General features: G+C 64.3%; 99 protein-coding genes, 1 tRNA gene, 2 pseudogenes and 1 riboswitch (1 of these 103 running past the window's edge). Of the genes and pseudogenes, 53 read left to right on the top strand and 49 right to left on the bottom strand.

What is annotated here, in order from left to right; all coding sequences use genetic code 11:
- Positions 1-522 carry the end of an acyl-CoA dehydrogenase gene (locus tag J7024_RS09335; RefSeq protein WP_124830257.1) on the top strand. 666 nt of this gene lie to the left of the window's left edge, so the window shows 522 of its 1188 coding nt (coding positions 667-1188); its start codon lies off the left edge, out of view; the stop codon is at positions 520-522.
- Positions 523-665: 143 nt separating this feature from the next.
- Here the strand turns inward: J7024_RS09335 and J7024_RS09330 are convergent, their stop codons facing one another.
- Complete coding sequence (locus tag J7024_RS09330) at positions 666-1304, bottom strand: peroxiredoxin (RefSeq protein WP_096504941.1); 639 nt, start codon at positions 1302-1304, stop codon at positions 666-668.
- Positions 1305-1621: 317 nt separating this feature from the next.
- Here J7024_RS09330 and J7024_RS09325 point away from each other — a divergent pair, with 317 nt between their 5' ends.
- The 3 genes from J7024_RS09325 to J7024_RS09315 all read left to right on the top strand — a co-directional run bounded on the left by J7024_RS09325 (position 1622) and on the right by J7024_RS09315 (position 2927).
- Positions 1622-1924: a DUF883 family protein gene (locus J7024_RS09325; RefSeq protein WP_098552685.1), complete on the top strand. Its 303-nt coding sequence runs from the start codon at positions 1622-1624 to the stop codon at positions 1922-1924.
- Between the two features lie 126 nt (positions 1925-2050).
- Positions 2051-2440 carry a phage holin family protein gene (locus J7024_RS09320; protein ID WP_124830258.1) on the top strand — a complete coding sequence of 130 codons (390 nt, stop codon included), beginning with the start codon at positions 2051-2053 and terminating at the stop codon, positions 2438-2440.
- Positions 2441-2483: 43 nt separating this feature from the next.
- Positions 2484-2927, top strand: coding sequence for a DUF3318 domain-containing protein (locus J7024_RS09315; protein WP_124830259.1), 444 nt, complete (start codon positions 2484-2486; stop codon positions 2925-2927).
- Between the two features lie 54 nt (positions 2928-2981).
- Here J7024_RS09315 and J7024_RS09310 read toward each other — a convergent pair whose 3' ends face one another.
- From J7024_RS09310 to glyA, 7 genes are all read right to left on the bottom strand, one after another.
- Positions 2982-3434 carry a type IV pilin protein gene (locus J7024_RS09310; RefSeq protein WP_124830260.1) on the bottom strand — a complete coding sequence of 151 codons (453 nt, stop codon included), beginning with the start codon at positions 3432-3434 and terminating at the stop codon, positions 2982-2984.
- Entirely contained in the window at positions 3431-3892 is a 462-nt protein-coding gene (locus tag J7024_RS09305; RefSeq protein WP_124830264.1) for a pilus assembly PilX family protein, read from the bottom strand. The genes J7024_RS09310 and J7024_RS09305 overlap by 4 nt, the downstream gene beginning before the upstream one ends.
- A gap of 194 nt (positions 3893-4086) precedes the next feature.
- Entirely contained in the window at positions 4087-4920 is an 834-nt protein-coding gene (locus tag J7024_RS09300; RefSeq protein WP_234744997.1) for a PilW family protein, read from the bottom strand.
- A complete protein-coding gene (locus J7024_RS09295; RefSeq protein WP_124830262.1) occupies positions 4910-5320 on the bottom strand; it encodes a hypothetical protein in 411 nt (136 codons plus the stop codon). The genes J7024_RS09300 and J7024_RS09295 overlap by 11 nt, the downstream gene beginning before the upstream one ends.
- Positions 5321-5328: 8 nt before the next feature.
- Positions 5329-5895, bottom strand: coding sequence for a GspH/FimT family pseudopilin (locus J7024_RS09290; RefSeq protein ID WP_124830265.1), 567 nt, complete (start codon positions 5893-5895; stop codon positions 5329-5331).
- A 153-nt stretch (positions 5896-6048) separates the two neighbouring features.
- Positions 6049-6528: a transcriptional regulator NrdR gene (gene nrdR / locus J7024_RS09285; RefSeq protein WP_006760615.1), complete on the bottom strand. Its 480-nt coding sequence runs from the start codon at positions 6526-6528 to the stop codon at positions 6049-6051.
- A gap of 6 nt (positions 6529-6534) precedes the next feature.
- Positions 6535-7782, bottom strand: a complete 1248-nt coding sequence (gene glyA / locus J7024_RS09280) for a serine hydroxymethyltransferase (protein ID WP_199568622.1) — start codon at positions 7780-7782, stop codon at positions 6535-6537.
- Between the two features lie 137 nt (positions 7783-7919).
- Positions 7920-8020: riboswitch (ZMP/ZTP riboswitch) on the bottom strand.
- 180 nt (positions 8021-8200) lie between these two features.
- Between glyA and J7024_RS09275 the strand changes: the two genes are divergently transcribed.
- From J7024_RS09275 to J7024_RS09235, 9 genes are all read left to right on the top strand, one after another.
- Positions 8201-8947: an SDR family oxidoreductase gene (locus J7024_RS09275; protein ID WP_124830856.1), complete on the top strand. Its 747-nt coding sequence runs from the start codon at positions 8201-8203 to the stop codon at positions 8945-8947.
- A gap of 108 nt (positions 8948-9055) precedes the next feature.
- The gene (gene ybgC, locus J7024_RS09270; protein WP_124830855.1) at positions 9056-9541 is read left to right on the top strand and encodes a tol-pal system-associated acyl-CoA thioesterase; all 486 of its coding nucleotides are present in this window, start codon (positions 9056-9058) and stop codon (positions 9539-9541) included.
- Between the two features lie 130 nt (positions 9542-9671).
- Complete coding sequence (gene tolQ, locus J7024_RS09265) at positions 9672-10349, top strand: protein TolQ (protein WP_021157170.1); 678 nt, start codon at positions 9672-9674, stop codon at positions 10347-10349.
- Positions 10350-10359: 10 nt separating this feature from the next.
- Positions 10360-10809: a protein TolR gene (gene tolR, locus J7024_RS09260; protein ID WP_124830854.1), complete on the top strand. Its 450-nt coding sequence runs from the start codon at positions 10360-10362 to the stop codon at positions 10807-10809.
- The gene (tolA, locus tag J7024_RS09255; protein WP_124830853.1) at positions 10806-11885 is read left to right on the top strand and encodes a cell envelope integrity protein TolA; all 1080 of its coding nucleotides are present in this window, start codon (positions 10806-10808) and stop codon (positions 11883-11885) included. Before tolR ends, tolA begins: the two co-directional genes overlap by 4 nt.
- Positions 11886-11994: 109 nt before the next feature.
- Complete coding sequence (tolB, locus tag J7024_RS09250; protein WP_124830852.1) at positions 11995-13290, top strand: Tol-Pal system beta propeller repeat protein TolB; 1296 nt, start codon at positions 11995-11997, stop codon at positions 13288-13290.
- Positions 13291-13307: 17 nt separating this feature from the next.
- Positions 13308-13820 carry a peptidoglycan-associated lipoprotein Pal gene (gene pal, locus J7024_RS09245; protein WP_096504964.1) on the top strand — a complete coding sequence of 171 codons (513 nt, stop codon included), beginning with the start codon at positions 13308-13310 and terminating at the stop codon, positions 13818-13820.
- A 19-nt stretch (positions 13821-13839) separates the two neighbouring features.
- Positions 13840-14589 carry a tol-pal system protein YbgF gene (ybgF, locus tag J7024_RS09240; RefSeq protein ID WP_098549643.1) on the top strand — a complete coding sequence of 250 codons (750 nt, stop codon included), beginning with the start codon at positions 13840-13842 and terminating at the stop codon, positions 14587-14589.
- 113 nt (positions 14590-14702) lie between these two features.
- Positions 14703-14779, top strand: a tRNA-Lys gene (locus J7024_RS09235).
- A 204-nt stretch (positions 14780-14983) separates the two neighbouring features.
- Here the strand turns inward: J7024_RS09235 and J7024_RS09230 are convergent.
- The 10 genes from J7024_RS09230 to J7024_RS09185 form a co-directional block, all read right to left on the bottom strand.
- Positions 14984-17365, bottom strand: coding sequence for a hypothetical protein (locus tag J7024_RS09230; protein WP_175787808.1), 2382 nt, complete (start codon positions 17363-17365; stop codon positions 14984-14986).
- 35 nt (positions 17366-17400) lie between these two features.
- On the bottom strand, positions 17401-18540 hold the full coding sequence (locus J7024_RS09225; protein ID WP_175750712.1) for a YncE family protein: 1140 nt from the start codon (positions 18538-18540) through the stop codon (positions 17401-17403).
- Positions 18537-19511, bottom strand: coding sequence for a fatty acid desaturase family protein (locus J7024_RS09220; protein WP_124830849.1), 975 nt, complete (start codon positions 19509-19511; stop codon positions 18537-18539). The genes J7024_RS09225 and J7024_RS09220 overlap by 4 nt, the downstream gene beginning before the upstream one ends.
- Entirely contained in the window at positions 19499-20122 is a 624-nt protein-coding gene (locus J7024_RS09215) for a phosphatase PAP2 family protein (protein ID WP_124830848.1), read from the bottom strand. The genes J7024_RS09220 and J7024_RS09215 overlap by 13 nt, the downstream gene beginning before the upstream one ends.
- Positions 20119-21282: a hypothetical protein gene (locus tag J7024_RS09210; RefSeq protein WP_124830859.1), complete on the bottom strand. Its 1164-nt coding sequence runs from the start codon at positions 21280-21282 to the stop codon at positions 20119-20121. Before J7024_RS09210 ends, J7024_RS09215 begins: the two co-directional genes overlap by 4 nt.
- Positions 21279-22034: a hypothetical protein gene (locus J7024_RS09205; RefSeq protein WP_175750713.1), complete on the bottom strand. Its 756-nt coding sequence runs from the start codon at positions 22032-22034 to the stop codon at positions 21279-21281. The genes J7024_RS09210 and J7024_RS09205 overlap by 4 nt, the downstream gene beginning before the upstream one ends.
- Positions 22031-23062 carry a hypothetical protein gene (locus J7024_RS09200; protein WP_175762512.1) on the bottom strand — a complete coding sequence of 344 codons (1032 nt, stop codon included), beginning with the start codon at positions 23060-23062 and terminating at the stop codon, positions 22031-22033. The genes J7024_RS09205 and J7024_RS09200 overlap by 4 nt, the downstream gene beginning before the upstream one ends.
- Before the next feature lie 59 nt (positions 23063-23121).
- The gene (locus J7024_RS09195) at positions 23122-24186 is read right to left on the bottom strand and encodes a glycosyltransferase (RefSeq protein ID WP_233409945.1); all 1065 of its coding nucleotides are present in this window, start codon (positions 24184-24186) and stop codon (positions 23122-23124) included.
- Positions 24187-24325: 139 nt separating this feature from the next.
- On the bottom strand, positions 24326-24769 hold the full coding sequence (yiaA, locus tag J7024_RS09190) for an inner membrane protein YiaA (RefSeq protein ID WP_124830845.1): 444 nt from the start codon (positions 24767-24769) through the stop codon (positions 24326-24328).
- 110 nt (positions 24770-24879) lie between these two features.
- Positions 24880-25827, bottom strand: coding sequence for a cupin domain-containing protein (locus J7024_RS09185; RefSeq protein WP_175762514.1), 948 nt, complete (start codon positions 25825-25827; stop codon positions 24880-24882).
- 127 nt (positions 25828-25954) lie between these two features.
- On the opposite strand from J7024_RS09185, the gene J7024_RS09180 reads away from it, so the two are divergent.
- From J7024_RS09180 to J7024_RS09130, 11 genes are all read left to right on the top strand, one after another.
- Positions 25955-26284, top strand: a complete 330-nt coding sequence (locus J7024_RS09180) for a carboxymuconolactone decarboxylase family protein (RefSeq protein ID WP_124830843.1) — start codon at positions 25955-25957, stop codon at positions 26282-26284.
- Between the two features lie 147 nt (positions 26285-26431).
- On the top strand, positions 26432-27265 hold the full coding sequence (locus J7024_RS09175) for a class II glutamine amidotransferase (protein ID WP_124830857.1): 834 nt from the start codon (positions 26432-26434) through the stop codon (positions 27263-27265).
- A gap of 587 nt (positions 27266-27852) precedes the next feature.
- Entirely contained in the window at positions 27853-28914 is a 1062-nt protein-coding gene (rfbB, locus tag J7024_RS09170; RefSeq protein WP_175750716.1) for a dTDP-glucose 4,6-dehydratase, read from the top strand.
- Positions 28915-28925: 11 nt separating this feature from the next.
- Entirely contained in the window at positions 28926-29819 is an 894-nt protein-coding gene (gene rfbA / locus J7024_RS09165; RefSeq protein ID WP_175750717.1) for a glucose-1-phosphate thymidylyltransferase RfbA, read from the top strand.
- The gene (gene rfbC, locus J7024_RS09160) at positions 29804-30355 is read left to right on the top strand and encodes a dTDP-4-dehydrorhamnose 3,5-epimerase (RefSeq protein WP_175750718.1); all 552 of its coding nucleotides are present in this window, start codon (positions 29804-29806) and stop codon (positions 30353-30355) included. The genes rfbA and rfbC overlap by 16 nt, the downstream gene beginning before the upstream one ends.
- 8 nt (positions 30356-30363) lie before the next feature.
- On the top strand, positions 30364-31266 hold the full coding sequence (gene rfbD, locus J7024_RS09155) for a dTDP-4-dehydrorhamnose reductase (RefSeq protein WP_124830906.1): 903 nt from the start codon (positions 30364-30366) through the stop codon (positions 31264-31266).
- 521 nt (positions 31267-31787) lie between these two features.
- Entirely contained in the window at positions 31788-32780 is a 993-nt protein-coding gene (locus J7024_RS09150) for an IS5-like element ISBmu23 family transposase (protein ID WP_007182917.1), read from the top strand.
- Positions 32781-33081: 301 nt separating this feature from the next.
- Entirely contained in the window at positions 33082-40719 is a 7638-nt protein-coding gene (locus J7024_RS09145; RefSeq protein WP_234744996.1) for a type I polyketide synthase, read from the top strand.
- Positions 40720-40726: 7 nt separating this feature from the next.
- The gene (locus tag J7024_RS09140; RefSeq protein WP_124830904.1) at positions 40727-42085 is read left to right on the top strand and encodes an aminotransferase class I/II-fold pyridoxal phosphate-dependent enzyme; all 1359 of its coding nucleotides are present in this window, start codon (positions 40727-40729) and stop codon (positions 42083-42085) included.
- A gap of 53 nt (positions 42086-42138) precedes the next feature.
- The gene (locus J7024_RS09135) at positions 42139-43305 is read left to right on the top strand and encodes a nucleotide sugar dehydrogenase (RefSeq protein ID WP_234744995.1); all 1167 of its coding nucleotides are present in this window, start codon (positions 42139-42141) and stop codon (positions 43303-43305) included.
- 6 nt (positions 43306-43311) lie between these two features.
- Positions 43312-44226 carry a glycosyltransferase family 2 protein gene (locus J7024_RS09130; RefSeq protein ID WP_234744994.1) on the top strand — a complete coding sequence of 305 codons (915 nt, stop codon included), beginning with the start codon at positions 43312-43314 and terminating at the stop codon, positions 44224-44226.
- 405 nt (positions 44227-44631) lie between these two features.
- Here the strand turns inward: J7024_RS09130 and J7024_RS09125 are convergent, their stop codons facing one another.
- The 9 genes from J7024_RS09125 to J7024_RS09085 all read right to left on the bottom strand — a co-directional run bounded on the left by J7024_RS09125 (position 44632) and on the right by J7024_RS09085 (position 56325).
- Positions 44632-45519 carry a hypothetical protein gene (locus tag J7024_RS09125; RefSeq protein WP_234744993.1) on the bottom strand — a complete coding sequence of 296 codons (888 nt, stop codon included), beginning with the start codon at positions 45517-45519 and terminating at the stop codon, positions 44632-44634.
- A 216-nt stretch (positions 45520-45735) separates the two neighbouring features.
- Entirely contained in the window at positions 45736-46860 is a 1125-nt protein-coding gene (locus tag J7024_RS09120) for a hypothetical protein (RefSeq protein ID WP_234744992.1), read from the bottom strand.
- Between the two features lie 399 nt (positions 46861-47259).
- Positions 47260-49704, bottom strand: a complete 2445-nt coding sequence (locus J7024_RS09115) for a glycosyltransferase family 2 protein (RefSeq protein ID WP_234744991.1) — start codon at positions 49702-49704, stop codon at positions 47260-47262.
- A 17-nt stretch (positions 49705-49721) separates the two neighbouring features.
- Positions 49722-50306 carry a hypothetical protein gene (locus tag J7024_RS09110; RefSeq protein WP_234744990.1) on the bottom strand — a complete coding sequence of 195 codons (585 nt, stop codon included), beginning with the start codon at positions 50304-50306 and terminating at the stop codon, positions 49722-49724.
- A gap of 113 nt (positions 50307-50419) precedes the next feature.
- Entirely contained in the window at positions 50420-51076 is a 657-nt protein-coding gene (locus tag J7024_RS09105; protein WP_207997389.1) for an ABC transporter ATP-binding protein, read from the bottom strand.
- A gap of 1 nt (position 51077) precedes the next feature.
- A complete protein-coding gene (locus J7024_RS09100) occupies positions 51078-51830 on the bottom strand; it encodes an ABC transporter permease (protein WP_234744989.1) in 753 nt (250 codons plus the stop codon).
- Positions 51831-51904: 74 nt separating this feature from the next.
- Entirely contained in the window at positions 51905-53035 is a 1131-nt protein-coding gene (locus tag J7024_RS09095; RefSeq protein ID WP_234744988.1) for a polysaccharide biosynthesis/export family protein, read from the bottom strand.
- Between the two features lie 20 nt (positions 53036-53055).
- Positions 53056-54168: an ABC transporter permease gene (locus J7024_RS09090; protein ID WP_207997391.1), complete on the bottom strand. Its 1113-nt coding sequence runs from the start codon at positions 54166-54168 to the stop codon at positions 53056-53058.
- 66 nt (positions 54169-54234) lie between these two features.
- Entirely contained in the window at positions 54235-56325 is a 2091-nt protein-coding gene (locus J7024_RS09085; protein WP_234744987.1) for a glycosyltransferase family 2 protein, read from the bottom strand.
- Between the two features lie 70 nt (positions 56326-56395).
- Here J7024_RS09085 and J7024_RS09080 point away from each other — a divergent pair, with 70 nt between their 5' ends.
- Positions 56396-57781: a capsule biosynthesis protein gene (locus J7024_RS09080; protein WP_175750728.1), complete on the top strand. Its 1386-nt coding sequence runs from the start codon at positions 56396-56398 to the stop codon at positions 57779-57781.
- On the opposite strand, the gene J7024_RS09075 is transcribed toward J7024_RS09080, so the two are convergent.
- Positions 57723-59783, bottom strand: a complete 2061-nt coding sequence (locus J7024_RS09075; RefSeq protein ID WP_425117642.1) for a capsular polysaccharide biosynthesis protein — start codon at positions 59781-59783, stop codon at positions 57723-57725. The genes J7024_RS09080 and J7024_RS09075 overlap by 59 nt on opposite strands.
- Between J7024_RS09075 and J7024_RS09070 the strand changes: the two genes are divergently transcribed.
- The gene (locus J7024_RS09070; protein WP_175786830.1) at positions 59743-60231 is read left to right on the top strand and encodes a hypothetical protein; all 489 of its coding nucleotides are present in this window, start codon (positions 59743-59745) and stop codon (positions 60229-60231) included. The two genes, J7024_RS09075 and J7024_RS09070, sit on opposite strands and share 41 nt — an antisense overlap.
- A gap of 213 nt (positions 60232-60444) precedes the next feature.
- Complete coding sequence (locus J7024_RS09065) at positions 60445-61545, top strand: hypothetical protein (RefSeq protein ID WP_234744986.1); 1101 nt, start codon at positions 60445-60447, stop codon at positions 61543-61545.
- Here J7024_RS09065 and J7024_RS09060 read toward each other — a convergent pair.
- The gene (locus J7024_RS09060) at positions 61448-62230 is read right to left on the bottom strand and encodes an SDR family NAD(P)-dependent oxidoreductase (RefSeq protein ID WP_124827057.1); all 783 of its coding nucleotides are present in this window, start codon (positions 62228-62230) and stop codon (positions 61448-61450) included. The genes J7024_RS09065 and J7024_RS09060 overlap by 98 nt on opposite strands.
- A 234-nt stretch (positions 62231-62464) precedes the next feature.
- Between J7024_RS09060 and J7024_RS09055 the strand changes: the two genes are divergently transcribed.
- Positions 62465-63277: a mechanosensitive ion channel family protein gene (locus J7024_RS09055; protein ID WP_124827058.1), complete on the top strand. Its 813-nt coding sequence runs from the start codon at positions 62465-62467 to the stop codon at positions 63275-63277.
- A gap of 104 nt (positions 63278-63381) precedes the next feature.
- Here the strand turns inward: J7024_RS09055 and J7024_RS09050 are convergent, their stop codons facing one another.
- The gene (locus tag J7024_RS09050; RefSeq protein WP_124827059.1) at positions 63382-64065 is read right to left on the bottom strand and encodes a DedA family protein; all 684 of its coding nucleotides are present in this window, start codon (positions 64063-64065) and stop codon (positions 63382-63384) included.
- 174 nt (positions 64066-64239) lie between these two features.
- Here J7024_RS09050 and mutL point away from each other — a divergent pair.
- Together mutL and miaA are read left to right on the top strand one after the other, a co-directional pair.
- Positions 64240-66221: pseudogene (gene mutL / locus J7024_RS09045) on the top strand (DNA mismatch repair endonuclease MutL).
- A complete protein-coding gene (gene miaA, locus J7024_RS09040; protein ID WP_124827061.1) occupies positions 66218-67192 on the top strand; it encodes a tRNA (adenosine(37)-N6)-dimethylallyltransferase MiaA in 975 nt (324 codons plus the stop codon). Before mutL ends, miaA begins: the two are co-directional and overlap by 4 nt.
- Positions 67193-67293: 101 nt before the next feature.
- On the opposite strand, the gene purM is transcribed toward miaA, so the two are convergent.
- Positions 67294-68349, bottom strand: coding sequence for a phosphoribosylformylglycinamidine cyclo-ligase (gene purM, locus J7024_RS09035; protein ID WP_124827062.1), 1056 nt, complete (start codon positions 68347-68349; stop codon positions 67294-67296).
- A gap of 250 nt (positions 68350-68599) precedes the next feature.
- Here purM and hda point away from each other — a divergent pair, with 250 nt between their 5' ends.
- From hda to J7024_RS08995, 8 genes are all read left to right on the top strand, one after another.
- Positions 68600-69334: a DnaA regulatory inactivator Hda gene (gene hda / locus J7024_RS09030; protein ID WP_216360933.1), complete on the top strand. Its 735-nt coding sequence runs from the start codon at positions 68600-68602 to the stop codon at positions 69332-69334.
- Positions 69335-69345: 11 nt separating this feature from the next.
- On the top strand, positions 69346-70023 hold the full coding sequence (locus J7024_RS09025; RefSeq protein ID WP_124827063.1) for an HAD family hydrolase: 678 nt from the start codon (positions 69346-69348) through the stop codon (positions 70021-70023).
- 5 nt (positions 70024-70028) lie between these two features.
- Positions 70029-71564: a polynucleotide adenylyltransferase PcnB gene (gene pcnB, locus J7024_RS09020; RefSeq protein WP_124827064.1), complete on the top strand. Its 1536-nt coding sequence runs from the start codon at positions 70029-70031 to the stop codon at positions 71562-71564.
- A gap of 35 nt (positions 71565-71599) precedes the next feature.
- On the top strand, positions 71600-72142 hold the full coding sequence (gene folK, locus J7024_RS09015) for a 2-amino-4-hydroxy-6-hydroxymethyldihydropteridine diphosphokinase (protein WP_098549683.1): 543 nt from the start codon (positions 71600-71602) through the stop codon (positions 72140-72142).
- Positions 72139-72825 carry a deoxynucleoside kinase gene (locus tag J7024_RS09010; RefSeq protein ID WP_175786834.1) on the top strand — a complete coding sequence of 229 codons (687 nt, stop codon included), beginning with the start codon at positions 72139-72141 and terminating at the stop codon, positions 72823-72825. The genes folK and J7024_RS09010 overlap by 4 nt, the downstream gene beginning before the upstream one ends.
- Positions 72826-72869: 44 nt before the next feature.
- A complete protein-coding gene (panB, locus tag J7024_RS09005) occupies positions 72870-73685 on the top strand; it encodes a 3-methyl-2-oxobutanoate hydroxymethyltransferase (protein ID WP_175750733.1) in 816 nt (271 codons plus the stop codon).
- Positions 73686-73873: 188 nt separating this feature from the next.
- Complete coding sequence (locus J7024_RS09000) at positions 73874-74254, top strand: BPSL0067 family protein (RefSeq protein ID WP_124827067.1); 381 nt, start codon at positions 73874-73876, stop codon at positions 74252-74254.
- Positions 74251-74700, top strand: a complete 450-nt coding sequence (locus J7024_RS08995) for an STY0301 family protein (RefSeq protein WP_124827068.1) — start codon at positions 74251-74253, stop codon at positions 74698-74700. The genes J7024_RS09000 and J7024_RS08995 overlap by 4 nt, the downstream gene beginning before the upstream one ends.
- A 7-nt stretch (positions 74701-74707) precedes the next feature.
- Here the strand turns inward: J7024_RS08995 and J7024_RS08990 are convergent, their stop codons facing one another.
- The 5 genes and pseudogenes from J7024_RS08990 to grpE all read right to left on the bottom strand — a co-directional run bounded on the left by J7024_RS08990 (position 74708) and on the right by grpE (position 81066).
- Positions 74708-76597 (bottom strand): chorismate-binding protein, encoded by a 1890-nt coding sequence (locus tag J7024_RS08990; protein WP_234744985.1) that lies wholly within the window; start codon positions 76595-76597, stop codon positions 74708-74710.
- A 4-nt stretch (positions 76598-76601) separates the two neighbouring features.
- Positions 76602-77738 carry a molecular chaperone DnaJ gene (gene dnaJ / locus J7024_RS08985; RefSeq protein WP_124827070.1) on the bottom strand — a complete coding sequence of 379 codons (1137 nt, stop codon included), beginning with the start codon at positions 77736-77738 and terminating at the stop codon, positions 76602-76604.
- A gap of 253 nt (positions 77739-77991) precedes the next feature.
- Positions 77992-79944, bottom strand: coding sequence for a molecular chaperone DnaK (dnaK, locus tag J7024_RS08980; protein WP_124827071.1), 1953 nt, complete (start codon positions 79942-79944; stop codon positions 77992-77994).
- A gap of 149 nt (positions 79945-80093) precedes the next feature.
- Positions 80094-80510: pseudogene (locus J7024_RS08975) on the bottom strand (thioredoxin family protein); the annotation flags it as partial.
- Positions 80511-80520: 10 nt separating this feature from the next.
- Complete coding sequence (grpE, locus tag J7024_RS08970) at positions 80521-81066, bottom strand: nucleotide exchange factor GrpE (RefSeq protein ID WP_124827072.1); 546 nt, start codon at positions 81064-81066, stop codon at positions 80521-80523.
- Between the two features lie 352 nt (positions 81067-81418).
- Here grpE and J7024_RS08965 point away from each other — a divergent pair, with 352 nt between their 5' ends.
- Complete coding sequence (locus J7024_RS08965) at positions 81419-81580, top strand: hypothetical protein (protein WP_172441904.1); 162 nt, start codon at positions 81419-81421, stop codon at positions 81578-81580.
- Here J7024_RS08965 and J7024_RS08960 read toward each other — a convergent pair.
- From J7024_RS08960 to hrcA, 3 genes are all read right to left on the bottom strand, one after another.
- On the bottom strand, positions 81552-81959 hold the full coding sequence (locus tag J7024_RS08960) for an RNA-binding S4 domain-containing protein (protein WP_124827073.1): 408 nt from the start codon (positions 81957-81959) through the stop codon (positions 81552-81554). The two genes, J7024_RS08965 and J7024_RS08960, sit on opposite strands and share 29 nt — an antisense overlap.
- Before the next feature lie 69 nt (positions 81960-82028).
- Positions 82029-83093 carry a ferrochelatase gene (gene hemH, locus J7024_RS08955; RefSeq protein ID WP_124827074.1) on the bottom strand — a complete coding sequence of 355 codons (1065 nt, stop codon included), beginning with the start codon at positions 83091-83093 and terminating at the stop codon, positions 82029-82031.
- A gap of 138 nt (positions 83094-83231) precedes the next feature.
- On the bottom strand, positions 83232-84254 hold the full coding sequence (hrcA, locus tag J7024_RS08950) for a heat-inducible transcriptional repressor HrcA (protein ID WP_124827075.1): 1023 nt from the start codon (positions 84252-84254) through the stop codon (positions 83232-83234).
- 131 nt (positions 84255-84385) lie between these two features.
- On the opposite strand from hrcA, the gene J7024_RS08945 reads away from it, so the two are divergent.
- The gene (locus J7024_RS08945; protein ID WP_124827076.1) at positions 84386-85288 is read left to right on the top strand and encodes an NAD kinase; all 903 of its coding nucleotides are present in this window, start codon (positions 84386-84388) and stop codon (positions 85286-85288) included.
- Positions 85289-85307: 19 nt separating this feature from the next.
- Positions 85308-86957, top strand: a complete 1650-nt coding sequence (gene recN / locus J7024_RS08940; protein WP_124827077.1) for a DNA repair protein RecN — start codon at positions 85308-85310, stop codon at positions 86955-86957.
- A gap of 124 nt (positions 86958-87081) precedes the next feature.
- On the opposite strand, the gene glnE is transcribed toward recN, so the two are convergent.
- The gene (gene glnE / locus J7024_RS08935; RefSeq protein ID WP_442861900.1) at positions 87082-89667 is read right to left on the bottom strand and encodes a bifunctional [glutamate--ammonia ligase]-adenylyl-L-tyrosine phosphorylase/[glutamate--ammonia-ligase] adenylyltransferase; all 2586 of its coding nucleotides are present in this window, start codon (positions 89665-89667) and stop codon (positions 87082-87084) included.
- Positions 89668-90112: 445 nt separating this feature from the next.
- On the opposite strand from glnE, the gene J7024_RS08930 reads away from it, so the two are divergent.
- The 3 genes from J7024_RS08930 (at position 90113) to tldD (ending at position 96752) form a co-directional block, all read left to right on the top strand.
- Complete coding sequence (locus J7024_RS08930; RefSeq protein ID WP_234744984.1) at positions 90113-94312, top strand: YhdP family phospholipid transporter; 4200 nt, start codon at positions 90113-90115, stop codon at positions 94310-94312.
- A 51-nt stretch (positions 94313-94363) separates the two neighbouring features.
- The gene (locus J7024_RS08925; protein ID WP_124827080.1) at positions 94364-95191 is read left to right on the top strand and encodes a carbon-nitrogen hydrolase family protein; all 828 of its coding nucleotides are present in this window, start codon (positions 94364-94366) and stop codon (positions 95189-95191) included.
- A gap of 94 nt (positions 95192-95285) precedes the next feature.
- On the top strand, positions 95286-96752 hold the full coding sequence (gene tldD / locus J7024_RS08920) for a metalloprotease TldD (RefSeq protein WP_124827081.1): 1467 nt from the start codon (positions 95286-95288) through the stop codon (positions 96750-96752).
- A gap of 110 nt (positions 96753-96862) precedes the next feature.
- Here tldD and J7024_RS08915 read toward each other — a convergent pair whose 3' ends face one another.
- On the bottom strand, positions 96863-97108 hold the full coding sequence (locus J7024_RS08915; RefSeq protein ID WP_175750738.1) for a hypothetical protein: 246 nt from the start codon (positions 97106-97108) through the stop codon (positions 96863-96865).
- Positions 97109-97151: 43 nt separating this feature from the next.
- On the opposite strand from J7024_RS08915, the gene aroG reads away from it, so the two are divergent.
- The 3 genes from aroG (at position 97152) to J7024_RS08900 (ending at position 98993) form a co-directional block, all read left to right on the top strand.
- Positions 97152-98225 carry a 3-deoxy-7-phosphoheptulonate synthase AroG gene (gene aroG, locus J7024_RS08910; protein ID WP_124827082.1) on the top strand — a complete coding sequence of 358 codons (1074 nt, stop codon included), beginning with the start codon at positions 97152-97154 and terminating at the stop codon, positions 98223-98225.
- Between the two features lie 112 nt (positions 98226-98337).
- A complete protein-coding gene (locus tag J7024_RS08905; protein ID WP_124827083.1) occupies positions 98338-98607 on the top strand; it encodes a type II toxin-antitoxin system Phd/YefM family antitoxin in 270 nt (89 codons plus the stop codon).
- On the top strand, positions 98604-98993 hold the full coding sequence (locus tag J7024_RS08900) for a type II toxin-antitoxin system VapC family toxin (protein WP_175750739.1): 390 nt from the start codon (positions 98604-98606) through the stop codon (positions 98991-98993). The genes J7024_RS08905 and J7024_RS08900 overlap by 4 nt, the downstream gene beginning before the upstream one ends.
- 77 nt (positions 98994-99070) lie before the next feature.
- On the opposite strand, the gene hmpA is transcribed toward J7024_RS08900, so the two are convergent.
- Both hmpA and J7024_RS08890 read right to left on the bottom strand, forming a co-directional pair.
- A complete protein-coding gene (gene hmpA, locus J7024_RS08895; protein WP_124827085.1) occupies positions 99071-100279 on the bottom strand; it encodes an NO-inducible flavohemoprotein in 1209 nt (402 codons plus the stop codon).
- 94 nt (positions 100280-100373) lie between these two features.
- A complete protein-coding gene (locus J7024_RS08890) occupies positions 100374-100925 on the bottom strand; it encodes a cob(I)yrinic acid a,c-diamide adenosyltransferase (RefSeq protein ID WP_124827086.1) in 552 nt (183 codons plus the stop codon).
- 304 nt (positions 100926-101229) lie between these two features.
- Here J7024_RS08890 and J7024_RS08885 point away from each other — a divergent pair, with 304 nt between their 5' ends.
- The 6 genes from J7024_RS08885 to proC all read left to right on the top strand — a co-directional run bounded on the left by J7024_RS08885 (position 101230) and on the right by proC (position 108352).
- Positions 101230-102576 (top strand): FAD-binding oxidoreductase, encoded by a 1347-nt coding sequence (locus tag J7024_RS08885; RefSeq protein WP_327796257.1) that lies wholly within the window; start codon positions 101230-101232, stop codon positions 102574-102576.
- A gap of 43 nt (positions 102577-102619) precedes the next feature.
- Positions 102620-104113, top strand: a complete 1494-nt coding sequence (locus tag J7024_RS08880; RefSeq protein ID WP_124827088.1) for an FAD-linked oxidase C-terminal domain-containing protein — start codon at positions 102620-102622, stop codon at positions 104111-104113.
- A 254-nt stretch (positions 104114-104367) separates the two neighbouring features.
- Complete coding sequence (gene glcE / locus J7024_RS08875) at positions 104368-105456, top strand: glycolate oxidase subunit GlcE (protein ID WP_124827089.1); 1089 nt, start codon at positions 104368-104370, stop codon at positions 105454-105456.
- A 10-nt stretch (positions 105457-105466) separates the two neighbouring features.
- The gene (glcF, locus tag J7024_RS08870; RefSeq protein ID WP_124827090.1) at positions 105467-106693 is read left to right on the top strand and encodes a glycolate oxidase subunit GlcF; all 1227 of its coding nucleotides are present in this window, start codon (positions 105467-105469) and stop codon (positions 106691-106693) included.
- A gap of 103 nt (positions 106694-106796) precedes the next feature.
- Positions 106797-107495, top strand: coding sequence for a YggS family pyridoxal phosphate-dependent enzyme (locus J7024_RS08865; protein ID WP_124827091.1), 699 nt, complete (start codon positions 106797-106799; stop codon positions 107493-107495).
- Between the two features lie 44 nt (positions 107496-107539).
- Positions 107540-108352, top strand: coding sequence for a pyrroline-5-carboxylate reductase (gene proC, locus J7024_RS08860; RefSeq protein ID WP_124827092.1), 813 nt, complete (start codon positions 107540-107542; stop codon positions 108350-108352).
- A gap of 93 nt (positions 108353-108445) precedes the next feature.
- Here the strand turns inward: proC and ubiA are convergent, their stop codons facing one another.
- The 6 genes from ubiA to J7024_RS08830 all read right to left on the bottom strand — a co-directional run.
- Positions 108446-109318 (bottom strand): 4-hydroxybenzoate octaprenyltransferase, encoded by an 873-nt coding sequence (gene ubiA, locus J7024_RS08855; RefSeq protein ID WP_124827093.1) that lies wholly within the window; start codon positions 109316-109318, stop codon positions 108446-108448.
- 308 nt (positions 109319-109626) lie between these two features.
- A complete protein-coding gene (dpsA, locus tag J7024_RS08850; protein WP_124827094.1) occupies positions 109627-110115 on the bottom strand; it encodes a non-specific DNA-binding protein DpsA in 489 nt (162 codons plus the stop codon).
- 128 nt (positions 110116-110243) lie between these two features.
- Positions 110244-110408, bottom strand: coding sequence for a hypothetical protein (locus tag J7024_RS08845; RefSeq protein WP_175760807.1), 165 nt, complete (start codon positions 110406-110408; stop codon positions 110244-110246).
- A gap of 98 nt (positions 110409-110506) precedes the next feature.
- Entirely contained in the window at positions 110507-112693 is a 2187-nt protein-coding gene (gene katG / locus J7024_RS08840) for a catalase/peroxidase HPI (RefSeq protein ID WP_175750743.1), read from the bottom strand.
- A gap of 539 nt (positions 112694-113232) precedes the next feature.
- Positions 113233-114192, bottom strand: coding sequence for a hydrogen peroxide-inducible genes activator (locus J7024_RS08835; RefSeq protein ID WP_096505078.1), 960 nt, complete (start codon positions 114190-114192; stop codon positions 113233-113235).
- 125 nt (positions 114193-114317) lie between these two features.
- Positions 114318-115343: ATP-dependent DNA helicase RecG (locus J7024_RS08830; protein ID WP_234744983.1), on the bottom strand; the 1026-nt coding region annotated here is incomplete at its 5' end.

The following is a 115343-nucleotide window of genomic DNA, read 5'->3' as shown; positions in this document are numbered from 1 at the left end:
GAAATCGTCCTCGACGAAGTGTTCGTGCCCGAAGAAAACCTGATGCCGAACGTGAGCGGCCTGCGCGGCCCGTTCACGTGCCTGAACTCGGCGCGCTACGGGATCGCGTGGGGCGCGCTCGGCGCGGCCGAGTCGTGCTGGCACACCGCGCGCCAGTACGTGCTCGATCGCAAACAGTTCGGCCGGCCGCTCGCCGCGAACCAGCTGATCCAGAAGAAGCTCGCCGACATGCAGACCGAAATCACACTTGGCCTGCAAGGCGTGCTGCGTCTCGGCCGGATGAAGGACGACGGCACCGCGGCCGTCGAGATTACGTCGATCATGAAGCGCAACTCGTGCGGCAAGGCGCTCGACATCGCGCGACTCGCACGCGACATGCTCGGCGGCAACGGCATCTCGGACGAGTTCGGGGTCGCACGTCACCTCGTGAACCTCGAAGTGGTCAACACGTACGAAGGCACGCACGACATCCACGCGCTGATCCTCGGCCGCGCACAGACCGGCATCCAGGCATTCTTCTGATCGATTGTGCGCGTCACGCCGGCACACCACCCCGCCGGCGCCGCCTATGCCGAAAAGACACGGCCCGCCCGGCTTCGCTGCCGGGCGGGCCGTTTTCATCGGCGCTCGCGCGTGTCACGCGCCGCCGATGCGGCGGCGAATGCTTACTTGTTCGGCTGCGGCGTGAGGCGCAGATACGGACGCACTGCGTTGAAGCCCTTCGGGAAACGCTTCTTCAGTTCCTCCGGATCCTGCAGCGACGGCACGATCACGACGTCGTCGCCGTCCTTCCAGTTGCCGGGCGTCGCGACCTTGTAATTGTCGGTCAGTTGCAGCGAATCGATCACGCGCAGCACTTCGTCGAAGTTGCGACCGGTGCTGGCCGGATACGTGATGATGAGCCGCACCTTCTTGTTCGGATCGATCACGAACAGCGAGCGCACCGTCAGCGTTTCGTTCGCGTTCGGGTGGATCATGTCGTACAGTTGCGAAACCTTGCGGTCCGCATCGGCAATGATCGGGAAGCCGACGACCGTCGACTGCGTTTCGTTGATGTCGTTGATCCAGCCCTTGTGCGACTCGACGCCGTCCACCGACAGCGCGATCACCTTCACGTTGCGTTTCTCGAATTCGCCCTTCAGCTTCGCCGTCAGCCCGAGCTCGGTCGTGCACACCGGCGTGTAATCGGCCGGGTGGGAGAACAGAACGCCCCAGCCGTCGCCCAGCCACTCGTGAAACTTGATCGGGCCCAGGCTCGATTCCTGCTCGAAATCCGGTGCGATGTCGCCAAGACGCAGACTCATGATGTTCCCTCCTCGAACGATGCTGGTTGAAACCGCGCGCTGTCGGCGCGGGACAGTCCATCAGCTTACGGGAAGCAATGGGACATGCGAACGATTATTCCGTTTGATATTCATACTTTTTTGTCATTTTTGACCGGTCGTGGAACGGGACGGACAGCGGCAAGGGAAACTTTTCACGTCGTTTGCGGCTCTGTTGATGATTACGAGTCGTTTACCATGTGGGCTGGCACTGCCGTCGTGCGTCTTCCCGGCTCGCCAGCAAGCAGGCGTTTCGCTACGATGTGAACCTGCAGCATGACAGCATGAAGGGAGTTGCAATGTCGGAAATCAACAAGGAGAAACTGATGTCGGATATCAAAACCGTTCTCGCGGACGCCGAAGACCTGCTCAAGCAAGCGGCGAGCAGCACGGGCGACCGTGCGGCCGAGCTGCGCGAGAAAGCCATGTCGCGCCTGAAGCAGGCCAAGGAAAAGGCAACCGACGTTCAGGTTGTGGTGGTCGAAAAAGGCAAGAAGGCCGCACGCGCGACCGACGATTACGTGCACGAGCATCCGTGGACGTCGATCAGCATCGCCGCTGGCGTCGGCGTGCTGGTCGGTCTGCTGATCAACCGCAAGTAACGCGCTCGATGCCGTTCCGCCCCATGCGCCGCCCCGCGGCGGCACATGGGTGCTGGAGCCAGGCCGGTGGTTCGTCACCGGCCGGCTTTGACTTAGCCGCTCACTGCGCGCGCAAGCGCCTCATCCATGACGACAGACACCAACCCGCAGCCGTCCGGCCAGGGGCCGCTGCGCCGCCTCGTCGGCTCCGCGATCGGCCTTCTGCAAACACGTCTCGAACTGGTGGGCATCGAGCTCGCCGAGGAAAAGGAGCGCCTGATGGGCGTACTGTTCCTCGGGCTGGCGGCCATGATGCTCGCAACGATGGCGCTCATCAGCCTCACGGTGCTCATCGCGATCGCGTTCTGGGACACCTATCGCTGGCAGTCGCTTGCCGCGATCACCGCGGTGTACGCCGTCGGCGGCATCGCCTGTGCGCTGAAGGCGCGCTCCGGCCTGCGCGATGCGCCGACCGTGTTCGAGGCGACGCTGCACGAACTCGAGAAAGACCGCGACATGTTCCGCGGCAAGCCGTGAACGCACCCGCGTTCGTCCCTCTCACCTACTTCGCCGACGCGCCATGAGCCAGAACGTTACGGGCAATTCACCCCGCTCCCATTCGTCGCGATCGAACTGGAGCGCATCGCAGCATCGCGCGCTGCGCAAGGAGTTGCTGATCCTGCGCTCCGAGGTCGAGCGGCTCGAGCTTGCCGAAGCCGCCGCCGAAATGCGCCACGCCGTCACGCGCTTCAGCTGGCTCAAGGTATTCGTGCCCGGCCTGTCGACCAACAAGTTCAGCCAGTCCGCCAAGAACCTGAACGCGAGCCTGGGCCAACTCGTCAACCAGTATCCGATGCTGAGTTCGCTCGCATCGCTCGTGCTCGCGAAACCCGTGCGCTCGCTGCTGCGCGCGAGCGCCGGCCCCGCGTTGAAGTGGGGTACCGTCGGCTTCGCCGCATGGGAGGTCTACCGGATCTGGAAGCAGTCGCGCGACGAGCGCGGAAGCGCCGTGAACGACGACTGACACGCGACGACAGGCGCACATGCGCATGTGCCGTCGCGCGTCTGCGGTGCGCGTTCAGCGTACGCCCCAGCATGCCCCATCCTGTCCGTCGGCACTGCCGTCATTCGATCCTGCATTCCCTTTCGCCCCGTCCGAGCGCAGCGTGAATGCGCCGCATCGGTCGTCGCGCATCGGGCCGGTGTCGAGCGGGCTCGCGACGAGTTCGTAGACCACCGAAGCATCGTCGTCGCCCGGACGGCGGAGTGTCACACGATAGACCGGATGCCCGTCCGGCGGCGCGTGTGCCAGTGCATCCGGCAACGCCTGCGGAGGCATGCCATCGAGCGTCTCGAGATATTGAGCCGCTCGATACAGCGCAGCAACCGCGGATGCGCGATGCACGCGCGCGACGTGCTCGCGATACGACGGGATACCCCATCCGGCCAGCACGGCGACGATCGCCAGCACGATCATCAGTTCGACCAGCGTGAATGCCGCCGGTGGCCGCATGAACGTGCACCCTTTCATTGATGCATCGCCGCGACGCGACGCCAGCGCGCGGCAACGATACGGCCGTCACGCAGCGCGACCTGGCTTTGCAGCCAGACCACGCTCCATGCATGGCCGCCGACGCCACGCGCGGTGACGAGGAATGCGCGACTCCCCGTCGGGCCTGCTCCACGCCATGCCTCGATCAGGCATCGTGGCGGCTGTGCGGCCATCGGCCACGAAGCGAACGGTGCGAACGCGTCGGCGACGCCGAGCGCTGGCGCGCGCCGCCACGCGTCCGGCTCGGTGTGCGATGCGGCTTCGTCGAGGTACGGCGCGGCACCGCGGAGCAATCGCGCGGTGCAGGCAGTCAACGCCGCATCGGCAGCGTGGAAGGCGATCAGCCGATCCGACAACGCACGCGCGCGGCGCGACTCCGTCAGCGCGGATTCGAACCAGGTACCGGTCAGCGCCGCGACCGCCGCACCGACCGCGATCACGGCGGGTAATGCGAGGCCGGCATCGCGGCGCCGGGCCCGGTTTGCCGATCGACAGCGTGTAAGCCATTCGCCTCGGCTCATGCAGGTGCCGTCCATCACGCATTGCGTGCCGCCAGCCGCCATTGTGCTTTCGCGGACATGCCCTGCCGTGCGTCGCATCGCCGGTTCGTTCACGTACTTGTTTGCACGGATCATCGGAACGTCTCGTAGGCTCGCGTTGCGTCACGGTCGCGCTCGGCCGTCGCGAACGCGGCATTTCGCAACGCGACGATCCGATGTAGCACGAGACGCGCGCGACCGTCCTGCGCAGCGACCGTGCGACCGTCGCAATCGACATGGCTCATCGATTCGCGCATCGGTTCGCCGCGTGCCCGCACGCACACATGCACGGCGACGACTTCGTGCCAGCCTCCGGCTGGCATCGTATCGGCGTTCACGAACTGCGCGTCTGCGTGACGCAGGTAGCGCAGGCGCAACTGATCGATCCCGGCCACGACGGGTTGCGGCGTGCCCGGGCGCCCGTTCCCTTCGCAGTACAGCTCCGGCTCGCCCGTCGACGCACTCACGTGCGCGTCGAAACGGTTTTCCACGAGCGGCCGCTCACCGGCCGTGCCGACACCCTGCCCGAGACAATCCGATACCTGGGCGCCGATCGTCGGCCACGTCGACACGGTGTCGCCGACATACCGGATCAGCATCGCGTCCGACGATGCACGCACGGCCTCGCACCGTACCTGCGCGCCATCGCCTCGCACACGCGCCGCCGAACAACCGAATACCGGCGGCAACGATGGCGCCGCTTCGACATCGAGCGGGCGAAAGCCGGCCATATGGAGCTGCTGGCCGATCAACGTCAGCGCGGTCGCCGCGGCATCGCGCATCCGGAAGCCGTCCTCGGCCCGCCGCTGTGCGACGCGCTGTGTGTGATACAACGCGCCGGCTGCGGCAAGCACGAGCAGACCGACGGTCATCGCGACCAGCACTTCGAGCAACGTATGCGCGCGGATGCGGCGATCAGCGTTCATCGGCGTCGCCCCCCCGAAACGGAATCCGCACGCACGACGGCGGCTTTGTCGCTACCCCCTCCGCTTCGCATCGCGTCGACGCCGCCGCGTCGGCGTCGCGCCAGCCGACGATCGCGTACCGTACGTCGCCCGTGCCGCGATCGAGCGTCATCGTGCCGCCCGGCAACGATGCGGCCACGAGCGCCCCGACACCATCGTCGGCCGTTGCTGCGACGTACAGGCGCTCGATCCGTGCATCGGCGAGCCACAGCGCGCGCTCACGCCAGATCGTCGCCCGCTGCGCACGCGCCATCGCGAGCTGGCTGCCGGCCACCGCCAGCATCACGACCGCGAGCAGCGCAACGGCCAGCACCGCTTCGAGCAGCGACGTGCCGCGCGCCGATTTGCGCACGCGCTTCATGCCACACCTCATGCCGCGCTGCACCGGCCGGCGACGACGCGCGCGCGACCGCCCGCCGCTATCCTGATACACCGCGACACGCGTGCCGCGTCGTCTCCCGGCGACTCACGCTGCGGACGCAATTCAAAACGACGAATTCCGCCGATCACCTGACCGGCAGGCGGTGCAAACGCGAGATCGTGTGCGGCGCCCGCGACGGCGATATCCGCATCATGCGGATATCGCCGCAGCACGCGCGACTGCCCGTCGAACTGCCCGCTGACGATCCACGCGCACGACCATTCCGCAGGGCCGCAACGCTCGCCCGAACGCATGCAGGCACCGTCGCGCCCGGCCCTGCACAGCGTGACGCGCACGCCGAGACGCGTCGCCTCGGTGCGCGCGAACGACAGCGCACCAAGCAGTGCGCGAGCACGCGCATCGACACGCTCACGCATGCGCCACTGATCGAAAGCAGGAGCCGCGTAGAGCCCCGTCCCGACCACGAGCGCGATCGAAACCATCAGCTCGACGAGCGTGAACCCGCCGCAGCGTCGCCTGCCTCTCCCAACAACTCCCTGCCGGTGCGGTCCCATCGCCATCGCCCTCCGCCAACGTGATGCGACGACTGTAGCGACGCGTGCGGACGCACGCCATTTGCCGAACGGCCGACTGGCGACATGCGATCGCGACCGACACAATCGGCGCGAATCGAACCCACGGAGAAGACGATGTACGAACGCAGCGCGTCAGCGCTTACGCGGAGGCTTGGAGGGAGACGCGCGACGGAACTCTTCGATCACGTCGGCAAATTCGGAGACGTCCTCGAACCGGCGATATACCGATGCGAAACGGACATAGGCGATCGTATCGAGGCCGCGCAGCTCGTTCATCACGAGTTCGCCGAGCTTCTCGCTACGCACTTCACGCTCGCCGGTCGCGAGCAGTTGATACTCGATGCGGGCGACCGCCGCGTCGATCGCGTCAGCCGCAACCGGCCGCTTGCGCAGCGCGAGTTGCATGCTGGCGACGATCTTGCGACGGTCGAATTCCGTGCGGCTGCCGTCCTTCTTCACGACGGCGGGCAGGTTCAGTTCGACCCGCTCGTACGTCGTGAAACGCTTGTCGCAAGCCGAGCAGCGACGGCGCCGACGAATCGCGGCGCCATCTTCGGACACGCGCGAGTCGACGACCTGCGTGTCTTCATGCCGGCAGAACGGGCAGCGCATCGTCGATCAGCGATAGACCGGGAAACGCTTGGTCAGCTCGGCCACTTGCGCGCGCACGCGCTCGATCGTCGCTGCATCTTCCGGATTCTCGAGCACGTCGGCGATCAGGTTGCCGACCGTCTCGGCTTCCGCCGGGCCGAAGCCGCGCGTCGTCATCGCCGGCGAGCCCAGACGGATGCCGCTGGTGACGAACGGCTTTTCCGGATCGTTCGGGATCGCGTTCTTGTTCACCGTGATGTGCGCTGCGCCGAGCGCCGCTTCCGCGGCCTTGCCCGTGATGTTCTTCGCGCGCAGGTCCACCAGCATCACGTGGCTTTCGGTGCGGCCCGACACGATCCGCAGGCCGCGCTTGACCAGCGTTTCCGCCAGCACGCGTGCGTTCTCGACCACCTTCTGCTGGTATTCCTTGAATTCCGGCGACAGCGCTTCCTTGAACGCCACGGCCTTCGCCGCGATCACGTGCATCAGCGGGCCGCCTTGAATGCCCGGGAAGATTGCCGAATTGATCTGCTTCTCGTATTCCGACTTCATCAGGATCACGCCGCCGCGCGGGCCGCGCAGGCTCTTGTGCGTGGTGGTCGTCACGAAGTCCGCGTGCGGCACCGGGTTCGGATACACGCCCGCTGCGATCAGACCGGCGTAGTGCGCCATGTCGACCATCAGGTAGGCCCCGACCGACTTCGCGATCTTCGCCAGACGCTCGAAGTCGATCTTCAGCGCGAACGCCGATGCGCCCGCGACGATCAGCTTCGGCTTGTGCTCCTGCGCGAGCTTTTCCGCGGCTTCGTAGTCGATGTCTTCGTTTTCGTTCAGGCCGTAGCTGACGACGTTGAACCACTTGCCCGACATGTTCACCGGCGAGCCGTGCGTCAGGTGACCGCCGTGCGCGAGGCTCATGCCCATGATCGTGTCGCCCGGCTTGAGCATCGCGAAAAACACGCCCTGGTTCGCCTGCGAACCCGAGTTCGGCTGCACGTTCGCGGCTTCCGCGCCGAACAGCTGCTTCACGCGATCGATCGCCAGTTGCTCGACGATGTCCACGTACTCGCAGCCGCCGTAGTAGCGCTTGCCCGGATAACCTTCCGCGTACTTGTTCGTGAGCTGCGAGCCCTGCGCGGCCATCACGGCCGGGCTCGTGTAGTTTTCCGACGCGATCAGCTCGATGTGATCTTCCTGCCGGCGGTTTTCCTGCTCGATCGCTGCAAAGAGTTCGGGATCGACGTTCGCAATGGTGCTTTGGGCTCTGTCAAACATACGGTTTCCGTTAAGTGTGTACAGGTTGACCGGGGCGGCCGAGTACATTGCGCTGCTGGCGGGACCAGCTCGACGTGGCGGAAGAATCCGTATGACGCGAGGCAAGACAGCCACCGGCGATGCACGCAACGGCGCACAACGGCTGCCCAGGCGAACGGCAAAAACGATGCCCCGCGCTTCACGGTGGGATGCTCCACCTTGAACCCGAAGGGTTCTATCGCCAGTCACGCAGGGATGATGAGCGCGTTAGTGTATTGGATGCGTCATGAATAGGCAACCGCGCGGCAGCCACCCCGAAATAATAAGGGCCAGACTCTACGCACCCGTGCGGGAGCGCTTCGCCGCCTTGCCGCGGTGCGGCAATCTCAGTAGGCTTGCGGGATACTATCCGCCACTTTGTTACCGACCAGGAGCAGCAATGATCGTGTTCGTCACAGGCGCGTCCGCCGGCTTCGGCGCCGCCATCGCCCGAGCTTTCGTCAAGGGCGGCCATCGCGTCGTCGCAACCGCGCGCCGCAAGGATCGTCTCGATGCACTCGCGGCAGAACTCGGCAACGCACTGCTGCCGATCGAGCTCGACGTGCGCGACCGCGCGGCCGTCGAAGCCGTGCTGGCAGCCCTTCCCGCCGAATTCGCGGCGCTCGACGTGCTGGTCAACAATGCCGGTCTCGCGCTCGGCGTCGAACCGGCCCAGAAGGCCAGCCTCGACGAGTGGCAGACCATGATCGACACGAACTGCTCGGGCCTCGTGACCGTCACGCACACGCTGCTGCCCGGCATGATCGCCCGCGGTCGCGGTCACATCTTCAATCTCGGCTCGGTTGCCGGCATGTATCCGTATCCGGGCGGGAACGTCTACGGCGCGACCAAGGCTTTCGTCAGACAATTCAGCCTGAACCTGCGCGCCGACCTGATCGGCACGCCGTTGCGCGTAACCGACATCGAGCCGGGCCTCTGTGGCGGCACGGAATTCTCGAACGTCCGCTTCCGCGGCGACGATACGAAAGCGGCAAACGTCTACCAGAACGTCCAGCCGCTCACGGCCGAGGACATCGCCGACACGATCTACTGGATCGCGACGCGCCCCGCGCACGTCAACATCAACACGATCGAGATGATGCCGGTCGCGCAGGCGCCGGCGGGTCTCACGATCCATCGCGGCTGACGCGCCGGATGCGCCGCGGGCCCTGCCAGAGGCGGGCCCGCGGTGTGATACGGCGTACTACATTCCGTTACGAATCGGTTACGAATCCGGTCCCGCCCTTCCGGTAGAATGCGCGCCATGACTCAGCCTACCCGCTCCCCGGATGCGCCCCCCGGCTTTACCTGGCGGGTGCGCGTGTACTACGAGGATACCGATGCAGGCGGCATCGTTTTCTATGCCAACTACCTGAAATTCTTCGAGCGCGCCCGCACCGAATGGCTGCGTGCGTGCGGCATCGACCAGCGTCGGCTCGCCGACGACACCGGCGCGATCTTCATCGTCCGCAGCACGTCGCTCGACTACCGCGCACCGGCGCGACTCGATGACGCACTGGCGATCACGAGCCGGCCCGGACGCATCGGCCGCGCATCGGTGGAATTCACGCAGGAAGCGTGGCGTGGAGACACGCTGCTCGTCGCCGGGCATATCCGCCTCGGCTGCGTCGACCGTACCGGCATCCGGCCCGCGGCGATCCCGCCGGTCGTACTCGACGCGCTGCATCGCGGGCCCGTCATCGACACCGGGCAGACCGTATTGTCAACGAAGCTCGCATGAGCACCGTTTAGACAATGCCCATGAACTTGCCTTCCTGAATCGATACTAAGCAAGGTTCGGCGCCAGGCCTGGCCGGCGCGCCGCGCCGCACGCATACCCGGCGCCCCGAAGGGACGTTACTCAAACCTCTATGAACACTTCTCAAGACCTGTCGATCATTTCCCTCGTCCTCAACGCGAGCGTGCTGGCCCAGGCCGTGATGGGGCTGCTGCTGCTGCTGTCGCTGATGTCGTGGACCTTCATCTTCCGCAAGTGGTTCGCGATCCGCCGTGCACGCGCGCAGACCGAGCGCTTCGAAAAAGACTTCTGGTCGGGCGGCGACCTGCAGGCGCTGTATCAGAGCGCGGCCAACAACCGCCATACGATCGGCGCGCTCGAGCGGATCTTCGAATCGGGGATGCGAGAGTTCCTGAAGGCGAAGGAAAAACGAATCAGCGATCCGGGCCTCGTCCTCGACGGTGCGCGTCGCGCGATGCGCGCGTCGTTCCAGCGTGAAATGGATGTGCTCGAAGCGAACCTCGCGTTCCTCGCGTCGGTCGGCTCGGTCAGCCCGTACATCGGTCTGTTCGGCACGGTGTGGGGGATCATGAACTCGTTCCGCGGCCTCGCGAACGTGCAGCAGGCCACGCTCGCGAACGTCGCGCCGGGCATTGCGGAAGCGCTCGTCGCCACCGCGATCGGCCTGTTCGCCGCGATTCCGGCAGTCGTCGCGTACAACCGCTACGCGCACGACATCGACCGCCTCGCGATCCGCTTCGAGACCTTCATCGAAGAGTTCTCGAACATCCTGCAGCGTCAGGCCCAGTAAGGAGCACGCCATGGCAGGAAGTCCCATTCGATCCAGCATGCGCGGCGGCCGCGGGCGCCGTGCGATGGCCGACATCAACGTCGTGCCGTACATCGACGTGATGCTCGTGCTGCTCGTGATCTTCATGGTCACGGCACCGCTCGTCGCCCCGTCGATCATCAATCTGCCGACCGTCGGCAATGCCGCGCCGCAGGAGCAGACGCCGCCCGTCGTCGTCAACATCAAGGCCGACCGCACGATGAGCGTCAAGTACAAGGGCGACTCGGGCGCGACGCAGGAAGACACGATGACCAAAGACGAGTTCGACAGCTTCATCTCGTCCCGCCAGGCCGACCATCCCGACCAGCCGGTCGTGATCGCGGCCGACAAGACCGTGCAGTACGATGCAGTGATGACCGTGATGTCGGATCTGAAGGCGCGCGGCGTCAAGCGCGTCGGCCTCCTCGTCAAATCGCAATGAACCGGCAGCAATCCACGCGCAGCAACGCCTACCCGCCTCAGCCCCCTCGCGAGCGCGGAACCTGGCGTGCGTTCGCGCTCGCCGCGCTGATGCACGTGCTGCTCGCGCTGTTCCTCTATCACGGCGTGCAGTGGCAGAACAGCACGCCGGCCGGCGCCGAAGCCGAACTGTGGACCGCGGTACCCGACGTCCCCACGCCGCGCCCCGCCGTGCCGCCGCCGCCCGCGAAGTTGGCCCCGCCCGCTCCGCCCGTGCGCGACGAGCAGGCCGACATCGCACTGCAGCAGAAGAAGCGGCAGCAGGAAGCGGCCGCGCGTGAAGCGCTGCTCGAACAGCAGCAGCGCCGCGCGCAGCAACTGAAGCAGCAGGAAGACGAAGCCCGGCGCGCGCAGCTCGCCGCCCAGCAGGCCGCCGCGCTCGCCGCGCAAAAGGCCGCCGAGCGCGAAAAGCAGAAGCAGGCGGACAAGCTGAAGCAACAGCAGCTCGTCGAGCAGCAAAAACTCGAGCAGCAGAAGCTCGAGCAGCAGAAACTTCAACAGCAGAAGCAGGCGCAGCTCGAGGCCCAGCAGGCGGCAAAGGCCAAGGCCGATGCGGCCGCGAAGGCGAAGGCGGAAGCCCAGGCACAGGCCAAAGCCAAGGCGAAGGCCGAAGCAGCTGCCCGCGCGAAGGCCGATGCAGCATCGAAGGCGAAGCTCGACCAGGAACGGAATGCACGCCTTGCGCAGATGCAGGGCATGGCAGGCGCCGGCGAAGGCGGCGGCCAGGGCCTGGCGCACAGCGGCACCGGCACGGGTTCCGGTGGCAATGCCGCGTCGCCCGGCTATCCTGACAAGGTGCGTCGCCGCGTGAAACCGAACATCGTCTGGGGCGGCGAGCGCGCCGGCCTGACGACCGTCGTCGCGATCCGCTGCTCGCCATCGGGTGACGTGCTGAGCGTTTCGATCCGCCGTTCGAGCGGAAATTCGGGGTGGGATCAAGCCGTGGTCAATGCGATCCAGGCATCGGTCCCGTTGCCACCCGATTCTAACGGTCGTACCCCATCAGACATTACGATTACCTTCAAGGCGGCGGAGTGAACGGAAATGCGCTTACACTCCGGGCGTCGCTGTCGGACGGGAACGAATCGGGTATTTTTACTGTCTCTGCGGTTGCGCAGCGATTCAAGTCATACGGGAAGCAAGAAGCATGAGTTTGATGACGAAGCTAGGTTTCAGGGCACTCGTGGCCTCGTGTCTGATTGCCGCGGGCGGCACCGCTAATGCGCAGGTCAACGTGCTGATCACCGGCGTCGGTTCGACCCAGTTCCCCATAGCGACCGCGAACTTCGCGAACGAGGCGGGCCTGTCGCAGCAGGTCACGTCGATCGTCCGCGCCGACCTCGCCCGCAGCGGCAAATTCACCAATATCGACGCGGGCAGCACGCCCGTGCCCGAGACCGCATCGGTCGATCTCGGCGCATGGAAGGCCAAGGGCGCCAACGCGTTCGTTGCCGGCAGCGTGAACCGCGAAGCGAACGGCCAGTACAAGGTGAACTTCATCCTGTACGACACCGTGAAGCAGCAAAGCCTCGGCGGCCTGTCGCTGACGGCCAACGACAGCACGCTGCGCACGGCCGGCCACAAGATCGCCGACTACATCTACCAGAAGCTGCTCGGCGTGCGTGGCGTGTTCGCGACGCGCCTGTCGTACGTGATCAAGACGGGCAACCGCTACCAACTGCAGATCTCGGACTCCGACGGCCAGAACGCGCGCATCGCGCTGTCGAGCACGGAGCCGATCATCTCGCCGGCGTGGTCGCCCAGTGGCACGAAGGTCGCGTACGTTTCGTTCGAGCGCAAGAAGCCGATCGTCTACATCCACGACCTGCCGACCGGCCGCCGCTACATGGTCTCCGACCAGAAGGGCAACAACAGCGCGCCGGCCTGGTCGCCGGACGGCAACACGCTCGCGGTCGCGCTGTCGCTGACGGGCAATACGCAAATCTATACGGTCAACGCGAACGGCGGCGGGCTGCGTCGTCTCACGCAGAGCAGCTCGATCGACACCGAGCCGTTCTACTCGCCTGACGGCCACTGGATCTACTTCACGAGCGATCGCGGCGGTGCGCCGCAGATCTACCGGATGCCCGCGCAAGGCGAAAGCGCCGGCGCCGCGCAACGCGTGACTTTCACCGGCAGCTACAACACCAGCCCGCGCATCAGCCCGGACGGCAAGCTGCTCGCTTACATCTCCCGCACGGGCGGGGGCTTCAAGCTGTACGTTCAGGATCTGCAAACGGGCGCGGCGAACGCCATCACCAATACGAATCGCGACGAATCGCCAAGCTTCGCGGCAAACGGCCAGTACATCCTCTACGCCACCCAGTCGGGCGGGCGCAACGTACTGGCCGCCGTGCCTTCCGACGGCAGCGCGCCGCCGCAGATCCTGTCCGTCCAGGGCGGCTCCGTTCGTGAGCCGTCGTGGGGGCCCTTCATGCAATGACCACAAGGAGAGTAACCATGATGTCGAAAAAAGTTCGTCTGGCCCTGGCCGTGATGATGATCGGCACGCTCGCAGCGTGTAAGTCGGGCGTGAAGCTCGACGACAAGGCCAACAACGCGGGTGCGATGAGCACGCAGCCGAGCGCCGACAACGTCGCACAAGTGAACGTCGATCCGCTGAACGATCCGAACAGCCCGCTCGCGAAGCGCAGCATCTACTTCGACTTCGACAGCTATTCGGTGAAGGACGAGTACCAGCCGCTGCTGCAGCAACACGCTCAGTACCTGAAGAGCCACCCGCAGCGTCACGTGCTGATCCAGGGCAACACCGACGAACGCGGCACGAGCGAGTACAACCTCGCGCTGGGCCAGAAGCGTGCGGAAGCTGTTCGCCGCGCGATGGCACTGCTCGGCGTGAACGACTCGCAGATGGAAGCCGTGAGCCTCGGCAAGGAAAAGCCGCAAGCAACGGGTCACGACGAAGCATCGTGGGCGCAGAACCGTCGCGCCGACCTCGTCTACCAACAGTAAGTAACGGAAGAATCGCCGTATGACGCACCGTGTATCCTGGCTGCGCACTGCCGCAGCATTCTGCGTCGTTGGCGCGGCGTGGTCGGCCGCGCCCGCGCACGCCGGCATGTTCGACGACAACGAGGCGCGCCGCGCCGTGCTCGATCTGCGCACCAAGAGCGACAACCTGGCGAGCCAGTTGTCTGCAGCCCAGCGTACGATCCTCGATCAATCCGGCCGTCTCGACCAGCTGAACCAGCAGGTCGCGACGCTGCGCGGCGAGAACGAGGATCTGACGAACCGGCTGACGACGCTCGAACGGCAGCAGAAGGAGTACTACCAGGATCTCGACACGCGGCTCAAGAAGTTCGAGCCGCAACAGGCGACGATCGATGGCGTCGAGGGCACCGTGCAGCCGGGTGAAACGGATGCGCTCAGCGCGGCGCAACAGCAGTTCCGCAACGGTAACTTCAAGGCGGCGGCTGCGTCGTTCCGCAGCTTCATCGCGAAGTATCCGCAGAGCCCGTACCAGCCGACCGCGCAATACTGGCTCGGCAATGCGCAATACGCGCTGCGCGACTATCGCGGCTCCACGGCAACGTGGCAAGCGATCGTGAGCAAGTATCCGCAGCATCCGCGCGCGGCCGACGCCCTCGTCGCAATCGGCACGAACCAGCTCGAACAAGGCCAGAAGGCGGCCGCGAAGAAGACGTACGAGCAGGTCGTATCGCAGTACGCCGGGTCGAACGCTGCGCAGACGGCGCAGGGCAAGCTCGAAAGCATCAAATAATTATCGCGACGGGTTGTTGACAGCCCAATAACCCGTCGCTATAATCTTTTGCTCTTTGGGTCGCTTGCCCAGTTGCAGAAGCAACGAACCAACAGAACAAGTTTCAAGAACGTGGGGTGGTAACTCAGTTGGTTAGAGTATCTGACTTTTAATCAGAGAGTCGAGGGTTCGAGTCCCTCCCACCCTACCAACTATCTTCGATAGTGCAAAAAGCCTCCCTCGCGGAGGCTTTTTTGCGTCTGTTGCTTTTGAGTCAGGACATCCGTTCCGTGACCGCAATGGGCTCCCTGAAAGAAGCACACCGTACGCGAATCGACGCCACACGCAGGCTGTCAGGGCGACGCTGCTCGCCAGCGCGGCATCATGCGCCCGCAAGCGTCGATCGCCCTGTCCGTCACGGCTGTCGCACGTTGACCTCCTCTGCCTTCTCCGACGTCGCCGCCGCAACCGGCACCTGCCCCGCCGCCGCTGCCGGCGCGTGCAACCGCATGATCCCCTCGTCCCCGACTTCGACGTACAAATCGCCCCGCGGCGTGACGACCATCCCCGCCGGCCGGTTCAACGAACCCGGCAACGTACCGGCACGATTGCCGCGCGAGCCGAGTTGCCCCGCGATTACCGCCGCGTCGCCCGTCGGATCGATCCGCAGCACGGTATGGTTGCCGCTGTCGCTCACGTACACGTTGCCGCTCGCATCGGCCGCAATGCGATCCGGCATGCACCATGTCCAGTCGCAACTGATCAGGTTGTTCGTCAGCCGATCCTTTTCGTCGCGCGACTCCGCTTTCGCGAGCGCACCGTAGTACGCATGTTCCGCGGCCGGCCACGGCCCCGGCAGGAAGTGGATCCGGTGTTCGCCGGTCGCGGGATCGATCTGCCAGATCACATCGCGACTCAGCACGAAGAGCTGTCCTTGCGGGCCGATCGCAAGATCCTCGTAGCTGCCCGGCATCCGGCGGCTCGTGACGAAACGTTCGACCTCTTCACGCGGAATCTTGTACTGCTGTTCATCGCGCGCAACGGTCGTGACCGTTCCCGTCGAGAAATCGAGCCGTCGGATACGGGCGCCGCGCCTGCCGATGTACGGACTGTCGTCGAGCACGTACAACCGGCCGTCATGATCGAAGCGCAGATAGCGTGGCCGCCAGTACGTCGCTTGCGCGAACGGGCCGTCGATCCGCGTCTCGTCGCTGAGCTTGCCGCTCACCGTCTGCACGTTGCCCTGCGGATCGATGCGGCGGATCAGTGCATTGCCGCTGTCCGCCACGTAGAGATTGCCCAACGCATCCAGCGCAAGCCCAGACGGATAACGGAAGCGCGCGCTCGAACGCGGCCCGTCGGCACGCCCTTTCTCGTCCGGTGCGCCGGCCCACAGCTCGCCCTTGCCGTCCGGCGCAATCCGGTAGATCGCGTCGTCGAGCCGGTCGACGTAATAGATCGTGCCATCGGCGGCGACCGCGAAATCGTCATCGACCGATCCCGGCAACGGCACGAACTTCGAGTCGGCCACCAGCGACGCGTCGCTGCGGTTGCTCGTGCCCGCATAGGCGAGCAGCCGTCCGTCCGGCTCCGCCCGCAGCACGACCTCGCCGCTGCCCGTCGTCACCAGCCGACGCCCCGAGCCGTCGATCGCGAGCGACGTCAGATCGCGATCGTCCGAGCGTCCGCGGTGCAACGCCGGCGATGCGACACGCACCGTCGCGGTCGGCTTGCCGTCGGCGCCGAGGGTCACGATCGAACGTGCGCTTGCGGCAATCATCCGCCCGGCGCCGTCGAACGCGAGCGCGATGTAGCCAGGATCGTCCTGCGTATCGCTCGCGTCGGGTTGCTTGTCGGTCCCGGCGGCCGGAGCCGAGCCGATGAACGGCACGGCTCCGGCCAGTGCGGCCACCGGGCCGGGCTCGGGCGGCACGCGCGTCGCCGCCGCCGCTGCCTCGGCCACGGCAGCCGCCGCAGCCGCCGCCGCGCCGCTCGCCGTATCGATGCCGTCCGGTGCACCACCGGTCCTGCACGCGGGCAACGCCACATAGCCGGTCGGCGTCACGTGGCCGAACGTCTTGCCATCGGTCACCCAGATCTCGCCGGTCGGGCTCGCCGCGATCGCGCGAATCCCCGACAGCGCGCAATCGCCGTCGGACTGCGGCGTCCAGGTCACGACCGAACCGTCGGTGCCGACGATTCGCAGATGGTCGGAATACCGCGAGAGCGTCCACAATCGGCCCTGTCCGTCCAGCGCGATCATGTCCGGCTGGTTGAGCTGGCCGACCCCGCGCGGACCGTCGGCATCGCCCGATTTGCCCGGCACGCCGGCGACCGTCGCGACGGTACCGTCCGGCCGGATCGCACGCACCAGCGAATTGCCGGTATCGGCCACATAGACGGTGCCGTCCGGCGCGCGCACGGCATCGCCCGGCTGGTCGAAGCGCGCGGCGGACGACGCACCGTCCTGATACGCGCGCACGCCGCTCCTGCCGGCGAGCGTGGTCACATGGCCCTGCGCATCGATGTGTCGCACGGTCGACGCGTACGTGTCCACCACCAGCACGCCACCGTCGCGGTCCGCATGCAGTCTCAGGCTGCCGGCGAAGCGTGCCGCCGTACCGCTACCGTCGAGATTGCCTTCCGAGCCCGGCGTGCCGGCCACCCATTCGAGCGACGGCCCGCCCGCCGGCGGAAAACTGCCGCACGCACCGAGCAGCACGGTCGCGGCTGCGCACGTTGCGATGCGCATGCCGATACCGTTCGCGTTCCAGATCATCGTGTTCCCCTTCCCCATGCCGTTCCTGCCAGTTGCCGAACGATTTGCCTTCTTCACTGCGACGTCCCCTCCGCGGCCGGCCGGCAAAACAGCTCGCCGCTGGCGGCGACGTAGTCGCTCAGCGTGCCGGCCTCGTGCACGTCGAACAGCGACACGCTGCCGGACTGGCTTGCATTGAGCACTGCGAGCCGGTTGCCGTCCGGACTGAAGGCCAGCGCGAGCGGCCATTCGCCGCTGTGATACGCCGCGCGCAGCATGCCCGTCGCGCGGTCGGCGACCAGCACCGTGTTCTCCTGCGGCAGGCTGAACGCCACCGCGCGGCCGTCCGGGCTGAGCGCGAAGTTGTAGCTCGTCAGCCCGCGGCAATACTGCGCCGCCTGGCGCGGACGTAGCGTGTTCGCGTCGTAGGCCGCGATACCGTCGCGAAACAACGCGACCAGATCGCCGGAGCCGCGCTCGACGGCCAGGTCGTAGGCATCCGCATCGGGAATCGTGCCGACCTGTGCGCGCGTCTGCGTGTCGAATGCGTCGATGCTGCTTGCCACACCGTTCGTCACGAACAGGCGCTGCCCGTCGCGAGACAGGACCAGCGCCGCGGGCCGCCCGAACGGCTGGTTGCCGGCGTTCCCGCCGCCTAGCGCAATCGGCTTGCCGAGCGTGCGGAACGTGTCGAGATCGACAACCGAAACCGAATTGGCGACGACGTTCAGCACATACGCGCGCGTGCCGTCGGGCGACACGGCCACGGCCTGCGGAAAGCGTTGCACCTTCGCGACGCCATCCACGTGACCGCTGTCGAGATCGAGCCGCGCCAGCGAATCCGCGCGCATCGAACTGACGTATGCATGGCGCTCGTCGGCCGCGATCGCAATACCCGTTGCCCCCGTTCCGCGACAGAAGTTGTCCGGACAACCATCATTGGGCGCCTTCGCCGGCGGATCGCCGAAGTCGCGCACGCGCTGCCCCGCCGCGACGTCGATCACGGCGACGGTGTTGTCGCCGTTGCTGGTCACGTACAGATACTTGCCGCCCGGCCCGAACGCGATGCCGGCGGGACTCTTGCCGACCGCAACGGCAGCGGGCGCATCGGCCTTCGCCGGCTCCGTCTGCGCGACGACGTCCGCGGCCAGCATCGCCAGGGTCACGGCAATCACCGCGCGATGCAGGACACGCGACTTGAAATCGACTCTCACTCTCTTGATTCCTCGAAGGCAGGGACCGTGTGCACGCTCACGTCGCGCAGCACCGCCCCGTATCCTGCATACAGGTTGCCGCCGGGCAGCAACTGCCGCTGCACGAGTTGCCGATGCACGGCCGGCAGGTTATGGAACGGCATCCGCATGAACAGATGGTGTTCGATGTGGAAATGAATCGCGTGCGGGCCGAACAGGAACGTCTGCCACGAACGCCGGCCGATCGTGCGCGCGTTGCGGCTTTGATCCGCGCAAGCCGGCAATCCCGCATGTTCGAAGATCGCACGCACCTGCCCGGCGAGCGGCAGCAGCGTGACCGACGGCACGATCCACAAGCCGAGGTACAGCAACGGATGTCCGGCCGTCGCGAGCGCGGCGAACAGCACGCCGTTCGCGGCGAGCATCGACGCAAGCTCCCACGCCGCATACGCGCGCGACTTGCGGACCTTCGGCAACGCATGGGCAAACGCACCGCGCGCAAGCTTCACGACGCTCGTCACGTAGCCGATCCCGCACGCGTAAGCGAGCAGGCGGCCGGCCAGCCGCACACGCGACACCGGATAGTCGTGAACGCCGAACAGCAGCGCGACCGGATCGTCCGCCTGCATCGGCGCACGATGATGTTTCAGATGACCGGCGCGATACGTGCGCAACGACAGCCACAGCGGGCCGGCGGCGAACGACTGGCCCAGCATGTCGTTGACGCGCGGGTTTCGCGCGAGCAGCCCGTGCGCGCCTTCGTGCATCATCACCGCGAGCGCGAGCTGGCTGCGCGCGATCACGATCGCGGCGCACACGTACACGAGCGGGTGCGCAAACGCGATCGCCGCCGCGAACGCCGCGGCGATCAGCATCCAGTCGCCCGCGAGCGCCGCGCAGACGCGCGACGGCTTCACGCGGAACAACGCGGCGTCGGGCACGAAGCGCGAGAGCGCGGCGTTCGACCCGGCATGCGGATTCACTTGCGCCATGCGAGCCTCCCGCGCACCGAGCGCCGCTCGACCCACATCGCACTGCCCATCGCGAGCGCCACGCCGCCCAGCACGTCGGCGACCGTATGCTGCTTGAGCGTCAGTGTCGACGCGCAGATCAGCACGCCGATCGCGATCGGCATGCCGCGGCGGCGCTCCGTCAGCATGCGGCACGCAAGACACGTGACGGCGACATGCAGGCTCGGAAAGCCGTTGGCCGCGAGATCGAGCCGCCACATCCGTGCGAGTCGGTGGCGCACGAACGCATTGCCGATCTCCGCGACGTCGGGCCTCGGCACCGCTTCGGGAAACAGCAGGAAGCAGACGATCCCCGCGACGAAGGCGATCAGCACCGCGTCCCTGAACGCGACGAACGCCGGCGGCCGCGCATAGGCGGCAAGCGCAATCACGAACGGAAAGAAGCCGACGTAGACGAACCACGACCACGCGATGAACGGAATCCGCTCATCGAGCTCGGTGGCGAACACGTAGCGCGGCGTGACGCCACGCTCGAGCAGGATGAAGACGGCAAGCCCCGCGGCCATCCCGAATGCCGCGGCCAGCATCTGCCGCAGATCGGGCCGGCGATCGATGGACGACAGGCTGTTCATCGCGATGCCGGCGCCTCGCGTTGCGTGTCGACATCGGCGTCGGCGTGCCGTGCATTCGGCCGCAACGCGAGGATGCGCGACGTCCATCCGTCCACCCGCGAGCGCGCATGCTCGCGACCTTCGGCCGTTGCGGCACGCGTGCCGGCATCGCGCATCAGCGCGCTCGCCGCGTGCGCGATGTCCTGCCGGAACGCAGCGGCGTCGCCGCACCACGTGACGACGCGATGCACGAGCTGCAACCGGGCGGCCCGCGCGGCGTTGCTCGCCTGCTCGGGCTGATCGGTCAACACGAGCAGGATCGGCCTGCGATAGACGCGCGCGATCGACAGCGCCGCCATCCCCGGCGCCGAAACGATCAACGGCGCATGCGCGGCGCGCGTCGGCCAGTCCGCGTCGACGCCGGTCCAGCCGTCATGCGCGGCATAGCCTTCACCGACCCGGTGCGCGGCCAGCCCCGCGTCGTGCAGTCCCGCCGACAGCGCATCGGCCAGCGCGACGTCGCTGAAGTGCGGATTCAGGTACACGGCCGCGGCGGCCGGCTCCGATGCAGGCCATTCGCCGACGACCGGCACCGGTGTCGGCAACCGGTAGCGCGTGCGCGAACCCTGCACGTCATCGGTCGCGTCGCACGCGAAGTCGTGCTCGATGCAACACAGCGCCGAATCGATCTGCCAGTCGACGATCCGGGAGAATGCGCGCGCCAGCACGCGCGGCAGTCGTCCGTTGAAGTTCGCGGTCAGCGCGCCGCGCAGGCTGCCGCCATAGACGTGCACGATGCGGCCGCGCCAGCCGGGCACCGCGCCCATGAACAGCAGCGCCGGATGAAATGAATCGTTGATCACGAGATCGGCGTCGCGGACGATCGCGTGCAGCCGCGCGATGTCGCGCAGCATCCGCGTCGGCCTGAATACGTAGTGCGCGACGTTGCGATCCGTCGCATCGCGCAGCATGTTCTGCCGCGTGTCGAACTGCACCGCATAGTGACGCGACAGCACGGCGGCCTCGATGCCGAACGCGGACAGGAAGGCCTGCCCTGCGTCGGACGTCGTCAGCACGTCGACCTGTGCACCGGCCGCGCGCAACGCATGCACGAGCAGTTGCGCACGCATCAGATGACCGCGCGCATCGGCGGTCGCGAGATAGACGATGCGCAACATCATGCGCGTGCCCCCGGTCGCCATGACTGAATCCATCCGGCCGCGTACATCGCCAGCGCGCCCGTCACGCTGAATCCGGCCTCGATCGTGCGGATCTCGTCGAGCAGCGCCGCGAGATGCACGACCTCGGACGGCGCGACGAGGCGGCGCAGCGTATCCGCGCAGAGTCGCACATGCCGTGCCTCGTCGGCCAGCACCCGAGCGAAGAGCGGATGCAGCGCATGCGCTTCGCCGAGCGCCGCGCAGTGGCGCGCGAGCACCCGCATCGCCATCTGCTCGGCACACAGGCCCGTCGCGTAGGTCGGCACGAGCACGCCTTGCGCGAAGCGCGGCGCATAGCGCCGCCCGAGCCGGCGCCACCGGATGATCTTGCGCCGGGTCACCCAGTCCGGTTCGCGCGGGCCCGCCGCGGCCGTCACGCCACGCATGCGCAGTGCGTCGGCGAACGCGGCCGCGTGGCGGCGCTCGTCCGCGAGATGCTGCTCGAGCCGCAGCGCGAGCCAGTCCGGCGGCTGTCCGATCCGTTCGTCATGCAGCGCGCACTCGGTCGCCTCTTCGCCGATCAGGTACATGCGCAGGATCCAGCGCTCGCCGTGCACGCTGCGATGCAGCCGCCGGATCGCCGCACGCTTGATCCGGTCGACGAGATACGCGCGCATGCGCGCGGCGCCGCGCGGCACGCGCTGCTCGAGACACTCGAAGCCTTCGCCGGGCGCGGCGTGCGGCGACACCGGCAGTTCGCCTGCCCGCGTCATGCCGGCATGCCCGGCGCGGAACGCGCGACCTTCGGCGCGACGGCCGACGCCGCAGCGGACGCCGCGGCCGGATCGCGATGCCAGCCCAGAATCAGGCCGACGAAGCTTTCCTGCAGGAACACATGCGCGGATGCGGCGGCTCCGGCGAATGCCTCCTCGTGGCCGTTCACGCGCAGGTAGCCGTTGCCGTCGCGCGCGCCGAGTTCGATCCGGTCGTTCTTCGCGAAGCCGCGCTCGCGCAGCGTCTTCACGAGCGGGCTGCCGTCGAGGCCAAACAGGAACAGTTCGCGCTGCGCCACCCACACCGGGATGTGGTCGCTCAGGATATCGAAGCGGATCGCCCAGGTACCGGATGCGAGCGCGCCGGCGATGTCGCCGTCGCGTGGCCCGTTCGACGTGAAGCTCGCGCGCGCGACCGACTTGGTCAGCTTGCCGACGCCGAGCGCGATCGTGATGTCGTCGTCGGCCGGCTGCTTCGGATCGGTCGCGCGCACCTTCACGAGATGCTGCGCGAGCCGCGACGCGAACGACGGATGCGCGAACAGCGCGCTCGTCTCGTCCGGCGTGAGCACGTCGCGCTCGCCGCCGCCCTCCTTCACGCGTACGCGATATGGATCGATCCGGACGTCGGTGAACTTGCCGTGCACCGGCGCATGAACGTACACGTCGCGGTCCCATTTCGCGCCGACGCGACGCAACAGCACGTGCACGCTCAGCGGCACGCGCTGGCCGTCGCCGTCGACGCCCGTGCCCTGCAAAAGCACGTCGCCGAGCACGTCCTTCGTGCGGCGCGCCGCGTCGCTCGAAAAGACGATCGTATGCGTATCGGTATCGACGCTCGCATGAACGTCCGGCGCATCGAGCGCGACGCGATTGCAGTCCGTCGCCGCCGCACTCGCGAACGGGCAGCCGCTTTGCGACGCGAAGTGATAGATCCCGCGCCCCGCATGATCGACCGGCGCGGCATGAGCGGCGGCGCTGGCGGCAAACAGGGCGAGGCAGGCAACACGGGTAGCGAATGAGGACATGGTCGTCTGGGGGAAATCGGGGCGTGGTGGGTGTACCGCGAGGCGTGGCGCGGTGTCGCTCAATGACGGTGATACGACAGCGCTTCGAGCTCGCGCCGCGCCGACCCGCGCCCGGACAATCCGAAGCCGCGGGCGAGCGCACCGAGCGTATCGACCGCGGACGCGCCGATCGTCACGCCGATGGCCGCGACGTAACGGGCGAAGCCGAGCCGCGGCAATTGCTGGCGATCGAGCGCGCGCAGGCTGTAGCCGAGCCGCATCGCCATCACGCAGAACGGTCCGAGCGGGCCGCTGCGGCCAAGCCACTGCCACGCATGCGGCAGATACGCATTCACGAGATACGGCGTGAGCCCGACGCTGTCCTCGCCGCGCATCCAGCGCAGCTTCAGCGATTCGCGACGCGTGTCCGGCAGCCGGTGCTCGGTGTGCGCGCACGGCGCGAACTCGATCGCGATGCCGGCGGCCTGCATCCGCAGCCCCAGCACCTGACAATGTGCGCGATACACGCCGTCGAGCGGCTCGTAACGATATCGGGTGAACACGTCGTGCCGGAACGCGACGTTGTTCGCGTAGAAGTTGCGCGTCGCGCCGTCGCGCAGCGGGCTCGGAAAGTACATGAAGTCGATCGACGTCAGCGCGACGCCAAGCACGTTCGGCGCATAGCTGGTGCGCCCCGCCACCGCAACGGGCCGGTCGTCGCCGTGGCGCGCGAACGGCGCGAGCAGGTGCTCGAGCCAGTCGTCGGCCGGCCGACAATCGGCATCGCCGAACACGACGACGTCGCTGCGCGCCGCATCGACACGATCGAATCCTTCGTTCTTCGCTTCGTAATAGCCGGTGCTCGCGTCGATCTCGACGAAGTCGATCGGGCGGCCGGCGAGCGCGGCGATCTGCGCGCATGCGTCGCCAGGCAACCCGTCGTGCGTGATGATCCATTGCGCGAGCGAAGCCGGCGGCACCGTCTGGTTCGACAGCGCGGACACGAGGCGCTTCAGGCTCTCGACGGCCTGCGCGATGTCGGCACCGCCGCGCAGGTTGTTGGTCTCCAGCACGAGCGCGGTGCGGCTCGCCACGGAACGGGCGGCCGCGCACGTGTCGTGCATCGGTTGCATATCGTCTGGCATCCGGAGTGTCTCCATCGTCATGCGCGGCGGCACGGATGAATCGGGCGTACGGAAATCCGGCCGTGCGCCGGCGCCTGCTGCCCGCCGCGAGGTTCGTCGCGCGACGCGCGGCCGCAACGGCCGCCCGCCCCGCGTGCGCTCATTCCGTCACGGACGGCGTGGAATCTGCGTCGGTGAAACGCGGCTTCGCGCTCTGCATGTCGCGCGTATTCTTCTGCACGGTCACCGCGCCGAACAACGCGAGCACGAACGACATCGCGTAGAAGCCTTTCTCGCTCAGCTGCAGCGTCGCGTTGATGAGGCCGACGATCAGCAGCGCGATCGCGAGCAACAGGGCGACCCAGCTCAGCCCGTAATAGATGCCGGTGACGGGAATGCCTTCCGCACGATCGCGCACGCTCTTTTGCAGCGAAATCGCCGCATAGAGGCCGAACGCGAGCACGGTGAAGTAGTAGCCCTTCTCGTTGAGCTGCATGCCGGCGTTCCAGAGGCCGATCAGGAATGCGGCAAAACCGGCGATCAGCGCGGCCCACGACGCCGCGACGAATGCGAACGACGGCTGCTGGATGGTGGTCTGGTTCATTGCTGTTGCCCTCTCTCTTGTTGTTTCTTGTTCGGAAACGCGCTTCGCAGGAACGCGTTTCGCGCATGGTAGCAGCTTTGCCGCGTCGCACGGCGACCGCGCTTGCCGTCCTACACGCCGCGCTGCGCACGCCGCCAGCGCCCCGGCGTCGTGCCGAGCACCGCGCGAAACGCCTTGCCGAAAGCCGCCTCCGACTGATAGCCGACCGCCTGTCCGATCTCCGCCTGTCCACGCTGGGTATCCTGCAGCAGCGCGCACGCATGCATCATCCGGATCTGCGCGACGAACGCACCGACGCTCATCCCGGCCTTCTCGCGGAAATGCCGCGCATAGGTCGCCCGCGACATCGCGGATGCCGCGCCGAGCGATTCGACCGTCCACGGCTGCGCCGGCGCCTGCAGCACGGCCTGGACCGACGGGCCGAGCCGCGCATCGGCGGCGAGCGCGAGCCAGCCGGCCGGCACGCTTGCGTCGCGCCCGTATGCGCGCAACGCGTAGGCAAGCAGCGCCTGTCCAAGCGCATTCACGATCGCGCGCGCGCCGGGCTGCGCATTCGACGCCTCGGCACGCAGCACGCTCGTCAGCAGTTGCAGCGGTGCAAGCCCCGATGCTTCGCGCAGCCCGACGTGCAGCACGCGCGGCAGCGTGCGCATCAGCAATTCGCCGGCGCCGCGCGCATAGACGAAGCGTCCGCACAGCAGGTCCACGCTCGCGCCCCCCGGTTCGGCGGGATCGAGATTCGACTGGACCGGCAGCACCGCGCCGCCCGCTGCGACCGGCTCGCGCAGCGGCGCCACCGACTTCGCCCGACCGCCCCCGACATCGGTCAGATCGTGCGCGTCGCCCGCCGGCAGCAGCACGAAGTCGCCGTCGGCCAGTTGCAGCGTGCGTCCGTCGGCGGTACGCATCAGGCAGCTTCCCGCCAGCAACAGATGGAACGCCGCTTCACCCGGCGGCAACGGATCGTGCGGCATCGCGAAGGAGCCGTCGAGCAGGCAGCGCACGTCGAGTTCGACATGGCTACGGCCCAGCGACAACAGTTGGCTCAATGCATCCATGAGACGATTGCGCTAAAAATTGACACTCTAGCGTATCGAAACCCTCAGCGCGAGCGATCAGAATAGTCCTGCATCGCCCGAGATCGCGGCAACCCCGCCCCGCTCCATCACTTCGAAAGGACGCATCATGCTGAACTGGAACGAATACCGGAAGGAACTCTCGACGCGCGTCGGCGAAATCGCCAAGCTGTCGCCCGATACGCTGGCCGGCTACAAGGCGCTGTCCGGTGCCGGCGCCAAGACGGGCCATCTGGATGCGAAGACGCGCGAGCTGATCGCACTCGCGGTGGCCGTCACGACGCGCTGCGACGGCTGTATCGCGGTACACACGGCCGAAGCCGCGAAGCATGGCGCGACCAGGGAGGAAGTGGCGGAGGCGCTCGGCGTCGCTATCGCGCTGAATGCCGGCGCGGCGCTCGTGTACTCCGCGCGCGTGATGGACGCGCTCGGCGACTGACGATCGCAGCCGGGACGCAACCCGGCGCAATGCGCCGCATGACGATCGCGACGGACCCCGGCCGATCGGCCGGCCGCCGCGATCGCCTTCGACCGCGCCGCGAAGTCGGCTACCATGCGCGAACGATTCATCGCGAAGGAGCACGCCATGTGCCGCTGGCTCGCTTACACGGGTAATCCGATCCATCTCGAAACGGTGCTGTTTCGCGCGAAGCATTCGCTGATCGACCAGAGCCTGCATTCGGAGCTGGGCGCCACGACGACCAACGGCGACGGCTTCGGCATCGGCTGGTACGGCCATCCCGACGAGCTTCCGTTTCGCTACCGCTCGGTGCATCCCGCGTGGAACGACCGCAACCTGCGCGAGGCCGCCCGCGCGATCCGCTCGAGGATGTTCATTGCGCACATCCGCTCGGCGACCGACACGCCCGTGCAGGAAACCAACTGCCACCCGTTCCGCCACGGCCGCTGGCTGTTCGCGCACAACGGGCTGATCCGCGATTTCCACAAGCTGCGCCGCGACCTGACGATGAAGGTCGACCCCGCGCTGTTCCCGACGCTCGAAGGCTCGACCGACTCCGAGCTGATGTTCCGCCTCGCGTTGACGTACGGCCTCGAACAAATGCCGCTGCCGGCGCTCGAACGAATGGTCGGCGTGGTCGAGGAAACCGCCGCGCAGTATCACGTCGCCGAGCCGCTCAACATGACGATCTGCGCAACGGACGGCGACCGGATCATCGCCGTGCGCTATTCGAGCGAACGGCAATCGCGCTCGCTGTTCCACAGCACGTCGTTCAGGCATCTGCACGAACTCTATCCGCACAATCCGCGTATTGCCGAAGCCGGCGACGACGCGTTCATGGTCGTGTCGGAACCGCTCGTCGACCTGCGCGGCGCGTGGGAGGAAGTGCCGGAAAGCACGGCGATCGTCGCGCATGGCACCGACGTCCAGCAGCGGCCATTCAATCCGCGGCACAAATAGGCCGCGAGGCGCTCACGACGCCGACCTCATCGCGCCAAACGAGTCCGGAGCGAGCCGGATTCGGCGAACGATGCCACGGCGAGCGCATCGAGAAGACTCATATCGGTAAAAAAACACGGTCGTCTTAAATCGAGACATAAACCGGATGACGTTCGTTCCGCCCGAATCGAGCATGCTATAGTTATCGCCGTTTTTTTAGTATCGCAACCACTCCCACCACAATCGGCATCGAGTCCCGCCGCAGTTCCCGGCTGCAATCCACGCAAATGTTTGCGTGCGGTCGCTCGTCCGGCGAGCCTCGGGAGACTCAACGGAAAGTGGCGATACGCGCGGGCACGACGGCACGAGGCGGGCCGTCGCGGCATAGAAAATTAATAGTCTTGCAATGCGGATTGCGCCGACCGCGCAGTCGGCAAATGCGTCGCTATATGGGGGTGTCTCCCGAATATGCGGCGAGCAAGCTGGTCCATCCATGCCAGGCGGGACCGCGCAGTTTTTTGATATTCTTCGTCCCGCGTCAACCGAGGGCGATGTACACAACGAGAGCACGGCAGTATTGCCTGCCATTAACATAAAAAAGAGGCTACATGATATTGGTTACTGGTGGCGCCGGTTTTATCGGTGCCAACTTTGTGCTGGATTGGCTGCGTCAATCGGACGAATCGGTTCTTAACGTCGACAAACTGACCTATGCGGGCAATCTGGGAACGTTAAAATCGCTGCAGGGCAATCCGAAGCACGTGTTCGCGCAGGCGGATATTTGCGATCGCGCCGCACTTGACGCCCTGTTCGCCGAGCACAAGCCGCGCGCGGTTCTGCATTTCGCCGCAGAAAGCCACGTCGATCGCTCGATTCACGGCCCGGCCGATTTCGTTCAGACCAATGTCGTCGGCACCTTTACACTGCTCGAAGCCGCGCGTCAGTACTGGAATACGCTGCCTGAAGCGGAAAAGGCCGCATTCCGGTTCCTGCACGTGTCGACCGACGAAGTATTCGGCTCGCTGTCGCCCACCGACCCGCAATTCTCCGAAACGACGCCGTACGCGCCCAACAGCCCCTATTCGGCCACCAAGGCAGGTTCGGACCATCTCGTGCGCGCCTATCAGCATACTTACGGCATGCCGACGCTGACCACGAACTGCTCGAACAACTACGGCCCGTACCAGTTCCCCGAAAAGCTGATCCCGCTGATGATCGCGAACGCGCTCGCCGGCAAGTCGCTGCCCGTGTACGGCGACGGCCAGAACGTGCGCGACTGGCTGTACGTCGGCGACCATTGCTCGGCGATCCGCGAAGTCCTCGCCCGCGGCCGGACCGGCGAAACGTACAACGTCGGCGGCTGGAACGAGAAAACGAATCTGGAAGTCGTTCATACGCTGTGCGACCTGCTCGACCAGGCGCGTCCGAAGGCGGCCGGTTCGTATCGCGACCAGATCGCGTACGTCACCGACCGTCCCGGCCACGACCGCCGTTATGCGATCGATGCGCGCAAGCTCGAGCGCGAACTCGGCTGGAAGCCCGCCGAGACGTTCGAAACCGGCCTCGCGAAGACGGTGCGCTGGTACCTGGACAACCAGGAATGGGCCGACGAAGTCGCTTCGGGCGACTACCGGAAATGGGTCGCAACAAACTACGCGCATCGCGCGTAAGGGCAACGGACATGGCACGCAAGGGCATTATTCTGGCCGGCGGATCCGGCACCCGGCTGTATCCGATCACGCATGCAGTGTCGAAGCAGCTGCTGCCTGTGTACGACAAGCCGATGATTTATTACCCGCTGTCGACGCTGATGATCGCCGGCATTCGCGACGTCCTGATCATCTCGACGCCGCAGGACACGCCGCGCTTCGAATCGATGCTCGGCGACGGCAGCCAGTGGGGGATGAACATCCAGTACGCCGTGCAGCCATCGCCTGACGGCCTCGCGCAGGCGTTCGTGATCGGCCGCGATTTCGTCGGCAACGACCCGTCGGCGCTGATCCTCGGCGACAACATCTTCTACGGGCACGATCTCGCGAAGCAGCTCGAGCGCGCGGACGCACAGGACGCGGGCGCGACGGTGTTCGCGTATCACGTGCACGATCCGGAGCGTTACGGCGTCGTCGAATTCGACGAAGAATTCCGCGCGCTGTCGATCGAAGAGAAGCCGGCAAAACCGCGTTCGAACTACGCCGTCACCGGTCTCTACTTCTACGACAACCGCGTGTGCGACATCGCGGCCGACATCAAGCCGTCGCCGCGCGGCGAGTTCGAAATCACCGACGTCAATTCACGCTATCTCGCGGACGGCGCGCTGAACGTCGAGATCATGGGACGCGGCTATGCATGGCTCGACACGGGCACGCACGATTCGCTGATCGAGGCGGCAAGCTTCATCGCGACGCTGCAGAAGCGCCAAGGCCTGGTCGTCGCCTGCCCCGAGGAAATCGCGTACCGCAAGCACTGGATCGATGCCGAGCAAGTGCAGAAGCTCGCGCAACCGCTGTCGAAGAACGGCTACGGTAAATATCTGCTGAACATTCTTACGGATCAGGTCGCATGGCCATCACGGTAACTGCTACGGCACTCCCCGAAGTCAAGATCGTCGAGCCGAAGGTGTTCGGCGATGCGCGCGGCTATTTCTACGAGAGCTTCAACGGCCGCGAATTCGCGGAACTCGTCGAGACCGGCGTCGAATTCGTGCAGGACAACCATTCGCGTTCGGCGAAGGGCGTGCTGCGCGGGCTGCACTACCAGATCGAACACGCGCAGGGCAAGCTCGTGCGCGTGGTCGAAGGCGAAGTGTTCGACGTCGCGGTCGACATCCGGCGCAGTTCGCCGAATTTCGGCAAGTGGGTCGGCGTGACGCTGTCGGCCGACAACCACCGTCAGCTGTGGGTGCCGCCGGGCTTCGCGCACGGCTTCGTGGTGCTGTCCGAGTCCGCGCAATTCCTGTACAAGACGACCGACTACTGGTTCCCGGAACACGAGCGCAGCCTGCTGTGGAACGATCCGGAGATCGGCATTCAATGGCCGTTCGACGGCGAGCCGGTGCTGGCGGCGAAGGATGCGGCGGGCAAGCGACTCGTCGAAGCCGAGTGCTACGAATGAGCGGCGCCATGCAATCCCCTGAACAGCGGACCATCCTGCTCACCGGCATCAACGGCCAGGTCGGGTTCGAGCTCGCGCGCAGCCTGCAGGGTCTCGGCAAGGTCGTCGCACTGGATCGCAGCCGGCTCGACCTGTCGAATCTCGATCAGGTGCGCGATGTAGTGCGCGAGGTCAAGCCGGACCTGATCGTCAACCCGGCCGCCTATACGGCCGTGGACCAGGCGCAGACCGACGTCGCGCTGGCGACGCGCCTGAATGCGGAAGCGCCCGCGGTACTCGCCGAAGAAGCCGCGCGCATCGGCGCGGCGCTGATTCATTTCTCGACGGACTACGTGTTTGCGGGCACGAAGGATGGCGCGTATGTCGAGGACGATCCCGTCGATCCGCAAAACGTCTATGGCGAAACCAAGCTCGCCGGCGAACAGGCGATCGCGGCATCGGGATGCGCGCACCTGATCTTCCGCACGAGCTGGGTGTACGGCACGCGCGGCAAGAACTTCCTGCTGACCATGCTGCGCCTGGGCGCCGAGCGCGACGAGCTGAAGATCGTCGCCGACCAGATCGGCGCACCCACGTGGTCCAAGACGATCGCCGCGCTGAGCGCGAACGTCGCCGCGCAGGCCATCGGGGCAGGCACGGCCGGCCGGGACGAATGGTGGCGCACGCATTCCGGCGTCTATCACCTGTGCGCGGGCGGCTCGACGTCGTGGCACGGATTCGCGGAAGCGATCTTCCGCCTGTCGAATCTCCCGAAGAAGCCGTCGGTGACGCCAATTCCCGCCAGCGCTTATCCGACGCCCGCGGCGCGCCCGGCCAATTCCCGCATGTCGAATGCGAAACTGGCCGAGCACTTTGGCCTCGGCGCCCCGGATTGGGAAACCGCGCTCGAACTCTGCATGAAAGAGATTTAAAGCGTACCGCCAGCCGCTTCTCGCTGAATCACGGCTGGCGGATTATTTCGCATTATTACGGAACTCATATTCCGGACATTCCGGTTGCAGCGTTGCCCCCCCCCGGGAATATCCGCGCACAGCATTCCGATTCAAATGCGCGTTACGCCGCAAAATTCAGCGCCGGCGCACCATCCATCGGCTCCATCGCACCGCCAACCGGCAAAAAATACCCGCCCCGGCAACGCGACCATCTCTCTTGCTGCAAAATATTCCTCACTCCATGCGATCACGTATCAAACGCGCGTTCGACGAGCCCCGTTTTCGCAACTGGCTGGAAGCAATAACGAGATATTGATTAGGACTGTTTACATCCCCGCCGCGATCCGCCCCCTCAACCGAAGCTGCGCCGCCGTACCGCGTTCGACCGGTCCGCAAATTTCGAGACGTTCTAGGGAAACACTGATCAATTCGGCTTGGCGGTCATCGCTGACGAGGCCAAGGGCGTTGTAGAAAGAAGCTCACGGAACGGACCCACGACGATGCAGCGGCAGATCGGTTTTGCGGAAGCGGAAAGTGCGGGCAAGAAGCGGGTGACCAAGCGTCAACGCTTTCTGGCCGAGATGGAGAAGGTCGTCCCTTGGTCGCGGCTGCTGTCGGTGATCGGGCCGTATTACCCGAAGGGCGAGCGTGGCCGGCCGCCGATTGGCCTGGAACGGATGCTGCGGATCTACTTGCTGCAGCAGTGGTACGGGTTGTCGGACGAAGGGCTTGAAGATGCGCTCTACGACAGCATCGCGATGCGCGCCTTCGCGGGCATCGACCTGGCGCGCGAGAACGTGCCGGACGCCACCACGCTGTTGAAATTCCGGCGCCTGCTGGTCGAGCACGCACTGACGCGAAAGCTGTTCGACGAGATCGGCATCGAGTTGTGCGAGCGCGGGCTGATGATGAAGGAAGGCACGCTGGTGGATGCGACGATCTTCGAGGCTGCGCCGTCCACGAAGAACGCCGGGAAGAGCCGTGACCCGGAGATGCATCAGACGAAGAAGGGCAACGACTGGTATTTCGGCATGAAGGCCCATGTCGGCGTCGACGCCGACTCGGGTCTGGTGCATAGCGTGGTCACCACGGCGGCCAACGAGCCGGACGTATCGCAGGCCCACGCCCTGCTGCACGGTCATGAGCAGGAAGCGTTTGGCGATGCGGGCTACACCGGCGTGGACAAGCGCGAGGAGATGAAGGGCAAGACGGTGAAGTGGCACGTGGCGCTCAAGCGCGGAAAGATCAGGGCGATGCAGGAAGGTCCGCTGAAGGACCTCGTGATCGCGGTCGAGCGAACCAAGGCGCAGATCCGCGCCCGGGTCGAGCATCCGTTTCATGTCGTGAAGAACCTGTTTCGTCATCGCAAGGTGCGCTACAAGGGTCTAGCCAGGAACACGGCACAGCTGTTCAGTCTGTTCGCGCTGGCGAACCTGGTGATCGCGAAAAATCAGCTGTTGTCGACTCATGGGAGCAATCCGTCATGTGTGTGAAAAACGCGGGAAGTGAGGCCCGAATACGAGCGAAACTCACCTCGCATGTCGTCAAATTCCTACGTCAATCTGAAAATTGCAACCTGCCTCGTCCGTTATGCGGACGACAGGCTCATTGATCAGCGTTTCCCTAGGGTGAAACATAATTTTCGAGATAAAATCGCGGGTCGCGTCCATGTCCAAAGCTGGCGGGCATGGTCAATCTCCTCTCCCATCTGCCGTACACCCCCCGGGCCGCTTTGCTTTTCGCATGCAATAACAGGGAAATCACGCAGTCAGCCAGTAAGAAAGATACAAGCACATGAGCAAATGCGTCGCTTTAGTCGGATTGGCGTTTCGATTTCCTGGAACAGATAGTCGTCACTACTGGAACGACCTGCTCAACGGCAAGGACTGCGTCACCGAAGTCGAAGCCGGCAGATGGTCGAAAGACGCATATCTGCATCCAGCCAAGGACCATCCGGGTACCGCCTACACGTTCGCTGCGGGTTCGATCGGCGACGTCTCTGGTTTCGATGCGGATTTCTTCGGCATTTCGCCACGCGAAGCCGCACTGATGGACCCGCAGCAACGACTGTTGCTGGAACTGGGCTGGGAAAGCATCGAAAGCGCCGGCATCAAGCCTTCGTCGCTGCGCGGCAGCGACTGCGGCGTGTTCGTCGGCATCGCCAGCGCCGACTATTCGTACCGGATGGCAGACGACCTCGCGACGGTCGATGCGTCCATGGCGACCGGCAATACGGCCAGCATCGCGGCCAACCGCCTGTCCTACGTCTTCGACCTGCGCGGCCCGAGCCTGGCCGTCGATACCGCGTGCTCGTCGGCGATGGTGGCCTTCCACCTCGCCTGCCGCGCGATCGCCAACGGCGAAATCAGCCACGCAATCGCGGGCGGCGTCAGCCTGCACCTGCATCCGTACGGCTTCATCACGTTCTCGAAGGCGTCGATGCTGTCGCCCAACGGGCGCTGCAAGGCCTTCGACGCGTCCGGCGACGGCTACGTGCGCTCGGAAGGCGGCGGCCTGTTCCTGCTGAAGGACTACGACCAGGCCGTGGCCGATGGCGACCGCATCCTCGCCGTCGTGGCCGGCACCGCGGTGAACACCGACGGCCGCAAGTCCGGCCTGACCGTGCCGAGCGTGGACGCCCAGACCGCGCTGATGCGCCAGGTCTACGAGCAGGCCGGCATTCCGCCGAGCGCGATCGACTACCTGGAAGCCCACGGCACCGGCACGCCGGTCGGCGATCCGATCGAAACCCGCGCGATCGGGCAGGCGCTCGGCCAGCACCGCGCCGCCGATGCGCCGCTGCCGATCGGGTCGGTCAAGAGCAACCTCGGCCACCTCGAAGCGGCATCCGGCGTCGCCGGGCTCGTCAAGGCGATCTACAGCCTCCAGCATCGCGTGGTGCCGGGCACGATCGGCATCAAGGAATTCAATCCGAATATCCGCTTCGACGACTGGAACATCGAAGTCCTGACCAAACCGTATCCGCTGCGCGAAACGGGCACGCTGACCATCGGCGTCAATTCGTTCGGTTTCGGCGGCGCCAACGCGCACGTGATCCTGCAAACGCCCGCCGAAGCGGCCGGCACGCCGGATACGCGCGCGGCAGCGGCAACGACGGCCGCCGTGCCGATGATCGTCACCGGCCGCAGCAGCGCGGCACTGCAGGCCAACGCCCGCAAGCTCGCCGATACGCTGCGCGGCCCGGACGCGCCGGCGCTGTACGACGTCGCGCATGAAGCCGCGCTGCGTCGCGACTGGCACGAAAAGCGCGCGGTCGTGTTCGGCACCGACAGCGAACATGTCGCGCAGTTGCTCGAGCAGCTTGGCGCCGACGATGCGGCGAACCCGTCGATCCACGAAGGCGTCGGCGTGCGCGACGCGCAAGGCCCGGTCTTCGTGTATTCCGGCAACGGCTCGCAATGGGCGGGGATGGGCTGCAAGCTGCTCGCGCATCCGGTCTTCAAGCAGACGATCGTCGAAATCGATCGCCTGTTCGCCGAGCTCGCCGACTGGTCGCTCAACGCGCTGTTCGAACGCGACGCGCAGGACGGCATCTACGAGCGCACAGAAATCGCGCAGCCAGCACTGTTCGCGCTGCAGGTCGGCGTGACGCGCATGCTCGCCGAGCAAGGCGTGCGGCCCACCGCCGTCGTCGGACACAGCGTCGGCGAAGTCGCCGCCGCGTGGGCGTGCGGCGCGCTCTCGCTCGCCGATGCCGTCGCGGTCATCTATCACCGCAGCCAGCAGCAAGGGCTCACGAAGGGCAAGGGACGCATGGCGGCCGTCGGCATCGACGGCGTCGCCACCGCCGCGCTGCTCGACGAACTCGGCCTGCAGAACGTGCTGTGTGTCGCCGGCTACAACAGCGCCAAGGGCGCCACGCTGGCCGGCGCACCGCACGCGCTGGAGCAGGTCGGCCAGGTGCTCGCCGAGCGCCGCGTGTTCTACAAGCAGCTCGACCTCGATTACGCGTTCCACAGCAGCGCGATGGATTCGATCGAAGCCCCGCTCAAGCAGGCGCTGGCCCATATCCGGCCGCAGCGCGCGAGCGTGCCGTTCTTCTCGACCGTGGCCGGCGCCGAGCTCGACGGCACCGCGCTCGATGCCGACTACTGGTGGCGCAACATTCGCGTGCCGGTGCGCTTCGAGCAGGCGCTCGACAGTCTCGTCACGCAAGGCAGCAACGTGCTGATCGAAGTCGGCCCGGCGCCCGTGCTGCGCAACTACGTCAACGAAACGCTCAAGCAGCACGGCAAGACCGGCCACTGCATCCCGACCGGCCGCCGCACCGACGACGCGCCCGAGCGCGTGGAGGCAGCCGTCGCGCAAACGCTGATCAGCGGTGCGCCGATCGACTGGACGCGGTTCTTCCCGAGCGACGCGGCCCGCGCCAAACTGCCCTCGTACGCGTGGCAACGCGAGCGTTACTGGCACCCGGTCACCACCGAGTCGCTGAACCAGCTCGGCCGCCGTCGCGTTCACCCGCTGCTCGGCTACAAGATGACCCAGCAGACCCAGCCTGCATGGGAAAACCAGCTCGATACGCTGCTCCAGCCGTGGCTCGCCGACCACGTCGTCGGTCACGCGACCGTCTTCCCGGGCTCCGGCTTCGCGGAAATCGCGCTCGCCGCCGCGCTTCAATGGCACCCCGGCGACCACGCGGACATCGAGGAACTGGAGATTTATGCGCCGCTGCTGCTGTCCGCCGCGCCGAGCAAGATCACCCGCCTGTCGCTCGACGAAGGCGATAGCCGCTTCAGGCTGCGCAGCAAGCAGGTCGGCAGCACCGATCCGTGGACCGAGCACGCCAGCGGCCGCCTGCTGGCGGGCGCGAACGCACAGCAACTGGCCGAAACCGCGCCCGCACTGCCCGAGCGCGAGCCCGACTTCACCGGCGCTACGCACCTCGCGCTGACACGCGCGGCCGAACTCGACTACGGTCCGGCCTTCCAGGCCGTGTCGCACGGCTGGATCGAGTCGCCGCAAAGCGTGGTGGCCGTGCTGCACGCGCCGCAAGCGCTGGCCGACAGCCTGCCCCACAGCCTGCTGCACCCCGCCCTGCTCGACTGCACGTTCCAGCTCATCATCCAGATGCTGAAGGATGATCCCTCGCTGGGACAAGGCATCGCGTTCGTGCCGACCCGTATCGGCCGGCTGCGCTGGCGCGCCGGGCAAGGCACGCCGCACCGTGTGCGTGCGCGCCTGCTGAAGCGGGCGCCGCATTCGCTCACCGCCGAATTCGCGATCTTCGACGAACATGGGCAGCAGATCGCAGCCGTCAGCGAAGCACGCTTTCGCAGCGTGCGCCTGGCGAAGGCGCACAGCGAGCCGCTCTCGTTCCTCGATTACGCCGCCACGCCGAGCCCGCATCCGCAGAGCCAGCAGCCCGCGAACACCGCGCTGCGACGCAACTCGCTGCAGCCCGCGCTGCGCGCTGCGGTCCGCTCCATCGCGACCGACGGTCTGCTCGAACGCTATGCGCAGGAAGTCGATCCGCTGCTGGAAACGCTGTGCGACCGCTATGCCGCCGAAGCGCTGTTGACGCTGTCGACCGACGGCCGGCTGGACGCCGCCGCGCTCGCCGCCTGTCGCGATGCCGCACCGCATGCCGCCCCGCTGCTCGACTGGGCACTCGGCCGTAGCGCGCACCGGCTGCCGGATTCGCAGGACTGGCAGATCGATGTGCCGCAAGACGACGGCGCCAGCACCAGCGACATCTGGAACAGCCTGCTGCGCGAATACCCCGACTACTTCACGCTGGTTCACGCAACCGGCCGCGTTGGCCTGCACCTGCCGGCCCTGCTCAGCGGTGAAACCGCGTGGGCCAACGTCTGCCCGCGCGACGTCACACCCGTGGAGCTCGCGCACTACGTGCTGGGCGACGAAGCGAACCAGCGGCTCTCCGACACGCTCAGCGCGCACCTCGAGAAGGCACTCGTTGCCCGCGCGCCCGACCAGCGCCTCGGCATTCTGGAAATCGGCGCCGGTGCATCACGCGTGGCTGCCGACCTGTGCCGCCATCTCGATTTCGCGGTTGCCGACTTCAGCTACGCCAGCTCCGAAGACGCGGCGCTCGAACACGCGGAACGCCTGCGCGAGCATTGCCCGGAGCTGTCGATCCAGCGGATCGACCCAAGCGCGACAAGCCCGAGCCGCGACGCCGACCTGATCGTCTTCCATTGCGACTTCGGCAACCTGGATGCGGCCCGGCTGGCGCTGCAATACGGCGCGAACCGCCTCAAGCCCGGCGGCACGCTGCTGCTGTGGGGCACGCAGCCGGCCGCATGGATGGACTTCATCTTCGGCGGCAATGCCGCGTGGTGGGCCAAGCGCGCCGACGGCACGCCGGTCTCGCCGCAACGCACGGCCGCCTACTGGCAAACCGAACTGGCGCAACTCGGCCTGGAATGTGACGAGCCGCTGGAACTCGCGCCGGAAAGCGCGTGCGGCCCCTATCTGCTCGCGGCCGGCCTGCCCGTGGAAGCAGCCGCCGTCGCGCAGCCGCAACCCCCTCAAGGCGGCTGGCTGATTCTCTCGGATGCGCACACGGCCGGCGAATCCGGCCCCGCGCGCAAGCTCGCCGCCCATCTATCGAGCCGTCGCCGCCTGCCGGTGCGCGTCGAGACCGACGTCACACCCGAGCAGCTGGATGCGGTAATCCAGCGCGCGCAAGCCGAGCTCGGCGAAATTCGCGGCATCGTGCATCTCGCCGGTCTCGCATACGGCGCGAACCTCGCCGACGGCGACGATCCGCAACGCCTGCTGCAGGCCCAGGTGCAGCGCTGCGCGCTGGCCGCCGGGCTCGCATCGGCGTGCGAACGCGCGGGCCTGAAGACCACGATGTGGCTGCTGACGGCCGGCGCCGCGCCGTTCCTGCCGAGCGCACCGACCAGCCGCTACGCGACGCTGAACGACGCTTCGCTGTGGCTGTACGGCCGCACGATGATCAACGAGGCCGCCGGATTCGACGTTCGCCTCGTCGACCTGCCGCAGACCGAACCGGTGCCGCTCGACGCGCTCGCGCGCGAACTGTTGTGGCCGGACGGTGAACAGGAAATCGCGCTCGGCGCAGCGGGCGAGCGCTATGCGCCGCGCCTGCGCAAGAATCCGCGCCCGCATTCCACAGCGCCGGCGACGCCCGCTTCCGCGACCGATACCGCGATGCGTCTCGGCTTCGAAGTGCCCGGCCAGTTGCGCAACCTGCGCTGGGAAGCCCATACGCTGCCCGACGTGCGCGAGGACGAGCTGCAGATCCGCGTCGAAGCCACCGGCCTGAATTTCCGTGACGTGATGTACACGCTGGGCCTGCTGTCCGACGAAGCGATCGAAAACGGCTTTGCCGGACCGACGCTCGGGCTCGAATTCTCGGGCGTCGTCGAGCGCGTCGGCCGCAAGGTCACCGGATACAAACCGGGCGACGCCGTCGTCGGCTTCGGGCCGGCCAGCTTCGGCAACCGCGTCGTCACGCAGTCGAGCGCGCTGTCGCACATTCCGCGCAGCCTGTCGTTCGAAGCCGCGGCCACCATTCCGAGCACGTTCTTCACCGTCTACTACGCGTTCCATCACCTCGCCCGGCTCGAACCCGGCGAGCGCGTGCTGATCCACGGCGCGGCCGGCGGCGTCGGCATCGCCGCGATCCAGTTCGCACAATGGATCGGCGCGGAGATTCACGCGAGCGCGGGCTCGGACGAGAAACGCGACTTCCTGCGCCTGATGGGCGTGAAGCACATCTACGATTCGCGCTCGCTCGAGTTCGCCGACGAGATCCTCGCCGCGACCGATGGCGAAGGCGTCGACGTCGTGCTCAACTCGCTCGCGGGCGAAGCCATCAACCGCAACCTGCGCGCGCTCAAGCCGTTCGGCCGCTTCCTGGAACTCGGCAAACGCGACTTCTACGAAAACACGCGCATCGGCCTGCGTCCGTTCCGCAACAACATCAGCTACTTCGGCATCGACGCCGACCAGCTGATGTCGAAGCGCCCGGATCTGACGCGACGCCTGTACGGCGAGATGATGGCGCTGTTCGAGGAGGGCGTGCTCCGTCCGCTCCCTTATCACGCCTTCGACGCAAACGATATCGTCGACGCGTTCCGCCATATGCAACAGGCACGCCAGATCGGCAAGATCGTCGTGACCTATCGTCGCGGCCTGCAGGCAAGCGCGGCGGCACAAACCGCCGCCCCCGCGGACGAACTGCGTTTGCGCGACGAGGCGAGCTATCTCGTCACCGGCGGCCTGTCCGGCTTCGGCCTGCGCACCGCGCAATGGCTGGCCGACAAGGGCGCGCGCCACCTCGTGCTCGCGAGCCGAAGCGGCCCCGCGTCGGACGAGGCAAAGGAAGCGATCGCCGCGCTGCGAGAACGCGGCGTGGACGTGCATGCCGCCGCGTGCGACGTCACCGATCGCGCGGCGCTCGCCGCGCTGCTCGCGCACGTCGACGCGCACATGCCGCCGCTGCGCGGCATCGTGCACGCCGCGATGGTCATCGACGACGGGCTCGTGCGTGGTGCAACCGCCGCGCAAATCGAACGCGTGATGGCGCCCAAGATCATCGGCGCACTGCATCTCGACGAACTCACGTGCGCGCGGCCGCTCGACTTCTTCGTGTTCCACTCGTCGGGCACGACGCTGTTCGGCAACCCGGGGCAATCGAACTACGTGGCCGCCAACGGCTGGCTCGAAGCACTGGCCCGCCTGCGGCGCGCACGCGGGCTTCCCGCGACCAGCCCGCGCTGGGGCGCGATTGCCGATGCCGGCTTCCTCGCGCGCAACCAGAAGGTCAAGGACGCGCTGCAAAACCGCATGGGCGGCAGCGCCCTGCCCGCCGCGACGGCGCTCGATGCGCTGGAAGACATGCTGCTGGGCGGCGTCGGCGACCTCGGCGTGCTGGAACTGGACTGGCGTGCGCTGTCGCGCTTCCTGCCGAGCGCGCAGACGCCCATGTTCGCCTGGGTCGCGCGCGACGCGGCAACGTCGCATCAGGACGAGGACGGCAGCGACGACGTCGCCGAGTTGCTGGCCACGCTAAACGACGAGGAACTGCACCCGGCCGTGGTCGACATGATCAAGCACGAAGTCAGCGAGATCCTGCGCGTGCCCGCGGACAAGATCGACCCCGATCGTTCGGTTTACGATATGGGCCTCGATTCGCTGATGGGTGTGGAGCTCGTGGTGGCGCTTGAAAGCCGCTTCGGCGTCCGGCTGCCCGTGATGGCGCTCTCCGAGAGCCCCACCATGACCAAGCTGGCCACGCGGTTGATCGAGGTGCTGCGCGGCGAAGAGCCGGCCGAGCCCGACACCGTTGCCCAGCAGGTGGCACATGTCGTGGCCCAGCATACCCAGGATGTTTCCAGCGAAGCGATCGCCGAGTTCACCGACGAAATCAAGGCTGCACAAGAAGCCGGCCACAAGCCGGAACGCATGATCCGATAAGCGCGACATGAGCAAGACCAAAACCACCGGACTGCCGGGCCTCACCTCGGCCCTGAAGAACAAGCTCATCCAGCAGGCGCTCGAGCGCAAGCTGCGTGAAGCCGGGCGCGAGCAGCCCGCCGCCGCGCCGGCGGCGGGCCGCAGAACGGCAGCTTCCGTGCCGGAAGCCTACACGCGCTTCGACCAGTATCCGGGCTATCGGCAGTTGCGCATCATGAGCGACGGCGCGGCGCGCCTTGGCTTGCGCAGCCCGTTCTTCAAGCTGCATGAAGGGACGGCCGGTGCGCAAACCTGCATCGGCGGTCATACATACGTCAACTACGCCAGTTACAACTACCTCGACATGTCGGGCGACCCCGTCGTCTCGCAAGCCGCGAAGGATGCGATCGACCGCTACGGCACGTCGGTTTCCGCGAGCCGCCTGGTGTCCGGCGAACGGCCGATCCACCGCGAGCTCGAACGAGCGCTCGCCGAGTTGTACGGAGTGGACGACGCCATCACGTTCGTGAGCGGCCATGCGGCCAACGTGACGACGATCGGCTACCTGTTCGGCCCGCGCGATCTCGTCATTCATGACGAACTGATCCACAACAGCGTGCTGCAGGGGATCCAGTTGTCGGGGGCGAAGCGCTTTTCGTTCGCGCACAACGACGCCGATGCGCTCGAGCGGCTGCTGACGGAACAGCGGCATCAGTTCGAGCGCGTGCTGATCGTGCTGGAAGGCATCTACAGCATGGACGGCGACTACCCCGACCTGCCGCGCTTCGTCGACATCAAGCGCCGTCACCGGGCGTTCCTGATGGTGGACGAGGCCCATTCGCTGGGCGTGATGGGCAAGACCGGGCGCGGGATTCGCGAGCACTTCGGCCTTGCCGGCGATGCCGTCGACATCTGGATGGGCACGCTGAGCAAATCGCTGGCCGGCTGTGGTGGCTATATCGCCGGCGAGACGGCGCTCATCGAACATTTGAAATTTCTGGCGCCCGGGTTCCTGTATAGCGTGGGGATGCCGCCGCCGGTCGCGGCCGCTTCTCTCGCAGCGCTGCGGCGCATGCTGGAATTGCCTGAGCGCGTGGCCACGCTTCAGGCGCGCGGACAGTACTTTCTTGCGCAGGCCAAGGCAGCGGGAATCGATACGGGCAGCAGCGCGGGGATTGCTGTCGTTCCGGCGATTCTCGGCAGCTCGCTACGGGCGACCAAGTGGTCGGACGCCCTGTTCGAACAAGGAATCAATGTGCAGCCCATTCTTTATCCGGCGGTGCCGGAGCAGTCGGCGCGGTTGAGGTTTTTCATCGCTTGCACGCATAGTGAAGCGCAGATCGACCAGACCGTGCAGGCAATGAAGGGTTTGCTCGAGAAACGATAGTCCCGGTACGTTGAGTACGCGGTCCATTCCAATTCCAAATCAATCAACGACTCATGAAAATCGCTATCGCCGGCACCGGCTATGTCGGGCTTTCCAACGGTATCCTGCTTGCTCAGCACCACGAAGTCGTCGCGCTGGACATCGTTCCCGAGAAGGTGGAGATGCTCAATCGCAAGCAGTCTCCGATCATCGATACCGAGATCGAGGACTATCTCGCGAACAAGCGCCTGAACTTCCGTGCGACGCTGGACAAGCACGAGGCCTATGAAGGGGCGGACTACGTCATTATCGCCACGCCAACCGATTACGATCCGGAGACCAACTACTTCAATACACGCTCGATCGAAGCCGTGATCAAGGACGTGAAGGCGATCAATCCGCGCGCGGTGATGGTGATCAAGTCGACCGTGCCGGTCGGATACACGGCGAAGGTTCGACAGGAGCTGGATTGCGATCACGTGATCTTCTCGCCTGAATTCCTGCGCGAAGGTCGCGCGCTGCACGATAACCTGCATCCGTCGCGTATCATCGTCGGCGAGCAATCGGAACGGGCCAAGGTGTTCGCCGAACTGCTCCAGGAAGGCGCGATCAAGAAGGACATCTCGGTGCTTTTTACCGACTCGACGGAAGCGGAAGCCATCAAGCTCTTCGCGAATACCTACCTCGCGATGCGTGTGTCGTACTTCAACGAGCTCGACACTTATGCGGCAACGCACGGGCTGGATACGCGGCAGATCATCGACGGGGTTTGTCTTGATCCGCGGATTGGCGGTCATTACAACAATCCGTCGTTCGGCTACGGCGGCTACTGTCTGCCCAAGGACACCAAGCAGCTCCTCGCCAACTACAAGGCCGTGCCGCAGAACCTGATTCAGGCTATCGTGGCGTCCAATACGACGCGCAAGGATTTCATCGCTGAAGACGTGCTGCGCCGCAAGCCGAAGGTGGTCGGGATCTATCGCCTCATCATGAAGAGCGGATCCGACAACTTCCGTGCGTCAAGCATTCAGGGCGTGATGAAACGGATCAAGGCGAAGGGTGTGGAGGTCATCGTGTACGAGCCCGCGCTGAAGGAGGAGTTGTTCTTTAGATCGCGTGTAGTAAACGATCTAGATCTATTTAAGCGCGAATCCGATGTAATCATCAGCAATCGGATGATTTCGTCTTTGCTGGATGTATCCGAAAAAGTATATACGAGAGATATCTTCGGAAGCGACTGAATTATTATGTTGAAATTAGGAATTGCTGGAATTGTGAAAAATGAGGCCGATGCTCTCATAGAGTGGATCGCCTATCACAAAGCGTTAGGTATAGACAAATTTTTCATCGCGGATAACGAAAGCACCGATGGGACGAAAGAGTTATTGACCGCCTTAAGTTCGAACGACTTCTTAGAGACCATTGACGCGAAAACGTTGCCTGACCTAAAACCTCAGCTACCCACTTACAAAAACTTGCTTGCGATTGCTTCAGGAAAAGTGGATGTGCTGGCATTTATCGATGCAGATGAATTTATAGCTCCATCCGACGGTGCTACAAGCATTAGATCATTTGTCGAAAAAATATTTATCAACCAAGACATTTCCGCCCTAGCGCTGAATTGGTCGACATTTGGATCATCCGGGGCAAAATTCCATGAAAATGGCTTGGTTATCGACAGATTTACGAAACGCGCCAAAATTGATCTCGGCATAAATCAACACTACAAAACATTCGTTCGCCCAGAACGCGCCACAGGATTTACCAATCCTCACCACGTCAATTTAACGAGTGGCCGCTATATCACATCGGATGAAAAAGATTTAACCCTACATCCGACGCATGGAAAAGGACTAAGCGCCAGCACCTGTTGGGAAGGAGCAAGAATAAATCACTACGCGACAAAATCGTTAGAAGAATTTTTGGTCGGAAAAAGCAAACGAGGAAGCGCATCTAAAATAGGTCGAATAAAGCATAAGGCCTATTTTATTGCACACGATAGGAATGACGAGGAGTGTCTCATAGCAAAAAACTTCTCATCACGAACGCAAGATGAGATGAGAAATCTAGACGAGATGATTCGAAATTTCGATGAAATCCAAAAAAACAAGCACGCAAGCACTCCAATCAATTGGATATCTAAAATAATCTCGAAAATCTGACATGAGACACATCAAACCTACTCGGATAACCCCTTACTCCTTTTGAGTCGAAATTCGACAACACCCAAAATCTGCATCGAGTCTAAAGACGACACACCGGGCTGTTACGACTCAGCCCGGAATTGCTTCACCAGCGATTGACTTACTGCAAACCACGCAGATGAGCTGTGCCGCCAAAATGATTGACCAATGTTCGCGAGCTACACATCAAGCCGAATCAATGGCAGCACAGGCACCAAACCGCTCATCCAAAAAAATCGAACACACAAATCGAGAGACACAGCCAACTATCTCAGCCACGAAAAGATACTTCATCAACTGAGCCGAATTCAGCCAAGTTACCTTCTTCGACGTTTTTACCGAACGATTAGACCCATGCGCTACCAATCTGACCAATCCTTAAATTCAGCCTCCCTTTACGTTACGAGCCAACCACATAGCAACCCCAAGCACTGTCATTGGATCACGCTCCGAACCAATCACATTCTTAAACCCCACCGGCGGCTTTGATCTATAGTTTTCAACGACATAGTTAGTTGGCAACGCCCCGTCTTTTCTCAACAATGCGATCATCTGCTCAGTGGGCTTTAAGAAATCTCCCCCATTATATGGAGGTGATATGATCAATATCGCCTGAATTCCTTGCTCTTTAGCCCAAATTATCTCATCTTCAACGAATTTTCTGTATCCCTCTGGGCGAGCCAAAAAATAATATGGTGGGCTATCAACCACCAACCCTCCACCATACTTCGCCATCTCGCGAACTGAATCCCATTTTCCATCACTAAAATTTGATGTCTCCCATTCATTCATATTTGGAGTTCTAACCGGCGCGACAATCTTAACGCCGTAACTCCGAGCGACATCAACGTACGATTTCCATTTAGGCAATGTTAAGCTACTTTGCATCACCTTAGGGGCATTAACATATGCCGCGCCCGGAAATATCCCCGCACTCTTGAATTGCTCATTCAGTTTCGACCAATAAACCTGCGGAAGAGAGGTTTCCCCAACCTCAATTACCGCTGGCCCGGTACCATCAAAAACTGATCCGACGGTCTTATGTAGATCAGGATTTGTGTTATCCCATATATATTTATGAATGTACAAGCTGACGCGCCCCGTCGAGCGGAGTGCCGCGCTATTGCTTGGGTCCGCCAACGCTTCAAAGCCATCAACACCACCGACAGCAATATTTCTCTTCATACTTTGCGAGAGTGCCTCAATCGGACAAAATACACCACTCGTCATGCCTAGAATCGCGACTCCAACCACGACACGTAAAACCTTCATATCACCTCCAACATGCATATAAAAATACGCACACAACGGTGCAGCGCCTATTCAGAGCAGTTACTCCGAAGCTCAGCCAACGTATCGTGCGAGGTGCGTCGGCATTAAAGCCGACACATCTCAATATAATCAAGGAGCAGCCCACCACATCGCTCACCCGATCATTTCTTTTCTCGCAATCATCCTCTCAGTCAGAAAGCGAATTTTTTCAAACTGTCACTCGAACTTAGACATCGAGACCCCATCCCAATAGAATTTCGAAATGATATTTCCATCATGCTTCAAGCCAACTCTGCAGCCAAGATGATCGACAATTTCTACAGTCGAGTTGCTAGGCAGCTTTTTCAGATCAAAATTAAATCCACCCCGTATCGCCTTGAACACCTTTTCCAGATCACCTCGACGCCCGGAGGTATCCACCGGAAAAATATCTCCCCCATCTACTTTTAGTCCGATTTGAAGTGGATAGTTTGAATCTGGTCCATACAACGCCCAACCACCGACGCTTGAACCGGAAACAACATCTATGTGACCACGTACATAATCGGGGAGATAGTCTTCCTTATACGAAGACCATTCATCAACATACTTTTTATAGGCAACCTTATTCCAATTATAGAGCTTATCCCAAGCCTCGTATAAGTTGAAACTTTCATCATCAACTTTACGCTGGATGGCTTCCGGCTTCGGGCCGTGCCAATGCACAATTGTCGCATCGTCACCTACACCCCAATACGGCTTCCAATTCATCCCCAGCGGCAATCTGTCCCATTTGCCATGATAAAATCTACGATAATTTTCCTGATCACATCCAGGCCATCCGGCGTTTAGATTGCGCACAATAAAATCCGAAAACTCTTTATATGACTCTCGCATTTTAGGAACATTTATAACAAGAACCCCAGAGTTGGCGTCATTATCATAATCGGCCATAGCCGCCTGCGGAGCACATGCAAATAGTTCCGGCCGAATTCCGGAAAAATTCGGTTGACCACGGAATATCACGTCGCAGTCGGTATAAAGGACAAACTCGTCCTCTTTTTCAATGAGAGGGATTTCCGTCCGAAGAAAGGCCCCCGATGCAATCGCCAAATACCCAGGCTCTGACTCGTCTCGCTTGGCGAGCGCATCGTAAAAACCAACCCGGTGAAATATGATATTGACGCCCTTCGCCCTCAGGAAATCGAGAAAATGGCTATCCACACCATCGTAGATGAGATATGGCTCAAAATTGGTATTAGCCAACGCCGAATTAACTGCGACTGCGATCAAATCACGCCAGCCGTGATTAGCCCTATCAATGGAGCTCTCGCTCAAGCAAAAATACCATTTTTTGATCATCTTATATCCAAACAATTCAAAATTAAAAATTAAAAATTAAAAATTCCAGCAAAGGCCTTCTTGCCGCCAGCCCCAACGATAGAGTTGAATTTTTATTATAAAACTGCTACATCCATAGTCAAGTGCTGCCTCGTATCGGCCTCGCCACATCCTCGATTCGTCACTATCGACATCAGACCTGGCCAAGGCCGAATCAGGTCCATGTATCTTCATATTTCCGGTCAAACCTAGAAATTCATATTTTCGGGCACCTAGTTCCGAGCACAAATATGGACTGCTCGGTGGATGCGGGGCTTTTATTAAATGAGCCGCTCAGCTTCCCTAGAGTCAATCGCGGGGCCTCGTCAGCCACGCGATCAAATTCACCACTCATTTTCCGCAATCAGGGAAAATTATGAATCATAATCCAATGGAAAAATTCTCATGATCTCGAGACAGATGCCGACTGTAATACGGATCCAGATTCAATGCATCGCCCCATCTCTCTTTCATATATTGAACTTCATCATTAAATCTTCTCACCTTTTCCGGACGGTCTTCCTTCCCTCTGCTTATAGACTCATGGTGAAATAGGGTCGCATAGGGTGTCCAGATATTTCTGTATCCGCTCTCTCTAACTCGAAGACAAAAATCGACGTCATTGAAGGCAACAGTCAAGTCGATTTCGTTCAACCCTTCAACCTCGTCATACACGTCTCGACGAACAAGTAAGCAGGCCGCAGTTACTGCGGATAGATTCTGAGCAAGCGTTAGCCTACCAAAATAGCCAGCATGATCTCCTGGAAAATATTTGTGAGAATGTCCGGCTACCCCGCCGATGCCTAAAATCACTCCTGCGTGTTGAATTGTCCCATTACTGTAGAGCAATTTTGCGCCTACGCAGCCAATTTCCTTTCGCATCACGTGCCTAACCATCTCCGTCAACCAATCCGGAGAAATCACTTCTACGTCGTTATTGACCAAACCCACTATCTGACCCGCTGCATGCTTTACTCCAAAATTATTGATCGCAGAATAATTAAATGGATGAGCGTATCGAACAACCCGGACCTTTTCACTACTTCTCTGAATATCATGGAAGAAACGGAGAGTTTCGGGTTCAACACTATCATTGTCGATAATGATAATTTCGAAATTCCTATACGTCGTCTTATCCAAAATGCTTCGTACCGCAACCTCAGTTACGTCGCGGTAATCTCTCGTTGGAATGATGAGACTGACAAGAGGCTGCAGCTCCTCAATAGGCCATTTGACATGATAAGAGTTGGGGATAACCCCGCGCTCTACCTCGATCCCATCGATTCCGATTTCATCAAAATAGTCTTGCAATGCCTTAATTCCGGCGACTTCAGTATAAGATTTTTCACCAGCAGACAACGCCGTAGAGCCAGGCAACACCCGCCAATGATATAAAATCTTAGAAATATGGATAATTTGATTTGATGCAATATGCGGCAAACACCTCAGCATCAAATCATAATCCTGGCTTCCTTCGACCCCACGTCGGAAACCACCGATTTTATTCAACAAAGATCGCTCGTAAACTCCGAGATGCGAAACATAATTCTGAGAATAGAACAGATCTGGATTCCAGTCGCTCTTGAAGTGAGGATCAAAACGCATCCCAAGCGAATTTATCTTATCTTCATCACTGTAGATAATTTTTACGGATTCTTTGCAATTGATTTCCTGCACGACGCTCAGCAAAGCATGCTCCGCCAAGAGATCATCATGGTCAAGCAATGCGATATAATCTCCAGACGCAATCGAAAGCGCGCTATTAGATGCTTCCGAAATATGCCCATTGATTTTTCGATAAATTATTTTTACTCTACTATCTCGGCGCGAATATTCATCCAATATTTGGCGCACATGTTCCTTTGGTGATGCATCGTCTGCAACACAAAGCTCCCAATATGGATAACTTTGATTGAAAACAGATTCGATACACTCACGCAGATATTTCTCATCCGTGTTATACGTCGGAACGATGACAGAAATTATTGGCGTCCTTTTCAATCCGTCAATTATTTTGCTGACCTCCTCTAGTTTCGGAAGAGAGGGACACTCAACGTTCTTGATCCATTCGTCGTAATTCGCTGCCGAAGAATCAACAAGAAAGCTTTCCTCATATACGTCAAAAGCGTCCTCCGGAGTCAGCTCAAAGCCTAATTCCCGAGACATGTTTTCCGATATCTGAGACACACCTTGATTTACAAACCTGGGGTGCGACATCGAAATTCTGGACAAAATTCGATCTAGCGCCACCTCATCAGAAATCCTTTCGATGCCGAGCCATTCGACCGAAAACTCACCTTCAGTCTCCATGGGATCAAAACGCAATCCAATAACGTTTTTCCGAACACGGATGAGTCGTTCAGATTTCTCACCGAGTTTATACCGAATGGAGAGAGAATTTTCCTCAGAAAATCCCGCCCCATAGTCAATATAAAATTTTGCGCAGCCGGAAACCTCTTTCGGATTCATTTTTACCGAAAAGCTATACCAGCCCGGCCCAGAAAAATAACCTAGATCGTTCGGAGAAAGGACAAAAGCTGGATCCTTGCCAAGAGATATCCAGGATTTTTCTTTTACATGGTTCAACTCTTGGCGGTGAGCAGCATTGAGAAGGAGATAGTTACGATTATCGAGGATCGCGTCTACCTTCTCATCAGATGTTGCCACCCCTTCCTCAAACCAGTCGAAGCACGGCTTCCGATTTAGAAGCAGTCCGTATCGACGAAAATGCTCAATGGGCGAAAGACCGCTCAGCGAAACATCGGCGTACTCTCGCGAGTACCAAATTGGATCAAAGCTTTGCAGTTTTTTTATAAAAGTAGTCATTTTTACTTTGCCACCGTTTAGATCGAATCCCGCCCCTCAGACAACCCGTGTCGGATAAAATGCAAAAACGGAGGAATTCCTGATATTGCAACATCCGGATATTTACCGATATATTTGTCGCAACTAAAATTCGGGCCAGGATCATGCCACTTTGCCAAACCGTGATCCACAAAATATTGAATAGGAATCAAACCACTGCCTGACACCTCAGGATGATGCGAAACATACCAATCCGAGTCGAAATATGAAGACTTTTCAATCAAATATCGAATATACTGCGACGATTTTACATTCCCTCGTCGCTTCGATATCGATTTAAAAATCGTTCTTGCCAGCTTAGTCGCCTTCCAGGAAAACGATTCCTTCATTGCAAGCAACTTACCTTCTGAAGCCATGCATGCCGACGTTGCCAAGAATATCTGGTGATTACGAGCCTCGAGCAATTTTGTCAAAGTGGCCAACTCATCGAATCGGACATCAATAGTGTGCTTACACTTCTCGAGCTCAGTTCGCAGCGCTTCGTTTTCGGCCTTTATTTTTTTATACCGCTCATCGAGACCCCTATATTTCACCAATGCTTCCGAATCTGAAAAATTACTCACACGGCCCCCAACAGATCATTGACTCACTTATTAAATATGACTGATTCAGTCCGTCACAATATCACGCCAACTTAACAGCAAGCCCTAAAATAAACTCGCTCTTGATTTTGCCGCTACCCCTTCTGATACGCGGCAATTCCTTCCTCAACATCTTCAAACACCTTGATAGCTCCGTTATGAAGCAGCAAAACGATATCGCATAACTTTCTAACTTGAGCCATCCCATGAGTTACCAATATCATATTCGCTCGCCCAACGCGCTTTTTAAATTCCGACTCAGCCTTCTCGCGAAAATGCGCATCACCAACCGACATTGCTTCATCGATCATGTAATAATCGAAGTCGAAGGCTAAACTCATCCCAAATCGCAACCTCGAGCTCATGCCTGACGAGTATGTTTTTACAGGTTGATTGAAGTAGTCACCAAGCTCGGCAAAATCTTCAACGTAGTTGATCACCTTGCTCATCTCTTCACCTTCGGCCCCCAAGGTTCGGCAGATGAATTTTACGTTTTGACGTCCGGTCAAAGAACCTTGAAATCCACCACCCAATCCAACCGGCCAAGAAATTTTCTTATCGGTAATAATTCTTCCACTATCCGGAATATCTGTTCCGCATAGCAGGCGCATCAACGTACTCTTGCCAGCTCCATTCTTTCCGATAAGCGCGATGTTTTTATCCGGCGGAATGATAAACGAGAAATCTCGAAAAACGTATTTTCTACCTTGCTTTGTGACGTACGATTTCGTCAATCTTGATAATTCGATCATTTTATATTGTAGATGAACGTAGAGTTTGGCGCAGACGCCTATACGCCACCATCACAAAAAATGTGAGTACAATTGAGAAATATACCGGATACCATGGATTTAATCCATGAGTGGATGGATAATTTGGAAATATAGCTGAACGAATATTATCAATCGCCGCGACATACGGATTCCAGGAGATCAAATACATTTTTTCTGCTGGCAAATTCCAGATCGGGAAGAAAACACCTGCTGTTATATAAATAGGTATGTAGGCCATCTTGCACACACGCCCTGAGTTGGGAATGATATGGGCGATGATCGCGAAAGCCATCCCAATAGAAAATGACAAAAGCACCCCAACCATCATCGCGCATACCCACATTAGTGGATCGTCTATCGAAACATCGTAGTCAAGCCAAAATGCGAGGGAAAAGCAAATGATGATATATGCGCAGGCGTACGCGCAGAGTTCAACAATCACCCGCACCACAAATGTATCAAAGGGCATCAATTGTCGATATGCAAACAATCCTTGATTGGCTTGCAGCGCGTCGGTTAGCCGGTAAACGATACTCCGCATCATGTGAAAAGGAACGATCCCATTAACCATGAATACGACGAAATTCATTCCTTGCATAGGGGCCGCATGAATAAGCAAATGAAATCCCAAAATAATTATCAGGATTGCGAGCGGCTCCAAAACAACCCACACAAAACCCATGCGTCGCGCGCCAAATCGAGTTTGCATTTCGCGCATGAACAAAGCGAACATAACCGATCGTACAATTTTTAGAGACGATCGATTTGCTCTAAATGGCGACTCGAATTCAGACATAAAGCCATCCATCAATATTGATCAATAGTTCGCCCTAACAGCAGAACTTGCACGATTGGCGAAATAATTTTTTGCATCTCATATACCGGAGCGTTCGTCACATAAATCGTATCATCCGGCTGCACTAAAAAGTTTTTTGCCAAAAACATTGACACTGGCTGCCGCATGTCCAAGCGAAATACCTGCGCCTTGGGGCTATTGCCGTCGACATTTTCGGCGAGTCGAAATATAAAAACGCCGCTTGGGTTTGCTGTATGCTCATTCAATCCTTCGACTGAACCAAGCACCTCTAAAAGGCTAGGCGTAGCCGACGGAAAATCGTGTAATCCCGGTTTACTAACGGCACCCATTGCCACAAAACGTCTGCGCGAGCGCTCAAGAATTATCTCCGAATTGGGAGGTACAGCTATATTTTCACCAGACAACAAATCTTGATAGTTGTAGACTTGAACACTCTTTCCCGTTCGCATTATTACATTGATGAGATACGGTTCTAGAATCGGACCTCCCGCCCGATTGATCGCATCCAATATCGTCAGCGGCCCTTGCATCGCAGAGAAGCGCCCCGGATTTTTAACAGCTCCAGCTACTAAGGCCGAATTAGACGAATCACTCACCAATTCCAAATAAACCTGCGGCTCACTAGCATGCCCTCTAAGCCCTCGGCGAATAATATTTGCCGCATCCACCAAAGTGGTCCCGCGGATGCTTACCGTACCCAAATATGGGAGAGAGATTCTCCCACGAGTATCCAGCCGAACCTGTTCAAAGGTGGTCCCCCCCTGAGCCAGCGGTGCGAATACCGTTTTATCTATGCCACTATCATCAGAAATCGTCACTTTCAATACGTCCCCCGGCATGAGTCGCACCTCAGGCTCCTCGGGTCGTCCGACACGCTTCACCAGATCCCCCTCGGGAGGACGCATGTAGCTTCCTATATTGGTGGCTGAGAGTTCGATCAATTGATACGGATAGTCGGGATTTTTTGAACTGGTATCCGATGTAACTTCACCGAGCCGAGGACCAGCACCGGACAATGTCGTACACCCTCCCAGGAGAATAATGCAGCTCAATAGCGTCGCAGTACGTCGATAGCGGATTCGCATCAGACCGATAGCTGTGTTTTGATTTTTATTACTCATACTGAACATAGTCTTTATCATTAATCCATATGGTCTTTGACTGTTGCGATCACGAATCTCGTGATCCCATAAAGCAATAGACAGACAATCAAAACCGTGAATAAACTATATGCTCGCCGAGGAAAAAGAGCCTCATCTGGCATGTTCGGATTCACCACAACTACTAAGCTACGAAGTTTCTTTGTGGCCTCAATTCGAGCATTTTCTAGAGCCGATATCGAAGCCTTATAGGCATCCTCAGCGATACCGGCACTCAATTCGAGCCCCTGATATCTGGATGCCATTACGTTTAGCTGGCCATCCGCATTTTTAGAAATCAGCTTCTTATTTTCGACATCAATTTGCTGCTGAATTGCCTGGATTTGAAATTTTTGCTGACGAACTTGCGGACTATCTTGGTTCAAACTTGCTTGCAAGGCGCGCAAAGTAGCTTCGGCCTTGACCAAATCTGATTGCAACCCCGCAATCAAATCATTGTGTACCAGTGCGGACCGTTGAGCGTCGAGCATATTATTTGCTCCTTGGAAATGAAGCAGCGCCTCTCGTTTCGCCTCGTAATTGAGACGAGCGTGCTCCAATTCACCTTCGGAGAAGTTAACTTGCTCGCGAGCCAATCGATGAGAAATTTCGTTCACGAACCTATCGCTCTCCGCAATTATTGTCGCGACGGTTTTTTCGGCAAAATCCCGATCGAATGCCTGCACAGAGATATCGAGTAGACCGGTGGTAGCATCAAATTGCGCCCTTACCATTTTTTGGTAATATTTCAGCAACTCCTCTTTTGACGCATTAGGTGATAAGTAATAACCAGGATCACGAATTTGACCTGCATAGTGATCGCTCCAATGCAGTTTTTCTTGCAAAACATTAAGCATGTCCTGAGAAACAACAAATTCCCGAACATAGAGCGTTTCCACGGCATTTCCGCCGGTAAGGCCGCCGCCACCCATTAGAGCCGCCAGCCCCGGTATTTGCGAAGCGTCGATAGCACTATCCGATCCCACCTTATGAACTGCGACCTCTGATGTACTAACATAGCGATCACGCGCCAGAAAAACGTAGTAGACGATTGCCGCAATCATCGGCACGACAACCATGCCAATAAATAGTCGATTTTTTTTGAAATTAATCATTTAAAATTCGCACACACTTCGTTTCAAATTTAAATTTTCGCTGCACGCCTCATGCAGATCACGTCTCTACCAGAACATCTCGAGCCCGCTTCTCATAATCCATGGACGAAATACATTCGGCATAGCCGCCAAGGAAAAATCTGCCTGCAAATAATTTAGATTTTGATTGTAAAAAGGATCGTGATCCATGACATGCTTCCAGCGATTACGCATATACTTAATTTCCGCCTTAAAGCGACGCCGCTGGGCGGGTGCATCTTCTTTACCTCGTGAAACTGATTCGTGGTGGTACAGCACCGCATGCGGAGTCCACACCACACGAAACCCTATGTCCCGTATGCGCAAACAATAGTCCACGTCGTTAAAAGCTACCTTTAAACGGATTTCGTCGAGACCACCTACCGCTTGATAGGTAGACTTTTGGGTCAACAAACATGCCGCCGTAACTGCCGACAAGTCCTGCGCAACCAGCGCCCGGCCCGAATAACCCGGCTCGTCCTTCCCGATCCCGCTATGCAAGTGATTCGCACATCCACCGGGTCCCACGGTATCGCCAGCATGCTGGACCGTACCGTCCCCGTACAACAGTTTGGCTCCGACAGCGCCTACACCGGCACTCGATAACACTCCCACCATCTCACCCAGCCAATCCGGCGAAATCACCTCCGTATCGTTATTGAGCAGACACACCAACTCGCCCTTCGCCTTGGCGATCGCCATGTTGTTGATGCGCGAGTAATTGAACGGCTCATCAAACGGCAACACCCGAACATTGGCTACTTGCTTCAAGCTCTGCAGATAAGCCAGTGTGTCGGGTTCGATGCTCTGATTATCAACAACGAGGATTTCATACGGCCCATAGCGCGTCTTTTCCAGCACGCTGGAGATACAACGGTGCAGGTGCCCCAACTGATCGCGCGTAGGAATGACGATGCTGACCAACGGTGCCGGGTCCGCTACCGAATAACGCACCCGACAACGGCCCGGCCCCGTGCTCTCGACTTCCGCAGGCACGCCCATGCGCCGCAGGTGCGCGGCCACCGCACGAACCGTCCCCGCGCCATCATCCTGCTCATCCCGAGGGGTCATATGCCAGAGCGGCGCGGGCACGTGAACCATCGGCAAGCCGAGTTCACTCAGCGCCAACAGCAAGGCGTGCATCACGTTGGCATCTGTCACACCCTCGCCAAGTGCTTGCAAGCGATCTGCATACCGGCCGTTCCAGACAAAGGCGTCGCCAATATAGTTAGTGGAACGCAACAGTTCGGGAGACCAATCCGGCTTGAAAACGGGATCACACAGTTGGCCGTCAACACCGACGACGTCGTGATCGGCATAAGCCACAGCGGCATCGGGTGTCTTGATGACAGCATCCGCGAGGCAAAACAGCGCCTGCTCCGAGAGCGTCGCTCCAGCGCGGATAACGAGGTGCCAGGAATTCTCGGCGACCGGCGTCGAAATCAACCTGGTTAAATCATCCGAGAAGTCGTCTCGCACCTCGACTGTAAAGTGCCGATATGTTTGCGCCTGTAAACTGGCCTGCGTCGCATCGATATCAGCCTGCGTAGTTTGCCGGCTCACCCACAGCGAAATATTAAATATTGGTGAATATTGCCAACGCTTCACTCGACGAGCCATCAACGCCCGGTCTGCAGGGGTAATAGCATAGAACTCCTGATACCACCCTGCGTAACCTTCGCGATACACGTTCGCGCGAAAACGACACGCCACGTCGTATGCGTGATCAAGATCGCGGAAAAGAGTGATCGGTGTAAGTCCTGCGCGGACGCAACGCTGCAGCGGTTGCTTGTACAGCGTGTTCGCCGCCCGCCAGAACTGCCGCAAGCGGTACTCTGCGGCACTCAGGCGGCGATGCCGAAGGAATCGAACGTGAACAGGGCTTGCATCGCTGTCCATGACCAAATGGACAGTCCGCACGGCTGCGGCAGTCTTGACCAATTCCTGGATATGGCCCTTACTGCTGATTAAGACTTTTAACGCGTGCGTGCGATCATCATGCATCGTCAGCACGACAGTCGCTACGCAAGCCTTGACATTACCTACCACCTGGCCCTCTACAAGCCAGGCCGTGGCAGCACGCCAATTCTCCTTATGAACGATTTTAGCCGCCACTTCTTCACTACCTGTCTTAATCATGACGCAACTTGGGATCCGCGATTATAATTCACGGCCAGAGGAAGACTAGAAAAACCTAGAAGTATCAAACATGCGCCGATCCATACTATTTCTCCAGGGGCCTCCCTCGCTTTTCTGGCGTCAGTTAAGCGACCACTTCGATGCCGCGCTCGTGCGCACGCATCGGATCAACCTTTCCCTGGGGGACTGGGCGTACTGGCGCAAACCGGGTGCGGTCAACTATCGAGGCCGTTTTAGCCGCTGGGCGGATTTCCTGCGCGACTATCTGGTGCGCCACGAGATCACCGACATCATGTACTTTGCCGACCGCCTGCCCTACCACGCGGTCGCGCGCGAAGTCGCCGAGTCGCTCGGCATTCGCACGTACTCGATCGAATTCGGCTACTTGCGCCCCGACTGGCTCACCCTCGAGCGGGGCGGCATGGGCACGCTGTCACACTTCCCCACCGACCCGAAGGCGATCCGCGCAATTGCCCGCCGTGTCGGACCATTCAAGCCGGACACCAAGCATTATTCGCACAGTTTCGGGCAGGAAGCGTTCAACGAGGTGCTTTATAACCTCCTGACCTCGCTCGTGCCATATTTTTTCCCGCTCTATCGCACCGACAAGTATTACCTGCCATTACTGGACTATCTGCGCTGGCTGCCGCGCATGGTCGGCCAGCGCCTGAACGAGCCCGCGCGAGTCGCCGCCGCCGACGTATTGCGCCACTCGGGCGCTCGTTACTGGATGCTCGCGCTCCAGATGCAGGCCGATTACCAGTTGCGCGCCAATTCCGCTTATAGCGATCAGCGGCAAGTGATAGAGGAAGTCATTGCGTCGTTCGCACAACATGCTCCGCAGGACGGCTCACTGATCGTCAAACTGCATCCGCTCGACAATGGCATGGAGCGCTGGGAAAAATTCGTCGCGCGCACGGCAAAACGCTACGACGTGGCGTCGCGCGTCATTGCCGTGACGGACTGCGATCTCAAGCGCACGATCAAGCACAGCAAGGGTGTCATTGCGGTGAATTCCACCGTGGGCCTGCATGCGTTGCGCGCCAATTGCCCCGTGAAAGTGCTCGGCATGGCGATGTACGACATTGCGGGGCTCACGCACCAGGGTTCGCTGGAAACGTTCTGGGCCAGGCCCGAGCGCGTCAACAAGCCGTTGCTCAACGACTTCGTGGCGGCGATTGCCGCCACCGTCCAGATTCACGGCTCGTTCTACAACCGTGCGGGCCGCGATGCAGCGTGCGTCGAAATCGTGCGCCGCGTGATGAAAGACGAGGTGAACGGCCACGGCGCCTTTGTCGATCCGCCGCCGCGCCTCGATCGCGCGCTGCGGTCAAACGTTCCGATCTTCGATTCGTTGAAAGGCAGCGGCATCGAGCCGGCCGGTACGCGCCCGGTCGCTAAGCCTCCCGAAACAGCCGTGCAACCCAGTGTCGCCAACGTGGCACCCGCGGCGTAGCACGCCATTCGACGAGTTCCTGCAGCGCACGCTCCGGCGTGGTGAAGCGTCTTGTCGTTCGGCTGACATACGTGGGATACAGAATCAGCGCGGCGGCAACGAGTTCGTCCAGCGTCAGCGCACGGTTGCGCCGCTGACGCACCGGTTCGGTCAATCCCGCATCGTGCGACACTCCCCAGCCCGCATAGAACGGCTGCCCATAGGTCACCACCTTCACGCCGCGCAACAGCGCTTCGAATCCGGCCAGCGACGTCAGCACATGGACTTCGTCCACGCTGCCGAGCAACTGGTGAAACGACACCGAGCCTATCGTCTCGTCGCACCACTGCGCCGCGTCGTCCTCCCCTCGCCCCACCTTGCGCAGGCCGGCCATCACGTCCGGGTGCGGCTTGTACAGCAGATACGCATCGGGATTGGCGGCACGCACAGCCTGCAACAGATCCATATTGCCGCGAATGCCGGACGCACCGAAGCGGATCGACGCATCGGTCTCCACCTGTCCAGGCACAAGAATCACGCGCCTGCCCTCCGGACGAACCCAGTTCGCGTGTCCGCCGAGGTTGTATTTGGTAATGCCCGCGTCGCAAATGGCCTGACGCAAGACCGCCGCGCGCTGGAGCAGTTCGGGCGCGAACACGGTTTGCGCGAGCAGCGTTTCCAACTGCGAAGGCCGTGTGGCGTCGTAATAGATGCCGACGTCGTCCTGCACCCACGACAGCGGACGAGTCAGATCGGCCCCGAGGCCGACGGAGCGCACGAAGCCATCCTCGACGCGGATGACCTTTTGCGTTGCGGGTAGCGCGGGCGCGAGCCGGTCGTCGAGCTTGCGCCCCCATGTGGCAACGGCGCGGTCGATCGCCCTCGGCACACGCCAGCGAAAGCGAACGGCACTGCCGCCGAAGAATTGACGCACGTAGTCCTTCTTCCAGCCGGAAAAGCCGAGCGCATCGATGTCGACGGGGAATCGCTGTCGCATCCGGCGCTGCAGCGCCAGCCATGCCAGCACGGTTTCGACCTCGCAACGCTTGCCGGTTTCCGGATCGACATAGCGGCAGTAATCGATCAGCGCCGCGTGAACGAGTTGTTCCAGCGTGGCCGCACCGCGTCGCGCGGGCGCCGGCAGCGCGTCCCGCGTCAGCCCCCAGCCCGCATAGAACGGCATGCCGAAGACACGCACCGGCAATCCCCACATCAGCGCCTCGAAGCCGAGTTGCGACGTGACGGTATACACCTCGTGCACCAGCGGCAGCAGGCTGGCCGGATGCACGTTGTCGTCCAGCACCTGCACGCGCGGCATCGCGCGCACCGCGTCGAGATCGAAGTGGCCGTGCTTGCGGCCGGACACGACGTCAGGATGGACCTTGAGCAGGATCGTGCGATCGGGATGCTCGTGCAGTGCGGCCGTCAGCATCCGGTGGAAGCTGGCGGCATCGGCGAGACCGCAGGAAATCGATGCATCGCCGCGCGTCTGGTCCACGACCAATACACAATCATCGGGCAATGCCCTTCCCAGATCGCGACTATGGTTGTATTTGGACACGCGGCCATCCCGCCATGCCGCGGCCAGTGCGCGAGCCCGCACGATCTGGTCGTCGCGCAGCGGCTGCGCAATCAGCGACTCGAGCCGCGACGGCTGGCTCGCATCGAGATAAAGCCCGACATCGTCGAAAATGATCGCGAGCGGCGGATCGTCCTTGCCGAGTCCGACGGAGCGCAAAAAGCCGTCCTCGATGTGATAGACGGCGAGACCGTGCTTCTGCGCATAGCGCTGCGCAGCCAGCGCGCTCGGACGGCGCCCCCAGGCGAGCACGCCCGCGCCGGCGACCGGTTGGCCGACCGACCGGTAGTGCAGTTGAAAATCGTCGAGCAGCGCGGCGAGCGTCGGGATGCGGTGCACGCCCGGCGCCTGCGTATAGATAGTCGGCAGCGAACCCGCCAACGCATCGGGCCGCGCCTGTCCGGTGACTTCGCCCCGGGCGACGGAAAAATCAGTCAAAGACACGAGCCTCGACAAATATGGCCGCAAGCACCCGCGCGATCCGGCAATTGCCGAAAGCGGAGGGTTTTGCCGCGAAGCCGGAATAATGGAATATCGGTGTGCTCATGGGGTTCTTCATGTCGAGCGGCAGTCGCGCGTCGGTTCACTCAACCCGACGACGGCGGCAGCGACGCTCATCGTGAACGCAATTCACGCGATCGTCGCGCATTTCCTCACGCCGCTGACGCAATCGCATTGTACTTGTCCACGGTTCGCCTCTACCCGGCCGGCTCGTGGCCGGTATTTTAACGGGCTGCCGCTCGAAGCCGCGGAAAATCCGGTTTATTCGCTCGGAAGCTGCCTTCGCGCCGCTGGCCGGCCCGTGGAGACACGCACGGCAGCCGCGTCACGCGTCGCGCATCAACGCCGCGGCTTTACGGATTTAAATCGTTACGACGATGACCCCATATAAATTTGACGTCGTCGGTAACGCACACACAATCAAATGTCTTTAGAATCCCCGAATCACCGAGAGATCAAAGTCGCCGCTCATGTCGAGACCGATTCCGCATGAGCTGCGACGACGCGCACCGACCAACCACACGTATTTAATATCCTGATGTTGCGCAGGCTCCTATACCGAAAATCGGCGCACGGCCCGTCTCACCTCCGTCACAACACGGCGGTGCAGCGCTGGCTGGTTTTGCATCAAGGCGAAAATCCGTCCACGGATTATTACGTGCTCCCGCGCCTGCAGGAGCTCGGGTTGCCGGTCGTCTACAAGAACCTGGACAGCGCAGTTCCGGAGCCGGGCGATCTCGCGCCGGGGACGGCGGTCATCATCATCCGCTATCTGAATGCGCGATGGGCGCGGGCGCTGCGCATTCATCGCGTGCAACTGGCACGCATCGTCTATTTCATGGACGACGACTTGCTGCATCCGCGGTCATGGAACGGCTTGCCGCGGCCGTACGTGAAAAAACTCCGCAAGTACTGCCATGCGCATACCGCGGACATCCGCTACCTTGCGACGGAATACTGGTTTTCCACGCAGGCGCTGCGCGATCGCTATCCGGAACGCGCCGCCACCCTCGTGACGCCGCGCGCGCTGCCTGAGGATGCGCGCACGCAGCGGGTGCGCAACGCATCGGCGGAGTCGCCGATCCTCGTGTTCTATCACGGGAGCGCCGCGCACGAAGCCGAAATTTCGTGGCTGCAGCCGATCATGGCGCAAGTGCTCGCGCGCTGTTCGAACGTCCATTTCGAGCTGATCGGCTCGCACGCGGTGAACGTGCTGTATCGCGGCCTGCCGCGCACACGGGTCGTGCATCCGATGGACTGGGCCAACTACCGCGGCCATTGCCGCCTGCTGGACGGCCATATCGGCCTCGCCCCGCTGCTGCCGTCGGAATTCAACGCCGCCCGCGCGCATGTGAAGGCCTACGACATCGCCCGCTGCCGGGCCGTGGGGCTGTATGCCGCCGTCGGCCCGTATCACGAGGTGATCCGGCACGACGAGAACGGCCTGCTGCTCGACAACGATCCGCAAAGCTGGGTGGAAGCGCTATGCGCGCTGGCCGGCGACCCGGCCCGCCTCCATGCGCTGCGCGTGGCCGCACAGGCACTGCTGCAGCGGCCGACCGCTCAGCCGATCGGGATCATCCACACCGCGCCCGAGCAAATCATGCTTACTCGTAACCCAGCCGGCTCAGGAACCAGCCGGACACGGCCGGATGTAGTCCTGCCAGCAGGAAACACCCGAGATTCAGCGGGAATGGAAAGCTGATTCGCGCACGATTGGTACTCAGGCCGAGCCGGATCACGCGCGCCGCCTTCGGCGCTTTCCACAGAAACGGCTTCGGGCCCGGCATATCGAAGCACATCTGCGACTCCACATAGCCGGGCATGATCACGTTGACCTTCACGCCTTCGGCCGCCAGCCCGTCGCGCATCGCCTCTCCGTACGCCTTCACCGCAGCCTTGCTCGCGCTGTAGCTCGGCGTCTCGGGCAATCCGCGCCATGCGGCGAGGGAACTGATCAGCGCGATCTGGCCGCCGCGGCGCGCGCGCATCGCGGGCATCGCTGCATGAGCGGTTGCCATGCTGGCCTTGACGTTCACGTCCAGCAGACGGTGCATGTCGTCCCACTCTTCGCCTTGATGCCCGGGCCCGGTGTTGATATTGACCCCGGCATTGGCGATCACGAGATCGGGCGCCTCGGTCTCGCTCATTTCGCTGACCCAGTTGCGCAACGTATCGTGGTCGCGCACGTCGAATGCGGCCGTGATGACGCGCGCGCCGAGCGCCGTGCACGCATCGCTCACTTGCTGCAGCAGCGCGGTCTTGCGGCCGTGCAGAATCAGCACCGCCGTGCCGGCTCGCGCATATTCCTGCGCCAGCGCTGAACCGATGCCGCCCGTGGCGCCCGTAATCAGCACGCAGCGCGGAACCCCGTTTTTTTGTGTCGCCATGATCGAGAAATAGGGCTTGGGATAGTGATAATTTCGGCAGCATTATCCGATATGCACCACTGAACGCGCGCACCGTTCATAGAATATTTTGCCCAAACGCCCACTCGACAATCGCGAAATCCGGGCTTTTTCGCGCCCGGCCTTTAACACTCTTTCATCATCGAGCGCCTTCTCTTCGGTTATAACCATCCGTCGAAAAGCCGCCAGCCGGCCCCTTTCCATTTAGGAGCTCCCATGCTGAACCTGGAAACCGCCCAGCAATTCCTGATGACCCGCGGCCTCGACTTCGGCCTGAACCTCCTCGCCGCGATCGTATTGTGGTTCGTCGGCCGGTGGGCGATCCGCATCGGCACCCGTCTGCTCGGCAAGGTCGTGCGCCGCAGCGGCAAGGTCGACCCGACGCTCACCGACTACCTGACCTCGGTCGTCGGCGTGCTGCTGACGATCCTGCTGATCCTCGCGATCCTGCAGATCTTCGGCGTGCAGACCACGTCGTTCGCCGCGCTGCTCGCCGGTCTCGGTCTAGCGATCGGCACCGCCTGGGGCGGCCTGCTCGCCCACTTCGCGGCCGGCGTGTTCATGCAGGTGCTGCGCCCGTTCAAGATCGGCGACGTGATCAGCGCGGGCGGCGTCACCGGCACGGTGAAGGAACTCGGCCTGTTCGGCACGACGATCATCACCGCCGACAATGTCGTGACGATCGTCGGCAACAACAAGATCTTCTCGGACAACATCGCGAACTACAGCGCGACGCCGCACCGCCGGGTCGACCTGACCGCGAAGATCGCGAACGGCGTCGATGCGGCCGATGCGATCGACCGCCTGAAGACGCAGATCCAGTCGATCCCGAACGTGATGAAAGTGCCGGCCCCGGACGTCGGCGTGCTGCAATTCACGCCGGAGGGCCCGCTGCTGTTCGTTCGCCCGTCGACGCAGCCGGAGAACTACTGGCAGGTGTACTGCGATACCAACCGCGTGATACTCGAGACGTTCCGCGACGCGCAATACCCGACGCCCGAAACGCCGATCTCGCACCGCAACGCGTGACGGCACCGCCCGCCGGCAATTGCCGGAATCGCGAGGACGAAAAAAAAGCGTGGCAACCGCCACGCTTTTTTATTGCGCCGAAGACCGACGGGAAATACGCCGCCTCAGCGGCCGCCCGTCTTCTGCGTACCGCCCGATTGGCGCCCGCGCACCATCTTCCACAGCCCGCCGAGCACGACCGGCACGATCGCCGCGCCGATCCCCGCCAGCACGATCACGTTCAGGTACTGACGGATGAACGGGATATTGCCGAAGAAGTAGCCGAGCAGCACCAGCAGCAGCACCCAGAACACCGCGCCGAGCACGTTGAACAGCTGGAAGCGCGCGGCGCTCATCGACGACGCCCCCGCGACGAACGGCGCGAACGTGCGCACGACAGGAATGAAGCGCGCGAGCACGATGGTCTTGCCGCCGTGCCTGTCGTAGAACGAGTGGGTTTTCTGCAACGCGGCGCGATCGAGGAAGCGCTCGAGCACCGGGATATGGGTATTGAACACCTTCGGCCCGATCCAGCGGCCGATCAGGTAGTTCACGGTATTGCCGGAAATCGCCGCGACCAGCAGCAGCACGATCAGCGCGCCAACGTTCATGTCGCCCGTCGCCGCGAACGCGCCGCCGATGAACAGCAGCGAATCGCCGGGCAGGAAAGGCAACACGACGAGCCCGGTCTCGCAGAACACGATCAGGAACAACACCAGATACACCCATGCGCCGTACTGCCGGATGAAATCGCCGAGGAACGCGTCGATGTGCAGGACCAGATTGACGAAATGAAGCAGCGTATCCAAATGCGATTCCTCGAAGGCGAAAGGGCCGGAACGGCCGGAAAAAGCGGAAAGTGCCCGCCGCGCAAGGCGGCGCGCAAAACGGAGTCATCATACCGAAACTACCTTAAGGCTCCGTGAAAAAACGTAACCGTCGGCCACGCCGGCACGCATCCGCCGCCTCGCTATAATTCGGCCATGTCCGAAATCACCGAAACGGCAGCGGGCGCCGCGCCCGCCCCTGCTCCGCGCCCGCTGCGCGCGATCCAGCCCCTGCCCGACCAGCTGATCAGCCAGATCGCCGCGGGCGAGGTCGTCGAACGCCCGGCATCGGTCGTCAAGGAGCTGCTCGAGAACGCGATGGACGCCGGCGCGACGACACTGCGCATCGTCCTCGAAGAAGGCGGCGTCAAGCGCATCTCGATCACCGACGACGGCTGCGGGATTCCGCCCGACGAGCTGCCGCTCGCATTGATGCGCCACGCGACCAGCAAGATCCGCTCGCTCGAAGAGCTCGAAGCGGTCGCCACGCTGGGTTTTCGCGGGGAAGCGCTCGCGTCGATCGCATCCGTCGCCGAGATGTCGATCACGAGCCGCACGGCCGACGTCGCGCACGCGATGAAGATCGATGCGACCACCGGCGCGCTGTCGCCGGCGGCCGGCGCGGTCGGCACGACGATCGAGGTGCGCGAGCTGTACTTCAACACGCCCGCGCGCCGCAAATTCCTGAAAAGCGAGCAGACCGAGTTCGGCCACTGCCTCGAAATGATCCGCCGCGCGGCGCTCGCGCGGCCGGACGTCGCAATCTCGGTGCTGCACAACGGCAAGGCCGTCGAGCACTGGAACGCGACCGAGCCCGCACAGCGGGTCGCGAAGATCCTCGGCGACAGCTTCGCCACCGCGCACCTGCCGCTCGACGAGCAGGCCGGGCCGCTCGCCGTCTACGGCTGCGCGGGCCTGCCGACCGCGAGCCGCGGCCGCGCCGACCAGCAGTATTTCTTCGTCAACGGCCGCTTCGTGCGCGACAAGCTGCTCACGCACGCGGTGCGCGCAGCCTACGAGGACGTCCTGCATGGCGACCGCTACCCGTCGTACGTGCTGTTCCTCGACCTGCCGCCCGAAGCCGTCGACGTGAACGTGCACCCGTCGAAGATCGAAGTGCGGTTCCGCGATTCGCGCTCGATTCACCAATACGTATTCCACGCGGTGCAGCGCGCACTGGCCCGCCATGCGGGCGCGTCGCCGGAAACCACCGCGGGCGGCCATGCCGCGCATCTCGAACCGGCCCCCGCCGGCCCCGCGTCGTTCCTGAATACGCCGCTCGGCCAGGGCGCAGCCACCGGCACGGGCGGCAGCGGCTTCTCGTCGTCGTCATCGTCGGCGGGCAACACGTGGATGCGCCAGGCTCGCATGACACAGGGCACGCTGCCCGTCGCGCAGCCGCTCGCGCTCGACGATGCACTGTTCGGCCGCAAGGATACCGGCGCGGGCACGCCGGACGGCACGACCGGCGTCGCGCACGATATCTCGACAGGCGCGCCGCCGCGCCGCTGCCGGGCTTCGCCGCATCGCCGATCGCCGCCAGCCTGCATGACGAGCAGCCGCTCGGCTTCGCACTCGGCCAGATCCACGGCATCTACGTGCTCGCACAGAATGCGCACGGCCTCGTGATCGTCGACATGCACGCGGCCCACGAGCGAATCCTGTACGAACAGTTCAAGAATGCGCTCGCCGACCGTTCGGTGGCCGTGCAGTCGCTGCTGCTGCCGATATCGATGACGGCGACGCCGGTCGAGATCGGCACGGTCGAGGAAGAGCGCGACACGCTCGAATCGCTCGGTTTCGACCTCGCGGTGCTGTCGCCGACGACGCTCGCGATCCGTGCGGTGCCCGCGCTGCTGAAGGATGCGGACCTGCAGTCGCTCGCGCGCGCGGTGCTCGCCGATCTACACGCATTCGGCGGCTCGCGCGTACTCACCGAGCGCCAGCACGAACTGCTCGGCACGCTCGCCTGCCACCACGCGGTGCGCGCGAACCGGCGCCTGACGCTCGACGAGATGAACGCGCTGCTGCGCCAGATGGAAGCGACCGAACGCGCGGACCAGTGCAATCACGGCCGGCCAACGTGGTATCAGCTCACGCTGAACGATCTCGACCGCCTCTTCATGCGCGGGCAATGAACGCTTCGCCACGGACCCAACCGACGACGATCGCCTGCCTGCTCGGCCCCACCGCATCGGGCAAGACGGCCGCGGCGCTGGCGCTCGCCGCGCGTCGCCCGATCGAGATCGTCAGCGTCGATTCGGCGCTCGTCTACCGCGACATGGATATCGGCACCGCGAAACCGACGCGCGACGAGCGCGCGAGCGTGCCGCACCATCTGATCGACATCATCGACCCGGCCGACGCGTATTCGGCGGCCAGCTTCCGAGCGGACACGCTGCGCCTGCTCGGCGAGATCGCCGCGCGCGGCCGCACGCCGCTGCTCGCGGGCGGCACGATGCTGTACTACAAGGCGCTGACGCAGGGACTCAACGACCTGCCGACCGCCGATGCAGCGGTGCGCGCGGAACTCGATGCCGAGGCCGCGCGCGATGGCTGGCCGGCGCTTCATGCGCGGCTCGCGCAGGTCGACCCCGCGACGGCCGCGCGCCTCGCACCGAACGATTCACAGCGGATCCAGCGCGCACTCGAAGTGTTCATGCTGAGCGGGCAGCCGATGTCGGCGCTGCTCGCCGCGCCCCGCCCCGTGGACGATGCGGCCGCGGCTTACCGCTTCGTGCCGGTCGCGCTCGAACCGTCGGACCGCGCCGTGCTGCACGCACGCATCGCACAACGCTTCGACGCGATGCTCGAAGCGGGCTTCATCGACGAAGTCGAACGGCTGCGCCGCCGCGAGGATCTCCATCTGGGCCTGCCGTCGATGCGCTGCGTCGGCTACCGGCAGGCGTGGGAATTCCTCGATGGCGACACCGACTATCGAACCATGCGCGACAAGGGCATTTTCGCGACACGCCAGCTGTGCAAACGGCAGATCACGTGGCTGCGTGCGATGCCCGAGCGGGTCGTGGTCGACTGCGTCGCGCCGGACGCGACGGCACACGCGCTGGATGCGCTCGAACGCGTGCTGGACGGCCGCGCAACAACCTGACACACGCGCGGATCGCTACCCCGCAAGCGACGCCCGAAAAAAAACCGCCCGGATCGACTCCGGGCGGCTTGCGTTGCGGCGCTATCGTTGCGTGCGGCGCGTCAGACCACGACCGTCTGCGCCTCGCCTTCGCGGCTCGCACGCACGGTGCCGATCTTCCACACCTGTTCGCCGGCGGCCGTCAGGTCGGCGATCGCTGCGTCGGCATCGGCCGCCGCGACGATCACGGCCATCCCGATCCCGCAGTTGAACACGCGGTGCATTTCCGCGTCGGCGACGCCGCCGTGCTCCTGCAGCCACTTGAACAGCGGCGGCAGCGGCCATGCGTTCTGGTCCAGCTCGGCGGTGAGGCCTTCGCGCAGCACGCGCGGAATGTTCTCGACGAGGCCGCCACCGGTGATGTGCGCCATGCCCTTGACCGGCAGCTTCTGCATCAGCGCGAGCAGCGGCTTCACGTAGATGCGCGTGGGCGCCATCAGCGTGTCGGCCAGCGAGCGGCCGTGGAAATCGGCGGACAGATCCGGGTTCGCGCGCTCGATGATCTTGCGCACGAGCGAGAAGCCGTTCGAGTGGATGCCGCTCGATGCGAGGCCGAGCACCACGTCGCCTTCGGCGATCGCGCTGCCGTCGATGATCTTGCTCTTCTCGACCGCGCCGACCGCGAAACCGGCCAGGTCGTATTCGCCGTCCGGGTACATGCCCGGCATTTCGGCCGTTTCACCGCCGATCAGCGCGCAGCCCGACAGTTCGCAGCCGTGCGCGATGCCCTTGACGACCGTTGCGGCCGTGTCGACGTCGAGCTTGCCGCACGCGAAGTAGTCGAGGAAGAACAGCGGCTCGGCGCCCTGCACGAGGATGTCGTTCACGCTCATCGCGACGAGATCCTGGCCGACGGTGTCGTGTTTGTTCAGATGAAAGGCGAGCTTGAGCTTGGTGCCGACGCCGTCGGTGCCCGACACGAGCACGGGCTCCTTGTACTTCTTCGGCACTTCGAACAGCGCGCCGAACCCGCCGATGCCGCCGAGCACGCCGTCGCGCAGGGTTTTCTTCGCAAAAGGCTTGATCTTGTCGATGAGCGCGTCGCCTGCGTCGATGTCGACGCCTGCGTCACGGTAGGACAGACCCTGAGCGTCGGGAGCGGATTTCGGAGGATTCATGGGGGAATGCGAGAAGGTCGGTAAAATGCGATTTTACCCGAAGCCGGCCCGTTGGCCGGAATTCCCAGCACCGAATCGTCAGGGATTGCATCTTGGTCGACACGTCCCCGTTTTCAACGCTACGCGAGCCGCGCCGAAACCCGCGTGCCGCCGTGCGTGCGGCCGCGCGTGCAAACCCCGGAACGGCATCCCCGCGCGCGTGCCCGGCGTACGGCACGCGTTTTTTCAACCGACCCGCATTGTGACTGTTGTGTCCCGTCAACTGACGCTCGATCTCGGCACGCCGCCGCCCGCCACGTTCGACAACTTCATCATGAATGAGGAGAACGACGAGCTCGTCTCGCGGCTTCAGAAGCTCGACCTCGCGCTCGCGGCGGGGCCCGTGCCGGATCGATCGTTCTACATCTGGGGCGAGCCCGGCAGCGGCCGCACCCACCTGTTGCAGGCGCTCGTGAGCGACGCGTCGTACGGCTACGCGCGCTATCTGACGCCGCAAAGCCCGCTCGGCGCGTTCACGTTCGACCCGCGCATCGGCATCTACGCGATCGACGACTGCGACCGGATGAGCGACGCGCAGCAGGTCGCGCTGTTCAACCTGTTCAACGAGGTCCGCGCACACCCGTCGAGCGCGTTCGTCGCGGCAGGCCCCGCGGCGCCGCTCGCGCTCGACGTGCGCGAGGACCTGCGCACGCGCCTGGGCTGGGGGCTCGTGTTCCACCTGTCGCCGCCGTCGGACGCCGGCAAGATCGCCGTGCTCAAGCTCGCGGCGAAGGAGCGCGGCATCGCGCTCACCGACGACATCGCCGCCTATCTGCTCACCCATTTCCGCCGCGACATGCCGAGCCTGATGGCGCTGCTCGACGCGCTCGACCGCTTCTCGCTCGAGCAGAAACGCGCCGTCACGCTGCCGCTGCTGCGCCGGATGCTGGCCCGTCCCGGCGACGACATCGCACCGCCGGGCACAGGCCCGAACCGCTTCGAGTAAAATGCGCTTCCATGACTAATCTGGCACTCTTTGACCTCGATCACACGCTGATCCCGACCGATAGCGACCACGAATGGGGCCGCTTCATGGTGAAGCTCGGCATCGTCGACGCGGAAAGCTTCTCGCGTCAGAACGATCAGTTCTTCGCCGACTACAAGGCCGGCCAGCTCGACATCCATGCGTACCTGTGCGCGATGCTCACGCCGCTCGCGAAGTATTCGCGCGCGCAGCTCGCCGAATGGCACGAGCAGTACATGCATGAAGTGATCCGGCCCGCAATGACGCCCGCCGCGCTCGAGCTCGTGCGCAAGCACATCGACGCTGGCGACCTCTGCTGCGTCGTGACCGCGACCAACGAATTCATCACGCGTCCGATCGCCGCCGCATTCGGCGTCGACACGCTGATCGCATGCGAGGTAGAAACGACCGACGGACATCCCGATTCGCCGTACACTGGCCGGCCCACGGGCACGCCGAGCTACCGCGAAGGCAAGATCGTGCGCACCGAAGCGTGGCTCGCGTCGCTCGGCAAGCACTGGGGCGACTTCGAACACAGCTACTTCTACAGCGACTCGCACAACGACATCCCGTTGCTCGAGAAAGTCACCGACCCGATCGCGACCAACCCCGACGACACGCTGCGCGCGCATGCAAGCGACCGCGGCTGGCGCATCCTCGATCTCTTCTGAACGTCGTGATCAAAAAATTCATCCGCAAGCTGCTCGGCCAGGACGGCACCGAACAAACGTCGCCCGCCGTGGCCCCCGCCGACGAAACGGCTCCTGCTGCACGCCCCGCGAAGGGTCATCGCGGCAGCGCCGCGAAGAAGCCGCGCAGCAATCACGAACCGACCGTCGTGCCGGCCAGCGTGCATGGCATCGACCCGTCGCTGATCTCGAAGAACGCCGTGCGCGTGACCGACACGCTGCAACAGGCGGGCTTTCGCGCATTCATCGTCGGTGGCGCCGTCCGCGACCTGCTGCTCGGCATCGCACCGAAGGATTTCGACGTCGCGACCGACGCGACGCCGACCGAGGTGCAGCGCCTGTTCCGCCGCGCGCGCCTGATCGGCCGCCGCTTCCAGATCGTCCACGTGCAGTTCGGCCAGGAACTGATCGAGGTGTCGACATTCCGCGCGCTGGTCGACGCGCCGCCCGAGGCGGCCGCGAGCGAGCCGCCGAAGCGGCTCAAGCGCGACGAGCTCGACCGCCGCACGCATGCGGTGGACGCGAGCGGCCGCGTGCTGCGCGACAACGTATGGGGTGAACAGCACGAAGACGCCGCACGCCGCGACTTCACGATCAACGCGATGTACTACGACCCGTCGACGCAGACGGTGCTCGACTATCACGACGGGATGGCCGACATGCGCGCCCGTCTGCTGCGGATGATCGGCGATCCGGCCACGCGCTTTCGCGAGGATCCGGTGCGCATGCTGCGCGTCGTGCGTTTCGCTGCGAAGCTCGGCTTCGAGATCGAGCCGCACACGCGCGAGCCGATCAACGCGCTCGCCGACCTGATCAACAACGTGCCGGCCGCGCGCCTGTTCGACGAAATGCTGAAGCTGCTGCTGTCGGGCCACGCGCTCGCGTGCCTGCAGCGACTGCGCAAGGAAGGGCTGCACCACGGGCTGCTGCCGCTCCTCGACGTCGTACTCGAACAGCCGCAGGGCGAGAAATTCATCACGCTCGCGCTGAACAACACCGACGCGCGCGTGCGTGCCGGCAAGCCAGTGTCGCCGGGCTTCCTGTTCGCGACGCTGCTGTGGCACGACATGCGCCAGCGCTTCGAGCAATACACGGCCGAAGGCGAAATCCCCGTGCCGGCGCTCCATCGCGCGATGGACGACGTGCTCGACATGCAGACCGAGAAACTCGCGATCCACAAGCGCTACTCGGCCGACATGCGCGAGATCTGGGGCCTGCAGTTGCGCCTCGAAAAACGCTCGGGCCGCAGCGCGATGCGGCTGCTGGAACACCAAAGGTTTAGAGCGGGGTATGATTTCCTCCTGTTACGCTGCGAATCCGGCGAGCTCGAAACCGAAGTCGGACAGTGGTGGACGGATTTCATCGAAGGCGACGCAGCCGCGCGCGAGGCACTCCTCACGCAGGGCGGCTCGAAGGAAAAATCGCCCCGCAAGCGGCGCCGCCGCGGCGGCGCGCGAAACCGCCAGCAGGACGAAGGCGCAGCCGAGCAGGCGCCGGACACCGCAGGCGGTTCCGACGACTGACGCGCTCGCCGGCGAACGACGTAGGAAGTGATGCCATGACGGTTGCATATATCGGACTGGGGGCGAATCTCGGCGATGCGCGCCAGACCCTGAAGGACGCGGTGGTGTGCCTTGCGCAGCAGCGCACCATCTCGATCCTCGGCAAATCGAGCCTGTATCGCACGGCGCCCTTCGAAGCGGGCGGCGACGATTACTACAACTGCGTCGTCAAGCTCGACACGACGCTGTCGGCTCGGGAGCTGCTCGCGCTCTGCCAGAAGATCGAGCATCACTTCGGGCGCGAGCGCCCGTATCGCAACGCGCCGCGCACGCTGGACCTCGACATCCTGCTGTTCGGCGCCGATTCGATCGACGAACCCGACCTGATCGTCCCGCACCCGCGCCTCACCGATCGCGCATTTGCACTCGTGCCGCTCGTCGAGATCGAGCCGGCGCTCGACATCCCCGCGCGTGGCCGCGCCGACGCGTATCTCGCCGCCGTCGCGGACCAGCGCGTCGAGAAGGTGCAGACCTGTCAATGCCTGATGCAGAAGGCCCTTGCCGCCGGCGCGGACGCCGACAAGAACCCCTGCCGATGAACCCGACTCCGCTGACCGTCACCGCGCCCGACCTGCGCGCCCCGCATCGCTACCTCGTGATCGAAGGCCCGATCGGCGTCGGCAAGACGACGCTCGCGCGCCTGCTCGCCGAGCGCTGGTCGATGCAGACGCTGCTCGAACGCCCGCAGGACAACCCGTTTCTCGAGCGCTTCTATCGCGACACCGCGCGCTACGCGCTGCCCGTGCAACTGTCGTTCGCGCTGCAGCGCGCGCAGCAGGCGCACGAGCTGATCGGTGCGCTCGAAACCGGCCGCCCCGTCATCGCCGACTTCATGCCGCAGAAGAACGACATCTTCGCGCGTCTGAACCTGCCGGAAGACGAATGGCAGTTGTACCGATCGATCGCGACGCACGTCGACGTGCCGCAGGCAAACGCGCCCGATCTCGTCGTCTACCTGCAGGCAAGCCCCGAGGTGCTGTTCTCGCGTATCCAGAAGCGCGGGCTGCCGATGGAACTGCAGATCAGCGATGCGTACCTGCGCTCGCTCGTCGACGCGTACAACGAATTCTTCTATCACTACGACCGCACGCCGGTGCTGACGGTCGCGGCCGAACACCTGAACCCGCTGGATTCCCCCGAAGACCTCGCCCTGCTGATCGAGCGCATCGACACGATGCGCGGCCGCAAGGAATTCTTCGTCAAGGGCGAGACGACGCGCTGACGCGTCCTCGCCTGTCGTTTTTCACCTATCGAACCGGATTTCCCATGACCTATCTCCAGGAGTCGAGCCGGCCTGCCGTGACGGTGCCCAAGCTGCAGGCAATGCGCGAGGCCGGCGAGAAGATCGCGATGCTCACCTGCTACGACGCGAGCTTCGCGTCGCTGCTCGATCGCTCCGGCGTCGACGTGCTGCTGATCGGCGACTCGCTCGGCAATGTGCTGCAGGGTCATACGACCACGCTGCCCGTGTCGCTCGACGACATCGCCTACCACACCGCGTGCGTCGCGCGTGCACAGCCGCGCGCGCTGATCATGGCCGACCTGCCGTTCGGCACGTACGGCACGCCGGCCGAGGCATTTGCAAGCGCCGTGAAGCTGATGCGCGCCGGTGCGCAGATGATCAAGCTCGAAGGCGGCGAATGGCTCGCCGAAACGATCCGCTTCCTCGTCGAACGCGCGGTGCCCGTGTGTGCGCACGTGGGCCTCACGCCGCAGTCGGTGCACGCTTTCGGCGGCTTCAAGGTGCAGGGCAAGACCGAGGCCGGCGCCGCGCAGTTGCTGCGCGACGCGCGCGCGGTCGAGGAAGCCGGCGCGCAGGTCGTCCTGCTAGAGGCCGTGCCGACCCTCATCGGTTCCGAGGTCACGCACATGCTGCGCGTGCCGACAATCGGCATCGGCGCGGGCGCCGACTGCTCGGGCCAGGTGCTGGTGCTGCACGACATGCTCGGCATTTTCCCCGGCAAGCGTCCGCGTTTCGTGAAGGATTTCATGCAGGGCCAGCCGAACATCCAGGCAGCCGTCGAAGCTTACGTGCACGCGGTGAAGGACGGCTCGTTCCCAGCCCCGGAACACTCGTTCTGAGCTGACCGGCAGCGCCGTGGCGCGCTGCCGTCGATCGCTGCAGCACACTCGCTGACGCGGCCGGCAATGCGGTACGCCGTTTCTCGTACCGCATTGCCGGACAACGCATACTTTCTAACTCGTCCTATTTGTGCTCGCCCTCATCGCTGCGACCATCAAGCCTTCGTCAATCGAAGGAGTGGTCGCAGATGGCTCATGTCTATGAAAAGGCGGCTGAACTCGTTGGGCAAAAGCTGGCAGGTGACGGAGAATGCGTCGCGCTGGTCAAAATTTATACTTCCGTCGGCCCCACCGCCATCTGGCGCCCGGGAAAAAAAGCAAGCGACGATCGGAGTATCCGTGTCGGAACCGTCATTGCGACTTTCGAGAACGATCGCTACCCAAGCCGATCGCATGGCAATCATGCGGCGTTCTATCTGGGCCGGGATGTGCGCGGCATCCATGTTGTCGAACAATGGCGCTCACTCAAGGCAATTCAGAGAAGATGCATCCCGTTCAAAGGCAAGGACAAGAATGGCCGTTACATCGATCCAAGCAATAACGCCGATGCATTTTCAGTCGTGAAATGACGATGTTCACCCGCCAAACACCGTATCGACTGCTCGCCATCGCCGCACTCGCATACAGTTCGCTCGTCACATTACCCGCGTCCGCTGCGACAGCAGACTGCCCCGCACGCCTCGCCGTTACCCAGCAGCTCGACGGTCAACCGCCCGATGGCTGGAAAAACTTCGATACGCAAAGCACCTATCCGCTTGCCAGCGTGACCTTCTGGTCAGGGCCGCCGGACCGGATGATGTCGTTGCTGCCGAACCGCTCGCGCTCCGAATCCAAAAGCGACATTTATACCTGGTCGCTCGCCGAAAACCGTGAAGACTACTGGGTCTCGTGTGACTACGGCAATACGAGCGTCGTGATCGCACGGCCACTGGGCAAACAGGCACAGACTTGCGTCGCGCGCTACAGACGTGGACACGCCATCGTACAAAGCTGGCAATGTACGCCGCGGAAGTAATCCTCGTTCAGGTTGGTGCGCAGCCGTGAATCAGCCGCGCTGCCATCGGCCCGCGCAACGCATTGCAGATCATCAACTCATCCGCGTTCAGCACATCGTCGAGCGTCAGCACACGCTCTTGTGCGCCTACTGCCGGATCGTCGAGCAGCACACCACGCATCACGCCCGGCAACACACCGCACGACAACGGCGGCGTCGCCCACACGCCATCGAGCTTCACGAACAGGTTCGAGCGCCCGCCTTCCGTCACCTCGCCGCGCTCGTTGACGAACAGCATGTCGAACCCGCCGAGCGCTTCGGCCGCCTGCCACGCGCGATCGTATTCGGCACGGCGCGTCGTCTTGTGCAGCAGCAGCGCGTCGTCGGTGCGGGTCGGCGCGAAGCCGTGAGCCGACGCGAGCATCACGCCGACCGGCCCTGCGGGCAGCGGCTTCAGCGGCACGGCGATGATCTCGACCGCGCCGTCCTTCGCGAGCGCGAGCTTCATCCGGTACGGGCCGTCGCCGTCGAGCGCCGCGCAGCGTGCGTCGATCTCGCGGCGCAGCGCATCGGTGTCGACGCGAAAGCCGAACGCGTCCGCGCTGCGTTGCAGCCGCGCGAGATGACGTTCGAGATGGCGGATGCCGTCCGCGCGCGTCGCGGCGGTCGTTTCGAACAACTGGAAGCCGGGATCGGCATCGGTCAGGAAGCGCGCCTTCAATTCGCACTCCGCATATTCGTCGGCCGCGACGCTGTCGAGCACGATGCCCGCGCCGACGCCCATCCTGCCGCGTCGCCGGCCTACGTTGACAGTGGCCGCGCGGCCCGTGTCGTAGCCGGCCGGATCGAGCGTCAACGTCCGGATCGCCACCGACAGGCAGAAATCGCCGCAGCCGGCCGCGCCGCCGTGCGACGCGTCGAGCCAGCCGATCGCGCCCGTATAGAGCCCGCGCGGTGTCGACTCGATCGCATCGATCAGTTCCATCGTCTTGTGCTTCGGCGCACCGGTGATCGATCCGCACGGGAACAGCGCACGCAGCATCTGCGCGAACGTCGTCCCGTCGCGCCAGCCGGCCTCGACCGTCGACGTCATCTGCCACACCGATGCATACGGCTCGACCGAGAACAGCGCCGGCACCTTAACCGTGCCCGTGCGCGCAATCCGCGACACGTCGTTGCGCAGCAGGTCGACGATCATCACGTTTTCCGCGCGGTTCTTCGGATCGCTCGCGAGGAACGCAGCGGCCGCCGCATCCTCGCGCGGGTCGGCCGAGCGCGGCGCGGTGCCCTTCATCGGCCGGGCGCGCAGCACGTCACCGCGCTTCTCGACGAACAGCTCCGGCGAACACGACACGACCCACGCGCCGTCGGGCAGCGCGATCAGCGCGCCGTAACGCACCGGCTGGCGCGCGCGCAGCCGCCGATACAGCGCAGGCGGCGGGCCGAACATGTCGAAATTCAGCCGGTACGTGTAGTTGATCTGGTATGAGTCGCCCGCGCGCAACGCGTCGTGCACAGCGGCGATCGCCGCGTCGAACGCGTCGCGCGACACGCTTTTCGCAACATGCGCGACGCCCGAGATCGACGGCGCGCCGCCGCCGTCCTGCCGCGCGAGCCACGCGTCGACTTCGTCGCGCGACAGGCGCTCGCAGCGCGCATACAGCAAAAAGCGCAGCGGGGCATCGCCCGGCTGCGCTCGTTCCAGATTGCGTCCGAATTCGTAATCGCCGACAACGACCGCATGCAGCCCATCGCGCAAGTCCTGCGCGACCGCCGCATCGAGTTCGTCGAGCCGCGCGGGATCCGTGCACACGCGTTCGCGCACGAAACCCGAATACAAACGACTCGACCGCGCGGACGCGGTCGAGTCGCAATCGTCCAAGAGCGCGAACGGCGCGCTCTCGTTGCCTTCAGTCATGCCATTACTCGAAGAAGCTCTTCACGCGGTCGAACCAGCTCTTGCTCTGCGGGCTGTGACGCGCACCGCCCTCGGCCAGCGACTTCTCGAACTGCTTGAGCAGATCGCGCTGCTGGTCGGTCAGCTTCACGGGCGTCTCGACCTGCACATGCACGTACAGATCGCCCGCGATGCTCGAACGCAGACCCTTGATACCCTTGCCGCGCAGACGGAACGTCTTGCCCGACTGCGTGCCTTCCGGCACCGGGAACGACGCACGGCCGGCCAGCGTCGGCACCTCGATCTCGCCGCCGAGTGCGGCGGTCGTAAACGGGATCGGCATCTGGCAGTGCAGATCGTCGCCGTCGCGCTCGAATACCGAATGCGGCTTGATGTGGATCTCGACGTACAGGTCGCCCGGCGGCCCGCCGTTGATGCCCGGCTCGCCGTTGCCCGCCGAGCGGATCCGCATCCCGTCGTCGATGCCGGCGGGGATCTTCACTTCGAGCGTCTTGGTTTCCTTCACCTTGCCCGAGCCGTGGCAATGCGCGCAAGGCTCCGGGATGTAGGTGCCGGTGCCGTGGCACTTCGGACAGGTCTGCTGGATGCTGAAGAAGCCCTGCGACATGCGCACCGTGCCCTGGCCGTGACAGGTCGGGCAGGTTTCGGGCTTCGTGCCCGGCTTCGCACCCGACCCGTGACAGACTTCGCACGATACCCAGCTCGGCACGCGGATCTGCGTGTCGTAGCCGTGTGCGGCCTGCTCGAGCGTGATCTCCATGCTGTAGCGCAGGTCGGCGCCGCGATACACCTGCGGACCGCCACGGCCGCCGCGCGCGGCGCCGCCCGCGGCCTGGCCGAAGATGTCGCCGAAGATGTCGCCGAACGCATCCGCGAAGCCGCCGAAGCCCTGCCCGCCCGCACCGCCCATGTTCGGATCGACGCCAGCGTGGCCGTACTGATCGTACGCCGCCCGCTTCTGGCCGTCCGACAGCATTTCATAGGCTTCCTTCGCCTCCTTGAAATGCTCCTCCGCATCCTTGCTGTCAGGATTGCGGTCAGGGTGGTACTTCATCGCAAGCTTGCGATATGCCTTCTTGATTTCGTCGTCGCTCGCATTCTTTGCGACGCCCAGAACCTCGTAGTAATCCCGTTTCGCCATATCGATTCACTGTGCCGTCACGCGTCACGCACGCGGCGGCTCCTTTCGCCCGCAGTAAAGTCTCTCGACTCGTCTGGCGCTGCGCCGTCCGCGGACGGCTCGCGCAGCACCCGCCAAAAAACAAATGTGCCCGGAGGGCCGCGAAGCCCGCCAGGCGTGGAGTCGATCCGGCCATCCGGAAGGAAAGACAGACCGCTGTTCAGCCGCGCCGCGCGCGTCTCGCGCGCGGCGTGCGGTGCCATCGCAACCCGGCTTAGTCCTTCTTTACTTCCTTGAACTCGGCGTCGACGACGTCGTCGGCAGCCTGCTGCGCACCGCCCGCGTGGGCCGCGCCTTCCGCTGCACCCGCCGCGCCGGCTGCACCTGCCTGCTGGGCCTGCATGTCGGCGTACATCTTTTCGCCGAGCTTCTGCGAAGCCTGACCGAGTTCCTCGACCTTCGCATCGATCGCCGCCTTGTCGGCCGACGTGTCCTTCAGGACGTCCTCGAGCGACTTCAGCGCCGCTTCGATCTTTTCCTTCTCGCCCGCGTCCAGCTTGTCACCGTACTCGGTGAGCGCCTTCTTCGTGCTGTGGACCAGCGCGTCGCCCTGGTTGCGCGAATCGGCCAGCTCGCGCAGTTTGTGGTCTTCCGCTGCGTTCGCTTCCGCGTCCTTGATCATCTGATCGATTTCAGCGTCGGACAGGCCCGAGTTCGCCTTGATCGTGATCTTGTTTTCCTTGCCGGTCGCCTTGTCCTTCGCGCCGACGTGCAGGATGCCGTTCGCGTCGATGTCGAAGGTCACTTCGATCTGCGGCACGCCGCGCGGCGACGGCGGGATGCCTTCGAGGTTGAACTCGCCCAGCAGCTTGTTGCCCGCCGCCATTTCGCGCTCGCCCTGGAACACCTTGATCGTCACGGCCGACTGGTTGTCGTCCGCCGTCGAATACACCTGTGCGTGCTTCGTCGGGATCGTCGTGTTCTTGTTGATCATCTTCGTCATCACGCCGCCGAGCGTCTCGATGCCGAGCGACAGCGGGGTCACGTCGAGCAGCAGCACGTCCTTGCGGTCGCCCGACAGAACCTGGCCCTGGATCGCCGCGCCGACTGCGACGGCTTCGTCCGGGTTCACGTCACGGCGCGGATCCTTGCCGAAGAACTCCTTCACCTTCTCCAGGACCTTCGGCATGCGGGTCTGGCCGCCGACCAGGATCACGTCGTCGATGTCCGACACCTTGACGCCGGCGTCCTTGATCGCGATCCGGCACGGTTCGATCGTGCGCTCGACGAGGTCCTCGACCAGCGCTTCCAGCTTCGCGCGGGTGATCTTCAGGTTCAAGTGCTTCGGGCCCGACGCATCTGCCGTGATATACGGCAGGTTGATTTCGGTCTGCTGGCTCGACGACAGCTCGATCTTCGCCTTTTCGGCCGCTTCCTTCAGGCGCTGCAGCGCGAGCACGTCCTTCGACAGGTCGACGCCCTGCTCCTTCTTGAACTCGCCGATGATGTAATCGATGATGCGCTGGTCGAAATCCTCGCCGCCGAGGAACGTGTCGCCGTTGGTCGACAGCACTTCGAACTGCATTTCGCCGTCGACGTCCGCGATCTCGATGATCGACACGTCGAACGTGCCGCCGCCGAGGTCATACACGGCGATCTTGCGGTCGCCCTTCTCGACCTTGTCGAGGCCGAACGCGAGCGCGGCTGCGGTCGGCTCGTTGATGATCCGCTTGACTTCGAGGCCCGCGATGCGGCCGGCGTCCTTGGTCGCCTGACGCTGGCTGTCGTTGAAGTACGCCGGCACCGTGATCACGGCTTCCGTGACCGGCTCGCCGAGGTAATCTTCGGCCGTCTTCTTCATCTTGCGCAGCACTTCCGCCGACACCTGCGGCGGCGCGAGCTTCTCGCCGTGCGCTTCGACCCATGCGTCGCCGTTGTCGGCCTTGATGATCGCGTACGGCATCAGGCCGATGTCCTTCTGGACTTCCTTCTCTTCGAAGCGGCGGCCGATCAGGCGCTTCACCGCGAACAGCGTGTTCTTCGGGTTGGTCACGGACTGACGCTTGGCCGGCGCGCCGACGAGCACTTCGTTATCGTCCATGTAGGCGATGATCGACGGCGTCGTGCGCGCGCCTTCCGAGTTCTCGATGACCTTGACCTGGTTGCCTTCCATGATGGCGACGCACGAGTTCGTGGTGCCGAGGTCAATACCGATGATCTTTCCCATTTTTCCTAATCTCCAGAAATGCTTGTTTGCTGCGCGAAACGCCACTTTTCTGGGCAGTTTCGCGCGCCAGAATTCAACTCTGTTCCCGAAATGCGTCCGGCCGATCCGTTTTCAAGACCCGGCAAGCGAGCAGGTATTAAATTTTTTCGATCTCCGCCGGCAGCCGGATCGAGCGACTCGCCAGCCGCCGCGGCAACCTTCGCGCGCGCCGCCGACACCGCCGCCTGGAACTGCGCGAGGCCATGCCAGCCGGTCGCGCGCCCGAGCCGCTTGCCGCGGTGGAAGAAGAGCCACGTCGACACGCCGTGCAGGCCGAAGCGGCGCCCCAGCTCAGGGTGTTCGTACACGTTGCAATGGAACCACTTCAGGCCCAGCGCGCGGATCGCGTCGGACTGCGCGAGCATCGCCTTCTTCGCGATCTCGCAGTTGAAGCAGTCGACGCCCCAGAAGAACACCACGGCGAGCGCGTCGCCCGCACCGGCGATTGCCGCGTCGAACGTGCCGGCAGCCAGCGCCTGCATGTCGAACGTTTCGAACGCGGCCGGATCGACGCCGGCGGGAACCATCGCGGCGGCCTTACTTCGGCTGTGCGACCGTGACGAGCGCCGGGCGCAGCACGCGGTCCGCGATCGTGTAGCCCTTTTGCAGCACGGCGACGACGGTGTTCGGCTCCTGCTCGGCCGGCACCATCGAAATGGCCTGGTGCTGGTGCGGATCGAACTTCTCGCCGACCGGGTTGATCGCGACGACACGGCCCTTCTCGAGCGCGCTCGTCAGCTGACGCAACGTCAGTTCAACGCCTTCGCGCACCTTCGCGATGTCGCCGGACGTGTCGTTGACCGCTGCCTCGAGGCTGTCCAGCACGGGCAGCAGGTGCTCGGCGAAGTTCTCGATCGCAAACTTGTGCGCTTTCGAGACGTCGTCCTGCGCGCGGCGGCGGACGTTCTCGGTCTCGGCCTTCGCCCGGAGGAAGCTCTCCTGCAGCTCGGCGACCTTGGCTTGAGCCTCCGCGAGCGCCGCGTCGGCGGCTTCGGCGGCGGGTGCAGCGCCTTGCGCCGCCTGCTTCTCGCTGCCGATGTCTTCGGCCGATTGGGTAGCCGGGTTCTCTTGCGTGTTTTCCATGTCGCTGAAAGTCGATTAGAGGTTGAAGCCAAATCGGCAACCGCCGGCTCGTATGCCGACGGCACCGCACATTGCTGGTGCAGATAGGGGCGAAAACTGCGATTTCAAGAAGGTTATTCGCGGGCATTCGCCATCGCCGCGAAACAACCACGCGACAAGTCGCCAGATTGCACGCATTTGCCGCCAAATCGGACGAAACGGCCTGTAACAACCCTTACCTGGCAAGTACTAGCTGGGTACAGGGGGCTGCACTACACTGCACTCACGCGTCGGAAAAAGCGTGTTTACCCTAGCTGACCGCCGCCTGACATCCATCTGGCGCCACAGTCACTGTCTTCTCGAGGCGAGTACCGTGAAACTGACCTTTGCCATATCGGTGGTCGCGCTGGTACTGATTGCCGGCACCACCACCATTTGCCTGTCCGGAGCCGTCACCGACCGCACGACCGAGTACGGAAGTGCGCTGGCGACCTTCGATCACATGTTCAGCGCTCACCAGAAAATCTGTCGATGATGCGCCGGTCGCGCTTGGTCGGGCGGCCGTGCAGCTCCGCCGCCGGCTCCCGATACGTGCGGCGCCGCTCGAGTTCGGCGAGCCGCGCCGCGCGCCCCGCTTCCGTTTCCTCGTAAAGCGTCTGCGCGACGCTGGCGGGCCCGCGCACGTCGCAGATGCCGAGCACGGCAATGTGCCAGACGATGCCGTCGATCGCAATCTCGACCTCGTCGCCCACCCGCACTTCCTTCGCCGGCTTCACGGACGCCCCGCCGATCTTCACGTGTCCCTTGTCGACCGCGTCGGACGCGAGCGAACGGGTCTTGAAGAAGCGGGCCGACCATAGCCATTTGTCGATGCGCAGCTTCGCGCCGGGTTCCGTCGAAATCCTGTAATTCATGTCAGCCTCCGCCGGGCCGCCCGCGCGCGGCGTAGCGAACGCCGTGCAAGCCGCGGCCGAGCCATCATTTCAGTTCACCGCCTCGGGTTGCGCCGCCTTCACGGGCCAGCCCTGCAGATTCTCGGCGACGATTTCGCCGATCGCGCCGATCCATGCGGGCGCGCCGTTCAGGCACGGAATCCGGTGAAACGCCTGGCCGCCGCCCGCGATGAACTCGTCGCGCACTTCCATTCCGATCTCCTCGATCGTCTCCAGGCAATCGGCCGTGAAACCGGGACAGAACACATCGACCCGCCGCACGCCGGCCTCGCCAAGCTCGCGCAGCGTCGGCGCCGTGTACGGCTGCAGCCACTCGGCCTTGCCGAAGCGCGACTGGAAGGTGACGCGGCATTCGAGCGTCGACAGTCCGAGCGCGGCCATCAGCAGCGCGCCCGTCTGCTGACACTGGTCGTGATACGGGTCGCCGAGGTCGAGCGTGCGCTTCGGCACGCCGTGAAAGCTCAGCACGAGCTTGTCGCCGGCCGCAAAGTCGGGCCGGCCATGCTGCGCCCAATACTGGCGCACCTGCTCGGCAAGCGCGTGGATATAGGCCGGATGGTCGGCGTAATGCCGCACCGTGCGCACTTCCGGCTGGTTGCGCATCCGCGCGAGCGCCGCGAACGCGGCATCGAACGCCGTCGCAGTGGTGGACGCGGAGTATTGCGGATACATCGGCATCAGCAGCACGCGCTCGACGCCCGCCCGCTTGAACTGTGCGAGCGCGTGCGCAATGTTCGGGCTGCCGTAGCGCATCGCGTAGTCGACCTTCACCTGATAGCCGTTCGATGCGAGCAGGTGCCGCACGCCTTCGGTCTGGCGCTCGGTATACACGCGCAGCGGCGAGCCTTCCGGCATCCAGACGGCCGCGTATTTCTTCGCGGACGCGCGCCCGCGCAGCGGCAGGATCAGCGTGCGCAGCAGCACCTGCCAGACGGCCTGCGGGATTTCGACGACACGCGGGTCCGACAGGAATTCGGCCAGGTAGCGCCGCACCGCGCGCGGTGTCGGGGCGTCGGGCGTGCCAAGGTTGATCAGCAGCACGCCGATGCGATGGGCGGCCGCGGTGCTCGAAGGCGGCTCAAGATCGAAACGCATGGGCAGGAATGTGCTCGGGGCACGCAGTCGGACGGCCCTCAATTATAGCGGGCCGCCCCGCTCCGGTCGGCTGGCCGTTCGGCCGAATGGCAGCGCGCACGGCGCTGCGGCACGATTGCGGGACGGTATCGGCGCCGGTTATTGCTGGCTCAGCGTGAGCGACAGCAGGCGCGCGGTGATGTCGACGATCGGGATGACGCGGTTGTAGGCCATGCGGGTCGGCCCGATCACGCCGAGCGTGCCGACGATCTGGCCGTTCACCTCGTAAGGCGCGGTGACGACGCTCATTTCCTCGATCGGCACGAGCGTCGATTCGCCGCCGATGAAAATCTGCACGCCCTGGGCGTGGCTCGACACGTCGAGCAGTTGCAGGAAGCCCGTCTTTTGGTCGAAAACGTCAAACAGCTTGCGCAGCCGTGCCATGTCGGACGACAGGTCTGCCACTTCGAGCAGGTTGCGCTCGCCGGAAATGAGCACGGTGTCCTCGGTATCGGGCACCTCGGTGCTGGCCGTCACGGCCGCATGCATCAGCGTGGTCATGTCGCCGCGCAACTGGTCGATCTCGTCGCGCAGGCGGCGGCGCACCTCGTCGAACGACAGGCCGGCAAAGTGCGCGTTGATGTAATTCGACGCCTCGGTGAGCTGCGACGGCGAATAATCGCGCGGCGTCGCGAGCATCCGGTTCTGCACGTCGCCCTCGGGGGTGACGATGATCAGCAGGATGCGCTTGTCCGACAGGCGCATGAACTCGATCTGCTTGAACACGTGGCTGCGGCGCGGCGTCAGCACGACACCCGCGAACTGCGACAGGTTCGACAGCACGCTCGCCGCGGCCGCCACCACCCGCTGTTGCGGTTCGCCGGCCTGCAGCGTGTTCTGCACCTGCCGGGCAACGGCCTCGGCGTCGATCGGCGCCTCGACCGTCAGCATGGTGTCGACGAACAGCCGATAGCCGCGTGGCGTCGGCACGCGGCCGGCCGACGTGTGCGGGCTCGACACGAGTCCGAGCTCCTCCAGGTCGGACATCACGTTGCGGATCGTCGCCGGGCTCAGCTCGAGCCCGGAGTAACGGGACAACGTGCGCGAGCCGACCGGCTGACCGTCGGCGATATACCGTTCGATCAGGGTTTTGAGGAGGGTTCGTGCGCGAGGATCTAGCATGGTGGAAAATTTTAGCGCAACCGCGCGACCACGGCGAGTGGCCGCGGCCTGCGTCGAGCGGGCTGGCCCGATCCGGCCCCGCCGGCGCACAGCCGGTTCTTTTCGTCAACGAGCTATGGTGTAATGCCGGCATGAAAACCGGTAATCAGTTCAACACTGTCGCGCTCGTCGGCCGGAGCAACACGCCCGGCATCGCCGAGCCGCTCGCCACGCTGGCTGGCTGCATCGCGAAGCTGGGCTTCGAGGTCGTCTTCGAAGGCGAAACCGCGCGCGAAATCGGCATCTCCGGCTATCCGGCGCTCACCCCGGCCGAAATCGGGGCGCGCGCCGACGTGGCGGTCGTGCTGGGCGGCGACGGCACGATGCTCGGCATCGGCCGCCAGCTCGCGCCATACAAGACGCCGTTGATCGGGATCAACCACGGGCGGCTCGGCTTCATCACGGACATCGCGGCTGCCGACATGCAGGCACTCGTCCCGGTGATCCTGTCGGGCAAGTTCGAGCGCGAGGAGCGCTCGCTGCTCGAGGCACGGATCATGCGCGACGGCGAACCGATCTACCATGCGATCGCGTTCAACGACGTCGTCGTGAACCGCAGCGGCTTCTCCGGGATGGTCGAGCTGCGCGCGTCAGTCGACGGCCGGTACATGTACAACCAGCGCTCGGACGGCCTGATCGTCGCGACGCCGACCGGCTCGACCGCCTACGCGCTGTCGTCGGCCGGCCCGATCCTGCATCCGCAACTCCAGGGCATCGTGCTCGTGCCGATCGCGCCGCACGCGCTGTCGAACCGGCCGATCGTGCTGCCCGACGACTCGAAAATAGCGATCCAGATCGTCGGCGGCCGCGACGTCAACGTGAACTTCGACATGCAGTCGTTTACCGCGCTCGAACTGAACGACACGATCGAGGTGCGCCGCTCGAAGCACACGGTGCCGTTCCTGCACCCGATCGGCTACAGCTATTACGCGACGCTGCGCAAGAAGCTGCACTGGAACGAACACGCATCGAACGAAGACGACAAGGCGTCCTGACGCACCCACGCCCGACACCATGCTCCGCCACCTCTCGATTCGCGACTTCGTCATCGTCGCCGCGCTCGATCTCGAATTCGACAGCGGCTTCACCGTCTTTTCCGGCGAAACCGGCGCCGGCAAATCGATCCTGATCGACGCCCTTGCGCTCGCACTCGGCGAACGCGCCGACGCAAGCGTCGTGCGCGCCGGCTGCGGCCGCGCCGACATCACCGCCGAATTCACGCCGCACGACCGTGTCGCGCGCTGGCTCGACGAACACGCGTTCGACGCCGAGGACACCGTGATGCTGCGCCGCGTGATTGACGCGAACGGCCGCTCGCGCGCGTTCATCAACGGCACCAGCGCGACACTCGCGCAGTTGCGCGAACTCGGCGAGATGCTGGTCGACATCCACGGCCAGCATGCGCACCAGTTGCTGATGCGTCCCGATGCGCAGCGCGAACTGTTCGACACCCATGCGGGGCTCGTCGCCGATGCCGCGAACGTCGCCCGCGCGTGGCGCGTATGGCGCGACGCGACACAGGCGATCGACGCCGCGAAGGCGCACGAACGCGAACTGCAGCTCGAACGCGAAAAGCTCGCGTGGCAGCTCGCCGAACTCGACAAGCTCGCGCCGCAACCCGGCGAATGGGACGAAGTCGGCAGCGAGCACAAGCGCCTGTCGCATTCGGCGAACCTGATCGCCGGCGTGCAGGGCGCCCTCAATGCCCTGTCCGAGGCCGACGACGCCATGCTGCCGCAGCTCGGCGCGATCGTGTCGAAGCTGCGCAGCCTCGCCGACTACGATACGGGGCTCGGCGATGCGCTCGCGTCGCTCGAACCGGCCGAGATCCAGTTGCAGGAAGCCGTCTATTCGCTGTCGCACTACGCGCAGCGTCTCGATCTCGACCCGGCCCGGCTCGCACAGGTCGAGGCCCGCCTCGATGCGCTGCACTCGACCGCCCGCAAGTTCCGGTTGCCGCCCGACACGCTGCACGAGGAACACGCGGCACGCCGCGCGCAGCTCGCCGCGCTCGACGCAGCCGCCGACCTCGGCGCGCTCGAAGCCGCGCAGGCAAAGGCGCGGGAAGCCTATCTCGACGACGCGAAACGCCTGTCGAAGGCACGCACGCACGCAGCCAAGGCGCTCGGCACGGCCGTCACGGCCGGCATGCAGGAACTGTCGATGGCGGGCGGCAGCTTCGAAGTCGCGCTCGTCCCGCTCGCCGACGGCGGCCCGCACGGGCTCGAGCAGGTCGAATTCCGCGTCGCCGGGCACCCCGGCGTGCCGCTGCGGCCGCTCGCGAAAGTCGCGTCCGGCGGCGAACTCGCACGGATCAGCCTCGCGCTCGCGGTGATCGCCAGCGCGGCCAGCCCGACGCCGACGCTGATTTTCGACGAAGTCGACACGGGGATCGGCGGCGGCGTCGCCGAAGTGGTCGGGCGCCTGCTGCACCAGCTCGGGCGCGACCGCCAGGTGCTGTGCGTGACGCACCTGCCGCAGGTCGCCGCGCGCGGCGACCATCACTTCCAGGTCGCGAAGGGTGCCGACGACCGCGGCGGCACCGTGTCGTCGGTCATCCCGCTCGACAAGGCCAGCCGCGTCGAGGAAGTCGCGCGGATGCTCGGCGGCCTCGAAATCACCGCGACGACGCGCAAGCACGCGAAGGAAATGCTGGCGGCCTGACACCGGCACCCGTCGGCTGAATGCAAAAAGACCGGCGCATGCGCCGGTCTTTTTTTGCGGAAAGCGGCACGCGATCGCGTCCGCCCTGCCCCGCCGATTCGAACGACCGCCTCAAACACCCGACTCAAACATTCGTTTCAACGGCCCCGAACACGCGCGCCCACAGCGCCGTCACGGCCGCCCGCTCGGCGGCCACCACGGCCGGATCGACCCGCGCCTTCTCCATCCCGTCGAGTCGCAGCTTGTGCTGCAGCTTCCGGTACTTGCGGTACGCCGCGCCGACGCGCTCGGCCTCGTCCTCGCCCATCAGCCCGAAGCGCGCGACCTCGCGCAGCAGCGCGATGTTGCCGGTGTTGCGGATCAGCTCGGCATCGCTCGACGCATGCAGCAGCACCCAGTACTGGACGATGAACTCGATGTCGACCATCCCGCCGCGATCGTGCTTCAAATCGAACAGCTCGGTCTGGTTCGGGTGACCGGCAAACACCTTGCCGCGCATGTCGACGATTTCCTTCGCGAGCACGCCCCCGTCGCGCGGCGTCGTCAGCACCTGGTGGCGGATCGCCTCGAAGTCCGTGCCGATCTGCGCGTCGCCCGCGCTGTAGCGCGCACGCGTCAGCGCCTGGTGCTCCCACACCCACGCGGTGTTCGCCGCGTCGCCCTCGCGCAACTGGTAGCGGCGGAACGCGTCGAGATCGGTGACGAGCAGCCCAGCCTCGCCGTTCGGCCGCAGCCGCAGGTCGATGTCGAACAGCGCGCCCGCGCCGGTCGCCGTCGTGAGCCACGTGATCAGCCGGCGCGTGAACGTCGTGTAGACGTCCGCCGAGCGCTCGTCGGGGTCGTCGTACAGGAAGATCAGGTCGAGATCCGACGCGTAGCCGAGCTCCTTGCCGCCGAGCTTGCCGTACGCGATCACCGCGAACTTCGGCACGTCGCGATGGCGCTTCGCGAGCTGCGACCAGACCACTTCGATCGTCACGTCGAGCACCGCATCGGCCAGCTCGGACAGGCGGTCGCTGACATGCTCGACCGACAACTGCCCCGCCAGGTCGATCAGCAGGATGCGGAACACCTCCGCGTGCTGCGCGTGCCGCAGCAGGTCCATCTGCTGCTCGGGGCCGTCGGCTGCCGCGAGGCGCGCACGCAACGCATCCTTGAACGCGGGCCAGTCGAACGGGCTCGCGATCGCTTCGTCGTCGAGCAGTTCGTCGAGCAGCTGCGGGTGGCGGATCAGGTAGCCACCACCCCAGCGCGTCGCACCGAGCACGGACAGCACGCGGTCGAGCGCGGCCGGATATTCGGTCAGCAGCGCCAGATAGACGCCGCGCCGGCTGACCGTCTCGAGCAGGTCGAACAACCGGACGACGGTGTCGTCGCGGCGCGCGGCGTCGATCCGCGGCGCGGCTTCGAGCGCGCGCTGCGCGACGCTGTCGAAGCGCTGCCGGCTCTTTTCCGGCAGGCCGGCGTAGCGCGACGACTGCCAGATCGCGCGCAACCGCGCGAGCACCGTGGCCGGATCGGCGAAGCCCAGCCCGCCTCGGCGGGCGAGCAGCGTGTCGTCCTCCCCGTCGTAGGCGGGCGCCCCGCTCCAGACCCACGCGGCCGCCGTGTCTTCGCCCGCCGCGCACGGGCCACCGCCGTTCACCTTGTCGGCGAATATCTGATCGAACTGCGCCTCGACGAACGTGCGATGGCCATCCAGCACCGTCATCAGCGCCGCGTAGTCGCCAAAGCCGAGCGACGCGGCCAGCGCCGCGCGCTCGTCCGGGTCGACCGGCATCGCATGCGTCTGCGCGTCATCGCGGTATTGCAGCCGGTGCTCGAGCGTGCGCAGGAAGTTGTACGCGTCGGTCAGGCGCTCGCACACGTCCTCGCCGATCAGCCCGCGCGCCTGCGCATGGCGCAGCACGGCGAGCGTCGGCCGCACGCGGAACTCCGCATCCTGACCGCCGCGGATCAGTTGGAACACCTGCGCGCTGAATTCGATCTCGCGGATCCCGCCGCGCCCGAGCTTGACGTCGTCGGCCTTGTCCGGCCGCATCGACGCACGGCGCGCGGCTTCCTGGCGAATCTGCAGATGCAGCGAACGGATCGCGCCGATCACGCCGAAATCGAGGTAGCGGCGGTACACGAACGGCTTGACGATCGCCTCGAGCTGCGACGCGAGCCGCTGCGCGGCATCGCTGCGGCCTTCCGACACGAGCCGCCCCTTGATCCACGCGTAGCGCTCCCATTCGCGCCCCTGCACGTAGAAATATTCCTCGAGCATGCCGAGGCTGCAGACGAGCGGCCCCGAATCGCCGTTCGGGCGCAGCCGCATGTCGACGCGAAACACGTAGCCGTCGGCCGTGACCTCGGACAGTACGCCGATCAGGCGCCGGCCGAGCCGCGTGAAGTATTCCTGCGTGGACAACGGCGCGCGCGTGCCGCCGGTCGTCTCGCCGTCGTCCTCGTAGACGAAGATCAGGTCGATGTCCGACGACACGTTCAGCTCGCGCCCGCCGAGCTTGCCCATCCCGACCACGCCGAGCACCACGCGCTGGCCGTCGGCGCCGCGCGGCTCGCCGTACATCGCCTCGAGTTCGTCCGACAGCAGCGCGAGCGAGCGCTGCACGGCCGCTTCGGCGAGATCGGTCATCGCTGACGTCACCTCGGCGACGTCAGCGACACCTGGTCGCGCTCCGCGACCGCGCCGAACCTCGGCGCGCAACTGCCGCAGCGCGCGCCCGATTGGGTCGCTGTGCGGTCGGCGCGCCCAAGCCGGCCGGCGGCCCGGGCGGCTCGTTCGGGCGCGCGTCGAGTTGCGCGCGGCCGGGCGGCGCGGCGGCCCATGCGGCGATCTGGTCGGACAGCGCGGGACGCGCAGCCACCGCGCGGGCGATGTAGCGGGAATAGGACGGGCTGATCAGGGCGGAAGCGTCGGTCATCGAGAAGCGGGCCTGGCGGTAAGGCCCGCCGCGCCGGGAAACGCGTGCGCGCCCCGCTGCCGACAGGCCCCATGGACTCGGCGCGGTGTCGCGCGACGCACGTGCGCCGCCGCGAAACCGCGCGCCGGAAAGCCCGTGCCGAGCTGCCGCAACGGCCGCCGGCACGAACCCGTGTGATACATTTCAACGTCAGTCTGCAAAACTACCATATCGCCGCCCGTCCGCCGCATGTCCGACCGTCAGGAATCCGCCGTAGCTGCGCCCGAAGCGGGACCTCCGAAGCACGATCATCCGGTCCTGCGTCGCGTGTTCAGGGTGACGCTGGCGGTCGGGGTCGGCGCTTACTTCGTCGCGTCCGGCGCGTTCCTCGGGCTGCGCTACGTGCTGCTGCCGCGCATCGACGAATTCCGCCCGCGCATCGAGCGCGCGGTGTCCGACAAGCTTCACGCGCAGCTTTCGATCGGCAAACTGTCTCCGCACTGGTCCGGCATGCAGCCGGGCGTCGAGGTCGCCAACCTCACCATCCGTGGCCGTGATGGCCAGATCGCGTTGTCGGTCCCGCATGCGACCGCCGCACTGTCGTGGATGTCGCTGTTGCGGCTGTCGCCCGCGCTGTCGAGCCTGATCGTCGACCACCCCGATCTGGTGATCGCACGCGCGGCCGACGGCTCGCTGAGCGTCGCGGGCGTCGGCGTCGCGACCACCCACGGCGGCAACGACACCTTCGGCACGTGGCTGCTGAAACAGGAAGCGATCGTGCTGCGCAACGGCACCCTGCGCTGGCGCGACGCGCAGCACGACGCGCCGGAGCTCGCGCTATCGGGCATCCGGCTCGCGGTGCTCAACGACGGCCTCGTCCACAAGGCCGCGCTGCAGGCGCCCGCGAACGGCACGCTGCTGCTCGGCCCGCTCGATTTCCGCGCGCGCTTCAAGCACATGCGGCTCGCGCCGATCGGCAAGCCGTCGAACTGGACGGGCGACGCGTATCTGTCGACGGGGCCCGTCGACCTGCAAACGCTCGGCCGCTATCTCGACCTGCCGCTGACGGCCCATGCGGGCCGCATCGACAACGCGATCTGGGCGACCTTTCAGGACGGCCACCTGCGCTCGGCAGGCGGCGACCTGCAAGGCGCCGACGTCGTGCTGCAGGTGCGGCCGACCCAGCCGCGCCTCGACGTGCCGACGGTCGGTTTCGGCTGGGACATGGCACTCGACGCCGGCCGCGACTACACGCTGCACCTGACGCGCTTCAACGCGGAGCTCGGCCAGCCGCCGCTTCCGGACGGCACACCGCTCGCCCGCTCGCTCGCGCTGTCGACGCTGACCGCCCGCTATCGCGTGCCGACCGCCGACCAGGGGCAGTTGCTGAGCGTCGTGGGCGACCGCGTCGATCTCGGCATCCTCAGCGAGTTCATTCGCGGGCTGCCGCTGCCGGCGCGCCTGCGCAACGAGCTGATCAAGCTCGACCCGCGCGGGATGGTGTCGAACTATCAAATCAAGGTGGAACGCGCGAAGCCGGCGCGGGCCGACCTCGCCGACGAGGAGCGGCGCACCGGCGCGGCGCCGATCGTGCGCTACCGCTTTCTCGGCGACCTGCAGGGCATCAGCGTCGCCGCGCAGGAACCGCCGCCGGGGCTGTCCCCGCGCGGCCACCCGCGCGCCGGCTGGCCGGGCGTCGAGAACCTGTGGGGCCGCATCGATGCGAACGAGACGGGCGGCACCGCGCACTTCGACACGGTCAATGCGGCTGTCACGGTGCCCGGCGAATTCGACGAGCCGCGCCTGACTTTCGACCGGCTGCGCGGCAACGCGAAATGGGTCGTCACGCCGGCACCGGGCGACAAGCACGCGCGCGTCGACGTGACGCTGCCCGACCTGCTCGTCTCGAACCCCGATGCCGAGATCACGGTGTCGGGCACGTACACGAATCCCGGGCACGGGCGCGGCTCGCTCGACCTGCGCGCGGATTTCGCACGCGCGTCGGTCGCGCGCATTCCGCGCTATCTGCCGACCGGGATGTCCGATCACCTGCGCGACTATCTCGGCCATGCGTTGCAGGACGGCCAGGTGACCAAGGGCGCGTCGATCGTCGCCCGCGGCCCGCTCGACAAATTCCCGTTCGAACACGAGCCGGATGCAGGCGTGTTCCACATCGTCGCGCCGTTCACCGGCGGGCGCTTCGAGCCGACGCCCTACCCGCCGCGCAAGCTCGCGAACGGTACGCCGAGCGTCTGGCCGGCGCTCGACGGAATCGACGGCGTGTTCGAGCTCGCGCAGAACAAGCTGCACTTCGACATCGCGCGTGCGCACTACAAGCGCGTCGTGCTGACGAAAGTCATGGGCCGCATCGACGATCTCGGCAATCCGCCGAAGTCACCGCTCGTGATCGACGGCCACGCGCAAGGCCCGCTCGCCGACCTGATCGACTACGCGGACAACAGCTCGCTCGGCACGATGAGCGGGCACATCGGCCAGCGGATCGATGCGCAGGGCCCGGCGTCGCTCGCGCTGAAGATCACGATTCCGCAGCACGTACCGCATCCGCATACGCACGTCGAAGGCGCGCTCGCGTTCGGCGGCAACACGCTGTCGACCGACGGCGTGCCGCCGCTGTCCGCGCTGCGCGGCAGCGTGCGCTTCACCGAGGCCGGCGCATCGCTGCACGACCTGTCGGGGCGCTTCCTCGGCGGGCCGGTGCGGGCGAGCGGCAACTTCCGGTCGCATGGCCCGTATGCAGTGGACGTCGACGGCAAGCTCGCGCTCGACGCCGCGCGCGGCCTGAACCTGCGCGGCACGGCCGCGGCGCTGCTCGAGCATGTGGTCGGCGATGCGCCGTACCGGCTCGCCGTGCGCGGCGCGCCGGGCCGGCTGCCCGAAGTCACCGCCCATTCCGACCTGACGGGCGTCGCACTGAACTTCCCGGCGCCGTTCGAGAAACCGGCCGGCACGCCGATGCCGTTCCACTTCACGCTGCAGCCGGCGGCCCGGACGGACGGCAAGCGCCTCGAACACGCCGACCTGACGCTCGGCCCGGTGTCCGCGAGCTACCTGCTCGACGCGACGCCCGGCGAGCCGTTGCGCGCGGTGCGCGGCGCGATGGGCATCCACCGGATGCCCGACATGCCGCAGGATGGCGTGAGCGCGGCCGTCGACGTCAACGAGCTCGATGCCGACGCGTGGATCGCGCTGGCCCGCACGCTGCAGCCGGCTTCGACGCGCACGCCGCAGCCGCAGGACACCCCGCGCGTCGACTTCGCGAGCTTCACGCCCAAGCGCTTCGCGCTCCACTTCGGCACGCTGAAGCTGCTCAAGCGCAACTGGGAGAACGTGATCGTCGGCGCGTCGCACGTCGACGAGCTGTGGCAGGCGAACGTCGCGTCGAACCAGGTATCGGGCTATCTGTCGTGGGCGCCGGGCGGCGGCCACAACGGCGCGGGCGTGCTGAACGCGCGGCTCGCGAAGCTCGTGATTCCGCAAAGCGCGCAGCACGACCTCGTCGGCCGCGCGATGAACCTGCCGACGCCGACCGACCGACCGATGCCGTCGGTCGACCTGATCGTCGACCAGGTCGTCGCGCGCGATCACGACATCGGCCGGCTCGTCGTCAACGCACGCAACATCGACGAGGACGGCGCGCCGGTGTGGCAGCTCGACAAGCTCGAACTGGCGAACCCCGCCGCGAAGCTGACGGCAACCGGCAACTGGCGCACGTCGCGCCGCGCACTCGCCCGCGGCGTCGACGAAGCCGACGCGCCGCGACGCAGCGTGTTCGACTTCAAGCTCGACATCGGCAATGCAGGCGCGCTGCTCGACCGCGTCGGCCTGCCCCGCACGCTGGCGGACGGCCACGGCACGATAACGGGCAAGGTCGGCTGGCGCGGCGGCCCGACCGCGGTCGACTTCCCGTCGTTCGGCGGCCAGGTCGCGCTCGACCTCGAGCACGGCCAGATCCTGAAGGTCGATCCGGGCGCAGCGAAACTGCTCGGCGTGCTGAGCCTGCAAAGCCTCGCACGGTTCCTGACGCTGAATTTCCGCGACGTGGTCGGCAAGGGGCTGCCGTTCGACAAGATTACGGGCACAAGCCGGATTTCGAACGGCATCGCGCGCACCGACGACTTCTCGATGACGACGGCGCCGGCGAACGTGACGGTGCGCGGCGCGGTCGACCTCGGCACCGAGACGCAGGACCTGCACGCGCATGTCGCGCCGAAGATCGGCGCCGGCACGGCGGCGATCGCGGCCGCGATCATCAACCCGCTGCTCGGAGTCGGCGTGCTGGCCGCGAACTACGCGCTGTCGGAAACGCTGTCGCACGCGTTCGCGCTCGACTACTCGATCACCGGCTCGTGGGCGCATCCGCACATCGAGCGGGTGCAGGGCGATCAGGGTAAGATGAACCACGGGCCGGCCAATGCGGCGAGCCACTGATCCGCGCACGGTGCCGGGCCGCACCCCATTTATTACGCAATCGATCCTGCGATGACCGATCACACCCGTTCCGCCACGCCCTTGCGGGTCGCCGCGCTGCAGATGGTGAGCACGCCGGACGTCGCGAGCAATCTCGCAGAGGCACGCCGCCTGATCGCGGAAGCCGCCGGCGAAGGTGCGCAGCTCGTGCTGCTGCCCGAGTATTTCTGCTTCATGGGCCACCGCGACACCGACAAGCTCGCGCTCGCCGAAGCCTACCGCGACGGTCCGATCCAGCGCTTTCTCGCAGAGGCCGCGCAGCAACACGGCATCTGGGTGATCGGCGGCACATTGCCGCTGAAGGCGCCGGAGCCCGATCGCGTGCTGAACACCACGCTCGTGTTCGACCCGAGCGGCCACGAAGCGGCCCGCTACGACAAGATCCACCTGTTCAACTTCGAGAAAGGCGACGAATCGTTCGACGAAGCGCGCACGATCCGCGCGGGCAATACGGTCGTCGCGTTCGACGCGCCGTTCGGGCGGGTCGGCCTGTCGGTCTGTTACGATCTGCGCTTTCCGGAGCTGTACCGCAGGATGGGCGACTGCGCGCTGATCGTCGTGCCGTCGGCGTTTACGTATACGACGGGCCGCGCGCACTGGGAAATGCTGCTGCGCGCGCGGGCCGTCGAGAATCAATGCTACGTGCTGGCTGCCGCACAGGGCGGCAAGCACGAGAACGGCCGGCGCACCTGGGGCCACAGCATGCTGATCGACCCATGGGGCGAGATCGTCGCGGTTCGCGACGAGGGCGCGAGCGTCGTGACCGGCGTCATCGATCCGCAGCGCATCGCCGACGTGCGCCAGAGCCTGCCCGCGTGGCGGCATCGCGTGCTGGCCTGAACCGCCGGAGCGCCGCGGCGCTTGAAACGACGCCCGGCCAAACCCATCTGCCCAGAACGCACCCGACAACTTTTTGAGAACCCTCGATACCCGCATGAACATCATCGAACCCGGCATCCGCAACCTTGCGCTGGCGAAGGATATCCTCCTCACGCCGTACGGCCTCGACGAGAGCCTGCTCACGCGCACGATCGCCGACATCTTCACGCATCGCGTCGACTACGCGGACCTGTACTTCCAGGCGACCCGCAGCGAAGCGTGGAGCCTCGAGGAAGGCATCGTGAAGTCGGGCAGCTTCAGCATCGACCAGGGCGTCGGCGTGCGCGCGGTCGCAGGCGACCGCACCGCGTTCGCTTACTCGGACGACCTGTCGCCGGAAGCCATCGCCCAGGCGGCCGCGGCCACCAAGGCGATCGCGGCGGCCGGCGGCGGCCGCCAGAAGATCAAGGCGGCAACGTCGCTCAAGGGCATCTCGGGCCGCGACCTGTACCTGCCGTCCGATCCGCTCGCGTCGCTCGACGCGACGGCCAAGGTCAAGCTGCTCGAGCGCATCGAGAAGATGGCGCGCGGCCGCGACCCGCGCGTCACGCAGGTGATGGCGGGCCTCGCCGGCGAATACGACGTCGTGCTGGTCGCGCGCAGCGACGGTGCGCTGGCCGCCGACATCCGCCCGCTCGTGCGCGTGTCGGTCACGGTGATCGCAGAACAGAACGGCCGCCGCGAAATCGGCTCCGGCGGCGGCGGCGGCCGCTTCGACTACGGCTATTTCACCGACGAAGTGCTGTCGCGCTACGTCGACGACGCCGTGCACGCAGCGCTCGTCAACCTCGACGCCCGCCCCGCGCCGGCCGGTGCGATGACGGTGGTGCTCGGGCCGGGCTGGCCGGGCGTGCTGCTGCACGAGGCGATCGGCCACGGTCTCGAGGGCGACTTCAACCGCAAGGGTTCGTCGGCGTTCGCCGGCCGGATCGGCGAGCAGGTCGCAGCGAAGGGCGTGACGGTGGTCGACGACGGCACGCTGCCGAACCGCCGCGGCTCGCTGAACATCGACGACGAAGGCAACCCGACGCAGTGCACGACGCTGATCGAGGACGGCATCCTGAAGGGCTACATCCAGGACACGCTGAACGCGCGCCTGATGAAGATGCCCGTCACTGGCAACGCGCGGCGCGAGTCGTACGCGGCGCTGCCGATGCCGCGCATGACTAACACGTACATGCTGAACGGCGACAAGGATCCGCAGGAAATCATCGGGTCGGTGAAGAACGGCCTGTACGCGGTGAACTTCGGCGGCGGCCAGGTCGACATCACGAACGGCAAGTTCGTGTTCTCGGCCTCCGAGGCGTACATGATCGAAAACGGCAAGATCACCTACCCGGTGAAGGGCGCGACGCTGATCGGCAGCGGCCCGGAATCGCTGAAGTACGTGAGCATGATCGGCAACGACATGTCGCTCGACTCGGGCGTCGGCGTGTGCGGCAAGGAAGGCCAGAGCGTGCCCGTCGGCGTCGGCCAGCCGACCCTGCGGATCGACAAGATGACGGTCGGCGGTACGGCATAACCGCATCGCGACGCAGACAATCCGCGCATTTTGAATAAAACGCGCGGATTGTCCGCATTTTCGAGCAAACCTAGTTGCCAGCCGCGCGGCGACAGGGTATAAATTCCGAATCAACTTTTTTGACGAACCGAATCTCCGTCATGTCCGCCAAGTTTTATTTTTACTTTTTTTGGCATCTCAGACCGCTGGCGGATCGAGAGGGTTGATGGCGCGTAAAGCGCAACCGAAATTCCCGAAAAAACCGCCGGCGAACCCGGCGGTTTTTTTTCGCCCTTCGCCAGCCGGTCGCCGCCGCAGCGGATTCCGCGGCCCCGACCGAAACCACTGAATTGCCTGAATTGATGAATCTGCCGCACGCACATTGACCGAACGGCGCCCCGGAAAATTAGGAGAAACAGCATGCCCCCGCACAATACCGACGACGTCCGCATTCGCGAACTCAAGGAACTGACGCCGCCCGCCCACCTGATCCGCGAATTCGCGTGCTCCGAAGCCGCGTCCGAGCTGATCTACAACTCGCGCCAGTCGATGCACCGCATCCTGCACGGGATGGACGACCGGCTGATCGTCGTGATCGGGCCCTGCTCGATCCACGATACGAAGGCGGCGATCGAGTACGCGGGGCGGCTCGTGAAGGAGCGCGAACGCTTCAAGGGCGAGCTGGAAATCGTGATGCGCGTGTACTTCGAGAAGCCGCGCACGACGGTCGGCTGGAAGGGGCTCATCAACGATCCGCACCTGGACAACAGCTTCAAGATCAACGAAGGACTGCGCACCGCGCGCGAACTGCTGCTGCAGATCAACGAGATGGGGCTGCCGGCCGCGACCGAATACCTCGACATGATCAGCCCGCAGTACATCGCCGACCTGATCTCGTGGGGTGCGATCGGCGCGCGCACGACCGAGTCGCAGGTGCACCGCGAACTGGCATCGGGGCTGTCGTGCCCGGTCGGCTTCAAGAACGGCACCGACGGCAACGTGAAGATCGCGGTCGACGCGATCAAGGCCGCATCGCAGCCGCACCATTTCCTGTCGGTAACCAAGGGCGGTCACTCGGCGATCGTGTCGACGGCCGGCAACGAGGACTGCCACGTGATCCTGCGCGGCGGCAAGGCGCCCAACTACGACGCGGAAAGCGTGAACGCCGCATGCGCGGACATCGGCAAGGCCGGCCTCGCCGCGCGCCTGATGATCGACGCGAGCCACGCGAACAGCTCGAAGAAGCACGAGAACCAGATCCCCGTGTGCGCGGACATCGGCCGCCAGGTCGCGGCCGGCGACGCGCGCATCGTCGGCGTGATGATCGAGTCGCACCTGGTCGAGGGGCGTCAGGACCTGAAGGAAGGCTGCCCGCTGACCTACGGCCAGAGCATCACCGACGCGTGCATCGCGTGGGACGACAGCGTGAAGGTGCTCGAAGGCCTCGCGGAATCGGTGAAGGCGCGCCGCGTCGCGCGCGGCAGCGGGAACTGACGGACGCAAACAGGTTGGCCGCCTCGCGGCGGATTGGCCATGCGGCCAGCCTGCGGTCGTCGTTTCGGCCTGCTAGACTAGCTAACATCATTTAGCTAACCAAGAGTCGATCATGCCGATCGTCAACATGCACGACGCCAAGTCACGGCTCTCGAGCCTCGTCGAAGCGCTTGAATTGGGGCGAGAATCCGAAGTCGTGATCGCCCGCAATGGTCATCCGGTTGCCCGGATCGTTCCTTATGCCGCACCCAAGCGCATCGGTGCAGCCCGTCAGTTGCTTGCAGGGCTGAATATCCCGACCACCGTCGAGGCATTCAATACCGGCGATGAATCGATTGCCACCGACTTCGATGCCAGCTCGGAACAGGGGCTCGCACCGTGAAGCTGCTGCTCGATACGCACATCGCGCTATGGGCGGCTGAGGGTGCGCCTCAACTTTCGGCGACTGCGGCAGCATTGATCGAACATCCCGAAAACACGCTGTACGTCAGCGCTGCGTCCATCTGGGAAATCGCGATCGAATACCGCAACGGCAATCTGCCCGTCCATCCACGCGATGCGCGTTCGGCATTCCGCCTCGCAGGTTTTGCGGAATTGCCGATCAGCAGCGATCACGTCGAAGGTGTCGCCGCACTACCCGATTTTCCGGATCATGCCGATCCGTTCGACCGCGTGATGGTCGCGCAGGCACTCCATGAAGGCATGCCGCTCGTCAGCGCCGATCCCAAAGTGTGGCGCTATCACGCCACGCTGATGCTGCGCGCCTGATGCCCTGCCCCCGGCATCAAGCAAAGCCCGGTTCGCGCCGGGCTTTGCTCGCAGGCCGGAAAACAATCGTCAGGCCATCACTCGAGCGCGCCCGAGCCGAAGATCTCGGTATTGATGCGCTCCGGCGCAACGCCGAGCGCGGCCAGCGCGTCACGTTGCGCCTTCATGAACGCGATCGGGCCGCAGATGTAGTAGTCGGCGTCCGGCACCAGCGCGTATTCCTGCACGCGTTCCGGCGTCAGGCGCCCTTCCAGATCGTGGTCGATGCCGACGCGGTCGTTCGGGCCGACCAGTTCGTACAGCACCGTGCGCTTGACGTTCGCATGCTCGCGCGCCGTGTCGTTCAGCCAGTCGCGGAACGCATGCACCGCGCCCGAACGGCATGCGTGGACGAACCTCACTTCACGCTTGCTGCCTTCCACAACCAGCGTCGACGCCATCGACATCATCGGCGTGATGCCCACGCCGCCCGAGATCAATACCACCGGCGTATCGGCATCGCGCTTCAGCGAGAAGTCGCCCATCGGCGCCGTCACTTCGACGATCGCGCCCTCTTCGACGCCGTCATGCATCAGCGTCGACACCTTGCCGGCCGGCACCGCTTCGGCGTTGCCCGATTCGCGCTTCACCGAGATGCGCAGCCACTCGCCGTGCGGCGCGTCGGACAGGCTGTACTGGCGCGGCTGGTCGACACCCAGGTCGCCGACGAAGCGCTTCACCGAGACGTACTGACCAGGTTCGAACTTCGGCGCGTCGCCGCCGTCGGCGGGCGTCAGGTAGAACGACGTGATCTCGTCGCTTTCACGCGCCTTGCGCGCGACCTTGAACGGACGAAAGCCGCTCCATGCCGCGTTCGCGTACAGGTCGGCTTCGGCGCCGATCATGATCTGCGCGAGCTGGCCGTATGCGACGCGCCATGCTTCGAGCGTTTCCGCGTCGACCGCGTCGCCGAGCACCTCGACGATCGACGCGAGCAGGTTCTCGCCGACGATCGGGTAATGCTCCGGGCGGATGTTGAGGCTCGCGTGCTTGTGCGAGATGCGCGACACCGCGCCGCCCAGCACGCCGAGGTTGTCGATGTTCGCTGCATAGGCGTAGACGGCCTTCGCGAGCGTTTCGGGCTGGCTGCCGGTCTTCTGGTGCGTCTGGTTGAACAGGTTCTTCAGTTCCGGATGACGCGCGAACATGCGCTGGTAGAAATGCTTCGTGATCGTCGCACCGTGCTCGGCGAGGACGGGGGCGGTGGCCTTCACACGGGCCATCTGGTCAGCGGTGATATGGGTCATGTTCGTTCTCCGTTAAACATGCACATACGATACATGTTTAACGATCGACGCTCCTCGGGCAAATTGTCGCAGTGCGGAAAAGCGACACCGCGCGTCAGCGCACGCGTCCGCGCTCCCACAGCACGTCCGAGCCGCCACCCGCGCGGTTCAGCACGCGCGCCAGCACGAACAGCAGATCCGACAGCCGGTTCACGTAACGCCGCGGCGCATCATTGAGCGTGTCGGTGCGACCGAGCGCGACGATCGAGCGCTCCGCGCGGCGGCACACCGTCCGGCACACGTGCGCGAGCGACGCCGCGCGCGAGCCGGCCGGCAGGATGAATTCCTTCAGCGGCGGCAGCGTCGCGTTGTAGTCGGCCAGCCACCGGTCGAGGCGTGCGAGGTGCGTGTCGTCCAGCACCGTATGGCCGGGAATGCACAGCTCGCCGCCCAGATCGAACAGGTCGTGCTGGATCGTGACGAGCGCCGTGCGCACGTCGTCCGGCAGCGGCTCGGCGAGCAGCACGCCGAGGTTCGAGTTCAGTTCGTCGACGTCGCCGATCGCGGCGATCCGCGCGTTGTCCTTGCCGATGCGGCGCCCGTCGCCGAGGCCGGTGGTGCCATCGTCGCCCGTGCGCGTGGCGATCTTGCTCAAGCGGTTGCCCATGCGAATGTCCTCTCGTGCGCGGCCGCGATGCGGCCCGGTTGCGTTGGAACGCGATTATCGCAGCCCGCGGCGGGGGCCGCAGCGGACGTTGCAGCGTAGAATGAGCCGACGCCGCGTCGCTGCGGCATCCGTCATACAAGCGATCGATGTGCGGGATCGGGCATGGCAACCGACGCCGGGTCCGGTCGATCGGCATGGGCGCGTGGCCGGCGCAACAGCGCCAACCGCGCCCCGCCAAGGAGACATACGTGAATCATCCCGCCACGCCGGCCGCCACGCGCCGCCCTCCCGCCCGCGATGCTCGATGCTGCGCGCCGCCTTCGGCGATGCGTCGACCGCCGACGCCGTGCGCGCCCATCACGGCCGCGACGAATCGCCGTTCGATCCGCAACTGCCCGACGCCGTCGTGTTCGCGCACAGCGCCGATGAAATCCAGCAGGTCGTGTCGCTGTGCGCGCTCTACGGCGTGCCGCTGATCCCGTACGGCGCCGGCTCGTCGCTCGAAGGCCACCTGCTCGCCGTGCGCGGCGGCGTGTCGCTCGACCTGTCGGAGATGAACCGCGTGCTGTCGATCAACGCCGAAGACCTGACCGTGACGGTCGAACCGGGCATCACGCGCAAGGCGCTCAACGAGGCGCTGCGCGACACCGGCCTGTTCTTTCCGATCGATCCGGGCGCCGACGCCAGCATCGGCGGGATGACCGCGACCCGAGCATCGGGCACCAACGCCGTGCGCTACGGGACGATGCGCGAGAACGTGCTCGGGCTGACCGCCGTGCTCGCCGACGGCCGCGTCGTGAAGACGGGTTCGCGCGCGCGCAAGTCGTCGGCCGGCTACGACCTCACGCGCCTGTTCGTCGGCTCCGAGGGCACGCTCGGCGTGATCGCCGAGATCACGCTGCGCCTGCATCCGCTGCCCGAAGCCGTATCGGCCGCGATCTGCACGTTCCCGACGATGGGCGACGCGGTGCGCACCGTGATCGAGACGATCCAGATCGGGGTGCCGATCGCGCGCGTCGAATTCGTCGACTCGCTCGCCGTGCGCTCGATCAACCGCCACTCTAACCTCACGCTCACCGAAGCGCCGACGCTGTTCTTCGAATTCCACGGCACCGAAGCCGGCGTGAAGGAACAGGCCGAGCTCGTACAGGCGCTCGCGGGCCAGAACAACGGCCAGGGCTTCGAATGGGCGACCCGCCCCGAAGATCGCACGCGGCTCTGGGCCGCGCGTCACAACGCGTATTTCGCGATGCTGCAGCTCAAACCCGGCTGCCGCGCGGTGACGACCGACGTGTGCGTGCCGATTTCGCAGCTCGCCGCGTGCGTCGAGGAGACCGAAGCCGACCTGCGCGCATCGTCGCTGCCCTGCCCGATCGTCGGCCACGTCGGCGACGGCAATTTCCACGTCGCGATCCTGATCGATCCCGACAAACCCGAGGAAATCGACGAAGCCGAACGCATCAACGACCGGATCGTCGAGCGCGCGCTGCGTCTGGGCGGCACCTGTACGGGCGAACACGGCGTCGGGCTGCACAAGATGCGCTTCCTGCCGAAGGAGCACGGCGACAACGCGATCGACGTCATGCGCGCGATCAAGCTCGCGCTCGATCCGCGCAATCTGATGAATCCCGGCAAGATCTTCACGTGTTGAGATGGCAGCGCAGCGTGACGCTGCGCTTCCCGCAGGAGACCCCATGAACGCTTCCGTCGAACTGTCGAGCGCGACGCGCGCGCAGCGCCAGCGCGAAGTCGTGCAGGCGCTGATGGCCGTGCTGCCGACGCATTGCCTGCTGTATCGCGACGAAGACACCGCGCCGTACGAATGCGACGGCCTGTCCGCCTACCGCCGGCTACCGCTCGCGGTCGCGCTGCCGGAAACCGAATCGCAGGTGCAGCGGATCGTGCAGATCTGCCGCCGAATGGAAGTGCCGATCGTGCCGCGCGGCGCGGGCACGAGCCTGTCGGGCGGCGCGCTACCGATCGCGAACGGCGTCGTGCTGTCGCTTGCGCGCTTCACGCGCATCGTCGAAGTCGACCCGTACGCACGCACGGCGACCGTGCAGCCCGGCGTGCGCAACCTCGCGATTTCGGAAGCCTCCGCACCTTACGGGCTGTACTACGCGCCCGATCCGTCGTCGCAGATCGCCTGCACGATCGGCGGCAACGTCGCGGAAAATTCCGGCGGCGTGCACTGCCTGAAATACGGGCTGACCGTGCACAACGTGATGCGCGTGCGCGCGGTCACGATCGACGGCGAGATCGTCGAATTCGGCTCGCTCGGGCTCGACATGCCGGGCCTCGACCTGCTCGCGGTGATGATCGGCAGCGAAGGGATGTTCGCGATCGTCACCGAAGTGACGGTGAAGCTGATCCCGAAGCCGCAGACCGCGCAACTCGTGATGGCGAGCTTCGACGACGTCGTCAAGGGCGGCGAGGCGGTCGCCGCGATCATCGCGTCGGGCATCATCCCGGCCGGGCTCGAAATGATGGACAAGCCGGCCACCCAGGCGGTCGAGGCGTTCACGCACGCGGGCTACGACCTCGACGCGAAGGCGATCCTGCTATGCGAATCGGACGGCACGCCGGAAGAAGTCGCCGAAGAGATCGTCCGCATGACGGCCGTGCTGCGCGAGCACGGCGCGACGCGCATCCAGGTGTCGCGCAACGAAAGCGAGCGGCTGCGCTACTGGTCGGGCCGCAAGAACGCGTTCCCAGCCGCCGGGCGCATTTCCGCCGACTATTACTGCATGGACGGCACCGTGCCGCGTCGCGCGATCGGCCCGCTGCTCGCGCGCATCGAACAGCTCGAAACGCGCTACGGGCTGCGCTGCATCAACGTGTTCCACGCGGGCGACGGCAACATGCATCCGCTGATCCTCTACAACGCGAACGACCCGGACGAGCTGCACCGCGCCGAGCAGTTCGGCGCCGAAATCCTCGAATGCTGCGTGGAATTCGGCGGCAGCGTGACGGGCGAGCACGGCGTCGGCATCGAAAAGCTCAATTCGATGTGCGTACAGTTCTCGCCGCAGGAGCGCGACGCGTTCTTCGCGGTCAAGCGCGCCTTCGATCCGGCCGGGCTGCTCAATCCCGACAAGGGGATCCCGACTCGCGCGCGCTGCGCCGAATATGGCCGGCAGCACGTGCGCGGCGGACTGCTGCCGCATCCGGACCTGCCGCGCTTCTGAGCGCCCCCGAACCCGTCGCTTCGCGCCGGGCGCCCGAGGGGACTTCCTTCGGGGCCGAAAGCTTTGAGGGCGGCCCGGTGTTTTCCTGAGAGCGCCGCGCGGTGCGCGGGCCGCGACGTACCGCCCTGCCCGCGCCGGCCGTGCGCGCAGCGGCGGCTGCATGCCTTCGTTATACGGAGCTTAGGGATAGTCGCGATGTGCATTCGCGCCACCCCGGTACAATCGACCGGACAACAACGAGGCAGCAACAGAACATGGAAGAGGACGACATCGTCGCCGGATGGGCCGAGCGCATCCGGGCGGCCAGTGCCGACGGCCGGCCGCTGCGGATTCGCGGCGGCGGCACCAAGGACTGGTACGGCCAGGCGCTGGACGGCGAAATACTCGACACGCGTGCGTTTCAGGGCATCGTGTCGTACGACCCGGCCGAACTCGTCGTCACGGTCCGCGCGGGCACGCCGCTCGCGCAGCTTGAAACCGTCCTCGCCGAGTGCGGCCAGATGCTGCCGTTCGAGCCGCCGCACTTCGGCCGCGCGGCCACCGTCGGCGGCTGCGTCGCGGCCGGCCTCGCGGGTCCGCGCCGCGCGACCTGCGGCGCACCGCGCGATTTCGTGCTCGGCGTCACGCTGATGAACGGGCGCGGCGAACTGCTGCGCTTCGGCGGACAAGTCGTGAAAAACGTCGCCGGCTACGACGTATCGCGGCTGATGGCCGGCTCGCTCGGCACGCTCGGGCTGATGCTCGACCTGTCGATCAAGGTGCTGCCGGTGCCGGTCGCCGAAGTCACGCTGAAGTTCGAGATGACCGCGACCGATGCGGTGCGCAAGCTCAACGAATGGGGTGGGCATCCGCTGCCCGTGAGCGCGAGCGGCTGGCGCAACGGCACCCTCGTGCTGCGCCTGTCGGGTGCCGAGGCCGCCGTGAAATCCGCGAAGACGCTGCTCGGCGGCGAAGTCGTCGACGCGGTCGAGGCCGAGCGTTTCTGGGCCGGCCTGCGCGAACACACCGACCCGTTCTTCAACGGCATTCCGCCCGGCTACGCGCTGTGGCGCCTGTCGCTGCCGTCGATCACCGAACCGATGCACCTGCCCGGCACCCAGCTGATGGAATGGGGCGGCGCGCAGCGCTGGTGGATCACCGACGCCGATGCGCAGACGGTGCGCATGAGCGCGAAGCAGGCCGGCGGCCATGCGACGCTGTTCCGCGCCGGCGATTCGTATGACCGTAGCGCGGGCGTGTTCACGCCGCTGCCCGCGCCGCTGATGAAAATCCATCGCGGACTGAAAGCCGCGTTCGATCCCGCGCGCATCTTCAACCGCAGCCGGCTTTACCCGGATCTCTGAGCCCTGAGCGATGCAAACCAACCTCGCCGATTTCATCCGCAACACGCCCGACGGCGACGAGGCCGACGCGATCCTGCGCAAGTGCGTGCATTGCGGATTCTGCACCGCGACGTGCCCGACCTACCAGTTGCTCGGCGACGAACTCGACGGCCCGCGCGGGCGCATCTACCTGATCAAGCAGATGGTCGAAGGCGCGCCCGTCACGCGCAGCACGCAGCAGCACCTCGATCGCTGCCTCACGTGTCGCAGCTGCGAGACGACCTGCCCGTCGGGCGTCCAGTACGGCCGCCTCGTCGAGATCGGCCGCAAGCACGTCGAGGCGCAGGTCGAGCGCCCCGTGCAGCAGCGGCTCGTGCGCCGCGTGCTCGCGAGCCTCGTGCCGAACGCAGCGCTGTTCTCCCCCGTGATGCGGCTCGGCCAGCACGTGCGGCCGCTGCTGCCGAAACGGCTACGCGACAAGGTGCCGCCGCGCACGCGGCTGCTCGAATGGCCGCAGCGCACGCATCCGCGCAAGATGCTGATGCTCGGCGGCTGCGTACAGCCGTCGATGCTGCCGAACATCAACATCGCGACCGCGCGCGTGCTCGATGCACTCGGCGTCGAGACGATCGTCGCGCCCGACGCGGGCTGCTGCGGCGCGATCCGCCTGCACCTGAACTATCACGACGAAGCGCTCGCCGACGCGCGTCGCAACATCGACGCGTGGTGGCCGCATGTCGAGCAAGGCGCCGAGGCGATCGTGATGAACGCATCGGGCTGCGGCGCGACGGTGCTCGAATACGCGCACCTGCTGCGCGACGATCCGGCCTACGCTGAGAAGGCGCAGCGCATCGTCGCGCTCACGCGCGACATCTCGGACGTGCTGCTGGCGTTCGAGGCCGAGATCGCGACGCTCGCGCGGCGCCGCGCGATCCACACCGTTGCGTACCACCCGCCGTGCACGCTGCAACACGGCCAGCAGTCGCGCGGCAAGGTCGAGCGCCTGCTCGAGACGCTCGGCATCGATGTGCGGCTGCCGGCCGACAGCCATCTGTGCTGCGGTTCCGCGGGCACGTATTCGCTGACCCAGCCATCGCTGTCGTACCGGCTGCGCAAGCAGAAGCTGCTGAAGCTCCAGGCGCTCGAGCCGCAGATGATCGTGTCTGGCAACATCGGCTGCATCGCGCACCTGCAAAGCGGCACGCAGATTCCGGTCGCGCACTGGATCCAGCTCGTCGAGCATCTGCTGTACGGCTAGCGCGGACGGCCGGCCCCGCCGGGCGCCCCGTCCGTATAATGGTCGGATCGATGCGGTGCGTGCCGTGCCGCATTCGCTTCCCGTGCCAGCCTCCGTGTCCGTCATGCCCGATTTCGCCGCCCGTCTCGAATCCGTTCATCGCCGCATCGCCGACGCCGCCCGCGCGGCCGGCCGCGATCCCGCCACCGTCTCGCTGCTCGCCGTATCGAAGACGTTTCCCGCCGACGACGTGCGCGCCGCGCATGCGGCCGGACAACGCGCGTTCGGCGAGAACTACGTGCAGGAATCGATCGACAAGATCGACGCGCTCGCCGACCTGCGCGCCGCACTCGAATGGCATTTCATCGGGCCGCTGCAATCGAACAAGACGCGCCCCGTAGCCGAGCGCTTCGACTGGGTTCATTCGGTCGACCGGCTGAAGATCGCGCAGCGCCTCGCCGAACAGCGCCCCGCTCACCTGCCGCCGCTGAACGTGTGCGTGCAGGTGAACATCAGCGGCGAGGCGTCGAAGAGCGGCGTCGCGCCGGCCGAGGTCGCCGACGTCGCGCGCGCGGTCGCCGCGCTGCCAACCTTGCGCCTGCGCGGCCTGATGGCGATTCCCGAACCGGCGGGCGACACCGACGCGCAACGCGCGCCGCATCGCGCGCTGCGCGCGCTGTTCGACACGCTGCGCGCCGACGGGCTGCCGCTCGATACGTTGTCGATGGGCATGTCCGCCGATCTCGAAGCGGCCGTGCTCGAAGGCGCGACGATCGTGCGCGTGGGCACCGCGATCTTCGGCGCGCGCGACTATTCGCACTGAACCCCACGCTCTTTTCCGTTCACCTACTCGCTCAATTCGACATCATGAAAATCGCATTCATCGGCGGCGGCAACATGGCCGCGGCCCTGATCGGCGGCCTGATCAAACGCGGTGTGGCCGCTGACGGCCTGTATGCCATCGACGTCAACGAAGACGTCCGCGCGCGCGCCGCGCAGCAATTCGGCATCCGCACCGGCGCGGCCGTCGACGCGACGCTCGCGGAGTACGACGCGATCGTGCTCGCGGTGAAGCCGCAAGTGCTGAAGGACGTCGCGCAGGCGCTCGCACCGCATCTGAAGTCGCAGCTCGTGATCAGCATCGCAGCCGGCATCCGCGCCACCGATCTCGCCCGCTGGCTCGGCGACTACGCCCGCGTCGTGCGCACGATGCCGAACACGCCCGCGCTGGTCGGCATGGGCGTGACGGGTCTCGCCGCGCTGCCGGGCGTCGACCCGGCCGGTCGCGAACTCGCATCGAACGTGCTCGGCGCGGTCGGCGAGATCGTATGGTTCGACGACGAAGCGCAACTCGACGCGGTCACGGCGATCTCGGGCAGCGGCCCGGCCTACGTGTTCTATTTCATCGAAGCGCTGCAGGAAGCCGCACGCCGTCTCGGCATGAACGACGAACAGGGCCGCGCGCTCGCGGTCGCGACGTTCACGGGCGCCGCGCAACTCGCCGCGCAATCGGGCGAACCGGCGAGCGTGCTGCGCGAGCGCGTGACGTCGAAGGGCGGCACGACGGCCGCCGCGCTCGCATCGTTCGATGCGCAGGGCGTGAAGGAAGCGATCGTGCGCGGCGCGCTCGCAGCCGAAGCGCGCGCGAAGGAAATGGGCGACGAACTCGGTCGCGCATAAGCGTTACGACGTCCGCCGGGCTCGCCCGGCAGCGCCAACAAAAAAGCAGCCTTGGGCTGCTTTTTTGTTGGCTGCGCGCGGCGCGGGGCCGCGTCAGTTGCCTGCCATGCCCGTCAGCAGGTAATGCGCGGCGATTCCCGCGAACAGCGCGCCGCCGAGCCAGTTGTTGTGCCGGAATGCCGCGAAGCACGGCATCCGCTCGCGGTCCTTGATCAGCGTGTAGTGATACAGCGCGCAGCCGACCGCCGCGGCCCAGCCGGCCCAGTACGCGAGCCCGAAGCCGAGCGTCACGCCGATCCACACGTAGATGCCGAGCGTCGCCGCATAGCAGGCCATCACGGCCACGACGTCGAAGCGGCCGAACGTCAGCGCGGACGTGCGAATGCCGATCTTGATGTCGTCGTCGCGATCGACCATCGCGTATTCGGTGTCGTACGCGACCGACCAGAAAATGTTCGCGATCAGCATCACCCACGCAAGCGTGGGCACCGTGTCCTGCACGGCCGCGAACGCCATCGGAATGCCGAAGCCGAACGCGATGCCGAGATACGCCTGGGGAATCGCGAAGAAGCGCTTCATGAACGGATACGAGCCGGCGACGAACAGCGCGACCACCGACAGCTCTTTCGTCAGCGTATTGAGCGGCAGGATCAGCAGGAACGCGATGAACGACAGCACCACCGCGATCGCGACGGCTTCCCATGCGCGAATCTTGCCCGACGTCAGCGGCCGGTCGGCCGTGCGCTTCACGTGGCGGTCGAAATCGCGGTCGGCGTAATCGTTCATCGCGCAGCCGGCCGAGCGCATCAGCAGCGTGCCGAGTGCGAAGATCACGAGCAGCGACCAGCGCGGATGGCCGTCCGACGCGATCCACAGTGCGTTGAGCGTCGGCCACAGCAGCAGCAGGCTGCCGATCGGCTTGTCCATCCGGACGAGCCGCAGGTACAGGGGGAAGCGGGCAAGCATGGTGAAGCACCGGGAAGATAATCCCGGCATTTTAGAGCCGAGCGGTGGTTCGCGTCATGTCGACACGGCTCGCGCCCGGTTGCCGCCGGGCCCGCATGAGCCGCCGGAGGCCCGGTGAGACCCCTTGAGACCCATTGGAGTCCCTTGAAGCCGCCGCGCGCGGACCGTCCGCGGTACGGGTCGATCAAGGGACAGATGGCCTGCGGCGCAGCGTGTGCGCGGCCGGAATGCAAGCCGGCCCGGGCTTGAGTGTTGAAGGGGCCCGCGCCGCGCCGTCCGGCCGCGCATCGCGGTCGGACGGCGCGGGCTTACGCGAGCAGCGACCGCAGCATCCACGCGGTCTTTTCATGCGTCTGCAGGCGCTGCGTCAGCAGGTCGGCGGTCGGCTCGTCGCTCGCCGCGTCGGCGACCGGGAAGATTTCGCGCGCGGTGCGCACGACCGTCTCGTGCCCTTCGACGAGCTGGCGGATCATCTCTTCGGCTGCCGGTACGCCGTTCGCTTCCGGCACCGACGACAGCTTCGCGAAATCCGCGAACGTGCCGGGTGCAACGACGCCGAGCGTGCGAATGCGCTCCGCGACCAGATCGACCGCGAGCCACAGTTCGTTGTACTGCTCTTCGAACATCAGGTGCAGCGTGTTGAACATCGGACCCGTGACGTTCCAGTGAAAATTGTGGGTCTTCAGGTACAGCGAAAACGTATCGGCCAGCAGGCGCGACAGGCCGTCCGCGATCTTCCTGCGGTCCTTGTCGCTGATGCCGATGTTGATCTGCGTTGCGTTGCCTTTCTTGGCCATCTTCGGGACTCCTCATTCGAAATGTTGAACCGGCGAAAATGCGTCGAGCAATCCGCGTGCCGCGTCGCGCGGCATTCGTTCGCGACTTGCCAGTCCGGCGTGGCGAGCCGGCGGGGCGATCGCCGCGCTCAGCCGCCGGAAAGCGGCGCAATCGCGTGCAGCGCCTGCGCAATCAGCTCCGCGGCGCCGCCGATGACGATCGCGAAACCGACGATGCGCCGCGCCAGCTCACCCGGGGATCGCAGGATGGGCGCCGCAGCCGCGGCACGCATGTGCAGCATCATTTGCGTCATGGTCGTCACTCCTTCAAGAAACAGTGGAAGAAAAAACGGCCGGTCGTGCGACCGGCCGTTTCACGTTACAACGTGACTGCACTACCGCATCGCGACATTCACGCGAGGTCGAAGCGGTCGAGGTTCATCACCTTGTTCCAGGCCGCGACGAAATCGCGCACGAACTTCTCGTTCGCGTCCGCGCTGCCGTACACCTCGGCGAGCGCACGCAGCTGCGAGTGCGAGCCGAAGATCAGGTCGACGCGCGTGCCGGTCCACTTCACCTGACCCGTCGCGCGGTCGCGCCCCTCGAACACGTCGTTCGCGGCCGACACCGGCTTCCACTCCGTACCCATGTCGAGCAGGTTCACGAAGAAGTCGTTGGTCAGCGCGCCCGGACGATCGGTGAACACGCCATGCTTCGATTCGCCGACGTTCGCGCCGAGCACACGCAGGCCACCGACGAGCACCGTCAGCTCCGGCCCGCTCAGCGTCAGCAACTGCGCCTTGTCGACCAGCAACGCTTCGGCCGGGGTCTTGTACGCGTGCTTCAGGTAGTTGCGGAAACCGTCCGCCACCGGCTCGAGCACGGCCATCGCTTCGACGTCGGTCTGCTCCTGCGATGCGTCCGTCCGGCCCGCTGCGAACGGCACCGTCACCGCGACGCCCGCGTGCTTCGCGCCCTGTTCGACACCGGCCGCACCGGCCAGCACGATCAGGTCGGCGAGCGACACCTTCTTGCCGCCCGTCTGCGCGTCGTTGAACGCTTTCTGCACGCCTTCGAGCTTCTCGAGCACCGTCGCGAGCTGCGCGGGCTGGTTCACTTCCCAGTCCTTCTGCGGCGCGAGGCGGATGCGCGCACCGTTCGCGCCGCCGCGCTTGTCCGAACCGCGGAACGTCGAGGCCGACGCCCACGCGGTCGACACGAGCTGCGACACGGTCAGCCCCGTCGCGAGAATCTGCGCCTTCAGCGCCGCGACGTCGGCATCATCGATCAGCTTGTGGTCGACGGCCGGGACCGGGTCTTGCCACAGCAGATGCTCGGCCGGCACTTCCGGGCCGAGATAACGCGTACGCGGACCCATGTCGCGGTGCGTGAGCTTGAACCAGGCGCGCGCGAACGCATCGGCGAACTCGGCCGGGTTCTCGTAGAAGCGGCGCGAGATCTTCTCGTAGGCCGGGTCGAAACGCAGCGACAGGTCGGTCGTCAACATCGTCGGGCGATGCTTCTTCGACGAATCGAACGCATCCGGAATCACCTCGTCGGCGCCCTTCGCGACCCACTGGTGCGCGCCGGCCGGGCTCTTCGTCAGTTCCCATTCGTAGCTGAACAGGTGCTTGAAGAAGTCGTTGCTCCACTTCGTCGGCGTCGACGTCCACGTGACTTCGAGACCGCTCGTGATCGCGTCCTTGCCCTTGCCCGTGCCAAACGTGCTCTTCCAGCCGAGACCCTGCTCTTCGAGGCCTGCGGCTTCCGGCTCGGGGCCGACGTTCGACGCCGGACCGGCGCCGTGCGTCTTGCCGAACGTATGGCCGCCCGCGATCAGCGCGACCGTCTCTTCGTCGTTCATCGCCATCCGCGCAAACGTCTCGCGGATGTCGCGCGCCGCGGCGACCGGGTCGGGATTGCCGTCCGGGCCTTCCGGGTTCACGTAAATGAGGCCCATCTGCACGGCGGCGAGCGGGTTTTCGAGATTGCGGTCGCCGGAGTAACGGCTGTTCGGGCCGCCGCTCAGTTCCAGCCAGATCTTTTCCGAACCCCAGTAGACGTCGTCCGGCTCCCACGTGTCGACGCGGCCGCCTGCGTAACCGAAGGTCTTGAAGCCCATCGATTCGAGCGCGACGTTGCCGGTCAGGATCAGCAGGTCGGCCCACGAGATGTTGCGGCCGTACTTCTGCTTGATCGGCCACAGCAGCCGGCGCGCCTTGTCGAGGCTCACGTTGTCCGGCCAGCTGTTGAGCGGCGCGAAGCGCTGTTGCCCGCCGCCCGCGCCGCCGCGGCCGTCGGCGATCCGGTACGTGCCGGCGCTGTGCCATGCCATGCGGACGAACAGGCCGCCGTAGTGGCCGAAGTCGGCCGGCCACCAGTCCTGCGACGTAGTCATCAGCGCATGCAGATCCCGCTTCACCGCCGCAAGGTCCAGCTTCTTGAACGCCTCGGCGTAGTCGAAATCCTTGTCCATCGGGTCGGACAACGCCGAATGCCGGTGCAGGATGTTCAGGTTCAGCTGATTCGGCCACCAGTCCTGATTCGACGTGCCGCCGGCCGCCGTATGGTTGAACGGACATTTCGATTCGGTCGACATGCTTTTTCTCCTTTGCTTGCTCGTAGGCCCCGACGTGCCGTGGCACGGTTCGTGGAGCATTGCGGGGGTGAAACGGAACAGGTTGGTCCTGTCGTGCTACGGGGTGTCAGGCGCGGCCTTCGGTGCGGGTTTCGTGACTTCGGACATGCAAGGCTCCCTCATGGCTGGATCGCGGGTGAATCGGGGGAACACGGGACCGGCGTGCGGCGGCACTCATCCGCCATACACACGATCCGCCAGATACGCGAACGCAATCGGGCGCAGGCTGCGGGCCGCGGCCCTGGCTCGATTTACGACCTCGTCGCGCGACGGGATGTTCCGCTGCGCGTGCTGCAATACCGACCGCATCATGACATCCTCCTTTGACGCTTGCATTCAGCGTGCGGATCGGCCTTCGCTGCAACGCCGATCCATATGGAAGATTCTATGTTCATCTATCGAATATTTGAATTTAATTAATTTCATCTATGCGATAGGGAAAAATAAACGGGGTCGCAAGACCCCGTTCACCGGCCGGCCTTGGTACTCGCCGTGCCCGGTCAGTTCATCGTCGCCGGCATGTCGAGCTTCGCGACGCCCGGCAGATCGCACGCGGCGATCGCCTCGCTGATCGCGTCGATCGCCGGCATCCGCGTGAAGCTCTTGCGCCAAACCAGCACGACCCGGCGATCGGGCACCGGTTCGTTGAACGGCACGTACGACAGCAGCTCGGCATCGGGGCCGTTCGCGCGCGGGCCGATCTCGGCGACCGACATGCGCGGCAGCACCGTGATGCCGACGCCGCTCGCGACCATGTGGCGAATCGTCTCGAGCGACGAGCCTTCGAAGGTCTTCTGGATGCCGTCGGCCGTCTGCGAGAAACGCATCAACTCCGGGCACACGCCGAGCACGTGATCGCGGAAGCAGTGGCCGTTGCCGAGCAGCAGCATGGTTTCCTGCTTCAGATCCTCGGCGTCGATCTCCTCGCGCTTCTCCCACGGATGTCCTGCCGGCAGCGCGACGACAAACGGCTCGTCGTACAGCGGCCGCACCATCAGGCCGGTTTCGGGGAACGGCAGCGCCATGATCGCGGCGTCGATCTCGCCCTGCTTCAGCAGTTCGAGCAGCTTCAGCGTGTAGTTCTCCTGCAGCATCAACGGCATCTGCGGCACACGCTGGATCATCTGCTTGACGAGCGTCGGCAGCAGGTACGGCCCGATCGTATAGATCACGCCGAGACGGAACGGGCCGACGAGCGGATCCTTGCCCTGCTTCGCGATCTCCTTGATCGCGAAGGTCTGCTCGAGCACGCGCTGCGCCTGGGTGACGATCTGGTCGCCGATCGGCGTCACGCTCACCTCGCTCGCGCCGCGCTCGAAAATCTGCACGTTGAGCTCGTCTTCCAGCTTCTTGATCGCCACCGAAAGCGTCGGCTGGCTCACGAAGCATGCTTCGGCCGCGCGGCCGAAATGCCGCTCGCGCGCGACCGCGACGATGTATTTCAATTCAGTCAGCGTCATTGTGGGTCAATCAGAGATATACAGGCGATAGGTTTAATTTATACACCTACTGACACCGGTTCGCCAAGTTTCTCTGCATCGGGATACGCCCGCCGGCGGCGCAGATCCGACCCTGAATGGGCGAATCAGGCCTTCAGATACTGCTCGCGCGCGCCGAGCCAGCGCGCGAGATGCTGCGTGACGATGTCGGGATACGCGGCAATCAGCCGCGACGCGGCATCGCGGGCCGGGTCGATCAGCCAGCCATCGGTTTCGAGGTTCGCGAAGCGCAGCATCGCCGCGCCCGACTGGCGCGCGCCGAGGAATTCGCCGGGGCCGCGGATTTCGAGGTCGCGCCGCGCGATCTCGAAGCCGTCGGTCGTCTCGCGCATCGTCTTCAGCCGTTCGCGGCCCGTGAGCGACAGCGGACCGGTGTACAGCAGCACGCACACCGACGCCGCGGTACCGCGCCCGACGCGGCCGCGCAACTGGTGCAACTGCGCGAGGCCGAAGCGCTCCGCGTGCTCGATCACCATCAACGATGCGTTCGGCACGTCGACGCCGACTTCGATCACGGTCGTCGCGACCAGCAGCTGGACCTCGTTGCGCGTGAACGCTTCCATCACCGCCGCCTTGTCGGCCGGCGACAAGCGGCCGTGCACGAGGCCGACCTTCAGTTCGGGCAGTGCGGCGGCCAGCGTCTCGTAGGTCTCGACGGCGGTCTGCAACTGCAGCGTCTCGCTCTCCTCGATCAGCGGACACACCCAGTACACCTGGCGGCCGGTCAGCGCGGCTTCGCGCACGCGGGCGATCACCTCTTCGCGCCGCGCGTCGCCGACGAGGCGCGTCAGCACCGGCGTGCGGCCCGGCGGCAGCTCGTCGATCGTCGACACCTCGAGATCCGCGTAATACGTCATCGCGAGCGTGCGCGGGATCGGCGTGGCCGACATCATCAACTGGTGCGGCTGGAAATCGCGTGCGCCGTTGGCCGCATTCGCCGCCTTCGCACGCAGCGCGAGACGCTGCTCGACGCCGAAACGATGCTGCTCGTCGACGATCACGAGGCCGAGCCGCGCGAATTCGACGGTGTCCTGGATGATCGCGTGCGTGCCGATCACGAGCTGGGCGGTGCCGAGCGCCGCGGCCTCGATCGCCGCGCGCTTGTCCTTCGC

The organism is Burkholderia sp. WTPI3, assembly GCF_021483755.1.
GTDB lineage: Bacteria > Pseudomonadota > Gammaproteobacteria > Burkholderiales > Burkholderiaceae > Burkholderia.
Note: the sequence above shows the minus strand (reverse complement) of the source record. Positions and strands in the feature narration are given on the sequence as shown.

Bases quoted from the DNA above. Each gene is read 5' to 3' on its own strand.
- panB (WP_175750733.1), top strand. From the start codon at position 72,870: ATGACCTATCTCCAGGAGTCGAGCCGGCCTGCCGTGACGGTGCCCAAG.
- ubiA (WP_124827093.1), bottom strand. From the start codon at position 109,318: ATGCTTGCCCGCTTCCCCCTGTACCTGCGGCTCGTCCGGATGGACAAG.
- J7024_RS09330 (WP_096504941.1), bottom strand. From the start codon at position 1,304: ATGAGTCTGCGTCTTGGCGACATCGCACCGGATTTCGAGCAGGAATCG.
- J7024_RS09295 (WP_124830262.1), bottom strand. From the start codon at position 5,320: ATGAAGCGCGTGCGCAAATCGGCGCGCGGCACGTCGCTGCTCGAAGCG.
- grpE (WP_124827072.1), bottom strand. From the start codon at position 81,066: ATGGAAAACACGCAAGAGAACCCGGCTACCCAATCGGCCGAAGACATC.
- J7024_RS09090 (WP_207997391.1), bottom strand. From the start codon at position 54,168: ATGATTAATTTCAAAAAAAATCGACTATTTATTGGCATGGTTGTCGTG.
- J7024_RS09105 (WP_207997389.1), bottom strand. From the start codon at position 51,076: ATGATCGAATTATCAAGATTGACGAAATCGTACGTCACAAAGCAAGGT.
- J7024_RS09230 (WP_175787808.1), bottom strand. From the start codon at position 17,365: ATGGGGAAGGGGAACACGATGATCTGGAACGCGAACGGTATCGGCATG.
- rfbD (WP_124830906.1), top strand. From the start codon at position 30,364: ATGCAATCCCCTGAACAGCGGACCATCCTGCTCACCGGCATCAACGGC.
- J7024_RS09120 (WP_234744992.1), bottom strand. From the start codon at position 46,860: ATGATCAAAAAATGGTATTTTTGCTTGAGCGAGAGCTCCATTGATAGG.
- J7024_RS09010 (WP_175786834.1), top strand. From the start codon at position 72,139: ATGAACCCGACTCCGCTGACCGTCACCGCGCCCGACCTGCGCGCCCCG.
- J7024_RS09145 (WP_234744996.1), top strand. From the start codon at position 33,082: ATGAGCAAATGCGTCGCTTTAGTCGGATTGGCGTTTCGATTTCCTGGA.
- tolB (WP_124830852.1), top strand. From the start codon at position 11,995: ATGAGTTTGATGACGAAGCTAGGTTTCAGGGCACTCGTGGCCTCGTGT.
- J7024_RS08960 (WP_124827073.1), bottom strand. From the start codon at position 81,959: ATGAATTACAGGATTTCGACGGAACCCGGCGCGAAGCTGCGCATCGAC.
- J7024_RS09000 (WP_124827067.1), top strand. From the start codon at position 73,874: ATGGCTCATGTCTATGAAAAGGCGGCTGAACTCGTTGGGCAAAAGCTG.
- J7024_RS08845 (WP_175760807.1), bottom strand. From the start codon at position 110,408: ATGACGCAAATGATGCTGCACATGCGTGCCGCGGCTGCGGCGCCCATC.
- nrdR (WP_006760615.1), bottom strand. From the start codon at position 6,528: ATGCGCTGCCCGTTCTGCCGGCATGAAGACACGCAGGTCGTCGACTCG.
- J7024_RS09060 (WP_124827057.1), bottom strand. From the start codon at position 62,230: ATGGCGACACAAAAAAACGGGGTTCCGCGCTGCGTGCTGATTACGGGC.
- rfbA (WP_175750717.1), top strand. From the start codon at position 28,926: ATGGCACGCAAGGGCATTATTCTGGCCGGCGGATCCGGCACCCGGCTG.
- J7024_RS08835 (WP_096505078.1), bottom strand. From the start codon at position 114,192: ATGACGCTGACTGAATTGAAATACATCGTCGCGGTCGCGCGCGAGCGG.
- J7024_RS09315 (WP_124830259.1), top strand. From the start codon at position 2,484: ATGAGCCAGAACGTTACGGGCAATTCACCCCGCTCCCATTCGTCGCGA.
- aroG (WP_124827082.1), top strand. From the start codon at position 97,152: ATGCCCCCGCACAATACCGACGACGTCCGCATTCGCGAACTCAAGGAA.
- J7024_RS09150 (WP_007182917.1), top strand. From the start codon at position 31,788: ATGCAGCGGCAGATCGGTTTTGCGGAAGCGGAAAGTGCGGGCAAGAAG.
- J7024_RS09125 (WP_234744993.1), bottom strand. From the start codon at position 45,519: ATGAAGGTTTTACGTGTCGTGGTTGGAGTCGCGATTCTAGGCATGACG.
- J7024_RS09185 (WP_175762514.1), bottom strand. From the start codon at position 25,827: ATGGATGCATTGAGCCAACTGTTGTCGCTGGGCCGTAGCCATGTCGAA.
- J7024_RS08905 (WP_124827083.1), top strand. From the start codon at position 98,338: ATGCCGATCGTCAACATGCACGACGCCAAGTCACGGCTCTCGAGCCTC.
- J7024_RS09290 (WP_124830265.1), bottom strand. From the start codon at position 5,895: ATGGGACCGCACCGGCAGGGAGTTGTTGGGAGAGGCAGGCGACGCTGC.
- yiaA (WP_124830845.1), bottom strand. From the start codon at position 24,769: ATGAACCAGACCACCATCCAGCAGCCGTCGTTCGCATTCGTCGCGGCG.
- J7024_RS09135 (WP_234744995.1), top strand. From the start codon at position 42,139: ATGAAAATCGCTATCGCCGGCACCGGCTATGTCGGGCTTTCCAACGGT.
- J7024_RS09310 (WP_124830260.1), bottom strand. From the start codon at position 3,434: ATGAAAGGGTGCACGTTCATGCGGCCACCGGCGGCATTCACGCTGGTC.
- J7024_RS09300 (WP_234744997.1), bottom strand. From the start codon at position 4,920: ATGAACGCTGATCGCCGCATCCGCGCGCATACGTTGCTCGAAGTGCTG.
- J7024_RS09095 (WP_234744988.1), bottom strand. From the start codon at position 53,035: ATGAGTAATAAAAATCAAAACACAGCTATCGGTCTGATGCGAATCCGC.
- J7024_RS08995 (WP_124827068.1), top strand. From the start codon at position 74,251: ATGACGATGTTCACCCGCCAAACACCGTATCGACTGCTCGCCATCGCC.
- miaA (WP_124827061.1), top strand. From the start codon at position 66,218: ATGAACGCTTCGCCACGGACCCAACCGACGACGATCGCCTGCCTGCTC.
- proC (WP_124827092.1), top strand. From the start codon at position 107,540: ATGAAAATCGCATTCATCGGCGGCGGCAACATGGCCGCGGCCCTGATC.
- glcE (WP_124827089.1), top strand. From the start codon at position 104,368: ATGGAAGAGGACGACATCGTCGCCGGATGGGCCGAGCGCATCCGGGCG.
- J7024_RS09215 (WP_124830848.1), bottom strand. From the start codon at position 20,122: ATGAACAGCCTGTCGTCCATCGATCGCCGGCCCGATCTGCGGCAGATG.
- tolR (WP_124830854.1), top strand. From the start codon at position 10,360: ATGGCAGGAAGTCCCATTCGATCCAGCATGCGCGGCGGCCGCGGGCGC.
- J7024_RS09210 (WP_124830859.1), bottom strand. From the start codon at position 21,282: ATGATGTTGCGCATCGTCTATCTCGCGACCGCCGATGCGCGCGGTCAT.
- pal (WP_096504964.1), top strand. From the start codon at position 13,308: ATGATGTCGAAAAAAGTTCGTCTGGCCCTGGCCGTGATGATGATCGGC.
- hrcA (WP_124827075.1), bottom strand. From the start codon at position 84,254: ATGCTAGATCCTCGCGCACGAACCCTCCTCAAAACCCTGATCGAACGG.
- J7024_RS09100 (WP_234744989.1), bottom strand. From the start codon at position 51,830: ATGTTCGCTTTGTTCATGCGCGAAATGCAAACTCGATTTGGCGCGCGA.
- J7024_RS09320 (WP_124830258.1), top strand. From the start codon at position 2,051: ATGACGACAGACACCAACCCGCAGCCGTCCGGCCAGGGGCCGCTGCGC.
- J7024_RS08925 (WP_124827080.1), top strand. From the start codon at position 94,364: ATGACCGATCACACCCGTTCCGCCACGCCCTTGCGGGTCGCCGCGCTG.
- dpsA (WP_124827094.1), bottom strand. From the start codon at position 110,115: ATGGCCAAGAAAGGCAACGCAACGCAGATCAACATCGGCATCAGCGAC.
- dnaK (WP_124827071.1), bottom strand. From the start codon at position 79,944: ATGGGAAAGATCATCGGTATTGACCTCGGCACCACGAACTCGTGCGTC.
- J7024_RS08930 (WP_234744984.1), top strand. From the start codon at position 90,113: ATGTCCGACCGTCAGGAATCCGCCGTAGCTGCGCCCGAAGCGGGACCT.
- glyA (WP_199568622.1), bottom strand. From the start codon at position 7,782: ATGTTTGACAGAGCCCAAAGCACCATTGCGAACGTCGATCCCGAACTC.
- tldD (WP_124827081.1), top strand. From the start codon at position 95,286: ATGAACATCATCGAACCCGGCATCCGCAACCTTGCGCTGGCGAAGGAT.
- J7024_RS09325 (WP_098552685.1), top strand. From the start codon at position 1,622: ATGTCGGAAATCAACAAGGAGAAACTGATGTCGGATATCAAAACCGTT.
- rfbB (WP_175750716.1), top strand. From the start codon at position 27,853: ATGATATTGGTTACTGGTGGCGCCGGTTTTATCGGTGCCAACTTTGTG.
- tolA (WP_124830853.1), top strand. From the start codon at position 10,806: ATGAACCGGCAGCAATCCACGCGCAGCAACGCCTACCCGCCTCAGCCC.
- J7024_RS09080 (WP_175750728.1), top strand. From the start codon at position 56,396: ATGCGCCGATCCATACTATTTCTCCAGGGGCCTCCCTCGCTTTTCTGG.
- J7024_RS08885 (WP_327796257.1), top strand. From the start codon at position 101,230: ATGCTGCGCGCCGCCTTCGGCGATGCGTCGACCGCCGACGCCGTGCGC.
- J7024_RS08890 (WP_124827086.1), bottom strand. From the start codon at position 100,925: ATGGGCAACCGCTTGAGCAAGATCGCCACGCGCACGGGCGACGATGGC.
- J7024_RS09175 (WP_124830857.1), top strand. From the start codon at position 26,432: ATGTGCCGCTGGCTCGCTTACACGGGTAATCCGATCCATCTCGAAACG.
- purM (WP_124827062.1), bottom strand. From the start codon at position 68,349: ATGAATCCTCCGAAATCCGCTCCCGACGCTCAGGGTCTGTCCTACCGT.
- recN (WP_124827077.1), top strand. From the start codon at position 85,308: ATGCTCCGCCACCTCTCGATTCGCGACTTCGTCATCGTCGCCGCGCTC.
- hemH (WP_124827074.1), bottom strand. From the start codon at position 83,093: ATGCGTTTCGATCTTGAGCCGCCTTCGAGCACCGCGGCCGCCCATCGC.
- dnaJ (WP_124827070.1), bottom strand. From the start codon at position 77,738: ATGGCGAAACGGGATTACTACGAGGTTCTGGGCGTCGCAAAGAATGCG.
- folK (WP_098549683.1), top strand. From the start codon at position 71,600: ATGACGGTTGCATATATCGGACTGGGGGCGAATCTCGGCGATGCGCGC.
- J7024_RS09025 (WP_124827063.1), top strand. From the start codon at position 69,346: ATGACTAATCTGGCACTCTTTGACCTCGATCACACGCTGATCCCGACC.
- J7024_RS08865 (WP_124827091.1), top strand. From the start codon at position 106,797: ATGCCCGATTTCGCCGCCCGTCTCGAATCCGTTCATCGCCGCATCGCC.
- J7024_RS09180 (WP_124830843.1), top strand. From the start codon at position 25,955: ATGCTGAACTGGAACGAATACCGGAAGGAACTCTCGACGCGCGTCGGC.
- J7024_RS09200 (WP_175762512.1), bottom strand. From the start codon at position 23,062: ATGTCCTCATTCGCTACCCGTGTTGCCTGCCTCGCCCTGTTTGCCGCC.
- J7024_RS09275 (WP_124830856.1), top strand. From the start codon at position 8,201: ATGATCGTGTTCGTCACAGGCGCGTCCGCCGGCTTCGGCGCCGCCATC.
- J7024_RS09140 (WP_124830904.1), top strand. From the start codon at position 40,727: ATGAGCAAGACCAAAACCACCGGACTGCCGGGCCTCACCTCGGCCCTG.
- J7024_RS09055 (WP_124827058.1), top strand. From the start codon at position 62,465: ATGCTGAACCTGGAAACCGCCCAGCAATTCCTGATGACCCGCGGCCTC.
- J7024_RS09205 (WP_175750713.1), bottom strand. From the start codon at position 22,034: ATGACGCGGGCAGGCGAACTGCCGGTGTCGCCGCACGCCGCGCCCGGC.
- ybgF (WP_098549643.1), top strand. From the start codon at position 13,840: ATGACGCACCGTGTATCCTGGCTGCGCACTGCCGCAGCATTCTGCGTC.
- rfbC (WP_175750718.1), top strand. From the start codon at position 29,804: ATGGCCATCACGGTAACTGCTACGGCACTCCCCGAAGTCAAGATCGTC.
- J7024_RS08990 (WP_234744985.1), bottom strand. From the start codon at position 76,597: ATGACTGAAGGCAACGAGAGCGCGCCGTTCGCGCTCTTGGACGATTGC.
- glcF (WP_124827090.1), top strand. From the start codon at position 105,467: ATGCAAACCAACCTCGCCGATTTCATCCGCAACACGCCCGACGGCGAC.
- ybgC (WP_124830855.1), top strand. From the start codon at position 9,056: ATGCGCGCCATGACTCAGCCTACCCGCTCCCCGGATGCGCCCCCCGGC.
- J7024_RS09085 (WP_234744987.1), bottom strand. From the start codon at position 56,325: ATGATTAAGACAGGTAGTGAAGAAGTGGCGGCTAAAATCGTTCATAAG.
- hmpA (WP_124827085.1), bottom strand. From the start codon at position 100,279: ATGACCCATATCACCGCTGACCAGATGGCCCGTGTGAAGGCCACCGCC.
- J7024_RS09195 (WP_233409945.1), bottom strand. From the start codon at position 24,186: ATGCCAGACGATATGCAACCGATGCACGACACGTGCGCGGCCGCCCGT.
- tolQ (WP_021157170.1), top strand. From the start codon at position 9,672: ATGAACACTTCTCAAGACCTGTCGATCATTTCCCTCGTCCTCAACGCG.
- J7024_RS08945 (WP_124827076.1), top strand. From the start codon at position 84,386: ATGAAAACCGGTAATCAGTTCAACACTGTCGCGCTCGTCGGCCGGAGC.
- katG (WP_175750743.1), bottom strand. From the start codon at position 112,693: ATGTCGACCGAATCGAAATGTCCGTTCAACCATACGGCGGCCGGCGGC.
- J7024_RS09115 (WP_234744991.1), bottom strand. From the start codon at position 49,704: ATGACTACTTTTATAAAAAAACTGCAAAGCTTTGATCCAATTTGGTAC.
- J7024_RS09220 (WP_124830849.1), bottom strand. From the start codon at position 19,511: ATGGCGCAAGTGAATCCGCATGCCGGGTCGAACGCCGCGCTCTCGCGC.
- J7024_RS08880 (WP_124827088.1), top strand. From the start codon at position 102,620: ATGAACGCTTCCGTCGAACTGTCGAGCGCGACGCGCGCGCAGCGCCAG.
- J7024_RS09130 (WP_234744994.1), top strand. From the start codon at position 43,312: ATGTTGAAATTAGGAATTGCTGGAATTGTGAAAAATGAGGCCGATGCT.